At 41.9% G+C, this 115,343-nt stretch carries 108 protein-coding genes, 1 tRNA gene and 7 pseudogenes (1 of these 116 running past the window's edge); 62 read left to right on the top strand and 54 right to left on the bottom strand.

What is annotated here, in order from left to right:
* Both V7L29_RS01655 and V7L29_RS01650 read left to right on the top strand, forming a co-directional pair.
* Positions 1 to 1,378, top strand: the 3' portion of a protein-coding gene (locus tag V7L29_RS01655) for a serine/threonine-protein kinase (protein WP_334734330.1). The gene continues 512 nt to the left of window position 1, outside the view; the window shows 1,378 of its 1,890 coding nt (coding positions 513-1,890); the start codon falls outside the window, past its left edge; the stop codon is at positions 1,376 to 1,378.
* A 156-nt stretch (positions 1,379 to 1,534) separates the two neighbouring features.
* Positions 1,535 to 2,428, top strand: a complete 894-nt coding sequence (locus V7L29_RS01650; RefSeq protein ID WP_334734476.1) for an SDH family Clp fold serine proteinase — start codon at positions 1,535 to 1,537, stop codon at positions 2,426 to 2,428.
* Between the two features lie 31 nt (positions 2,429 to 2,459).
* Here V7L29_RS01650 and V7L29_RS01645 read toward each other — a convergent pair whose 3' ends face one another.
* On the bottom strand, positions 2,460 to 3,185 hold the full coding sequence (locus V7L29_RS01645; RefSeq protein WP_334734329.1) for a peptidoglycan-binding domain-containing protein: 726 nt from the start codon (positions 3,183 to 3,185) through the stop codon (positions 2,460 to 2,462).
* Between the two features lie 596 nt (positions 3,186 to 3,781).
* Between V7L29_RS01645 and V7L29_RS01640 the strand changes: the two genes are divergently transcribed.
* From V7L29_RS01640 to V7L29_RS01610, 7 genes are all read left to right on the top strand, one after another.
* Entirely contained in the window at positions 3,782 to 5,245 is a 1,464-nt protein-coding gene (locus V7L29_RS01640) for a hypothetical protein (protein WP_334734328.1), read from the top strand.
* 266 nt (positions 5,246 to 5,511) lie between these two features.
* Positions 5,512 to 5,973, top strand: a complete 462-nt coding sequence (rimP, locus tag V7L29_RS01635; RefSeq protein WP_334693480.1) for a ribosome maturation factor RimP — start codon at positions 5,512 to 5,514, stop codon at positions 5,971 to 5,973.
* Positions 5,974 to 6,163: 190 nt separating this feature from the next.
* Complete coding sequence (gene nusA, locus V7L29_RS01630) at positions 6,164 to 7,444, top strand: transcription termination factor NusA (protein WP_334693464.1); 1,281 nt, start codon at positions 6,164 to 6,166, stop codon at positions 7,442 to 7,444.
* A 148-nt stretch (positions 7,445 to 7,592) separates the two neighbouring features.
* Positions 7,593 to 7,862, top strand: a complete 270-nt coding sequence (locus tag V7L29_RS01625; RefSeq protein WP_334693463.1) for a YlxR family protein — start codon at positions 7,593 to 7,595, stop codon at positions 7,860 to 7,862.
* Positions 7,863 to 8,348: 486 nt separating this feature from the next.
* Positions 8,349 to 11,498 (top strand): translation initiation factor IF-2, encoded by a 3,150-nt coding sequence (gene infB / locus V7L29_RS01620; protein WP_334734327.1) that lies wholly within the window; start codon positions 8,349 to 8,351, stop codon positions 11,496 to 11,498.
* A 103-nt stretch (positions 11,499 to 11,601) separates the two neighbouring features.
* Entirely contained in the window at positions 11,602 to 12,222 is a 621-nt protein-coding gene (locus tag V7L29_RS01615; RefSeq protein ID WP_334734326.1) for a low-complexity tail membrane protein, read from the top strand.
* A gap of 409 nt (positions 12,223 to 12,631) precedes the next feature.
* Entirely contained in the window at positions 12,632 to 12,829 is a 198-nt protein-coding gene (locus tag V7L29_RS01610) for a hypothetical protein (RefSeq protein ID WP_334693460.1), read from the top strand.
* Here the strand turns inward: V7L29_RS01610 and V7L29_RS01605 are convergent.
* The gene (locus V7L29_RS01605) at positions 12,826 to 13,083 is read right to left on the bottom strand and encodes an alpha/beta hydrolase (RefSeq protein ID WP_334693459.1); all 258 of its coding nucleotides are present in this window, start codon (positions 13,081 to 13,083) and stop codon (positions 12,826 to 12,828) included. The genes V7L29_RS01610 and V7L29_RS01605 overlap by 4 nt on opposite strands.
* Positions 13,084 to 13,256: 173 nt before the next feature.
* The gene (locus tag V7L29_RS01600; RefSeq protein ID WP_334734325.1) at positions 13,257 to 13,457 is read right to left on the bottom strand and encodes an alpha/beta hydrolase; all 201 of its coding nucleotides are present in this window, start codon (positions 13,455 to 13,457) and stop codon (positions 13,257 to 13,259) included.
* Between the two features lie 409 nt (positions 13,458 to 13,866).
* On the opposite strand from V7L29_RS01600, the gene V7L29_RS01595 reads away from it, so the two are divergent.
* Positions 13,867 to 15,561, top strand: coding sequence for a DUF1565 domain-containing protein (locus tag V7L29_RS01595; RefSeq protein ID WP_334734324.1), 1,695 nt, complete (start codon positions 13,867 to 13,869; stop codon positions 15,559 to 15,561).
* 350 nt (positions 15,562 to 15,911) lie between these two features.
* Here V7L29_RS01595 and V7L29_RS01590 read toward each other — a convergent pair whose 3' ends face one another.
* Entirely contained in the window at positions 15,912 to 16,205 is a 294-nt protein-coding gene (locus V7L29_RS01590) for a DUF3493 domain-containing protein (RefSeq protein WP_334693457.1), read from the bottom strand.
* A gap of 33 nt (positions 16,206 to 16,238) precedes the next feature.
* Between V7L29_RS01590 and V7L29_RS01585 the strand changes: the two genes are divergently transcribed.
* The 6 genes from V7L29_RS01585 (at position 16,239) to V7L29_RS01560 (ending at position 18,960) form a co-directional block, all read left to right on the top strand.
* Positions 16,239 to 16,310 (top strand) — tRNA-Thr (locus tag V7L29_RS01585).
* A gap of 494 nt (positions 16,311 to 16,804) precedes the next feature.
* Positions 16,805 to 17,065, top strand: a complete 261-nt coding sequence (locus tag V7L29_RS01580; protein WP_334734323.1) for a hypothetical protein — start codon at positions 16,805 to 16,807, stop codon at positions 17,063 to 17,065.
* Positions 17,066 to 17,206: 141 nt separating this feature from the next.
* Complete coding sequence (locus V7L29_RS01575; RefSeq protein ID WP_334734322.1) at positions 17,207 to 17,611, top strand: hypothetical protein; 405 nt, start codon at positions 17,207 to 17,209, stop codon at positions 17,609 to 17,611.
* 620 nt (positions 17,612 to 18,231) lie between these two features.
* Positions 18,232 to 18,480: a hypothetical protein gene (locus V7L29_RS01570; protein ID WP_334734321.1), complete on the top strand. Its 249-nt coding sequence runs from the start codon at positions 18,232 to 18,234 to the stop codon at positions 18,478 to 18,480.
* A gap of 94 nt (positions 18,481 to 18,574) precedes the next feature.
* Positions 18,575 to 18,772: a hypothetical protein gene (locus V7L29_RS01565; protein ID WP_334693450.1), complete on the top strand. Its 198-nt coding sequence runs from the start codon at positions 18,575 to 18,577 to the stop codon at positions 18,770 to 18,772.
* Positions 18,772 to 18,960, top strand: a complete 189-nt coding sequence (locus tag V7L29_RS01560; RefSeq protein WP_334693449.1) for a hypothetical protein — start codon at positions 18,772 to 18,774, stop codon at positions 18,958 to 18,960. The genes V7L29_RS01565 and V7L29_RS01560 overlap by 1 nt, the downstream gene beginning before the upstream one ends.
* A gap of 324 nt (positions 18,961 to 19,284) precedes the next feature.
* Here V7L29_RS01560 and V7L29_RS01555 read toward each other — a convergent pair whose 3' ends face one another.
* The 5 genes and pseudogenes from V7L29_RS01555 to V7L29_RS01535 form a co-directional block, all read right to left on the bottom strand.
* A complete protein-coding gene (locus V7L29_RS01555) occupies positions 19,285 to 20,328 on the bottom strand; it encodes a M42 family metallopeptidase (RefSeq protein WP_334734475.1) in 1,044 nt (347 codons plus the stop codon).
* Positions 20,329 to 20,666: 338 nt separating this feature from the next.
* Positions 20,667 to 21,461, bottom strand: a pseudogene (locus V7L29_RS01550) (SGNH/GDSL hydrolase family protein); the annotation flags it as partial.
* Positions 21,462 to 21,476: 15 nt separating this feature from the next.
* Positions 21,477 to 21,677: a hypothetical protein gene (locus V7L29_RS01545; protein ID WP_334734320.1), complete on the bottom strand. Its 201-nt coding sequence runs from the start codon at positions 21,675 to 21,677 to the stop codon at positions 21,477 to 21,479.
* Positions 21,678 to 22,126: 449 nt separating this feature from the next.
* On the bottom strand, positions 22,127 to 23,521 hold the full coding sequence (locus V7L29_RS01540; RefSeq protein ID WP_334734319.1) for an S-layer homology domain-containing protein: 1,395 nt from the start codon (positions 23,519 to 23,521) through the stop codon (positions 22,127 to 22,129).
* An 861-nt stretch (positions 23,522 to 24,382) separates the two neighbouring features.
* Positions 24,383 to 24,577 (bottom strand): hypothetical protein, encoded by a 195-nt coding sequence (locus V7L29_RS01535; RefSeq protein WP_334734318.1) that lies wholly within the window; start codon positions 24,575 to 24,577, stop codon positions 24,383 to 24,385.
* A gap of 586 nt (positions 24,578 to 25,163) precedes the next feature.
* Between V7L29_RS01535 and V7L29_RS01530 the strand changes: the two genes are divergently transcribed.
* Complete coding sequence (locus tag V7L29_RS01530) at positions 25,164 to 26,369, top strand: histidine kinase (protein ID WP_334734317.1); 1,206 nt, start codon at positions 25,164 to 25,166, stop codon at positions 26,367 to 26,369.
* 66 nt (positions 26,370 to 26,435) lie between these two features.
* On the opposite strand, the gene V7L29_RS01525 is transcribed toward V7L29_RS01530, so the two are convergent.
* Complete coding sequence (locus tag V7L29_RS01525; RefSeq protein WP_334734316.1) at positions 26,436 to 27,464, bottom strand: GGDEF domain-containing response regulator; 1,029 nt, start codon at positions 27,462 to 27,464, stop codon at positions 26,436 to 26,438.
* Positions 27,452 to 27,652, bottom strand: coding sequence for a hypothetical protein (locus V7L29_RS01520; protein ID WP_334693443.1), 201 nt, complete (start codon positions 27,650 to 27,652; stop codon positions 27,452 to 27,454). Before V7L29_RS01520 ends, V7L29_RS01525 begins: the two co-directional genes overlap by 13 nt.
* Positions 27,653 to 28,265: 613 nt before the next feature.
* On the opposite strand from V7L29_RS01520, the gene V7L29_RS01515 reads away from it, so the two are divergent.
* Positions 28,266 to 28,526 carry a chlororespiratory reduction protein 7 gene (locus V7L29_RS01515; protein WP_334734315.1) on the top strand — a complete coding sequence of 87 codons (261 nt, stop codon included), beginning with the start codon at positions 28,266 to 28,268 and terminating at the stop codon, positions 28,524 to 28,526.
* Between the two features lie 1,008 nt (positions 28,527 to 29,534).
* On the opposite strand, the gene V7L29_RS01510 is transcribed toward V7L29_RS01515, so the two are convergent.
* Positions 29,535 to 30,104: a DUF2854 domain-containing protein gene (locus tag V7L29_RS01510; RefSeq protein ID WP_334734314.1), complete on the bottom strand. Its 570-nt coding sequence runs from the start codon at positions 30,102 to 30,104 to the stop codon at positions 29,535 to 29,537.
* A gap of 350 nt (positions 30,105 to 30,454) precedes the next feature.
* Between V7L29_RS01510 and V7L29_RS01505 the strand changes: the two genes are divergently transcribed.
* Positions 30,455 to 30,628: a hypothetical protein gene (locus V7L29_RS01505; RefSeq protein WP_179066585.1), complete on the top strand. Its 174-nt coding sequence runs from the start codon at positions 30,455 to 30,457 to the stop codon at positions 30,626 to 30,628.
* A 130-nt stretch (positions 30,629 to 30,758) separates the two neighbouring features.
* Here the strand turns inward: V7L29_RS01505 and V7L29_RS01500 are convergent, their stop codons facing one another.
* Entirely contained in the window at positions 30,759 to 31,175 is a 417-nt protein-coding gene (locus V7L29_RS01500; protein WP_334734313.1) for a response regulator, read from the bottom strand.
* A 357-nt stretch (positions 31,176 to 31,532) separates the two neighbouring features.
* On the bottom strand, positions 31,533 to 33,713 hold the full coding sequence (ppk1, locus tag V7L29_RS01495; protein WP_334734312.1) for a polyphosphate kinase 1: 2,181 nt from the start codon (positions 33,711 to 33,713) through the stop codon (positions 31,533 to 31,535).
* 184 nt (positions 33,714 to 33,897) lie between these two features.
* Here ppk1 and V7L29_RS01490 point away from each other — a divergent pair, with 184 nt between their 5' ends.
* Both V7L29_RS01490 and V7L29_RS01485 read left to right on the top strand, forming a co-directional pair.
* Positions 33,898 to 35,394 (top strand): sensor histidine kinase, encoded by a 1,497-nt coding sequence (locus V7L29_RS01490; protein ID WP_334734311.1) that lies wholly within the window; start codon positions 33,898 to 33,900, stop codon positions 35,392 to 35,394.
* Positions 35,395 to 35,761: 367 nt separating this feature from the next.
* Positions 35,762 to 36,481, top strand: coding sequence for a hypothetical protein (locus V7L29_RS01485; protein ID WP_334693437.1), 720 nt, complete (start codon positions 35,762 to 35,764; stop codon positions 36,479 to 36,481).
* A gap of 425 nt (positions 36,482 to 36,906) precedes the next feature.
* On the opposite strand, the pseudogene V7L29_RS01480 reads toward V7L29_RS01485, so the two are convergent.
* A pseudogene (locus V7L29_RS01480) lies at positions 36,907 to 37,209 on the bottom strand (tetratricopeptide repeat protein); the annotation flags it as partial.
* Positions 37,210 to 37,397: 188 nt separating this feature from the next.
* Complete coding sequence (locus V7L29_RS01475; RefSeq protein ID WP_334693436.1) at positions 37,398 to 38,027, bottom strand: sigma-70 family RNA polymerase sigma factor; 630 nt, start codon at positions 38,025 to 38,027, stop codon at positions 37,398 to 37,400.
* A 196-nt stretch (positions 38,028 to 38,223) separates the two neighbouring features.
* Here V7L29_RS01475 and V7L29_RS01470 point away from each other — a divergent pair, with 196 nt between their 5' ends.
* Together V7L29_RS01470 and V7L29_RS01465 are read left to right on the top strand one after the other, a co-directional pair.
* Positions 38,224 to 38,820: a glyoxalase-like domain protein gene (locus V7L29_RS01470; protein ID WP_334734310.1), complete on the top strand. Its 597-nt coding sequence runs from the start codon at positions 38,224 to 38,226 to the stop codon at positions 38,818 to 38,820.
* Between the two features lie 184 nt (positions 38,821 to 39,004).
* Positions 39,005 to 39,199: pseudogene (locus tag V7L29_RS01465) on the top strand (DUF29 domain-containing protein); the annotation flags it as partial.
* Here the strand turns inward: V7L29_RS01465 and V7L29_RS01460 are convergent.
* From V7L29_RS01460 to V7L29_RS01450, 3 genes and pseudogenes are all read right to left on the bottom strand, one after another.
* Entirely contained in the window at positions 39,176 to 39,376 is a 201-nt protein-coding gene (locus tag V7L29_RS01460) for a hypothetical protein (protein WP_334734309.1), read from the bottom strand. The pseudogene V7L29_RS01465 and the gene V7L29_RS01460 sit on opposite strands and share 24 nt — an antisense overlap.
* 87 nt (positions 39,377 to 39,463) lie before the next feature.
* Positions 39,464 to 39,658 (bottom strand): hypothetical protein, encoded by a 195-nt coding sequence (locus tag V7L29_RS01455; protein WP_334734308.1) that lies wholly within the window; start codon positions 39,656 to 39,658, stop codon positions 39,464 to 39,466.
* A 64-nt stretch (positions 39,659 to 39,722) separates the two neighbouring features.
* Positions 39,723 to 40,154 (bottom strand): annotated as a pseudogene (locus tag V7L29_RS01450) (hypothetical protein); the annotation flags it as partial.
* Positions 40,155 to 40,186: 32 nt separating this feature from the next.
* Between V7L29_RS01450 and V7L29_RS01445 the strand changes: the two are divergent.
* Entirely contained in the window at positions 40,187 to 40,456 is a 270-nt protein-coding gene (locus V7L29_RS01445) for a hypothetical protein (RefSeq protein WP_334734307.1), read from the top strand.
* Between the two features lie 331 nt (positions 40,457 to 40,787).
* Here the strand turns inward: V7L29_RS01445 and lysS are convergent, their stop codons facing one another.
* Positions 40,788 to 42,473, bottom strand: a complete 1,686-nt coding sequence (lysS, locus tag V7L29_RS01440) for a lysine--tRNA ligase (RefSeq protein WP_334734306.1) — start codon at positions 42,471 to 42,473, stop codon at positions 40,788 to 40,790.
* Between the two features lie 56 nt (positions 42,474 to 42,529).
* Positions 42,530 to 42,730, bottom strand: a complete 201-nt coding sequence (locus tag V7L29_RS01435; RefSeq protein WP_334734305.1) for a hypothetical protein — start codon at positions 42,728 to 42,730, stop codon at positions 42,530 to 42,532.
* Between the two features lie 218 nt (positions 42,731 to 42,948).
* Here V7L29_RS01435 and V7L29_RS01430 point away from each other — a divergent pair, with 218 nt between their 5' ends.
* The gene (locus V7L29_RS01430) at positions 42,949 to 43,152 is read left to right on the top strand and encodes a hypothetical protein (protein WP_334734304.1); all 204 of its coding nucleotides are present in this window, start codon (positions 42,949 to 42,951) and stop codon (positions 43,150 to 43,152) included.
* Positions 43,153 to 43,476: 324 nt separating this feature from the next.
* Positions 43,477 to 44,241, top strand: coding sequence for a PEP-CTERM sorting domain-containing protein (locus V7L29_RS01425; protein ID WP_334734303.1), 765 nt, complete (start codon positions 43,477 to 43,479; stop codon positions 44,239 to 44,241).
* A gap of 74 nt (positions 44,242 to 44,315) precedes the next feature.
* Here V7L29_RS01425 and V7L29_RS01420 read toward each other — a convergent pair whose 3' ends face one another.
* The gene (locus tag V7L29_RS01420) at positions 44,316 to 45,278 is read right to left on the bottom strand and encodes a M48 family metallopeptidase (protein ID WP_334734302.1); all 963 of its coding nucleotides are present in this window, start codon (positions 45,276 to 45,278) and stop codon (positions 44,316 to 44,318) included.
* Positions 45,279 to 45,481: 203 nt separating this feature from the next.
* Between V7L29_RS01420 and V7L29_RS01415 the strand changes: the two genes are divergently transcribed.
* From V7L29_RS01415 to V7L29_RS01405, 3 genes are all read left to right on the top strand, one after another.
* Entirely contained in the window at positions 45,482 to 47,032 is a 1,551-nt protein-coding gene (locus V7L29_RS01415) for an ATP-dependent DNA helicase (RefSeq protein ID WP_334734301.1), read from the top strand.
* A gap of 20 nt (positions 47,033 to 47,052) precedes the next feature.
* Positions 47,053 to 47,226, top strand: coding sequence for a hypothetical protein (locus V7L29_RS01410; RefSeq protein ID WP_334734300.1), 174 nt, complete (start codon positions 47,053 to 47,055; stop codon positions 47,224 to 47,226).
* A gap of 340 nt (positions 47,227 to 47,566) precedes the next feature.
* A complete protein-coding gene (locus tag V7L29_RS01405; RefSeq protein ID WP_334691033.1) occupies positions 47,567 to 47,782 on the top strand; it encodes a DUF2839 domain-containing protein in 216 nt (71 codons plus the stop codon).
* A gap of 269 nt (positions 47,783 to 48,051) precedes the next feature.
* On the opposite strand, the gene V7L29_RS01400 is transcribed toward V7L29_RS01405, so the two are convergent.
* Complete coding sequence (locus V7L29_RS01400) at positions 48,052 to 48,240, bottom strand: hypothetical protein (RefSeq protein WP_334734299.1); 189 nt, start codon at positions 48,238 to 48,240, stop codon at positions 48,052 to 48,054.
* A 236-nt stretch (positions 48,241 to 48,476) separates the two neighbouring features.
* Here V7L29_RS01400 and V7L29_RS01395 point away from each other — a divergent pair, with 236 nt between their 5' ends.
* The 3 genes from V7L29_RS01395 to V7L29_RS01385 all read left to right on the top strand — a co-directional run bounded on the left by V7L29_RS01395 (position 48,477) and on the right by V7L29_RS01385 (position 51,173).
* Positions 48,477 to 50,570 (top strand): prolyl oligopeptidase family serine peptidase, encoded by a 2,094-nt coding sequence (locus tag V7L29_RS01395; RefSeq protein ID WP_334734298.1) that lies wholly within the window; start codon positions 48,477 to 48,479, stop codon positions 50,568 to 50,570.
* Positions 50,571 to 50,696: 126 nt separating this feature from the next.
* Entirely contained in the window at positions 50,697 to 50,921 is a 225-nt protein-coding gene (locus tag V7L29_RS01390; RefSeq protein WP_334734297.1) for a hypothetical protein, read from the top strand.
* 93 nt (positions 50,922 to 51,014) lie between these two features.
* Entirely contained in the window at positions 51,015 to 51,173 is a 159-nt protein-coding gene (locus V7L29_RS01385; protein ID WP_334734296.1) for a hypothetical protein, read from the top strand.
* A gap of 248 nt (positions 51,174 to 51,421) precedes the next feature.
* Here the strand turns inward: V7L29_RS01385 and V7L29_RS01380 are convergent, their stop codons facing one another.
* The gene (locus tag V7L29_RS01380; RefSeq protein ID WP_334691030.1) at positions 51,422 to 51,907 is read right to left on the bottom strand and encodes a hypothetical protein; all 486 of its coding nucleotides are present in this window, start codon (positions 51,905 to 51,907) and stop codon (positions 51,422 to 51,424) included.
* Positions 51,908 to 52,318: 411 nt separating this feature from the next.
* On the opposite strand from V7L29_RS01380, the gene V7L29_RS01375 reads away from it, so the two are divergent.
* The 3 genes from V7L29_RS01375 to V7L29_RS01365 all read left to right on the top strand — a co-directional run bounded on the left by V7L29_RS01375 (position 52,319) and on the right by V7L29_RS01365 (position 56,441).
* Positions 52,319 to 55,138, top strand: coding sequence for a M16 family metallopeptidase (locus V7L29_RS01375; RefSeq protein ID WP_334734295.1), 2,820 nt, complete (start codon positions 52,319 to 52,321; stop codon positions 55,136 to 55,138).
* Positions 55,139 to 55,506: 368 nt separating this feature from the next.
* Positions 55,507 to 55,986: a hypothetical protein gene (locus V7L29_RS01370; RefSeq protein ID WP_334691028.1), complete on the top strand. Its 480-nt coding sequence runs from the start codon at positions 55,507 to 55,509 to the stop codon at positions 55,984 to 55,986.
* A 29-nt stretch (positions 55,987 to 56,015) separates the two neighbouring features.
* The gene (locus V7L29_RS01365; protein ID WP_334734294.1) at positions 56,016 to 56,441 is read left to right on the top strand and encodes a hypothetical protein; all 426 of its coding nucleotides are present in this window, start codon (positions 56,016 to 56,018) and stop codon (positions 56,439 to 56,441) included.
* Positions 56,442 to 56,581: 140 nt separating this feature from the next.
* Here the strand turns inward: V7L29_RS01365 and V7L29_RS01360 are convergent.
* The 3 genes and pseudogenes from V7L29_RS01360 to V7L29_RS01350 form a co-directional block, all read right to left on the bottom strand.
* Positions 56,582 to 56,848 (bottom strand): annotated as a pseudogene (locus V7L29_RS01360) (hypothetical protein); the annotation flags it as partial.
* Positions 56,849 to 57,233: 385 nt separating this feature from the next.
* The gene (locus V7L29_RS01355) at positions 57,234 to 57,554 is read right to left on the bottom strand and encodes a hypothetical protein (protein WP_334734293.1); all 321 of its coding nucleotides are present in this window, start codon (positions 57,552 to 57,554) and stop codon (positions 57,234 to 57,236) included.
* Between the two features lie 115 nt (positions 57,555 to 57,669).
* Complete coding sequence (locus V7L29_RS01350) at positions 57,670 to 57,876, bottom strand: hypothetical protein (protein WP_334734292.1); 207 nt, start codon at positions 57,874 to 57,876, stop codon at positions 57,670 to 57,672.
* A gap of 455 nt (positions 57,877 to 58,331) precedes the next feature.
* Here V7L29_RS01350 and glyA point away from each other — a divergent pair, with 455 nt between their 5' ends.
* The 6 genes from glyA to V7L29_RS01320 all read left to right on the top strand — a co-directional run bounded on the left by glyA (position 58,332) and on the right by V7L29_RS01320 (position 62,629).
* Positions 58,332 to 59,615 (top strand): serine hydroxymethyltransferase, encoded by a 1,284-nt coding sequence (gene glyA, locus V7L29_RS01345; protein WP_334734291.1) that lies wholly within the window; start codon positions 58,332 to 58,334, stop codon positions 59,613 to 59,615.
* Between the two features lie 271 nt (positions 59,616 to 59,886).
* Positions 59,887 to 61,137, top strand: coding sequence for a competence/damage-inducible protein A (locus V7L29_RS01340; protein ID WP_334691023.1), 1,251 nt, complete (start codon positions 59,887 to 59,889; stop codon positions 61,135 to 61,137).
* 45 nt (positions 61,138 to 61,182) lie between these two features.
* A complete protein-coding gene (locus V7L29_RS01335; RefSeq protein ID WP_334734290.1) occupies positions 61,183 to 61,443 on the top strand; it encodes a CopG family transcriptional regulator in 261 nt (86 codons plus the stop codon).
* Positions 61,430 to 61,852, top strand: a complete 423-nt coding sequence (locus V7L29_RS01330; protein ID WP_334734289.1) for a type II toxin-antitoxin system VapC family toxin — start codon at positions 61,430 to 61,432, stop codon at positions 61,850 to 61,852. The genes V7L29_RS01335 and V7L29_RS01330 overlap by 14 nt, the downstream gene beginning before the upstream one ends.
* A 10-nt stretch (positions 61,853 to 61,862) precedes the next feature.
* Positions 61,863 to 62,474, top strand: coding sequence for a hypothetical protein (locus V7L29_RS01325; RefSeq protein WP_334734288.1), 612 nt, complete (start codon positions 61,863 to 61,865; stop codon positions 62,472 to 62,474).
* A 2-nt stretch (positions 62,475 to 62,476) separates the two neighbouring features.
* Positions 62,477 to 62,629, top strand: coding sequence for a type II toxin-antitoxin system HicB family antitoxin (locus tag V7L29_RS01320; RefSeq protein ID WP_334734287.1), 153 nt, complete (start codon positions 62,477 to 62,479; stop codon positions 62,627 to 62,629).
* A 133-nt stretch (positions 62,630 to 62,762) separates the two neighbouring features.
* Here V7L29_RS01320 and V7L29_RS01315 read toward each other — a convergent pair whose 3' ends face one another.
* Complete coding sequence (locus V7L29_RS01315) at positions 62,763 to 65,312, bottom strand: DUF262 and DUF1524 domain-containing protein (RefSeq protein WP_334734286.1); 2,550 nt, start codon at positions 65,310 to 65,312, stop codon at positions 62,763 to 62,765.
* A 365-nt stretch (positions 65,313 to 65,677) separates the two neighbouring features.
* Between V7L29_RS01315 and V7L29_RS01310 the strand changes: the two genes are divergently transcribed.
* Positions 65,678 to 66,472 carry an LmeA family phospholipid-binding protein gene (locus V7L29_RS01310; RefSeq protein ID WP_334691018.1) on the top strand — a complete coding sequence of 265 codons (795 nt, stop codon included), beginning with the start codon at positions 65,678 to 65,680 and terminating at the stop codon, positions 66,470 to 66,472.
* 338 nt (positions 66,473 to 66,810) lie between these two features.
* On the opposite strand, the gene V7L29_RS01305 is transcribed toward V7L29_RS01310, so the two are convergent.
* The 9 genes from V7L29_RS01305 to V7L29_RS01265 form a co-directional block, all read right to left on the bottom strand.
* Positions 66,811 to 68,202, bottom strand: a complete 1,392-nt coding sequence (locus V7L29_RS01305) for a UDP-glucose dehydrogenase family protein (protein WP_334691017.1) — start codon at positions 68,200 to 68,202, stop codon at positions 66,811 to 66,813.
* Between the two features lie 148 nt (positions 68,203 to 68,350).
* Entirely contained in the window at positions 68,351 to 69,301 is a 951-nt protein-coding gene (locus tag V7L29_RS01300) for a UDP-glucuronic acid decarboxylase family protein (RefSeq protein WP_334691016.1), read from the bottom strand.
* 653 nt (positions 69,302 to 69,954) lie between these two features.
* Entirely contained in the window at positions 69,955 to 72,093 is a 2,139-nt protein-coding gene (locus V7L29_RS01295; protein ID WP_334691015.1) for a cation:proton antiporter domain-containing protein, read from the bottom strand.
* Between the two features lie 145 nt (positions 72,094 to 72,238).
* Positions 72,239 to 72,895, bottom strand: a complete 657-nt coding sequence (locus V7L29_RS01290) for an HAS-barrel domain-containing protein (RefSeq protein ID WP_334734285.1) — start codon at positions 72,893 to 72,895, stop codon at positions 72,239 to 72,241.
* A 13-nt stretch (positions 72,896 to 72,908) separates the two neighbouring features.
* On the bottom strand, positions 72,909 to 73,034 hold the full coding sequence (locus tag V7L29_RS01285; protein ID WP_334734284.1) for a hypothetical protein: 126 nt from the start codon (positions 73,032 to 73,034) through the stop codon (positions 72,909 to 72,911).
* A 44-nt stretch (positions 73,035 to 73,078) separates the two neighbouring features.
* Complete coding sequence (locus V7L29_RS01280) at positions 73,079 to 73,276, bottom strand: NAD(P)H dehydrogenase subunit NdhS (RefSeq protein ID WP_094351697.1); 198 nt, start codon at positions 73,274 to 73,276, stop codon at positions 73,079 to 73,081.
* Between the two features lie 593 nt (positions 73,277 to 73,869).
* Positions 73,870 to 75,183, bottom strand: coding sequence for a rod shape-determining protein RodA (gene rodA, locus V7L29_RS01275; protein ID WP_334691013.1), 1,314 nt, complete (start codon positions 75,181 to 75,183; stop codon positions 73,870 to 73,872).
* Positions 75,184 to 75,389: 206 nt separating this feature from the next.
* Complete coding sequence (locus tag V7L29_RS01270) at positions 75,390 to 76,481, bottom strand: Mrp/NBP35 family ATP-binding protein (protein WP_334734283.1); 1,092 nt, start codon at positions 76,479 to 76,481, stop codon at positions 75,390 to 75,392.
* 396 nt (positions 76,482 to 76,877) lie between these two features.
* Positions 76,878 to 77,402 (bottom strand): SRPBCC family protein, encoded by a 525-nt coding sequence (locus V7L29_RS01265; protein WP_334734282.1) that lies wholly within the window; start codon positions 77,400 to 77,402, stop codon positions 76,878 to 76,880.
* Positions 77,403 to 77,850: 448 nt separating this feature from the next.
* Here V7L29_RS01265 and hemF point away from each other — a divergent pair, with 448 nt between their 5' ends.
* Positions 77,851 to 78,888 carry an oxygen-dependent coproporphyrinogen oxidase gene (gene hemF / locus V7L29_RS01260; RefSeq protein ID WP_334691010.1) on the top strand — a complete coding sequence of 346 codons (1,038 nt, stop codon included), beginning with the start codon at positions 77,851 to 77,853 and terminating at the stop codon, positions 78,886 to 78,888.
* Positions 78,889 to 79,167: 279 nt separating this feature from the next.
* Positions 79,168 to 79,536 carry an STAS domain-containing protein gene (locus tag V7L29_RS01255; RefSeq protein ID WP_334691009.1) on the top strand — a complete coding sequence of 123 codons (369 nt, stop codon included), beginning with the start codon at positions 79,168 to 79,170 and terminating at the stop codon, positions 79,534 to 79,536.
* 94 nt (positions 79,537 to 79,630) lie between these two features.
* Here the strand turns inward: V7L29_RS01255 and V7L29_RS01250 are convergent, their stop codons facing one another.
* On the bottom strand, positions 79,631 to 80,236 hold the full coding sequence (locus V7L29_RS01250) for a chromophore lyase CpcT/CpeT (RefSeq protein WP_334734281.1): 606 nt from the start codon (positions 80,234 to 80,236) through the stop codon (positions 79,631 to 79,633).
* A gap of 209 nt (positions 80,237 to 80,445) precedes the next feature.
* Here V7L29_RS01250 and psb29 point away from each other — a divergent pair, with 209 nt between their 5' ends.
* Complete coding sequence (psb29, locus tag V7L29_RS01245; RefSeq protein WP_334734280.1) at positions 80,446 to 81,153, top strand: photosystem II biogenesis protein Psp29; 708 nt, start codon at positions 80,446 to 80,448, stop codon at positions 81,151 to 81,153.
* A gap of 107 nt (positions 81,154 to 81,260) precedes the next feature.
* Here psb29 and V7L29_RS01240 read toward each other — a convergent pair whose 3' ends face one another.
* From V7L29_RS01240 to V7L29_RS01230, 3 genes are all read right to left on the bottom strand, one after another.
* Entirely contained in the window at positions 81,261 to 81,623 is a 363-nt protein-coding gene (locus V7L29_RS01240) for a phage holin family protein (protein WP_334734279.1), read from the bottom strand.
* A 233-nt stretch (positions 81,624 to 81,856) separates the two neighbouring features.
* On the bottom strand, positions 81,857 to 82,558 hold the full coding sequence (locus V7L29_RS01235; protein WP_334734278.1) for an ExbD/TolR family protein: 702 nt from the start codon (positions 82,556 to 82,558) through the stop codon (positions 81,857 to 81,859).
* 43 nt (positions 82,559 to 82,601) lie between these two features.
* Entirely contained in the window at positions 82,602 to 83,330 is a 729-nt protein-coding gene (locus V7L29_RS01230; RefSeq protein ID WP_334691004.1) for a MotA/TolQ/ExbB proton channel family protein, read from the bottom strand.
* Between the two features lie 266 nt (positions 83,331 to 83,596).
* On the opposite strand from V7L29_RS01230, the gene V7L29_RS01225 reads away from it, so the two are divergent.
* Both V7L29_RS01225 and V7L29_RS01220 read left to right on the top strand, forming a co-directional pair.
* Positions 83,597 to 83,782 (top strand): hypothetical protein, encoded by a 186-nt coding sequence (locus tag V7L29_RS01225; RefSeq protein WP_334691003.1) that lies wholly within the window; start codon positions 83,597 to 83,599, stop codon positions 83,780 to 83,782.
* Positions 83,783 to 84,066: 284 nt separating this feature from the next.
* Complete coding sequence (locus V7L29_RS01220) at positions 84,067 to 84,381, top strand: YkvA family protein (protein ID WP_334691002.1); 315 nt, start codon at positions 84,067 to 84,069, stop codon at positions 84,379 to 84,381.
* A gap of 53 nt (positions 84,382 to 84,434) precedes the next feature.
* On the opposite strand, the gene V7L29_RS01215 is transcribed toward V7L29_RS01220, so the two are convergent.
* From V7L29_RS01215 to V7L29_RS01205, 3 genes are all read right to left on the bottom strand, one after another.
* Positions 84,435 to 87,641 (bottom strand): glycoside hydrolase family 15 protein, encoded by a 3,207-nt coding sequence (locus V7L29_RS01215; RefSeq protein ID WP_334734277.1) that lies wholly within the window; start codon positions 87,639 to 87,641, stop codon positions 84,435 to 84,437.
* Positions 87,642 to 88,025: 384 nt separating this feature from the next.
* On the bottom strand, positions 88,026 to 89,783 hold the full coding sequence (locus tag V7L29_RS01210; RefSeq protein WP_334734276.1) for a hypothetical protein: 1,758 nt from the start codon (positions 89,781 to 89,783) through the stop codon (positions 88,026 to 88,028).
* A complete protein-coding gene (locus V7L29_RS01205; RefSeq protein ID WP_334734275.1) occupies positions 89,728 to 90,342 on the bottom strand; it encodes a caspase family protein in 615 nt (204 codons plus the stop codon). Before V7L29_RS01205 ends, V7L29_RS01210 begins: the two co-directional genes overlap by 56 nt.
* 328 nt (positions 90,343 to 90,670) lie before the next feature.
* Between V7L29_RS01205 and V7L29_RS01200 the strand changes: the two genes are divergently transcribed.
* The 7 genes and pseudogenes from V7L29_RS01200 to V7L29_RS01170 all read left to right on the top strand — a co-directional run bounded on the left by V7L29_RS01200 (position 90,671) and on the right by V7L29_RS01170 (position 96,437).
* Positions 90,671 to 91,177 carry a hypothetical protein gene (locus V7L29_RS01200; protein ID WP_334734274.1) on the top strand — a complete coding sequence of 169 codons (507 nt, stop codon included), beginning with the start codon at positions 90,671 to 90,673 and terminating at the stop codon, positions 91,175 to 91,177.
* Positions 91,178 to 91,555: 378 nt separating this feature from the next.
* Entirely contained in the window at positions 91,556 to 92,908 is a 1,353-nt protein-coding gene (mgtE, locus tag V7L29_RS01195) for a magnesium transporter (RefSeq protein ID WP_334690993.1), read from the top strand.
* Positions 92,909 to 92,915: 7 nt separating this feature from the next.
* Positions 92,916 to 93,500: an O-methyltransferase gene (locus V7L29_RS01190; RefSeq protein WP_334690992.1), complete on the top strand. Its 585-nt coding sequence runs from the start codon at positions 92,916 to 92,918 to the stop codon at positions 93,498 to 93,500.
* Positions 93,501 to 93,727: 227 nt separating this feature from the next.
* Entirely contained in the window at positions 93,728 to 94,783 is a 1,056-nt protein-coding gene (locus V7L29_RS01185; protein WP_334734273.1) for an aspartate carbamoyltransferase catalytic subunit, read from the top strand.
* Between the two features lie 119 nt (positions 94,784 to 94,902).
* A pseudogene (locus V7L29_RS01180) lies at positions 94,903 to 95,148 on the top strand (ArsR/SmtB family transcription factor); the annotation flags it as partial.
* 141 nt (positions 95,149 to 95,289) lie between these two features.
* Positions 95,290 to 95,754 (top strand): annotated as a pseudogene (locus tag V7L29_RS01175) (Clp protease N-terminal domain-containing protein); the annotation flags it as partial.
* A gap of 242 nt (positions 95,755 to 95,996) precedes the next feature.
* Positions 95,997 to 96,437 carry a pentapeptide repeat-containing protein gene (locus V7L29_RS01170; protein WP_334734272.1) on the top strand — a complete coding sequence of 147 codons (441 nt, stop codon included), beginning with the start codon at positions 95,997 to 95,999 and terminating at the stop codon, positions 96,435 to 96,437.
* 71 nt (positions 96,438 to 96,508) lie between these two features.
* Here the strand turns inward: V7L29_RS01170 and V7L29_RS01165 are convergent, their stop codons facing one another.
* The 8 genes from V7L29_RS01165 to V7L29_RS01130 all read right to left on the bottom strand — a co-directional run bounded on the left by V7L29_RS01165 (position 96,509) and on the right by V7L29_RS01130 (position 105,398).
* Entirely contained in the window at positions 96,509 to 97,849 is a 1,341-nt protein-coding gene (locus tag V7L29_RS01165; RefSeq protein ID WP_334734271.1) for a TldD/PmbA family protein, read from the bottom strand.
* Between the two features lie 143 nt (positions 97,850 to 97,992).
* A complete protein-coding gene (locus V7L29_RS01160; protein ID WP_334734270.1) occupies positions 97,993 to 99,465 on the bottom strand; it encodes a TldD/PmbA family protein in 1,473 nt (490 codons plus the stop codon).
* Between the two features lie 441 nt (positions 99,466 to 99,906).
* The gene (locus V7L29_RS01155; protein WP_334734269.1) at positions 99,907 to 100,731 is read right to left on the bottom strand and encodes a glycosyltransferase family 2 protein; all 825 of its coding nucleotides are present in this window, start codon (positions 100,729 to 100,731) and stop codon (positions 99,907 to 99,909) included.
* A 45-nt stretch (positions 100,732 to 100,776) separates the two neighbouring features.
* The gene (locus tag V7L29_RS01150) at positions 100,777 to 102,081 is read right to left on the bottom strand and encodes an NAD(P)/FAD-dependent oxidoreductase (protein ID WP_334734268.1); all 1,305 of its coding nucleotides are present in this window, start codon (positions 102,079 to 102,081) and stop codon (positions 100,777 to 100,779) included.
* Between the two features lie 97 nt (positions 102,082 to 102,178).
* On the bottom strand, positions 102,179 to 102,535 hold the full coding sequence (locus V7L29_RS01145; RefSeq protein ID WP_334690985.1) for an EamA family transporter: 357 nt from the start codon (positions 102,533 to 102,535) through the stop codon (positions 102,179 to 102,181).
* Between the two features lie 32 nt (positions 102,536 to 102,567).
* On the bottom strand, positions 102,568 to 102,951 hold the full coding sequence (locus V7L29_RS01140) for an EamA family transporter (RefSeq protein ID WP_334690984.1): 384 nt from the start codon (positions 102,949 to 102,951) through the stop codon (positions 102,568 to 102,570).
* 510 nt (positions 102,952 to 103,461) lie between these two features.
* The gene (locus V7L29_RS01135) at positions 103,462 to 103,602 is read right to left on the bottom strand and encodes a hypothetical protein (protein ID WP_334690983.1); all 141 of its coding nucleotides are present in this window, start codon (positions 103,600 to 103,602) and stop codon (positions 103,462 to 103,464) included.
* A 1,541-nt stretch (positions 103,603 to 105,143) separates the two neighbouring features.
* Complete coding sequence (locus V7L29_RS01130; protein WP_334734267.1) at positions 105,144 to 105,398, bottom strand: hypothetical protein; 255 nt, start codon at positions 105,396 to 105,398, stop codon at positions 105,144 to 105,146.
* Between the two features lie 859 nt (positions 105,399 to 106,257).
* Here V7L29_RS01130 and V7L29_RS01125 point away from each other — a divergent pair.
* The 4 genes from V7L29_RS01125 to V7L29_RS01110 all read left to right on the top strand — a co-directional run bounded on the left by V7L29_RS01125 (position 106,258) and on the right by V7L29_RS01110 (position 109,800).
* On the top strand, positions 106,258 to 108,417 hold the full coding sequence (locus tag V7L29_RS01125) for a Tex family protein (RefSeq protein ID WP_334734266.1): 2,160 nt from the start codon (positions 106,258 to 106,260) through the stop codon (positions 108,415 to 108,417).
* 13 nt (positions 108,418 to 108,430) lie between these two features.
* Positions 108,431 to 108,772, top strand: a complete 342-nt coding sequence (locus tag V7L29_RS01120; protein ID WP_334690980.1) for a 2Fe-2S iron-sulfur cluster-binding protein — start codon at positions 108,431 to 108,433, stop codon at positions 108,770 to 108,772.
* Between the two features lie 311 nt (positions 108,773 to 109,083).
* Entirely contained in the window at positions 109,084 to 109,482 is a 399-nt protein-coding gene (locus V7L29_RS01115; protein ID WP_334734265.1) for a phage holin family protein, read from the top strand.
* A gap of 126 nt (positions 109,483 to 109,608) precedes the next feature.
* Positions 109,609 to 109,800: a YqaE/Pmp3 family membrane protein gene (locus V7L29_RS01110; RefSeq protein WP_334734264.1), complete on the top strand. Its 192-nt coding sequence runs from the start codon at positions 109,609 to 109,611 to the stop codon at positions 109,798 to 109,800.
* A 339-nt stretch (positions 109,801 to 110,139) separates the two neighbouring features.
* Here V7L29_RS01110 and V7L29_RS01105 read toward each other — a convergent pair whose 3' ends face one another.
* Complete coding sequence (locus V7L29_RS01105; protein ID WP_334690977.1) at positions 110,140 to 110,940, bottom strand: histidine kinase; 801 nt, start codon at positions 110,938 to 110,940, stop codon at positions 110,140 to 110,142.
* A gap of 191 nt (positions 110,941 to 111,131) precedes the next feature.
* Here V7L29_RS01105 and V7L29_RS01100 point away from each other — a divergent pair, with 191 nt between their 5' ends.
* From V7L29_RS01100 to V7L29_RS01085, 4 genes are all read left to right on the top strand, one after another.
* Positions 111,132 to 111,356 carry a hypothetical protein gene (locus V7L29_RS01100; protein ID WP_334734263.1) on the top strand — a complete coding sequence of 75 codons (225 nt, stop codon included), beginning with the start codon at positions 111,132 to 111,134 and terminating at the stop codon, positions 111,354 to 111,356.
* Positions 111,357 to 111,411: 55 nt separating this feature from the next.
* A complete protein-coding gene (gene petJ, locus V7L29_RS01095) occupies positions 111,412 to 111,747 on the top strand; it encodes a cytochrome c6 PetJ (protein WP_334690975.1) in 336 nt (111 codons plus the stop codon).
* Between the two features lie 240 nt (positions 111,748 to 111,987).
* Positions 111,988 to 113,007, top strand: coding sequence for an aldo/keto reductase (locus tag V7L29_RS01090; protein WP_334690974.1), 1,020 nt, complete (start codon positions 111,988 to 111,990; stop codon positions 113,005 to 113,007).
* A 58-nt stretch (positions 113,008 to 113,065) separates the two neighbouring features.
* Positions 113,066 to 114,355, top strand: coding sequence for a CHAT domain-containing protein (locus V7L29_RS01085; RefSeq protein ID WP_334734262.1), 1,290 nt, complete (start codon positions 113,066 to 113,068; stop codon positions 114,353 to 114,355).
* A gap of 11 nt (positions 114,356 to 114,366) precedes the next feature.
* On the opposite strand, the gene V7L29_RS01080 is transcribed toward V7L29_RS01085, so the two are convergent.
* On the bottom strand, positions 114,367 to 115,017 hold the full coding sequence (locus V7L29_RS01080; protein WP_334734474.1) for a group II intron maturase-specific domain-containing protein: 651 nt from the start codon (positions 115,015 to 115,017) through the stop codon (positions 114,367 to 114,369).
* Between the last annotated feature and the right edge of the window lie 326 nt (positions 115,018 to 115,343).

Genomic DNA, 115,343 nt, shown 5'->3' with positions numbered 1-115,343 from the left:
CAATATGATCCAAAGGCATACAGTATATCGCACTCCTGGTTTTGCCCCACCTGAGCAGTATGAATCAGAAGCGCCACGAGGAGAATACATTGATATCTACGCCTTAGCTGCTACCTTGTATAATTTGCTTACTGCCGTTATCCCGACGAGTGCAGATGATAGGCGTCACAATATTAATTTAGAACCACCACAATATTTTAATCCCAACATTAGCAATAAAGTAAATCAAGCTATTATGTGCGGCATGGATCTGGAGTCAACGTATCGTCCCCAGTCTGTGCAAGAATGGTTAGATTTATTGAGTGCTGATACTAAGAAAAATGTAACAACAATATCATCTACCTTAGTGATAACGCCTAGACTTAAACCCCCTCAACTTGTTGTATTAGATCAACAGAACTGGCAATGTGTACAGACCCTCAAAGGTCATTCTAGTATGGTTCATGCGATCGCCATTAGCTCAGACGGGCAATTTATTGCTAGTGGCAGTAATGACATGACTATCAAACTTTGGCAATTGGGTACTGGCAAGCTAGTGCGTCAATTGGGTCGTTGGTCTTCTGGTCATTCCAGTATGGTTCATTCTGTCGCCTTTAGCCCAATCTCCTCAAAGCATTATTATCAAGGGGAATCAGGCAAATCTGCGGGAATCGCAGACCAGAACTGGGGGATTTTGGCTAGCGGTAGTTGGGATAACACAATCAAATTGTGGGATGTAAATACAGGTAAAGAAATTCGTACTCTCATTGGTCATGCTAATTGGGTGAATTCCGTAGCCTTTAGTCCAGATGGCAAGTTTCTGGCTAGTGGCAGTGCTGACTGCACAATTAAACTGTGGCAGGTACACACAGGCATAGAAATCCAAACTTTCAGAGGTCATTCTGACTCAGTTTCGTCAGTCGCCTACTCTCCGAAAACGCCTGCAACAAATAGCAAGGATAGGCAGCTTCTGGCTAGTGGCAGTAATGATTACACCATCAAACTATGGCAAGTATATACAGGCAGAAACATCTACACACTTACAGGTCATTCCTTCTTCATCAACTGTATCGCCTTCAGCCAGGATGGGGAAATTATCGCCAGTGGCAGTGGTGACAACACGATTAAGCTGTGGCATGTAAATACAGGCAGAGAAATTCGTACTCTCATTGGTCATTATGATTCAGTTTGGTCGATCGCCTTTAGCCAGGATGGGCAACTTCTCGCTAGTGGCAGTTGGGACAAGACTATCAAACTGTGGCACGTACACAGTGGCAGAGAAATCAGCACACTTACAGGGCATTCCAACTATGTTAGATGCGTTGCCTTCAGTCCTAATGGCCAAACCCTAGTTAGCGGTGGTGATGACGATACTATCAAGATTTGGCGACGAGGATAATAAATAATTCATAATTTATAATTCATAATTCATAATTCATAATATTTTTGCTTAGTGTGGTTCGATACTTTTAAATCTACAGATAGAACTGCGATCGCCCAAAAATTGTGACAATAATGACGACAACCGTTATTTTTGAACAAAGAATTAATATTTATGGGCTTTGGTATCGGTGATTTATTCTGGATTTTCCTCCTTTTAACTTCTTTGCAACCCCTTTGGCAAAAACGTCAAATAGAATATAACCGCTTGCGTGCTTTACGAGAATTCCAGCAGGAACGCAAAAGTCGGGTGATTTTGCTGATTCACCGCCAAGAGTCTATTAGCTTCCTGGGAATTCCCTTATCTCGCTACATTACTATCGAAGATTCAGAACAGATACTGCGAGCAATTCGCCTCACACCCTCAGATGTGCCGATTGACTTAATTTTGCACACTCCTGGTGGTTTGGTTTTGGCTACCGAACAAATCGCCAGAGCATTAATTCGCCACCAGGCAAAAGTTACAGTCTTTGTACCTCACTATGCTATGAGTGGTGGTACAATGCTTGCCCTCGCCTCTGATGAAATTATTATGGATGCTAACGCTGTCTTGGGGCCAGTTGATCCCCAATTAGGTAATTACCCCGCAGCGAGTATCCTGAAAGTAGTTGAAGATAAACCCATCGGTGAGATTGATGACCAAACTCTAATTATGGCCGATCTCTCACGTAAAGCAATTGGGCAGGTACAGCGGTTTGTGCGAACTCTGCTAAAAGACAGTATACCAAAACAAAAAGTTCTGCCAGAAAATATTGAATCGATTATCGAAGCCCTGACAACCGGGCGCGTCACCCACGACTATCCTATCACTATAGAGGAAGCAACAGAAATGGGGCTGCCCGTAACTGTCGGACTGCCCCATTCTATTTATGATCTTATGGATTTGTACCCACAGCCACAAGGAGGGCGACCCACTGTCCAGTATATTCCTATGCCTTACAATGACCGCCGTCCAATTTTACCTACCCCCAAGGGCAGACCCTTAGAAGAACCAAATCAAATGACTTGAAAGGTTTTGGGGTAGGAGTTTTTTATGGCGACTAGGGTGTAGATGTTGGTGTAGCTGTTGGCGTCGCTGTCGGTGTAGCTGTTGGCGTCGCTGTCGGTGTAGCTGTTGGCGTCGCTGTCGGTATAGTTGGTGGCGTCGTTGTTGGCGTCGTTGTTGGCGTCGTTGTTGGCGTCGTTGTTGGCGTCGCTGTTGGCGTCGCTGTTGGCGTAGTTCTCGGTCTACCTGTTGGTCTAGTTCTCGGTCTACCTGTTGGTGTAGGAGTTGGTGTAGCTGTTGGCTGACTAAAAACTGTCTTTGCTTCTTCATTCAGCTTTTGGCGGAGTGCTAAATTAGCAATTCCAGTTTCTTGCAACTGATATTTCTTTTGATACTCCTTCACCACTGCTTCCGTGCGGGAACTATAAAAATGATCGCGCGGAAGAGGAGGATTTGGCTTTAGCACTGCATTTAAATTTGTTTGCAGAATTTGAACTATGTTACCAGCAAAATCTTGGGTTTTTGGCCCTGCTATCCCATCAACTGGTTTTAGCTTATAACCCGTCTGAAATTCACGAATTGCCTTTTTAGTTTCCTCATCCCTCAAAGTACTATTTGTTACCTTGACGTTGTAGCCTAACCCTCGCAACACAGTACGGAATTGCTGAGGCGTATAGCTACGTCGAGGAGCTGCAAAACCTGTGTCTGCAATTACCAAGCTAGCACTTATCAGGCAAGTAACAGCAAAGGTCGCGCTTGATTTTCCAAACCCACACCACATACTTAAAACTCCTTTGGATTAAATCAGCAGGATTATAAACATTAACAGCTGCATTTTAAGTTTGTTTAATAACTTTTTTCGCAATTATTTAATAAATTTTGAATAATTCGTGATTTATTTTTGTCATATTTAACATAATTTACAAAAACTAATTTGTGTCATCCATCAAAAGAAGTATCTTGTATTAACAGAGATACAGCGGTTATCATTTGAATCGAATACACCCCTTGAAGACTAAATTACAGTAGAGGCGCACAGATGTCATAGGTGTTTACTTAAGGCAAAAGCCTGTCTAGAACAAGCTTTTAGAGATTGTCTCTTTTGTCTGGTCAAGAGTCTCTGACTCTTAATGCATAATCGGAAGCTCCGCCTTCCTTACTTGCGGCAGAGCTGCAATGAACAAGTATTTCGAGTTAGAGGCTGGAAACAAGATTTTAAAAGGGTTTGCGCTGAAGTTGACACAAATGCACAGATGTGAATCCATACTGCGGTCTACTCAACTGCAAATTGCTGTAGTTAATTGGAAAAAGCCGAAAATTAATAAATCAAAGAGCTTATATTCCAAAGTTACATTAATGTATAATATATGACAATGTATGAAAAATATAAAATCTTCTAAGCAGCAGAATCTTTGGTTTGAAAGATTTATGGCAATTACTGCTACCGTAAATTTAGGATTATTTTTGTTTGATTTAAGTTACGTACCTTGGCGGGATTTCTATTTGCGAAAAGTTCCCCAAATTATTCAGATTTATGACCCAATAAAAGGTATTGAACCCCATCGAGACACAAAAAATTATCTAGAAACAGTAACGGCATTAGAAGAAGAAGTCAGTCAAACAGGGTTACAGTCGCCTCAGGTAAATAGCAGGCTAGAGGAAATAAGGCGTCTGAGCAACGAGATGATTGACACTAACCCGTTTGCGGGAGTGAATAAGAGTGGTACTCTGGAAAAAATCAAAAATCGGATGCGCGATCGCATCGATAAAGAATCTGCAAAACAGTCCTTTGCCACTTTTTGGAGTCAACCTTACTTATCACAAAAAGGCTGGTTTCAAGAAATTAATTTTTTCAACCAGCGAATCCGCCCTTTGATTGCCTCTAACTACTACCGTCAAATTGGGGAAAGTGGCGAATTTGTTGATGATTTCTGGATTATTGACTTACCCTTTGTGATTTTATTTGGCATAGAATTGCTGGGGCGCACCTTCTTGATCAGACGCCAACATCCTGGTTTTAGCTGGTTGGAAGCAGTATTGTGGCGTTGGTACGATTTATTTTTACTACTGCCCTTTTGGCGGGGGTTGCGAATCATACCTGTATTAATTCGCCTTGATCAAGCGCGGTTATTGGAGTTGCATCCAGTGCGGCGGCAAATTAATCAAGGGATTGTCGCTAATTTTGCTGAAGAACTGACAGAAATTGTGGTAGTGAGGGTAATTAAGCAGGTTCAGGGTTCAATTGAGCGGGGTGAGTTAACGCGCTGGCTCTCACAACAGGAAAATTTACATCCCTACATAGATATTAATAATGTGAATGAAGTGGAAGCGATCGCAGGTCTTTTGGTAAAAACAATCGTCTACCAAGTGCTACCCGATATCCAACCTGCGATCGTTGCCATTTTGCGCCACAATATCGAAACCGTCTTCCATCAAGTCCCCGTCTACCGTAACCTTCAGAAACTCCCTGGCGTGGGACAGGCTCAAACCCAGTTAAGTGAACAATTGGCGACCCAAATCACAACTAATCTTTACAAAACTCTAGTTAGCGCTGTTGAAGACCCTGTTGGCGCAAAACTTACCAGTCAACTGGTACAAAGCTTCAGCGACGCCTTGGGAGCGGAAATAAAGGAAAAACATGTACTCTCAGAAATTCAGAGTTTACTTTTTGATTTCTTAGAGGAAATCAAACTCAACTACGTCCAGCGTTTGTCTCAAGAAGATATAGATCAAATTATCGAGCAAACTAGGCAGCTACGAACACAAGTATCAGTTCCAGCAGTAGTGGATAAAAGCACTACTCTCCTAGAGAGGGCAGAGGGACACAAGAGGAATAATTAATGCCCCATGACGCCACTTGCTTCTCCCTACAGCCCTTTGGGCATCCTACGGCAGGCGCTAGCCTAGAGACGAATGTGAGAAGGGGAGACGCGCAAGGGACAAGCCGCCAAACCCGTTCAACGCAGTGGCTCCCCCATGCGCGACTATCCAAGAAATGCGCTAAACTCGAATTAGGGCGAACCATCACTGGTTCGTCACAAGACTTCTTGAAGATATCCCTATCGCAGGAAGTGGGTCGATGCCCACTTTTTTTATTGAATTCTCTCATGGCTCATCCTTTAGTTCCACAAATTATTGATTTGGCGACACCAGTAGCAGATGAACTGGGATTGGAAGTGGTTGGTGTAGTTTTTCACACTAACCAAAGTCCCCCAGTGTTGCGGGTAGACATTCGCAATCCTCAGCAAGACACTGGGTTGAATGATTGTGAGAGGATGAGCCATGCTTTAGAAGCTTCCTTAGATGCTGCCCAAATCGTTCCAGATGCCTATGTTTTGGAAGTGTCTAGTCCTGGTATTTCGCGGCAACTGGTCACTGACAGGGAGTTTATTTCCTTTAAAGGATTTCCTGTTATTATCTCCACTTCGCCACCCTACGACGGACAACAAGAGTGGACTGGTCAGTTGATTCGCCGGGATGAGACAGCACTTTACTTAAACCAAAAAGGTCGTGTAGTCGAAATTCCCCGCTCCCTAATTACTAAGGTGCAGCTAGACGAGCGCCGATAAACAAGGGGCTAGGGATTAAGAGTTAAAGACTAGAGCAGCTTGACTCAAGGCTAGAGGTTAGAGACTAGTGTAAAGCTATTCTCTAATCCCTGGCTCTAATGCGTAGTTTTCAGTTTTTACTCCCCATTACCCCTTATCCCCAGAGGGGACTTTGAGTTCCCCACTCCCTGATTTTTAAAGGAGATTGCTTATGTCAATGGTTACTTTATCTGGATTAAAAGAATTAATTGAAAGTATAAGTCGCGAACGGAATTTACCCCGTCTTGCAGTTCAATCAGCTATTAGAGAAGCACTACTTAAAGGCTACGAACGTTATCGTCGCGCCCAAAATTTAGAGCGCAAACAGTTTGACGAAGATTATTTTGAAAATTTTGAAGTAGAACTCGATATTGAGGAAGAAGGATTTCGCGTTCTTTCCACCAAAACCATTGTCGAAGAAGTTAATAACACAGACCACCAGATTTCCCTAGATGAAGTTCAACAAGTAGCTCCTGAAGCGCAGTTAGGAGACTCTGTAGTGCTGGATGTAACCCCCGATCAAGGTGAATTTGGTCGGATGGCGGCGATGCAAACCAAACAGGTACTTGCACAAAAATTACGGGATCAACAGCGCCAGATGGTGCAAGAAGAGTTCCAAGATTTAGAAGGAACTGTCCTGCAAGCAAGAGTTCTGCGGTTTGAGCGGCAATCGGTGGTTCTGGCAGTTAGCAGTGGCTTTAGTCAGCCAGAAGTAGAAGCCGAATTACCGAAGCGGGAACAGCTGCCCAACGATAATTATCGGGCAAATGCCACCTTCAAGGTATATCTCAAAAAAGTCTCCCAAGGTCAGCAACGAGGGCCACAGTTGCTAGTATCTAGAGCAGATGCTGGTTTGGTGGTTTATCTGTTTGCCAACGAAGTCCCAGAAATCGAAGATGAAGTGGTACGGATTGTTGCCGTAGCTAGGGAGGCAAACCCCCCTTCCCGTTATGTAGGACCCCGAACTAAAATAGCAGTAGATACCCTTGATCGCGATGTAGACCCAGTAGGCGCTTGTATCGGAGCCAGGGGATCGCGAATTCAAGTGGTAGTCAATGAATTACGCGGTGAAAAAATAGATGTAATTCGCTGGTCACCAGACCCAGCAACATACATCGCTAATGCCTTAAGTCCAGCACGGGTAGATGAAGTACGCCTAATGGACCCAGAAACCCGGCAAACTCACGTACTTGTGGCTGAAGATCAACTGAGTTTGGCTATAGGGAAAGAAGGACAAAACGTCCGTTTGGCAGCCCGCCTGACTGGTTGGAAAATTGACATCAAAGATAAAGCTAAGTATGACTATGCAGGAGAGGATGCCAAATTTACAGCAGCAAGAACAAAATATCAACCAGAGGAAGATGATCTTGACTTTGAGGAAGAATTAGGGGATGAAAATCTGGACGATTTAGAATTAGAGGAGGATAGTTTTGACAATAACGAGGACGAGTAATTTATTAATTTTGTAAAGTTTTGATACTGTTGATTGTAGTCTCAGTCTCAAAGATTATTTTCTCAAAGGCAACTTGGTATAAGTAAAAAATAGTAATAATAAACTTCTTTTTACATCCAAAATCCTGGACTGAGATCACAAAGAACCGATGAAACCAAATTATCGGCGCTGTATTAGTTGCCGCAAAGTAGGCTCAAAAGATGAGTTTTGGCGGATTGTCCGCGTCTTTCCATCGGGAAAGGTACAATTAGATCAGGGCATGGGGCGTTCTGCCTATATTTGTCCTGAAACGAGTTGCTTACAAGCGGCTCAAAAAAAAAATCGACTAGGGCGATCGCTACATGCATCAGTGCCAGAAACACTGTACCAAAGCTTGTTGCAACGTCTAGCCTGCAGTAATACCCAAAACCAAATTTAGTTGGAATAACTTAAGTGGCGTAATCACCAGAGGAATTATGTCGAAAGCCGAACTAGTCGTGCTTTTATCACATCCTCTCTTGATCGTTAAGGTTAGTGCCAAAATAGTAAATGGGTGTAGAAAGCATTCGGCTCTCCAATAAAAAGAGGAGCGAGGCAACATACCCAGAACAAGATGTAATCGATTGTGTTGTGGAAGACTCAGAATCAACAAAACAAGAAACTACAAAATGGCAACCTGGTAGCGCTCAGGCGCAGTTCGGCGTCAAGGGTTCCCATAAAAATCTTTTATTTAAGAAATTTTTATGGGTGCCCCTTAACCATCATTCCTGGTGGGGATGCCATTGTTAAACCGAAACATCTCTCTTTCCTGATTGGAGGCACCGGCAAAAACTGAACGGCAACCTAAAAACAGTAATCCAAGGATGGAGATGTCGCACTCCCAGGCAACCATCCGCTAAAACTGTAAATTAAAGGGGAAGAGTGGATGAACAACGGCAAAGTTAGAATCTATGAATTATCAAAGGAATTGAATTTGGATAACAAAGAGCTATTAGCAATTTGCGACCAGCTCAACATTGCAGTCAAAAGCCATAGCAGCACGATTTCAGAATCTGAGGCAGAAAACATCCGTACAGCAGCAGAAAAACTGGCAGCTACGAATGTGTCGGCCAAAAAGGAACTAGGTACAACCAGCCATAAATCAAATTCACCACCAAACGGCGGACCTGCGCGACCTGCTGCACCCCACAAACAGCAAATTTTGGAAATACGCAAACCCAAAATATTGAGAAATACTACATCCAACGCCCCAGAGGCGTCAGTTGCTACCAATACCCAAGCTGCCTTGTCTGAAGCTAATCCTCCCTCTCCTCCACGACCCTTCGCTACACCAGTCTCACCCATGAAGCCGACGGCACCAACTCGACCTGTACCCCGGAATCAATCTGAGACCCAAGAGCAACCTACTGTCACAAACTTGGAACAAACGCCAAATCCAAATCAGGCGTCGGAAAAAATAGCATCCCAAAAACCGGAAAAAATAGTTCCACCCAGACCAAAAACGGAAAAACCTCAAAAACCGCAACTAGTTGCCCCTCCAGCAAGACCTGCGGCAGAAGTTGCCCAGGTGGCAGATGAGCAAGTATCTCAGGCAGACAAACCGATCCTCAAACGCGACCAACGGCTACGGCCCGTCGAAGGCGATCGCGATCAAATTAAGCCAAAAGTCGCTAAACTACCAACTGAGCAGTCTCCACAATCTGCACCACAAAGACAGGCTCGTCCCACCCCTTCGCCCTCCAGACCAGAGCAGAGGGGCAATAGGCCATCTGCACCATCACAACTACCAGAGGGGCAACGACCCAGACCAGGACGTCCTGGTGAAGCTGTAGCAGCCGCAATGCCGATCGCTACTCCACCCAGACAGATGTCAGGAATAGCGGGCAAATCTGAAGGATTAGGTGATGATCCAGTTGCACCTGATCTGCTTGATTTAAAACGCCCAAGTCCGCCTCGCCCGACCAAAGGTGGCAAAAAGTGGGTAGAAGAGGAAATCATTGACGAAGTTAAAGAGAAGGCTAAAGCTGGCGTCAAAGGCAAGCGAATCAAGCCGATACTTGATGATGAGTTTGAAGAGGATTTACTGGATGATGATGATATCGACTCACCAGCCACCGTCCAAGTCAGCCTTTCCATCGCCCGTCCTCCCAAACCCAAAGCGACTCGACCTGTACAGATGCCAGGCGCAACCCTTACTAGTGCCCCAACTGCAAGAGCTAGAAAGTCTGGTTCCAAGTCTGGTTCCAGCCGTGACCATCACCAGAACCGTCGCCAAGAAGCTGAGACAAAGCGTGACCGTCCGGAAAAAGTGATGGTAACAGGGCCGTTGACTGTCCAAGAACTGGCTGACGTATTAGCTGTTGCCGATACAGAGATTGTAAAAATCCTGTTCCTTAAAGGCATGGCGGTGAGTATCACCCAAAATCTGGATATTCCCACAATTACTCTGGTAGGAAAAGAACTAGAAATAGAAGTCGAAACCGCCGAGCCAGAAGCAGAAGCTCGGAAAATTACGGAAATGGTCGGCGTCGAAGACCTAGAACATCTCCACCGCCGTCCGCCAGTCGTGACAATTATGGGTCACGTAGACCACGGTAAAACAACCCTACTCGACTCAATCCGCAAAACAAAAGTAGCTGCTGGCGAAGCTGGTGGTATTACTCAACACATTGGTGCATACCATGTAGATGTAGAACATGAAGGCAAACCGCAGCAGATAGTCTTCTTGGATACCCCCGGTCACGAAGCCTTTACAGCGATGCGGGCACGAGGAGCACGGGTAACAGACATTGCCGTGTTGGTAGTGGCTGCTGATGACGGCGTCCGTCCCCAAACCATTGAAGCCATTAGCCACGCCCAAGCAGCGGGAGTGCCAATTGTTGTAGCAATTAACAAAATTGACAAAGAAGGGGCACAACCAGAGCGGGTGAAACAAGAACTCACCCAGTATGGTCTGACCGCAGAAGACTGGGGCGGGGAGACAATCATGGTTCCTGTGAGCGCTATCAGGGGTGAAAACCTAGATACGCTTTTAGAGATGATTCTGCTGGTAGCAGAGGTTGGAGAACTATCTGCTAACCCAGATCGTTTTGCCAAAGGAACTGTGATTGAGGCACATTTGGATAAAGCCAAGGGAGCAGTTGCTACCCTGCTAATTCAGAATGGCACCCTGCATGTGGGAGATATCTTGGTAGCTGGCTCGGCTTTTGGTAAAGTCCGGGCGATGGTGGATGACAGAGGCAAGAGAGTAGACATTGCTTCTCCTTCCTTTGCTGTCGAGGTGTTGGGTTTAAGTGATGTACCAGCAGCAGGCGACGAGTTCGAGGTCTTCCAGAACGAGAAAGAAGCCAGAGCACTCGCTAGCGATCGCGCAGATAGACAACGCCTATCCCGACTGTTGCAGGGTCGTGTTACCCTCACAACCCTATCGGCTCAAGCACAAGAAGGCGAGTTGAAAGAACTCAACTTGATCTTGAAAGGAGATGTACAAGGTTCGGTGGAAGCCATTGTGGGAGCGCTCAAGCAAATCCCCCAAAACGAAGTCCAAATCCGGATGCTCTTGGCTACTGCTGGGGAAATCACCGAGACAGATATCGACTTAGCAGCTGCCAGTAATGCTGTGATTATTGGCTTCAACACCACCTTCGCCAGTGGGGCTAGACAAGCCGCCGATGAAGCGGGTGTAGATGTTCGTGAATACAACGTGATCTACAAACTCCTGGAAGATATCCAAGATGCTTTGGAAGGTCTTTTGGAACCAGAGTTGGTGGAAGAACCCTTGGGTCAAACCGAAGTACGTGCCGTCTTCACAGTCGGCCGTGGTGCTGTTGCCGGTTGCTATGTTCAATCTGGCAAATTAGTTCGCAACTGCAAAGTCAGGGTGCGACGCGGTGGTAAGGTGATCTATGAAGGCGTCCTTGACTCCCTAAAACGGATGAAAGAAGATACTCGTGAGGTCAACGCCGGTTATGAATGCGGTGTCGGCATCGATAAATTCAATGATTGGGTTGAAGGTGACATCATCGAAGCCTATCAGATGGTTACCAAGCGCCGCACTCTCACCTTAACGAGATAGTGTTAAGGGTAAAATGTTTAGAAGTTAGGAGTGATAAATTAGGAGTTAGGAGTTAAAGGCTGCTAATTCCTAGCTCCTAACTCTTAACTCATAACTTTTTATTATGCATTCATTTCGCTCTGAACCTATTTTGTGGATTCACGTCGCTGGATTGGCGACTTTGCCTATTTTTTTAGTACTCTGCTTATTGTTTCTGTCTGTAGGTGAGCCATTTTTGCCCGTTTGGATGGAGCTATTCTTAGTTGCCGCCATTGGTGTTCTTCCCCTCCTATGGATGCAGTTGCGCCGCCCTTTTTACATATTTGCTCTTTTAGGAATAGCCCTAAAGCCAGAAAATCTCACTGAACGGCAGCGAAAAATTCTCTGTTTAATTAATACAAAATCAAATCGGATGCTGGCATTAGTGGCAGCAGGATTGTCGGTTTGGATGCTATGGTTTCTTTACCAAATTGCCCCATTACTAGCAAATTCAGCTAAATTTCTGCCGCAATGGCGCAGCCTGGGACTATTGCTTGCGGGGTTAGCCTTTTTGGGCAGCAATCTATTTTTACAAATACCTGTGAGTCTAATGCGAGTTTTGGTGACTAATGACACAGAATTCGCTGACATACAGCCATTATCTTTAGAAAAGATTAAGCAGGATTTCACAATTTTAGGGGTGCGGGTTAATCAAATCGTGCCCCGGTTGTTGGAATCCCTGTTTAGGATTAATACAGATTCCTAGTAGCCCTTAAAGTAATATTATTTCACTTTAAAGGGTTACAAATAAGCAGTAGAGGAGCAGTTCTTCAGCAGGGGAAGAATAACTAAGGAACTTCCAAATAAAAAAATATCCCAAAACTGAGGTAAAAACCCTCTCTATTTCTGCTCTGTGTGTTCTCTGTGTCTCTGTCTCTAACGCTCTTTAATCACTTTCACTAGAGAATAAAACCAAACTTCTAACGACGCAAGACTTTTGACCAAAAAATCATGATTAATATCATTGTGTTAGAAAATAAAGGCTTTAACCCTCTGACTATATGAGGTTTAAAAGTTAGCTTCGATTTTTCGTTAGTGAGAGTGATGCAAGAGCGCTAATGTCCAATGCCCAATGCTCAGTTACCGTTGAAGTTAAAACAAAGGAATGAGAAACTATGGCTCAAATTCCAGCCTCTAGCGATCGCCAATTTTCTGCTGATACTAAAATTTGGTATAGCCTCAAATGTGCGATCTCCACTAGTTCCGGTTTTCAACGCTGGCAACTAGAACGCGATGCTCAATTACAGGGAATTCGCCTGGAACAGCAGGTACAACGGTATTTAAGGGAAACTTTAGAGACCTTAGCTTACTAAACACCAAATAAATCTTGTAGGCTTGTTTGCAAGCGACGGAGTTGACGGTATGCACTTTGCAAGCGATCGCCATCAACTTCTACTTCATTAGTAGGATAATTCTTAATAATTTCGATTAGCGATACCTGCCCGTCTTGACTCGCAGAAAGTACCAACGCGGCTCGCCAAGCCTGCCTACCTGCTCTCCGAGACGGTGTAGAAATAACTTGACTAATTTGATCCAAAATAATATTACTAATCTGGCTATTTAGCACTCTTAGGACTTACGCAACGCCGATATTGTCATTGCGACCGAAACGGAGTGTAGGGAAGCAATCCCAACGTCAGGGGGGATTACTTCGCTATGGCTCGTAATGACGAAATTACGTTATTTTTGCGTAAGTCCTGACTCTATCTAAAAATACAGGGTTTACCTTCACTGGTTCCGTTAAATACTGGCAAATGACTTTGGGGTCTTGTCGCGCCAAAGCAAATTAACTCGTAGTGAACGTGAAAGTTCACCTGTTTGGGCAAAGGTGGATAGCTCCTCCACTGAAAGTGATTCACGGAAGATACCATATTTTAGCACCACTAGTTCCGCAGCAAAGGCAGGAGTGGACAAAAGTAGAAGACAAATACTAGCAGACAATTAGATTAGCCCTTTTTTGTCACTCTCGGAAAACAATAATCGAAACCAGATTCTGAGACTTCGATTTAATCAAGCTTTGAGCCAATATTATCCAACAGTCACTAAAATTTATAGCTTCTAAGTGGAAAGCAAAGCTCCGAAACGCTTTCAGCGATTGAGTTTACCCAGAGTGACAAAAGAGGGTTAAGCCCTTGTTAAAGGTAGGCAAACTGACGCTACAGTATACTAGTAGAATTTTCTGAATGACATAATATAACTAATGTATAAGTTCTGTGATCTATCTAAGGAATTTAGCTGAATCAGCGCTAATCATCCAGTATAGTTTTGCATGGGTTTTACAGCAGCTATAAGGCTGTTAGCTTCAACCTTGTTCGACATACCGTAATTCAGCACATCACAGACGGAAAAAATGAAATATCGGGGTTTTCACATTTCTCTAGCGAAAAATTTTCGCCTTCTTTCCAGCAGTCATCTCAGATATACTTTACGCGTGGGAGCCGGACTAACGGCTTTGCTAGTTGTTTCTAGTGGGTCAATACTACTACCAGGTGAGGTTAATGCTGGTGCTACTCACCCAGAAGATATCGCCGCAACTCTGACAGCGCAAGCTCCCGTAGCTGCCGCAGTGATTTACGTTAATCCAACAACTGGTACAAATACTGCTGGTGCTGGTACAACGTCAGCTACACCTTACAAAAACATCAGTTTCGCTCTCAGTCAAGCCCAACCAGGTGCAGTTATTCAATTAGCACCTGGGAACTATAATCTGGAAAGTGGTGAAACCTTCCCACTCTCGCTTAAACCAGGGGTGACACTGCGGGGTGATGAAGCTACTAAAGGTCAGGCGATATTGATTACAGGTGGAGGTTTGTATACGAGTCGTACCTTTGCCAGACAGGACATTACCATCCTTGCTGATCAAGATACCACGATCACTGGTGTCACCGTCACCAATCCAAATAGCCGGGGTACGGCTGTGTGGGTGGAGTCAACTAATCCCACTATCAAAAACAGTACTTTTACTAACAGTGTCAGAGAGGGTGTTTTTGTCACGGGTACAGGCAATCCTAAAATTGAAGGTAACGTCTTTGTGCAAAACAAAGGCAACGGGATTTCAATTGCTAAAGCTGCCCAAGGAGAAATCCGGAATAACTTATTTCAGGATACTGGTTTTGGTCTAGCGATCGGTGGCACTTCCACACCCCAAATTGTGGAAAACCAAATTGTCCAAAACCAAGACGGTCTATTTATCTCAGAGACTGCGAAGCCCGTATTGCGTAAGAATGTCATTCAAAACAATAAACGGGATGGAGTAGTAGCGACTGTTAACGCTTTACCCGACCTTGGCACCAACGAAAATCCTGGTGGCAATCTTATTCGCAATAACACTCGTTATGATGTGAACAACGCCACTAAAACTGGTCAAATTGTCGCTATTGGCAACGATATCGATCAAAAAAAGATTTTCGGCTCAGTAGATTTTGTTGCCGCAAGTGTTAACATACCCCCTGGAGGGCCTGTTGCTTTTAAAGATGTGCCAGCAAATTACTGGGCAAAAACCTACATCGAAGCTTTAGCTTCCCAAAATATTATTGCTGGCTTCCCTGATGGCAGCTTTAAACCCGATGATCGTGTAACCCGCGCTCAATTCGCCACTATTGTCACTAAAGCCTTAACACCACCAGCCAAACGCGCAGGCACTCAGTTTAAGGATGTAGCAAGCAGTTTCTGGGCTTATGCTGCAATTCAATCTGCTTACCAGAGTCAATTCGTTTCTGGTTATCCTGATGGAACTTTTAAGCCACAGCAGCAAATTCAAAGAGTGCAGGCGTTAGTAGCTTTAGCTAATGGTTTGGGCTTAACTGCGAATAATCAGAATGTCATTTCTTTTTATACCGATGCTGCTCAGATTCCTAATTATGCGATCGCTCCTGTTGCTGCTGCAACTGCACGGCAATTAGTAATCAACTATCCCACAGCGAAGCAACTCAATCCTAATCGTGAAGCAACTAGAGCCGAAGTTGCTGCTTTTGTTTATCAGGCACTCGTCAATGCTGGACGTGCTCAACCAATTCCTTCATCGTATTTGGTAACAATTCAGTAAATGCCTAGTTAGCAAATTGGAAGCGCCAGACTAACAAATTATCAGTCTGGCGCTTCAATATTATGAGTTTTATTAATTTTAGGAGTTTTTAAACATAAAATTTGGGGTCTTTAAATATAGCTGACCCCATTTAAATGTGATTGGGTTTATGGTCAGGATCTTTATATTGGCTGACCCCGTTTCAACGATTTCTATTTTCTCAGAAATTTTTGCTTTTTGTGATTTCCTAATAATTTTTTTATTTTTTCTTTATTGATATTTTCAGCTTCATAAAAGCATCAATAAATTTGAAGAATATAAAGATATTCCAAAAGAAAGCAAGAAAAAATCAACAGTTAAAATTTATTTCTTTAGGAATTAGGATTTTTACCTGATTGGGGGCGTTGTTGCCGAAGCTGTTCCCAGCGCCAGAGAAAGACCATTAAGGCCACTATTCCTAATTGGAGAGCTAAACTAGGCAAAGCACTCTCAACATTGCGTCCAGCAAGCACTTGGAAGAAAAAGACAAATGCACCAAGGGAGCCAGAAGCACCGAAAGCGATGTAGATAAATTGTCGTAAGCCGCGATAAGGAGCAGCTATTTCTGCTTTGAGGCTGGCATATTGTTCAGAGTTAAGGCGATTTTTGGGATTTTTATCTACCATGATGAAATCATGTTATAATATTAGATTGTGTACGCCGATGTGGCTCAGTGGTAGAGCAGCTGATTCGTAATCAGCAGGCCGTGGGTTCAAATCCCATCATCGGCTTTGGTAAAAGCATTGCTCAATAGTCAAGTTTGACATAAATCAATGTACAGTGACTAATTATCTGTCGTCGGTTACACATTGATGTCATTGTGACAAATTCTTGCCAGATTTATAAGTTTGTGCGATCGCTGCTCCTGGAGTTGGTGCTACCTGATTTGGTTGAGCAATGTTAGCGACAAAAAGATCCCCGACTTTTTAAAAGTCAGGGATCTGATTTATTGTTTAATTAGGTGTGGATTATTGCAGCAAAGGAGTTGTACCATTACCGTTAGTTGAGGCATTGGCAATTGCAGCTTGAGTAAGTTGAGTCTTCTGTCATCCCCAAGGACAACAACCAGAACGCGAACCAATCCTGTGAAATTCCTGCTCGATACGAACACCTGCATTATCTATATGCGTGGTAAAAATTCTACTTTAAAACAGAAACTGGAATCTACTGCTACTAAAGATATTGCCGTTTGCTCAATGTCAAATCTGAACTATTTTATGGTGCAATGAAAAATGCTAATCCACAACGGAATCTTACTTTACAACAACAATTTTTAGCCCAATTTACATCACTACCCTTTGACGATTTACCCGCAACGATATTTGGAACAATTCGCTCTCAACTAGAAGTATTAGGTACTGCCATTGGCGCGTATGACTTACAAATTGCCACTATCACACTGACAAATAACTTAATTCTCATCACCCATAACACTAGAGAATTCCAACGCATTAAGAACTTGTTGATTGAGGATTGGGAGATATAGTGATCGCCTAAATAATATAGCGGTTTCTGCTTGAGTGCGGTACAGACCTAACCCCCAACCCCTTCCCTACTAGCGTTGAGAAGTAAGATTCAAAGCCTCTCTCCTAAAAAGAGAGAGGTCAAAAATGTGCTGAAATAGCAAATGCGTTGGCGTAAAGCTATCAGCATCCATGCGCCCCATGCCTACGCTATCTGCTTAGGCATTAAGGAAGCCGAATACCGATCACAACCGACAAATCGTAGAGGATGGGTGCTAATACACGCTTCTCAGTCAAAACAAAGTGATGATTATTTTGTTGATTATGGCATCGACCCGACAACAGTCAAGCGCGGAGCGATAATTGGGGCGGTAAAAATCACCAGTTGTGTTGGTTCTCCAGAAAATTACGTTTACCGTCTGGCTAATCCCATAAAGTTTAGCCGTCCCATAGAAGGGGTGAAAGGAAAGCAAGCAATATTCTGGGGAGCCAAAACAGATACAGAAAAAACAGCTTTTACTTTGGCATCTGAACAAATACGAGGGTATTTGCTTAATGACCAGGATTAAGGCACTTCACCGCATATACGGAAACTTTACCCAATCTTAACTCAGTAGTAAATATTTAAGAAAGGTAGTTATTTAGACCTGGAAGGTGTGAACAATCAGCTAGCTCACAAATTTCGTTTTGTTTATGTTAAAAACTATTGCCGTTGCATTGGCCTTATTAATTTCTCTGACTTTTCACGGTAAATCCTCAAACCACGAAACAGCGTGGCTTTTTCCACAGCCTAATTCTCAATAGTTATAAGTTAATGAAAATAGCTAATGTAAAAATTAGGGCTTGAGAAACCTTCAAAATGACCTTTTCCACATGCCGTGAAAAGTCAGATTAATTTCTGTACCTGCATTAGCTGCCGAGCCTAACCTCATAGAACCCAATACAGTTCAGTTAAGGCTAAAACTCTTTGCCAAAGTCAATTTTTTTAACGAACCGCCTTCTCTATGAGAGGCTTCCGCCAACGCGCAGCGTCTCGTAGAGAAGGACGCAAAGGACGCAAAGAGAAGAAAGAAATGCTTAACCCGAGCGTATTGTCATAGAACCGACTGAAAGTCAATACATACAGTATGAAATCGAGCTAAAGCAGTTTTACCAGCTTCCAGCATTTGCTAGAGATATAGGAAAGTATTTGAGAACTAGTGATGCCGAACGTAGGATAGATGGTCAAGTTTCTTGCAGCATTCTAAACGAATATTCATTAGAACAATTCTTAAAAGTTCGATTAGCTTCACGTCGTGCGCTGTACAGCAATAACCCTCAAAAACAAGATGACGAAAGTGCTTACATTATTGGGGTTACAACAGCTGCAATAGACACGATGTGTACGGAACACAGAGCGGAATTAATAGACTTTTTTGAAAGTCTCAAATCAAAATAAACCCATCACCATCAGGACAAGTAGCCGGAATCGCAAACGCTAGAGAGAGCCTTAGAAGGATGCACAGCCAAGAGGTAGGATTAGAAAAATAAATATGAATCCAACCACGCTTACAGCATTAAGGATTGCACATAGACAGATGCAAGCCCTGATTGAAGAGTTGTACACGTCCGCTCAAACTGCATTGGACAACGATGACTTGCCAGATGCTAGCTTACTTCAAAGCATAGCCGATAAACTTTATGTAGAAGCGGAAAACCTGGATATTCTGATTTCTGAGTTGGAGGGTTAATGAAGACAAACGTTGAGTTAAAAGCTCGAATTAAAGAGCTTGGGAAGCAAGCAGCAGACTACAGCCGCCAAGCCGTTCAAGTCTTTGACACAGACCGAGAACAAAACAGAACCTTGATGCGACAAGCTTACGAGTCCAGCAAGCGCTGCCAAGTTTTGATTGCTGAGTTACTAAGGCGGCAAAGTTAAAGTTAAGAACAACCTTTCTTTACGTTTTCAAAAGCGTTGTGTTTGCAGCACAACGCTTTTATTTTGCCACAAAAAGTTGATTCACTACCCAAAGTAAGTAATCAATATCATTTCATTTCACTGCACTCTACAAAAATACCATGAACACAATTAACCTACCAGCCGGATCGATACCACCCAAATATCATCTTGGCCAACGAGTAAAACAAGGTGATTAAAAAGTTAGAGCGACTTGAGGAGCCAGACCTTCAGACTTTGCAAAACCTTTTTCTGGCTATTTTGGGTTGATATGCGATCGCTCCTTCAAGTCAAAGCCTGGAATTATCACTCAAACTCAGTTTCGCAGAAAGCTTTTAACAAATCAATACAATTAGCGATCGCTCCTAAATGAGCAATCTCATAGCCATGTGTATTTTGTGTGGGAAACGCCAAACAAGCAGCACGCCCAACATGGCCAAATTTCATGGCAATCGAAGCATCACTACCAAATCTGCTCAGAGTTGTTAACTGCACTGGTATATCAAGTTGCTTGGCACTATGGCGCAGTTGGCTATTTAGCCCCTCATCATATATTCCATAGGCATCTTGAGATAAAAGTGCAGGACTTTCTCCATCTTTAACAGGATATTCCTCAGATAATGGACAAATTTCTAAAGCAATCAAAGCATCCAAACGCTGGTTTTGGGTGAAAAATAGCGCTCCAATTGCCCCCACTTCTTCTTTTGCTGACGCCACCAGATAAACATCAACAGCTGGCTGTTTCAGGTTTTCAGCCAAAGCTAGCAAAATGGCAACAGAGGCTTTGTTATCTAAGGTGTAACCAGCAATATGATCCTTTAACCTAATTGGATGCTTGCGATGCTTGCCGATCACCATTTTAGTTCCAGGTCGAATGCCAGCTGCTTCTAATTCAAGTGCAGTTCGTTTCGTTTCAATCCAGGCATTTTCCCACTTCAGAGCAGTATCTTCCTGCTGGACTTGTTGAGGAGATTCATGGGAAACATGACGGGAACCAAAGCTGAGAATACCGCTAATGGTTTCGTTATCTCCGATTAAATCTACAACTCCTTCGCCGTAAACCCACGGGAAAGAGCCGCCGAGTTTGCGGACTTCGATACGACCTTCATCACCGAGACTCTTGACAATTGCGCCAATTTCGTCTTTGTGTCCCGTGATGGCGACCGCTCGGTCTGGACTTTTCCCTGGAATCTTGGCAATAATATTATCGGCGCGATCGCACCAGACTTCCACACCCAGCGCCGCAAATCGTTGCATCAACAACTGGTTAATCTCAGCTTCTGCACCACTAGGAGAATGGTGCATGACTAATTCTTCAATAATTTTAAATAAGCGATCGTAATCCCACATCAATACAGTTAGTTTAGTTTTCAACTATTGTATGGGACAATTGTGCATCAACAACCCGACCTGCTGATACAAGTGCTGACCTTTTTTGTTGACCAGAAAGAAAAAGGTACAAGCCCCTCTCTTACAAAGTGACGCTCCTGCGTCGCTAACGCTGCGCTAACTGATGCCTACGGCGGGCTACGCCAACGGATAGCGCAGCGTAAAGCCTTCTCTACGAGAGGCTGCGCCAACGGCATAGCTTCTCTTCGAGAGGCTGCGCCAACGCTTAGAGCGAGTCCGCGAGCGTCGGAAACCTCCGCTCAGACTTTGCGCTAAATTTATTTTAATGGTTCTTAATCTTAATTTTGACTTTTGACTTTTGACTTTTGACTTCCTAGAAGGGGCTGACGCTTCAGCACTCCTACTGCACCAAAAGCACCAAGGGCTAAAATCCCCAAGTTTATTGAGGGTTCAGGAACAGACTTAGCCTCAATCGCCGCCAGTGCAGCATCTGCTATCACCTTATGAGCCGCAGTCGTTGGGTGGAAACCGTCCCAGATGAGAAACTTATTGTTACCTGGGTTACATATATCTAGCCTAGATAGACAAGACTCGGTTACATTCGTAAAACCCAATGCACTTGCCTGATTAAATAAAGAATAAGTATCAACCGAGATGATGTTGAGATTTGGGTTTTGATTCAAAGCGCTCACAGTTTTTGCTAAACCCAAGTTAAACTCACTAGTCGATTTGCTAAGGGTTGTAGGGTTGCGATTATCAATTTTAGCTGCTGGTAGCTGTCCCAAATCGCCCAAGTTAAACACCAAAATATTTTTCGCGCCAACTCCTACCAGAGTGTTCAACGCCAAGGATATATTATTGATTGGCGTGGTTGAGTCTTCGGGGTTAAGAAAAAAGAAATCATTCGCACCTCCCCACAATGTATAAAGTGCATTTGGATCAGCAGTTTGATTATTTGCTTGCAGAGTTCCAGCAAAACCAAGGACTTGTTTGAGTACTCCCGGTAATCCGACATTGGGAAGGACAGCGTTATCTAAACCAGAACTAGCACCACCGAAAGCGAAGTTTATCCCTTGGGTAAGAGGTGTGGAAGGAATAGTAGTCAATAAAGTGGGCTTTAAGCCTAGCTGATCTCCAAGATAATCTACCTAGAGCGGCCCATCAGAAAAACGTCCTTCAAAGTAAGGTGGGCTTTGAGGGTATGTTTTTCCGGTAGCATTATATATATTGCCTGTATCGGACAGACTATCGCCAAATACATAAAGCTGATCAAAACTCGCAGCCGAGGCTTTGGTCGGCAACATGAAAGAAAATAGAACAAATCCTGCTGCGACAGCTTGTTTTTTCATATTTGTTTTACGTATGGTATTTTTTAGTTCTGTTTAAAAGTAATCAAGGGGCGATATGACAACTTGTCTTTTCTTCAGTTACTTCAAAACCAGATAAGTAGGTAGGCACGATAAAACCGACATATGTTTAGTTTTATAAAAACGGTAAAATAACGTATTTGTCAGGTATCTACTGAATTTATATTTCGTTACATATTTGGAAATTTTCCCGCCCACTTACTTATGTTTAATGAATTAATCTACGTTATTATACTTAACTATGCCTTAAAAATTCATCAAACACAGGTAAAAACTCTGTAAATACTTAGATTTACATTTTCTTAATCAAAAATAGGTACATTACAAAGAAATAGCAAAGTTTCTATACTAGAAATGGAGTTGCCCACTTTTATGCTGGCTGGCTATGAACTAACCGCAACAGAATGGCATAATCCTTCATAGACATCGGTTTAACTTCGCTTTAATTTCAAAGCCTCAGCAGCTGATACACCCTCACTCTGAGTGCCGAAATACCACAAAGCTGTAGCAGCCTCAGCACGAGTTACTGGTTTTTTAGGTTGAAACAGAGTCGTATAACCAAACACCCGCCGAATATTCGATTGTTCGCCATTCTGGTAATCAGCCAACACTGCTCTTAAAGCCTTGGGGTCAATTCGTGCTGCGTCTTGGAAACCCCAGGTTTGTTTGACCGCATCTAAGTTAGCAGAGGGTAAAGCTTGGCGAGTATCTAGAGGTAATTTCCACAACAGCAACGCCTCCCGCGTTAGGGGTGCATCAGGACGAAACAAAACTACTGTAGAATCTCCAGACAAAGGACTGGGAATTAACCCAGCTTCGGCTAATCCCTGAATTGCGGGAAAATCAGGGTCTTTTGCGGACACATCACTAAAAATTGGTTGAGTGCTTTCTGATGCCAAGCGAATTTGTTTAGCTGGATTGCTGGCATACAAAGCATTGTTAGCAGCAATTAGCCAACGAGCATATTCCCGATGTGTAACGATTTTACCTGGTTCAAACTGGTTAGTTGTGGTAGTAGAGTTGCTCTTAGTTGCCTTTGGTTCTAGAGACAAAATACCCAATGCAGCTAAGTCTTGGATATGTTGCCGCCATTCTTGCGATACTTTATTTAGATCGTTAAATTCTTGAGATTCGGTTTTGGCTGTAGGAGTTGTTTGGTTATTAGCGGTGCTTGGTGGTTGTGATGCCAAGTTTGCAGGTGGTATCGGGCCAATGAACTGTGGATTGCCTGATTGAGGAACGTCGTTAGTAGTTTCGTTAGGACTTATAGTTGGGGTAGGTTGTGCCGTTGCAGTACTATTCGGTACGTACTCAATCAGTAATTCAGTAGCTGTTTGAGGTTGATTAGGTGTGGCGTTAGTAACTGATTTAGGCTGAATGGAAACCTTTAATAGCAAATCGTTACGACGTGCTTCAAAAGCACCTCCCGCATCATCTGTTGGCTGTTGCAAAATCTGCCAGTTATTTGTTTGAAACTGGCTGCTATAAAAGCTAGCAATAAAGTTGCTAGGGTCAGAACTCAACCAACGAGTTGAGACTCTGTTTTCTGAGCCGCTAGCAGGTGTAACTTCCTGTAGTTTGGCATTGGAATATAGTGGGATATCTTTGGGAAAATCAGCTGGTAACTGAACTGTTGATTCCTTTTGCTGTGCTTGCGGTTGGTTCCCCTGAGATTCTCCAAAGACAACTGGATTGCTTTGCAGTTTCGGATCTGCCGCCAAAGATTGCTCAAGGTTTTTGGCGACTGGACTGTTAGCACAGGCTGTTAACGAAGTGAGTAGAACAGCCCAAATTAGAAATACAGCTCGACGTTTACAGGGAAGCACAGGAAATCACAAATTGAGTTTCAATTCCTACCCTAGCGCAGACTGTTCATTAAATGGGATTGGGGATTAGGATTAGGAAACAAAAAGCAGCAAACCAGGGGAGAATCGAATGTCACCTCTGTTCCTCTGCCTCTTCTATCACTAAAAGACACTACCGACTCACGGCCTCTTCTTCGTAAATGTCTCTGTTGGTGAAGATGATATCTCAAAAAATTAGTAAACGGTAGCAAAAGCTACCGTGTTGTCTTTGTTTTACAGCCATTAGGTTTTATTCCCATGCTTATTTATAGAGTTCCCTAAAATTTTGGTAAACTAACATTTTTGAAAAAAAACACAAATAAATCTGGAATACTTGCTAAATAAGAGTTTTCTAATTTTGGTTGCTCTAAGCTAGTACTCCACCACAGGGATTATGACTAGTTAAGGGAGTTCGTAGTAAGCACTTTAGTGCTTAGATTAGGGTTAGAGCCACCCACTACGAACTGATCAACATTTCTGTGACAGACTCTAAATTGTGAATAAATTTTTCAGATAGTTCTGGAAATATTCAATTGGTAGAGCGAATAAGTAATTGAGAACTCGCCAAAGAACAACATAGCTAGCAAAAGCTTTAATCTCCTTCCAGATACACTAGTAGTAATGCGATGCCTACGGCGGGCAAAGCCTACGCCAAGCAACTGAAGTGATAGACTAGGACTAAAGCCCCCCTTAGCCTCACCCAAGGAGGGGAATGGATAAAGTTCGCTAACGCTGGCTTACAATCGATTCTGGAAATTATTCATCCTCAGATGGTAAGCTGAGTAAGGCAATAGCTGGGAAAATGCCAGTGTTAAGCAATTCCAGGAACTTGGCGTAAGTTCGTTATTCTTGGCGACTGGGGTCATAGGCAAAGCAATTAAGTATCGCAGCAGTTTCCCTAGTATCTCTAAATTGATTTTCTGGGGAAAGTGTTAGTTTTGCTGTAGTCAAGAGTTTCTTGGCAGCCTCGAAAGTAGTGAGTGCTTCCTCAAAAAGTGCGTAGTTTACCGCCGTAGGCATCGCCTCTATGTTATCCAAAGCTTTCCCTCAGGCAACCCATCCCCTGTTATTCTGGGATAGGATTCTTTTAGGAAAGCTGGGCACAGAGTGCGGTTGGCAAGTAATAGAGGCAGTATATAGTTAGCTATGGTTGTTTTCTCAATTCTACAAATGATTGGGTAAGGGCAAAAAAGCCACATTATCAAATACACTGGCGGTTGAGAAAACCCTCTACAAACTTGGTCTGAATAGTTAACAGCTTCCTGATAAATTAGATACAATTAGCATCTGCGGTTGCTTGGGCGATCGCTTGTTCAAAGCGAGTACTCGAATTGACATAGTGCTGCACTAGGCGATTTGACATAGTATTAAAGCGTATCCCCCCTGCTGGCTCTGGCGAAAATTTTTGATTCAGGGCAAATTAAGACTTATATTCAAGGGCAAGGGTGTTTCTTAGAGATGAAGTTAGCCAAAAAGGGGCAAAAGGCTGAAAAATATCTGTCTGATGTCAAAAACGCAGTTCTGATAGGAGTATGAAAATCTAAAATAGATATTAAATTGAAGAAAAACAACGACAACCGTCAGTCCATTTTACTTTCTGTAAAGCATCACCGGGTTGTTACCAGTGCTGAAACACGATTACATGCAAGTTTCCCAGGATCAGCCTATTTATTCTGAGGCTCCACTCCAGCTGTTACTGTTTGTCGATGGACGCCCGAAGTCCCGCCAACAGGTGCAGCGAATACGTGCTTACTTAAAAGAATTGCAGGCTGAGTACAGTTTTGAACTTCAAACTATCGATGTTGGACAACAACCTTACTTAGCAGAACACTTTAAATTAATCGCAACGCCAGCTTTAATCAAAATCCATCCCGAACCACGACAGGTTTTGGCTGGGAGTAATATCATAGCGCAATTGAAAAACTGGTGGTCTCGTTGGCAAGCTGCTGTAGATGCCTACTTAAAATTACAGGAAGACTTGCAAGAACGTATAGACGACAATGCTAGGGTGACATCACCCAAATCTACTATCCGTTCAGTTGCTGTTTCTGCGGAACTAATCCGACTCTCAGACGAAATTTTTAACTTGAAACAGGAAAAAGATAACCTCCAAGAGCAGCTACAGTTTAAAGATCGGGTGATTGCTATGCTGGCGCACGATCTCCGCAATCCCCTAACTGCTGCCGCGATCGCCATAGAAACTCTCCAATCTAACTACAATTTAGAAACAGGCCAATTTCAGCGCCTCAAACCATCAATGACGGCGCATCTATTAAAACAAGCCCGCAATCAAACTAAGATTATTGATCGGATGATTGCCGACCTTTTGCAGGTAGGTCGTGGCCAAGATACAGAATTTCCAATTCTACCACAAAAAGTCCAGCTAGGTAAACTGTGCTTAGATGTACTGGAAGAATTGTGCGATCGCTACACCGCCAAATCCCAAGAGGTAGAAACGGATATTCCCAATGACTTACCATATGTATATGCTGACCCAGAACGCATCCGCCAAGTGCTAGTGAATTTGTTGGATAATGCTATCAAATACACCCCAGAAGGTGGCAAGATTAGCGTTGCCGGATTGCACCGCACTACCCAAAAAGTTCAGTTTAGTATTGGCGATACTGGTCCTGGTATTCCTGTAGAGAATCGCGATCGCATCTTTGAAAACCACTTCCGTCTGCAACGAGATGAAGGTACAGAAGGTTACGGCATTGGTCTTTGTTTATGCCAACGCATCATCCTGGCACATTATGGCCAAATTTGGGTGGACTCTGCCCCCAATAACGGAGCATGGTTCCACTTCACACTGCCAGTTTATCCTTTTTAGGCAATGGGCATTGGGCATGGAGCATTAGGAATTGGTCATTCACAAATGACTAATGATTAATCACAATTAAAAACTTGAGACAAAGCGATCGCGCCCCCCCGCCTTTGCTTGGTAGAGTGCCTTATCTGCCAGCACAATCAAATCTGAAGGTGAGGATTCCCAAGTGGGGACAACAGTAGCCACGCCCATACTTAGGGTGACATATCGACTCACCGCAGACGCGTCGTGAACAATTTGCAAATCTTTAATTCCTGCTTGTATTACTTCGGCAACGTGAACTGCGCCAGATGCAGGGGTGTCTGGCATAATTACAGCAAATTCTTCGCCACCATAACGCGCTACTAAATCCTCATGCTTTTGTGCCTTAAGGCTTAAGACAGCACCCACCTTTTGTAAACAGATATCCCCAGCAGGATGGCCATATCTATCGTTATAAAATTTAAAAAAGTCGATATCACACAAAATCATTGACAAGGGAGATTCCTTTTGTACGAGATTAATCCACTGATTATTGAGATAATCGTCAAAGCGGCGACGATTAGCCAACTGAGTTAAGCCATCTATATTGGCTAGGTGCTGCAAAGCTTGGTTTGCTGCCTCTAATTGTTTATAAACGTGCGCTTGCTTTAGCAGTCCGCGCAACCGTTGGCGCAATACAGGCCAGTGAATTGGTTTAGTGACGTAATCAGTCGCCTCTACCTCAAAAGCACGGTTTACGGATTCCTCATCGTCCAAGCATGTGATCATCAATATAGGAGTGCTGGGTTCCCATATCTTGGAGATGACAGTATTGTTAAGGGTCGAGTCAGTATCAAAGGTTTCAACGGCTGATTTTAAATTATTTTTGGCAATCTGGCGCAAGTGCTTACAGCAGGTAAAGCCATCCATCACAGGCATTAGAGCATCTAGCAAAACTATATCCGGTTTGATAGTCTGGTAAGCATCTAAACATTGCTTACCATCATTGACCTCTATGACTCGATAACGTTCTTTTTCCATAACTTTACGCAAGAATACTCGGATGTCCTTGTCATCATCAGCCACTAGAATCAGTGGCCGTTGATCAGAACCAGAAGATGGGCTTATGCCTGACATGAGTTGCCTTCCACTTGCGGAACTATCCTGAAAAAGGCTGTGCAACTCAATCGCATGGGGGCGATCGCTCTTTTCATCAATGCCAGGATTTGCGGCAAAGGTGTGTCTGGCTTCACAATCAACTGTTTTTTGACAATAGACTGCTCAATGTTAGTGAGCCAAGCAAGCGGTAAATAACTAAGTTGCATAGACAATCTATAATTGGAACACGAAGGCAATTGTTACCTTTTTGTTCGGCTATGGTTATAAGAGGAGATGTTACTTTTATATTTCCCCATTTTTAAAGTCAAATTGCAATTTTCAAAAAAATTGCAAATGCACACCTTAATTATTTAGTTCTTTAGTGAGTTTACAAACCTGGTGGGACAAGGCAAAATAGTTGCCAAAGTGCATTCAAAAGATAACTAATACTAAATTCTAATATCACTGAAATTAAATTTATTTAGTCTATTCGGCAAGGTTAACTGAGGTTTAGTATAATTACATAAGATTAAATTCAACTTCAGGCAAAGCTTTATTTTCAAGTGACTTTGGGTTAGAAATTAAGTAAAGTTTTTTATTTAATTTTATTTAGTATCTTTAGTGTAATTAAAGAATAGGTGATTTTCTCAGAATGACAGCATTTAGTAGCTAGGGTTAGATGAATATAGATATACTAAATTAAAATTAATATTTGGAAAAACTAAGTTTTATAATTGCTTCACAGATAGGACGTAAAACCCGCTAGATTTTTGACTATACAAGCAATTAAAAATTATTGCCAAAAAAATCAACTTTATTTGCATTCACTAAATCTTTAAAATGCCAGACCCATTAATGTATCAGCAAGATCACTTTGTAGTTCTAGAAACAAATCAACTAGAACAATTTCTGACACTATCAGAGTTATTAGAAAAGCTCAAAACAACTCTCCAACAATTTATAATTACAGATTTGCCGCCTGACTTACAAAACTTTGATACAGTGGAAGCTCAAGCACAATATTTACTCGACACCAGTTGCAAATTAGATATTGCTCCTGGGCAATATTTGCAGTGGTATGCAGTTCGTTTAGAAAAGTAACTTTTTGGTCACTAGTACCGCAAGGCGGAAGTCAAAAGTCAAAAGTTACTCATTCAAAAGTATTATGGAATAAGCTCTTTAGGGCTTTTCAATGGTCTGCTTATTTACGTACGCGCCCGCTGTACTAGTTATACCAATTCTGTATGAAGATGCGCCAAACTATATAATAAACGAACCGCAAAGGGCGCATACTCCTATGGAGAACCAAGCTACGCGTAGCGTCTCGTAGAAAAGGACACAAAGAAAGAAAGAAAATTTGACGCAGCCTCACAAAGAAATGGTATTAAGAGGAAAAGGAGTTAACGAAGAAGCAAACAGAAGTGTGAGTGGAGGCTTCCTTTGATTTGAACTTTGTAAAAGAGGCTTCCGACGCTCAATAGCGTCCCTTGGGCGTCTCCAAGAGTTGCGTTAGCGACTGTGCATAGCGTTTGACTCGTTGGCGAAGCCCAAGGTAGAAAAGAGGCTGCGCTATCGGTTGGCGTAGCCCGTCGTAGGCATCAGTTAGCGCAGCGTAAAGCCTACGGCATAGCAACTCTTAGAGACGCTAACGCGTAGCTTGCTTAAGAGCAGGGGTACGCTTAGAGCGACGCAGGAGCGTCACTTTGTAAGAGAGGAGCGTCACTTTTCAAGACAGGCATCAGAACTTCTCCTGTCGGAGACGTTGCGCGAATGGAGGGAGCAGGAGGAAAACCCCATACTTAAAAACCTTGTCATTACTAACAGCTTTTAAATTTTCCGCTTCGTTGTTATCCTGCTTTGGAATAAATTTCAAGGCTAATAGCTAAAGTCCTCTCAAGAGGACAAAATACAAGATTTTAAGCAATGTATATTGCTACCATCAATGAAAGTGAAAATTGCAGTCCACTTGAGTGGACACAGAGCTTTTTAATCCAGAACTTAAGTTCTGGAGAGATGTCGGTTAGCGCGACACTTTGAGTGTTACAAAAATGTAGGTAACGACAAGCCATAAAAGAATGGAGTTTAGCTTACAATAATTTTTGTTCTTCACTATTGACTACTGACTAATGACTCTTTCTGAGTATTAATCAGCGCTAGCTCAATTGTATTTTCAGATGGCTGCGTTATTTGAATCTCCAATCCAGGGCCAAAATAGTTGGTCATTTTCTCCTGCTTTTTTTGCCACACATCAATTGGTATTAGCGGTGAATCAAATTCTAAGATTAGGGCATAGCTCCCATTAACTTCTGTTTCTCGCAACCCTGTGACTGTTGGCCGTTCCTGGTCTGTAGGACTCAAACCCAGAAAAGAAAGTGTTGTATCTAGATGAGCATCTTGACCGTAGCAATATCGGGTGATGTCTTTGCGAATTTTATTTTGAGTATTAGTTGCTTGCTGCTGGCGCAGTATCAATGCTGACGGTGACGTAGTTTGGCTAAATGGTACTGGCTTAAGTTCATTAGCTTTCAGCGCCAGCCCTCCCAACAATAGAGGAATACCGTAAAAAAATCCGACAAGATTGAGTGTGGCATTATTAGCAGCATAAGCGACGAAGCCAATGGTGGTTAATATGCTGCCGATAGTTAAACCGAGTGTTCCCAAAGAGATTTGGCGTAGCATGAGCTTAAATTAGTATAAAGTCTGAATACCTCAGTTTTATTATCATCGGCTATGAGTAACAAATTAGGGAAGAACATCGTCAACTAGACGGTAGTATTAAACCAACTCAAAATTGCCAGATTAACACTGACACAAAGAGAAGTCAGGAGCTTCTGGCTTCCTTAGTTCAGAACTTCTCCTATCAGAGACACTGCGCGTAAACTTGCTTCAAGAGTAGGGGTATGAGAGACAGGGAGAGTTTCTAAAGTAGGAAAGTTAGTGTAGTGCACTACTAAAGACGTATAGTGCCCCAGAATATTGGATTTTGAGTTAACTTTAAATTTAAAGGTAGTTAAAGATAGGAAAAAATAATGGATTTACAGACTATAAAAGAACGAATTGTCGCAGTTCAAAGTAAACGCGAGTACCTGTTAAGCCTACTGGAGCAACCAAACCTGGGAACTTTGAGAGTTGACGTAAATCAGGCTTTGGAAGAACTAGATGAGTTAATTGATGAATTTAGACGAACCATTCCGGTAGAGTAGAAATTATCTAAAACTGCGTCGGTCTAACCGTCAAGTTTAGGCTATACCGACGCTCCTTAGTAATATCATCTCCTCAAATCCCCAGATATTGAACTAAGCCGAAGTTTGCGAAGCAACATAGCTGTATTATTTATCCTGCAACTAAACCATCTGCTGCACGCTGACCTAACTGCCTAACTAAGGCAATAAGTTCGCTTGTCGGTACATCTTTCTTGCAAACCTCATCAAAGCTAGACATTGCCTTTGTCCCTGGAAAATTTACGTCTTCCACTGAGGAGTAAGCAAGGATCTGGGTGTTGGGAGATATAGTTTTAATCTGACTAGACGCACTCCAGCCATCCATGACTGGCATCTGTAAATCTAGAACAATCACGTCAGGATGGCAACGTTTAACCATTTCTATAGCTTCTTCACCATTACTGGCTAAACCTACTACTTGAATATTTTCCTGGCAAGAAAAAACTAATTGTAAGGTTAAACGAGTCAGTTCGTGGTCATCAACTACTAGAACACGCAAGGTAGAAAGCTCACACGATAACATTAACATTGAGGAAAAAGATATGTTTATTCAGAATAATCTCTCCAGTTTATGGGAACAAGTGCCAGCACTGACTCTATCCTATGGTTGAATAACTTATGTGAACCCATGACAAACAATTTAGATAACTTATCAAAAACAGGACTTACGCAAAATTATGAAAAAACGAACCGCAAAGAATGCATAGACACGTTTGCGGAGTGTCTCGTAGAGAAATGGCTTCCCGTTCGCTAGCGTCTTTGAAGGAGAAGTGTAGGACACAAAAGAATAAAACTTTCAGAGGGTTATTGCGTAAGTCTTAAAAAACTTCAAGTTTTATAAAAAAACTAAGTTGAGCTAGTTGTCAAGGTAGAAGTAACTTATTTTTTAATTAATCAGGTTTGAGGCTACACCAGTTGAGCGTAGTGCCATATTCATGAGAATTTTTTGTGAATTAGCTTCTGGAGAATCATCATAGGGACGCCGTTGAATGTAAGTGCCATCGGCTTGTAATTCCCAAGCTTGGCGATTATCTGCGAGCATAATTCCCATGATTTCTTGCAAATCTTTGGCAATATCAGGGTCTTTCACTGGGGTAATTACTTCCACTCGGCGATCTAAGTTGCGGCGCATCCAGTCGGCACTGCCGATATAGATTTCCTCTTGTGTATTGTTATGAAAATAATAAATCCGAGAATGTTCCAAAAAGCGACCGACAATACTGATTATGCGAATGTTTTCACTAATGTCTTTGAGTCCTGGGCGCAAACAACAAACGCCCCTGATAATTAAGTCAATTTGCACTCCGGCGCGGGAAGCTTCATATAAAGTGGCGATAATTTCTGGATCGACTAGGGCATTCATTTTGGCAACAATGCGTCCAGAAAATCCATTTTGAACATTTTCGATTTCGCGGTGAATTAGTGTCAAAAAGCGATCGCGCATATTCACAGGTGCAACTAGCAACTCTCGATAAGACTTTTGCAGGGAGTATCCTGTCAAGAAATTAAATAAATCTGTGATGTCAGCAGCTAATTCTTCACGGCAACTAAACAATCCCAAATCTGTATACAGCCGTGCCGTTTTCTGGTTATAGTTACCCGTGCCAATATGCACGTAGCGACGTATCCGGTCTTTTTCCCGCCGTACCACCATCACGGTTTTACTGTGGGTTTTCAGTCCCACTAAACCATAGACAACATGAACTCCAACTCTTTCTAGTCGTTTTGCCCAATAAATATTATTCTCCTCATCAAATCGCGCCTTTAATTCCACCAGCACGGATACCTGTTTGCCATTTTCGGCAGCAGCAATTAAGGCGTTGACAATGGGCGAGTCGCCAGAAGTCCGGTAAAGAGTCATCTTGATGGCTAACACATTCGGATCGTAGGCAGCATGAGTAATAAAGCGCACTACTGTAGCCGAAAAGGATTGATAGGGATGGTGTACTAGCAAATCCTTTTCCTGAATCACAGCAAAAAAGTCTTTTCCTTCGTCCGTCTCCAATGAATCTGGGTTTAAACTCGGTTCCCTCAGCCTTTGCAGGCGTACTGGTACAACAGATTGGCGTGGTGGATCTTTGAGTTCCGGCAATGGCAAGGCCATAAAAGACATCAAATCCCGCAGGCCCAAAAGACCGTCTACTTCGTAAAGATCACTTTCTGTTAATTCCAAATCATGCAATAATCGCGATCGCACTATTTCAGGAGTCTGGGATTGAATTTCTAGCCGGACTGGACTACCACCCAGCCGCCGTTTTCGTAGTTCCTGTTCGATCGCTAACAATAAGTCATCTGCCTCATCTTCTTCTAAGACCAAATCGGCATCACGGGTAATGCGGAACGGATGATATTCTTGAATATTCATCCCTGGAAATAGAGATTCTAAATTATGAGCGATCGCTTGTTCTAAAGGTACTCCAGTCCAATGGGTAGGTTTATCGTTGTCCACAGTTCCCAACTCAGGCGGTATCGGTAAAAATCGTGGCAGAACACTGGGGACTTTAACTCTGGCAAAAAATTCTTCTTCGGTGTCTGGATTCTTGACTACAACAGCCAGATTCAGACTGAGATTGGAAATAAAAGGAAAGGGATGACTAGGATCAACAGCCAAGGGAGTCAAAACTGGAAAGACTTGTTCCTCAAAATAACTGTTGAGATGAGTCCGCTGTTTTTGATTCAAATCTATGTAATTCAGAATATGAATGCCATGATTTGCTAATAGGGGACGAAGTACTTGCTCAAAATGTTGATGCTGTTTCTTGACGTGGGGAGTGAGGGTAGACCTAATATCGTCTAGCTGTTGTTGTGGTGTTCGACCATCGGGAGTTAACAGGCTGACTTTCGCTTCTACTTGTTGCTTTAAACCAGCAACGCGCACCATGAAAAACTCATCCAAATTAGAACTGAAGATTCCTAAAAACTTCAGGCGTTCGAGAAGGGGTGTGCGATCGTCGCAGGCTTCATGTAACACCCTACCATTAAATTCTAGCCAGCTTAACTCTCGGTTAAGATAATATTGTGGATCGTTGAGATTGATGGGGGTAGCGCTTTTCTTAGATTTTGCCATAATGACCTAAGGGCAGGCAGATGTGGGCCATTTAACTGGGGGACAATAAACATAGTAAGTTAAATGGTGCTTGAAGATAACGCTAAGGCAACGAATAGCCATATGTACGTTTTACAGTCAATTTCAATTATCTTGAATACAGGTTTTCATAGGGGCGCACAGCAAAGATTTATAACTCATAACTATGTTTCAAGCTACTCGCCGCCGTCTTGCAATTTGGTACACTGCCGTTACTGCTGTATTACTACTACTGTTTGCTAGCGGCGTTTATTTATACGTTCGCAGTACACTGATTGAGCGGATTGATGATACCCTTAACCATGTAGTGGAAATAGTGGAACGTTGTCTGACAACAAGCCGCTGTGCATCTACGCTCATATTTGAGCCAATTAATACTGATGCAGATAAATTTCGCATTAATGTAGAAGCCAGTTTTCGTGACAATACCGACACCGTAGAAGATGACCACATCGACCTAGAATGGTTTAGTCCGACTGGTGAATTACTTTGGTCAACGCTATCCGAACCCCTAAATATTCCTATTCATGTCAACCGCACTGGTGAAACTGTGCGCGTAGTCAAGAGAGAGAGGGAAAATTCAAAATTCAAAATTCAAAATTCAAAATTTAAAATTCCTGATTCAGCACTTTTTACTCCTGACTCAGTACTGTTGTTGCGACAAGTCACACAACGGGTGCAAATGGGACGGCAAGTATTAGGATATTTGCGTGTAAGCCACCCCTGGTTTGAAGTCACTAAACCCAGTCGCCAGTTAATTTTTGATTTGGCGCTGGGTATTGGGTTAATGGTGCTTTCTGTAGGCGCAAGTGGCTGGTTTCTTTCGGGTAAAGCGATCGAACCTGTAAAAGAGTCTTACCAACGCCTTAAACAATTTACTGCTGATGCTTCCCATGAACTTAGAAGTCCAATTACTTTGATTCAAACCAATGTGCAAGTCGCCCTTGCTGACTTGGATTTAGCAGACGTAGAAACGACTACTTCTTTGCAGTATCGGCAACAGTTAAAAGTGGTGGAACGGTTAACGCAGCGTTTGGGTAAGTTAGTCAATGACTTACTGTTCCTCGCACGGCAGGATAGTGGTATTAGCAAAAATATCTTTTCACCTTGTCCACTGGACGCTTTGCTGATGGAGGTGGTTGAAGAACAACAATTGTTAATCCCTGAAAAAGAAATTACCCTTTCTCTAGATTTAGTTGATCCTCCCGCCTCGGAAACTAGCCCCGAATTACTGGAAAATTGGTTTACGCTTATGGGCAATTGGGATCAACTGGTGCGGCTGTTCACAAATCTAATTGCTAATGCCTTACATTACAGTTTTGCGGGTGAACGGGTGAAAGTGGAATTGGCGCGGATAGAGGGAATAAATCGCGTTTCTGGACTACGTTACACGAGTGCCCAGTTGCAAGTTAAAGTGAGTGATACCGGAGTTGGAATTCCAGCAGAAGCACTACCACGCTTGTTTGACCGCTTTTATCGGGTAGATCCGGCACGGACTCATACAACTGGAAATACAGCTACAGCTAGTGCTACTGGTTCAGGATTGGGATTAGCGATCGCTGCTGCTATTGTTGAATATCATCAGGGTCATATTCAAGTTGAAAGTATCCAAGGCATTGGCACGACGTTTACTGTCACTTTACCAATAACTCTTGAGTCTTAATCCGGCAATAAATATTTGTTTCCCGTGATAGATGTAAAATTTCAGCCGACTCAAGTGAGCTTTAACTATTGCCAGGAAATTTATTTTCTAGCGGGATGTTAAACAAAACAATTTGACTGTTACAAAAATGTGGTTAATCACAATGATTAAAATTTGTGGTCTTCTTTGACGATTGAAGTTTTCAGTCTTGAGAATGAAATATATTTAATTTTTTAGTTGATTTTCGTGTCCTTAGCTAGATACGAAAAATCGATTGGTTTGTTAAATATTAGAAATAAATCTACTCAACGACTGATAACCCCTAATTTAATTTACTGCTTGAGAAATCATTTAAGAAAGAAAAGTTGGAGTTTTCTAGGAGTCAATAATGAATATAAATTCTCAAAAGTTTCGCAAGTCTGCTGAGTTATTTGGCGCTATTTTGGGGGGATTAGTGATTAGTCTGCCAGCCATTTCTCAAGCAGTAGCACAGGAGTCTACTTCCAAGATTAACCCTTGTCCTAAGATTTTCTACGAAGAACCACATAATAGTCGGGTTGTAGTTCCGCAGGGATGTCCTCCTAATGCGCTAACAAAAAGACTAGCTGAACAAGGGCTTCTTCCTGCCCCTGCGACCCCATCACAAGAGCAAACAACATTGGGTGTCGGCGGTGAAGCTCCACAACCAAATGTCATACCACCACGCCCAGTTTCTAGTGATCAAGCCCAACAGCCCTCACCAGGGGCGGCCTCCACTGACCAACCCCCACTAGTAGAACCACGGCAAACCCCCAACGCTACGATCACACTGACTAATGGTAAGCTTAATATCAAGTTGGTAAATGAGACTGCGGCTAATATAACTTTCCAAGTGATTGGTGATACGGCACCACGATCGCTAGCAGGTAAGTCAGATGTAACACTGCAAGCTCTAAGCGCACCAATAACGGTGACATTTGAACGAGAAGATCACGGACAATTGATAGTGACTCCACAACCTTCTTCAGACGCAGGAAACTTGGAAGTTACATTTAAGGAAGCCACTGATGCAGCACAGGGTAGAAGTACTATGAGAATTGAACGAAACGGTTCAGTGTTCTTGAATTAATCAAAGGTTAAAAGTTAGGAGTGAGGAGTTAAACAACTCTTTAGTCCTAACTCTTCTACTCCCGTTCACACTAATTTTTAACGTGAGTTCGACAAAGCTCTCCCTGCCTTGAACTTTAGTTCAAGTCTCTCCCTCTTTGAGTCGTAGAGGGACAGTTTTGCGTAGTAAAACCTCTTAGAGGTATTTTGATTGGGCTAATTAGACGGACACTATATGAGCCATCAAATTTACGTTAATTTTTAGGTTATACAGGTGCGAAAAATGGTGAAAAAGAGCGTAACGCTGAGTGCGTTATTGGTATACTTTCGCAAAGGTACTCCTAACTCTTAACTCTGCCAATTTTAGATTTTGAATTTTGAATTTTGGATTGAAATAAAAATTTAAAATCTAAAATCTAAAATTCAATGACTCCAAACTCCAAACTCCTACTTTCGCTGAAGCATTTTAGTTAGCTGATCTAGCAATTGCACTTCTTGTTTGCTGTCTTCCAATGTCCGCGCCAGTATAATTGCCCTTTCGTAAAAATTGCGGGCAGTGAGGTAATTACCTTGCTGCTTGTATAATTGAGCATAAAACTCAAAAGATTTTAATTCTTCTCGCAAATTTTGCAATTCTTTAGCGAGTGTTAAACGTTGCTCTAGTAAATCAAAAGCCCGTTCGTAGCGTCCTACAGCACTATGAGCTGTAACTAAACCGTCAATCACTCGTAATTCATTAGTGCGATCGCGGGAATGAGAAATCGCACGCGAGTTGCTACAACTCTCTTGACCAGAGCAACGCACTGGCTTACCTACCCAAACTAAACCTACCTTTTGCCTGGGAAATAAAAGCCGTTGTTTCATAAAAATTACCCGTAAAGTTGCGGGTTTAAGTTTGTTAAATTAAAATACAATAATTATACGCGTTTATACTTGATTTAGGTTTGAGCAAAATCTTCCTCAAAGTATATGGCGCGGATATCTGTGGGTAATTTTTCCTCTAGCATACGATAGCCTTTCTGGAGAAAATTGGCTACTTCACTTGGAGCAATCGCTTCTCCTTCGGCTTGCAGATAAGCAGCGATTCTAGTTTCGCTCCAGTGGAAAGTTTGAGCCATTAACACAATTAATCGCAAAACTGCTGGTAGTTGGTCTAATGCCTGTTCTACATAGCACCATAGCGGTGGCGAAGTCGCTTGCAGAGAATAATGAATTGCTTCTGTAGGTGGTAACTTAATCTCATTAATACAGAAAGCTGTCATATTAATTAACCAATTTTGCATGGTTAAGGCTGACTCGTCTGATTCCGAGTCGGTTAAATTTAGTCCACCGAGTTCGTAGTAGATATGCCGCCAGGTGAGAGCAAACAGATAATCTGCCTGCACAGGCGATCGCGCCGAATGCCGAATTAAGGTATACACTATGGGACTATAGCGGCAAAAAATCACCGTAAAGTACTTTCCGGCATCTGGATAGCGTTGAAACAGAGTCAGTAGTTCATGGTCACTGTGATGAAACAGCGACTTCACCAGGGGGTGATTAGCTTCGGGAAAATGAGGAATTTGCACAAGCCTTTGAGTTGATAGTTGTTAAAATAGTTTTGGAAATTGCACTCTTGTAGTTAATCGCATAATATCTTGGTGTTGCTCAGTTTGTAGATGAGACTTAGACTACTTGAGTATTGATAAACTAGAAACAAAGACTTAATTTTAGTCTGAATTGACAATCATAAAATTGACTCCCTTATAGAATCCTTATTTGTTCATGGTTATAGCAGTTAGTGTGATATCGTTCCTGCTCAGTCCCCTTACTTTAGGCTCCTTTCTGCCTTCTCTGCCCTTAGATAGCCTATTCTCCACCCAAGGCATTATGGTGATGCTGCTAGCAGCTTATGCTGGTGCCATGTGGATGTTTCTCACCAGTGCCCCAAAAGTACACACTGTAATGGTGTCAGATTTGGAGATTGCCCGACAGTTGTATGAAGGGCTGCTAGATTTGCCAGCAGCTGAGGTGCCCTTGCACTACTACTACAACTACGAACAAACTATAGGTGCAACTGGCATTGATCCACTATATATGTCTACTGGGCCGAGCTTGTCTAGTAAAATGATGAATAATGCCAACGATGGGCTGTGGTATCAATTGAAGAAAAACACTCAGCTACACGTCATTACTGGCGCGAGTTTAGGTATCAAAAATCAGCAACGCCACGTTTGCTTTGACCACGACTGCTTAGAAATGATTTTAATGCGAGTCGAAATGCGCGGTTTGAAATTCAAGATTCGTAACCAGAAGCCGCTGAATTTTTTAGTCAAGGACTATGAAGGGCGGGTGATTGAGGTGGCTGAAGTAGCGAATTAGTGATTAGATTTTAGATTATTTTAGGTTGGGTGGTGCGTAGCTTGCCGCCGTAGGCATCGCACCACCCAATCTTTTTTTATATAGTAGGTGAGGCGTAGCTTGCCGCCGTAGGCATCGCTCTACCATTGATTATTTAAAGTCATTATCGGGTTTTACTAAATAAAAGCTTATGACTGTTGAAAAGATGTACACATCTCATCTGTATAAAACAGATTTCTATACTTGGACTCAAGAGCAGGTTAGCTTGCTCAAAACTCAACAGTGGGATCAGTTAGATACGGTTAACCTGATTGAAGAAATTGAAACTTTGGGTAGAAGAGAACGGCAAGAATTGAGAAATCGGTTGGGAGTTTTGCTAGGACACCTGCTGAAATGGCAGACTTTTTAAAAAATTACCTAACTTGTTCAGCAAACTCTCAGCTAAATCTAACAACTCAATTTCATCACTGGTTCCACAATTACTATCTTCAACTGCTACACTACCCGTTAATACATTTTTAACAGCAAAAATCCTGTCTTGTTGTTCAGATAAACTCAAACCTCTTTCCAACTTCACAGCAATTTCTTTTAGCGATTTATCTTTTAGTAGCTTTCTTACCCTCACAGCTACTAAGTCATCACTTTGCAGGAAATTAGTTACTAATTATACAAAAATTTGCTGCTCATCTTCGTCTTCACCCCATGTTTCTAGCCAATCTCCATCAACATCGTTACAATATAAATGGGCGGCTTCAAGCCCATACTTCATAATGTCATCCTGTAATTTTTGAGCAGTTTCTACAGCTTGTAAAAAGTTGTCTAATCTCTGTTGACGGTTAGATTGTTTTTCCTGAACCATAAGGACTCACTTTGTTAAGTAATAACGAGGCTATACAAATCCCGTAAATGGAAGTAACCGACAACTATAAATTAAATTTTAAATAACTACCTATACTAAGATTATCGCTGTTATATAATAATATGTTGACTATCTGATTTACAAAATCAGTTGCACGAGGATTGTAACTTAAAAATAATCCTCTATGTATTGCCCAAAAAATTAGGGTATTTTCCCAATCATCAAACTTTTCTTGAGAAAGTTCCTCTGAAACACTAGTACCATGCGGCGTAAATACGCCTACCATTTTCAAAGACTGCAAATGATGATTTTTTCAAGGTTCGTAATGGTGGGTTTATTTCCGCCAAGCTGTACTAGTGAGTTGAATACATAGTGGCCTCTCTTGCCTACTGCTAACAATTATATCAGTTGCCATAGACAGGTCTATAATATAGCGTTGTACAATTGTCCCGCCAGAATTTTTAATATTATTAGCAATAAAGTTAATTAATTTGGCATGATGGTCAACGCCTGATAGCACTAATTTTATTGATTGCTATTGCTTATACTTGTGCTATTTTAGCTGGTTGGAACTCCCGTCAAATGGGACTACAAAAATATGTTGGTCGTCTCAAGGAATTACAGCGATCGCAGCACAGACATAGTGTCTTTTGGGTCGGTTTGTATGGACAGTTATGGGTAAATGCAATGGAGTTTTGGACTGATTTAGCTCATGATTTGATGCGCTTAAAGCCCAATAAACTACCCTATTTTCAGAAGGGTCTACGTGCTATGACTCCTATCCAGTCTGCTTTATAGCTCCTTTGTCACCCCTTCAGTACTCTAACTTTTCTGCCAGAATCACCTCTGGTTCGTCGCTGACTTTCTGCTGCAACCAAGCTTGAAAATTAGGCTTTTTCATTACTTTTCCCTCTGCTGCAATTCATGCAATCTTACTTTTGCAGGTTCTTTGTCTCTATCTTTAATAGCGTCATCGTATTTTTTCATAAAGGCGTGCAGCATCACAAATCGCTGAGGAGTAGCAGCCGTTAAGATAAACCGTTAGATTACGGGAGTGCAACTTAGGCAATAAAAATGGTGCGTTATGGCTTTGCCTAACACACCCTACTATTGAATGGCAGTTACTATCTCAACTCAATTGTTCAAACTTAAATTTTCCTTTAATAAACTTGTTAAAATATTGACCTTTAGACGGTGCATTGTCTAAGTCTTCCTTAACACTAGGAGGTACTTTGAAATACTCGTAAACACTTCCACTATCAAATTCAATAGTTAGTGTTTGAGTTTTTGGCTCGTAGCTAAATTGCTTAATAACGCTGCCTTCGGGCTTGAGTAGAGGGAAGGCAATTACATCCCGAATACTGGCACTATCAGTTAATAACATTACCAACCGATCAATCCCAATCCCCAAACCACCCGTAGGCGGCATACCGTATTCTAAAGCTGTTAGAAAGTCTTCATCTACACCTTGGGCTTCTAAGTCGCCAGCAGCCTTTCTTTCAGCTTGGGCTTCTAGGCGTTCTCTTTGCTCGATGGGATCGGTAAGTTCTGAGAAGCTGTTGGCAGTTTCTCGCCCTACTATAAATAACTCAAATCTTTCCACCAAACCAGGTTGAGAACGGTGGGGTTTTGCTAAAGGCGAAATTTCTACAGGATAATCAATTACAAAGGTAGGTTGAATTAAATTAGCCTCTACTTTCTCTTCAAAAGCTAAATTCAGTAACTTACCAATTGATTGGGCTTCATCTACATCAGGAATAGCAGCATTTTTACTTGCTGTTTTTGCTTCTTCCAAAGTTTGGAACGAATTGAAATCCAAGCCTGTAACTTCTTTAACTAAATCGTGCATTGTCACCCGACGCCAAGGTAGTGTCAAATCTATAGATTCCCCTTGGTAGGTGATTTGCAATGTGCCGAGTACCTCTTGGGCAACAGTGGTAATAATCCCCTCTGTTAACGCCATCATATCGTTGTAATCGGCGTAAGCTTGGTAAACTTCAATCGTCGTAAATTCGGGATTGTGTCGAGTCGAAATTCCCTCATTGCGGAAAATCCGCCCCAATTCAAACACCTTTTCAAAACCACCCACAATCAACCGCTTGAGATGGAGTTCTGTGGCAATTCGCAGATACAATTCCATTTCTAAGGTGTTGTGGTAGGTGATAAATGGACGTGCATCTGCACCCCCAGCTTCACTTTGCAGAACTGGCGTTTCAATTTCCAGAAAATCCTGCTGTTCTAAATAGCGACGAATACCCGCAGTAATTTGGGCGCGACGGCGGAAAGTTTGCCGCACTTGGGGGTTAACAATCAAGTCAACGTACCGCTGACGGTAGCGCTTGGCAACATCCGTTAATCCATGCCACTTGTCGGGTAGAGGCAACAGGGATTTAGTCAGGATAGTATATTGTTTAACGTAGACAGATAACTCGCCCTTTTCAGTCCGTTTAATAGTACCTTTGGCTCCCAGGATGTCGCCTGCATCTGTAAGTTGTTTCAAGTGATTAAAGGCATCAGCATCAATATCTGCCATGCTTTCTTGGATGCGATTTTTATCCAGATAAAGCTGAATTGTGCCGGTTTCATCTTGCAAAGTGAAGAAAGCCAATTTACCGAAAACGCGACGCGCCATAATGCGTCCGGCTATAGCAACTTCTAAATCAACTTCTTCACCGTTGGGTAAATCGGCAAATTGTTCTTGCAATTGGGCTGCATGATGGGTGGATTCCCAACGATATGCATAGGGATTCGTGCCTAGCTGTTTGAGTTGTTCTACTTTCTCCAGCCTAGCGGCTCGGATATCTTCTTCCGACATGGTAACGAACTAAAGAGGGCAAGATTAATTATAGATGCTGCAATCAAGTGGGGCGATTATCTGCAATCTTTACAAACTTCAAATTTGGTATTGCCATCAAACACTACCAAAAATTTGCTATCGGGTATTAAGCGTTGAATAACCCGCAAATAACCATCAGCATCCGATTGTGTTCGGAAACGAGCCAGAACAACTCGTTGCATATTGGCAAGCAAACGCACAACTAACCACCTATCGAGATCGTCTCGATAAGGCATAATAGATAAGTCTCCATTGAGTTTGGAGCAACAGCCAGTGCTGAGCTTTCCACGGGACGCACTGGCTTTTTGCTTTAGTCAAATCTTATCAGGAAAAAGATAAAAATAGCAAATTTAGTAATTATATCAAACTTAGCTGAATTTAAAACAAATATGAAACAAAAATGTGCCAAAACTGTTTCTAAATTGCAAATAGGGCAAGATTAATTTATAAATAGATGCTGCAAAAGTTAGCAGTAAAAGATATTTGTATATTTGTGCTTGAAAATGCGATCGCCAAACCAAATACAATGACACAAACTAGAGTGCGCTTGTGGACTGTAAACGAATATCACCGGATGTTTGAAACGGGTATTATCACAGCCGAGGAACGGGTAGAGACTTGCTCTAATTCCCTCTTTTTTAAAGCTTGTTATTACTAACATCAAATAAATTTTTTGCTTCGTTACTAACCCGCCTGAGAATAAATTCCGAAGCTCACCCCAAGAGGATGGTAGTCCAGCTAGAAAATATTATCCGCTTTTAGGAAATCCAAAAAAAACTAGAGTGGCAAAGTTAACTGGATTAGCAGTACTTTCAGTTCATCCAAGTAAGCAGGAAGAATTTTACTTTTGCCAAAATCTAGACTCTAATCCCAGTTTGTACAAAATTATCGTTTGACTGCTCATTTACGTTAATCTGTCAATGCATAAGTCCTGATAAAATTTGGTTGCTGGAATTCCTAACAACCAAAAAGATATCAGAAAATGAAAAAAATAACTAAAATCCTAGTAACTACCTTGGCATTTTATCTATGCTTTGGTGGAGCGGCAGAGGCTCGTAGCATTACTAGCATAAATCCGCCTACGGGGCCAGGTCAGGGGGATATATTCTGTACACAAGTTCAAACTCCCGTTAATACGCCATTTCCTAATAATGACAACAGCACAGCTGCAAGCCAGAATCAGATTCTCAACTTCCCTGGCTTATCTTGTACACCCAAAACCTTTCAAGCTATAGCTCCGATTGATACTCAATTGTTCGTTGAACCTTCAGGAGGGACAACAGAGTATTTTTTTACTGAAACAGCCGTAAATAATACTAACTCTACTTGGAACGGGTTTAGTTTTAAGATTGGCCTTGGAGTTAACGATAATTTCGGGCCGCCTGAGTTAATTCTTGTCCCCACTGGTACTGTAATTCCAACTTTCGACTTCAACGGTTTAAGCTCTGACCCTCAGCCTACCTCGTCTAAATTCACGCAACTGCTCCAAGACGGCTCTTTCGGTTTTGAATGGACTGGAGGATCTGTCGCTCCTGGTGAATCCGTGGATTTCACTTTTTCTGTTGATGTTGGCGATAATTTAAACGCAAACAATTCTTCTGGTTCCTTCACAATTCGTGAACTTCCTAGTGCTAAACCTGTTCCTGAACCCACTAACATTAATGGCGTTCTAATTATACTAAGTATACTCAGTTCAAGGTTAGCTCTCAAACATAAAAGTAAAGTAGCAATCACCGAACAAAGGTAGTGTTACGGAGCCTATAACCTATTAGATAGGCTGGATCTGGTGCATTAGGCTTGTCTAACGCACCCTAAAACAATTTACTCAGACCTTTTGATTCTGTCGATTTCTCGCTGTAATTCTTCAATTTGACGGCGCAAAGTCTCTGTTTCATTTGCGGAAGATTCAGCTGCAACATTTACAGAGCCGGAAGCAGGCGATCGCTGATAATTTCCTCGGCGAATTTGCTGATATTCTTCAGATACTGCCCACGCCCGTAAGTAATGCAAGCGTTCAACTGGAAAAGGATGGCTCAACATCATACCCTGAGCGCCATTGTACATTAAGAATTTATACACTTGATTCAATCCATCTTCATCCAGTGCCTGATAATTTTCTGACTGCTTGATAAATTCTTGTAAACTACATTCATTGGCATATTTGTTACTACCGCCAGAGAGCTTCATCATCGTTGACATCACAGGATTCAAGTCATCCATCACTAGAAGTGCGGCGCGATCTGAGGATAACTCGGCTTTACGCCGCCACTCAAAAAAGGCGTAAATCAAGCCTTGTGTTATAAGATTACCGATGCCGAAGGTCAATTCTCCCAAGGCAGAAGCAGCATTCATCGCCCACATCGCCATTTGAATTAAAATAGTATGACCACATTTAATATGCCCCAGTTCATGGGCTAGCACCGCCCGAATCTCGGCTTCGTCTAGTAAGTCTAGTATCCCTGTATTTATGACTATGTAAGGATTCTCTTGCCCCAGTGCATAGCTATTTGCTTGGGGATTTTGCGAGACAAACAGTGTCGGTTCTGGGTAAATGTCCAAATCTCGGACGCATTCCCGAAACATCTGGTAAATAGTGGAATATTGACGCGACCCGACTTGGATGGTGTTACCCATTAGATAGACTAATTGAGGGCGTTCGTAGACAAATTCCACAAATTTACGAGCGATTAAATCAAATCCCGGTAAATTTCGTAAAGCTTGCTCGGCTTGGCGATCTAGTGGATGCCTGAAGGCTTCGCTGGAAATTCCTGTGTAAGTTGGCATAATTCAGGGTATTGGGTGATTGGTCATTAGTCATTGGTCAAAACACAAAGGACAAAGCGCAAAGTCTGAGCGGAGGTTTCCTCCGTTGGCGTAGCTCGCCAAGGGCGAACAGAACTTTGTAAGAGAGGACAAATAACAAAGGACAACATAATAGAAATGGGGCAATTGGAAGTAAAAATCACTTTGTATGGAATTAAAAGCGTGTGATTGAGGCAGAAGTTCATTTGTCACTACATAACTTTTTGCGATCGCAGGCGGGGTTCCCTTCCTGGCCCCATCATTTGACGATGGCACGGTTGGTAGCACGCGCCTTGCGCTTGGGACGTAGCGCCCTAATTCAAGTAGGGGCAGTTTGTGGCTATCAAGGGCGGTATCGTACTAGTTTCGTAGCATCAGCCCTGATGTGGCATGGCCCTGTGATTATTGTTGCTCAAGAAGCGGTGCAGCAACTTCTACTGCGGGTGGAAATTCCCCGCCTACAGCAGTGGCTACCAGCCAACAAATCGATTAGGACAGGCGACGCTTGGCCTGGTGCCCAGTTCCAAGGGCTACTGTTGACCTCCCCAGAAGCTTGGTTAAGAGGACAATTTGCTGGTAGCGATCGCTTTCCCCCAGGCATCCCCACAATTATTGATGGGGTAGATGATCTAGAAGATTGGGTGCGTCATCAACTTACCCAAGATATTCAACCCGATGATTGGGATCAACTCATGCTAGCTTGCCCAAACCAAGCTGAGGCAATTCGCGAAGCACGGATACAACTGACACACGAACTTTTTCAGCATCCTGCTAATCCCTATGAGTGCTATCTAATTTCCCAGCCAGAAATAGAAATTTTAAACCGTCTCTATTCTGCTTTAGAGTCAGTACAAGCACTGCCAGAACCTTGGAAACAATTCTGGCAACAATTTCAAACCCTCGACGAAAATCTTCCCCCCCCTGCTCTCTTCTGGGCGACTATTGCCCATCGACAAGGTTTATTTTCTTTGCACTACGCCCCAATGGAATTAGGGGAAATACTCTCGCCCATTTGGCAGCGACAACCAGTAGTTTTAATTGGCAGCGCTATAGAACCGGAAACTGAGGCTCCTCTTTTCCAACAGCGCCTGGGTTTGGACGATTTAACTTGTCTGAATTTCTCTTCTGAAAGTCAAGCGGAAGCAATTCAACTGTATGTACCCTATAAGTTGCCCCTACCTAACACGCCAGAATTTCAAACGGCATTTATTCACAAAGTCCGTACACTGGTTTGTCTAAGTGCTACAGCACCAGGATTAACGGTTGTCTTAGTGGGGGATGTACCACTCAAGTCTCAAGTTGCAACAATTTTAGCCTCAGAGTTTGGTTCGCGGGTGCAAGTAGAAAAAACTTGTTTGGATGAAAATGGGATTTTGATTAGCGGTTGGGAATTTTGGCGAGAACATCAACGAGTCTTGCCTGCACCTCATCTGTTAATTATTGCTACTTTGCCCCTACCATCTTTGGAAAATCCTCTGGTAGCTGGTAGGGTAGCTCGTTATAAGCGATCGCATCAAGATTGGTTTCGTTTATATTTGTTGCCAGCAGCTTTGAATGAATTACAACGGGCGATCGCTCCAGTAAGAGAAAGTCAAGGTATCGTGGCTTTGCTTGATAGTCGCGTGGTTAACCGTAGCTACGGCGCTCAAATTCTCGCTGCTTTAAGTCCTCTGGCACGCATTAATTATCTCGATCCCAGTCTGTTTTCTAATACTAGTGAAGAAAATTCTGCCTAAAGTTCAGTTATCAATGGCCAATGACGCCACTTGCTTTAAGTCGGCAGAGCCGGACGCCAGTCGCTCATGGGGGAAACCCCCTGTTCCCGCGCTGGCTCCCCAACGCAGTGGCTCCCCAATGCCCCATGACGCCAGTTGCTTCTCCTGTCAAAGACGCTGGGCGAATAACGGATAGCGCAATACGCTTGGGTTAAGAATTTCTTCCTTCTCTTTGCGTCCTTTGCGTCCTTGGCGGTTCGTTAAAAAAATTGATTTGAAGAAAGAGTTTTAGCCTTAACCCAAGCGTATTGACGAATAGCGCAGCGTTAGCGAGTCCTCTCCCAAGGGGAGACGCCAAGGGCGAACGAGCGTCGGCAACCTCCCCAACGCACTGGCTCCCCAATGCCCAATTTAAATTTTGTCAACCAAAGTGCGATCGTTTAAAAGCAAGCACTATTATCAGCTTATGAAGGTGATGTAATTCATCGCCTTTGGAGTAGCCATCATTCCTGGCAAGATAAATTTAAAACCTAAGTAAAATTTGAGTTGCTGATTATGGGTGAAGCAAAGCGTCGTAAAACCAGACTAGGGGAAACATACGGTCAAGAGACTCGGATCTTGCCTTGGCTTCCCATCACAAAAACTCAAGCCGAACTATTTGTCAGTTGGACTACTCGTGGTGCGTGGATAGGCATTGGCCTTATGGTTATAGGATGGGTAACTATTCGTTTTATCGGCCCCGCCTTCGGTTGGTGGCAAATAGTCTCATAAATCCTGCTGTTAGTCTTCTTACTCGGTGAGCTACTGCCCAAAGAGGGACTGGGGACTAGTACCGCAAGGCGGAAGTTAAAAGTCAAAAGTAAAAAGTCAAAAGAATTATATTCCGGGCTTTTGCGCCATTTTGAATGGTTGCTCGTCTTGTAAAGTGACGCTCCTCTGTTACAAAGTGACGCTCCTCTCTTACAAAGTTCTGATCCGAGGAAGCCTCGGCTCAGACTTTGCGCTGCGTCGCTCTAAGCGTACCCCTGCTCTTAAGCAAGCTACGCGTTAGCGTCTCTAAGAGTTGCTATGCCGTAGGCTTTACGCTGCGCTAACTGATGCCTACGGCGGGCTACGCCAACCGATAGCGCAGCCTCTTCTCTATGAGACGCTCCGCGAACGAGTCCGCGAGCGTCGGAAGCGTCTCGTAGAGAAGGCGGGCTACGCCAACGGCGAGAACCGCCGCTCAACGCCAGTTCCTTTAAGTGGGGGAACCCCACCAACGGACTGGCTCGACTTTGCGCTATTTACGTGCCCGCTGTACTAATATCTTGCCTCGTTCTCAATCTCCGACTGGAATGCTAATGGGAGGGTTTGCCTCTTGACTTGCGGCAGCAGTCCAATCAGGAGCATTAAGAGCCAACTGGAGCTCCACGTCTTGGGTCTATCTTTGTAGTATGTAAAGAAGCACTTTTGACCTGAGATTATGCCCTTTTCTGAAAAACCCCTCGCTTACCCATCCAGCCACAAGAGCAATCAAGTCGATAACTACCACGCTACTTTAGTCGCAGATCCATACCGTTGGTTAGAAGATGCTGACTCTGAAGAAACAAGGACTTGGATTGAGGCACAAAATCAAGTTACTTTTGGCTACTTGAGTGAAATTCCTAGCAGGGAAAAAATTAAACAGCGCCTCACCAAACTTTGGGATTATGAAAAATATGGTATCCCTTTTAAAGAAGGCAAATCTCTGCCAGACGGTTCCACCGAACGCTACTTTTATTTCAAAAATGACGGACTGCAAAACCAAAGTGTCCTCTACACCCTAAAAACCCTCGACGACCAACCCAAAGTTTTACTCGACCCCAATAAACTTTCAGAAGATGGCACTGTTGCTCTTTCAGGATTGTCTATTAGCGAAGATGCTAAACTTTTAGCATACGGTTTATCCGCCTCTGGTTCTGATTGGCAAGAGTGGAAAGTTCGCGATGTTGAGACTGGTGAAGACCTGCAAGACCACCTGAAGTGGATTAAATTTTCTGGTGCATCGTGGACACATGATAATCAAGGTTTCTTTTACAGTCGCTACGATCAGCCGAATGAAAAAACTCAATTAGAAGATGTTAACTATTATCAAAAGCTATATTATCATCAACTAAGTAAACCCCAATCAGAAGATGTACTAATTTATCATCGTCCTGACCAAAAGGAATGGGGTTTTAGTGGCGGTGTTACTGAAGATGGAACCTATCTAGTAATTTCAATTTGGCTGGGAACTGACTCCAAGAATTTATTTTTCTACAAAGATTTGACTAACCCTAATGCGGAAGTCGTAGAACTAATTAACCAGTTTGAGGCAGATTACAGCTTTATTGACAATGATGATAGCGTGTTTTATTTCCGCACGGATTTAAATGCACCACGCGGACGAGTTATTGCCATTGACACCAAAAACCCTACGTCAGAAAATTGGCGAGAAATCATTGCCCAATCAGCAGAAACGTTGGAAAGTGTCGGTATACTCAATAACCAATTTGTTGCTGATTACCTCAAAGATGCTCACAGCCAAATTAAAGTTTTTGACCTCAAAGGTACGTTTATTCGTGAAGTAGAACTACCTGGACTCGGTTCAGCCGGAGGCTTTGGAGGGAAGCGTAATGATACCGAAACTTTTTATAGTTACACCAGTTTTACCACACCAGGAACTATCTATCGCTACGATATGGTAACTGGTAAAAGTACCGTTTTCCGCCAGCCAGAGGTAGATTTTAATCCTGATGATTACGAGACAAAACAAGTCTTTTATCAGAGCAAAGATGGTACGAGAGTGCCAATGTTTATTACCCATAAAAAGGGCATTAAATTAGATGGAAATAACCCTACTTATCTTTATGCTTATGGCGGTTTTAATGCCTCAATGACACCTGGTTTTTCTGTAAGTCTTTTGGTATGGATGGAGATGGGTGGTGTCTATGCTATGCCCAATATCCGCGGCGGTGGAGAATACGGCGAAGAATGGCATCAAGCAGGAATGAAGGATAAAAAACAGAATGTCTTTGATGACTTTATTGGCGCAGCTGAGTGGTTGATTGCTAACAAATATACTAAGACTGATAAGCTGGCGATCGCAGGTGGTAGTAACGGCGGCTTATTGGTGGGTGCTTGCATGGCACAACGTCCCGATTTGTTTGGTGCAGCTTTGCCAGCAGTCGGCGTTATGGATATGTTGCGGTTCCACAAATTTACCATTGGTTGGGCTTGGACTTCCGAATATGGTTCAGCAGATAATTCAGAAGAGTTTCCAGCGCTGTATGCTTATTCGCCACTACACAACATCAAACCAGATACAGCTTACCCAGCAACCTTAATTACCACAGCTGATCATGACGATCGCGTTGTCCCTGCTCATAGTTTCAAATTTGCCGCAGCTTTACAAGAGGCTCACGCAGGTGATGCACCAACACTAATTAGAATTGAAACTAAAGCAGGACATGGTGCGGGTAAACCCACGGCTAAGATTATTGAGGAAGCCGCAGACAAATGGGCTTTTTTGGTGCGTACTCTGAATGTTGAAGTTTAGACTAATATGATTGTCTCACGCAAGTGTCCTTGCTTTTGCGTGAGATTTTGTCTGCAATCCGAGGGTGAGTCTCAATATTAATAGATGAGTTAAAATTAAATCAATAACTCTAAGCAAATATTAACTATGAGATGGGAAGAAGTTTGTGAACACAAACAATTACAAGATTTACCTTTCAAAATTGAATTAAATAAATGGGGTCAAATCGTAATGAGCCCAGTCAAAATTAAACATTCTTTTTATCAAGGAAGAATCCAACGTTTATTAGAATCTTTCTTGAATACAGGAGAAGTAATGCCAGAGTGTGCTATCAACACATCAGACGGTGTGAAAGTTGCTGATGTTGTCTAGTGTTCAGAAGAACGATTTTCTCAAATTGAAGATGAAGTATCAGCATTTATTGCACCAGAAATTTGTGTTGAAGTCAAATCCAGTGGTAACATTTTGGAAGAAATGGAATTTAAAAGAAATTTATATTTAGAAGCTCAAGCCGTTGAAGTATGGTTATGCAATGAACAAGGTCAAATGAAATTCTATAATGAGCAAGGTGAATTAGGGGAATCTTTGTTAGTTTCTAACTTTCCTAAGCACATTAAACGGTAATTGTAGAGAAAATGGGAGAGAGCGTAGTTTACCGCCGTAGGCATCGCCTAAATTACCTATTTTTAAAATACATCTTAAAACTATTCATCAACTCTACTTCGATGCTGAATCAAAATAATCGTTACTTGATTTAAGTCATCATTTATTTGAAGCAATAAGGCTGGAGAGAAACAATTATTTCCCTACACCCTTACGGCTTTCCTGCATTTTAGTAAAAAGAAAGTTTAATTTCTTTATCCCTCTTGTGCTTAAAACTGGACAAATTGGGCTGTCCCATTCAGATTGATTATTGTATAAAGTTGTTTCTGCTGTTGGTTTAATTTAGGAATCGTAGAAGAACGATTGAATGTTGTGATTCCGTTAGTTACAATTTTTACTTCGTTGCCCAATCCAATTTTTACACGGGGTATGAGCAAGCTAAATGTGGTGTACTCACCATTTACCGTTTGTTTAATAGTCACAGTCACTAGTGTACCAATTTCCGTTTCTACAGTACGGATCTCCTTTTCTCCTTGAAAGTTTAATGTCTGTTTTTGGTCTTTATATTGGAAAGAGGGCTTGCCAATAAAGCTTGTTGTTGAGTAATTAATACTGACTTTCTCACCTTTTAAATTATACCCTGTGAAACTATACAAGTCCGGTGTGTTTTCTTCTAAGGCATGAGATTGTAATACAGGTATTCCTGCTAAGGTTATACCTAATGTGAATGATGCAATTAAGTTTATTGTTTGCATATTTTCAAAAGTTATTGCTAGTTTGACGAAGATATCTACCCTGATGGGATGACAATAGTAATTAAACCTATTATAAAGGTAAATATTCCGAAAAACTTGTCAAATGGAACACATTGCAATCGTTGTTAATATACTTGTAACAATTTGTAACACGCCGTAAAATTACATCTGTATTGAAAATAGGGAATAAGTGGCAATAAAGAGAGAAAGGAATTTTTATACCCTTGATGTGGGCAATTGCTCGTAGGTGTCTTGCAAATAGGTAAACTTGAAAAACGACTATTACGGCATGGCAGAAATAAAGCTACCATTGAAAATGGTGAAAAAGCTGAAAATGTAAGTCTTTTGACTTTTTCAAACCGACACTAGAGTTTTGTTTTATAATTAGAGATTTTGAATTTTGCATTGCTTATGAAGTTACGCCTATATATGCTTATCGGGTTTTTACTTAGCCTTCTGCTAAGTATTGTGCCTTTTTCGGGCAATTTCACCAATGCTGCAACACCGACAGCAGTCGCACCTGTATCTGCTCTCTCATTCACCCAAGGGGTACAAAAAACGGTATTGGACAACGGCTTAACAGTGCTAACTAAGGAAGTCCATACCGCTCCAGTAGTGAGCGTACAAGTTTGGTATAAAGTTGGTTCACGTAACGAGGTTAAGGGAGAGAATGGCATTTCTCACCAGCTCGAACATTTGATGTTCAAGGGTACAACTGACCGTCCAGTGCAGTTTGGACGGTTGTTTAGTGCCTTGGGTAGCCAGTTCAATGCCTTTACCAGCTATGACGAAACAGCTTACTTTGGCACAGTGCAACGAGACAAACTCGAAGCATTGTTGACACTAGAAGCCGATCGCATGGAAAACTCCTTAGTTGGGCCTGAGCAACTGACAAGTGAAAAGCGGGTGGTAATCTCCGAGTTACAAGGGTACGAAAATTCACCAGGCTATCGTCTGAATCGGGCAGTGATGCGAGATGCTTTCCCTACCAGAGCCTATGGCTTACCTGTGGGAGGCACAAAAGCAGATGTAGAAAAATTCACGGTAGAGCAGGTGCGGAATTATTACCAAACCTACTACAGCCCAGAAAATGCCACGTTGGTGATTACAGGGGATTTTGCCACAGAACCTGTACTCAAAGTAGTAAAAGAAACTTTTGGTAAGTTATCGCAACGAGTAAAAGAGGACAAGGTACTTGATGATGCAAGGAAAGCACTTGATAATTTCTCTGCATCTTCTTCCCTCGCCGACGCTTCCCCAGCTACCCCTGTTGCGAAAAAAGCACCGATTGTGCTCAAGCAGCCTGGAAGTGCAGCATTGCTACAAGCTATCTATCCTTTACCAGACATTAAGCATCCCGATGTGCCAGCAATTGATGTGATGGATGCCATCCTCACAGGTGGACGCAGCTCTCGGCTTTACCAAGCGTTGGTGGAATCTGGACTTGCTAGTTCAGTGAGTGGGGGTGCTGCCGAACTCATCGAACCAGGTTGGTATGAAATTAATGCTACGGCGGCTCCAGGTCAAGAGTTAGGGAAAATTGCCCAGGTGCTCCAGGAATCTTTAGCAAAATTGCAACAGCAACCCGTCACTACAGAAGAGTTGAACCGAGCGAAGACGCAACTGCAAGCCTCCTTAGTCTTGGGTAACCAAGACATTACTAGTCAAGCTAGCCAATTAGGATATAACCAAACTGTCGCCGGCGATTATCGTTTTATTGAAAAGTATCTGGCGGCGATCGCTAAAGTCACCCCAGCCCAGGTGCAGCAAGCAGCAAAAACTTACCTCAATCCGGCTAAACAAACCATTGGCTTCTTTGAGCCAACTCAACCAGATGGTAAACCAGGAACTTCCAGCGCTGGTTCTGGTCGCACGGTGGAAAATTTCAGCCCCGGTAAGCCTGTAGATCCAGCAGAACTGGCAAAATATCTCCCACCAGCCACATCAGCTACGGATTCGGGTAAACAATCATTACCAGAAGAGTTTACTTTAAATAATGGTTTGCGGGTTCTGCTGTTAAGCGATCGCAACCTCCCCACAATTAACCTGAGTGGACAAATTGACGCCGGTACTGAATTTGACGGCAATCAAAAAGCTGGATTAGCGAATTTAACTGCGAACAACTTAATGAATGGAACGCAGACTAAAAATGCTCTTACCCTAGCAAAAACCTTAGAAGACCGAGGAGCCGATTTGAACTTCGGTGCCAGCCGCGAGGGAGCTAGTATTAGCGGTCAGGGACTTTCAGCAAATCTGCCGATATTGATTCAAACTCTAGCAGATGTGTTACAAAACGCCACTTTCCCAGCCGACCAGTTAGAACTGAGTCGCCAGCGGGCACTGACAAGTCTCAAAGTCCAGCTAGATGACCCCAGAGGACTGGGACGACAAGTATTTCAGCAAGCAATTTACCCAGAAAATCATCCATTCCACAGCTTTCCCACGGCCGAGAGCTTAAAGAGCGTTACTCGTGATGATTTGCTTGGCTTCTACCAGACACACTACCGACCAGATACCACAACGATCGCTTTAGTAGGAGACTTTGATCCAGTTAAGGTAAAAGCTTTGCTGAATCAGGCGTTTGGCAAATGGCAAGCCACAGGTAAGCTACCTGTTCTTAAAATAGCGTCCATATCATTACCGCAAACTTTAACACGTCTAAATAAACTAATTCCGGGTAAAACAGAAGCTGTTACTTACATTGGCTACAACGGCATCGCTCGGAAAGACCCACGTTATTATGCGGCACTGGTGCTAAATCAAATTTTGGGTGGTGATACCTTATCGAGCCGTTTGGGTACAGAAGTGCGCGATCGCCAAGGTCTGACCTACGGTATCTATAGTGGTTTTGCCGCCGGAATCAATCCTGGCCCGTTCTTGATTCAGATGCAGACTGCTCCTGGAGATACCCAAAAAGCGATCGCCAGTACTCTGGCTTTACTCAAACAGTTGCGCGAACAAGGTGTAACTGAGGCTGAATTCAACGCAGCAAAACGCTCAATTACCAATAGCTACCCCGTGGATTTAGCTAATCCCAGTGATGTATCAAGCATCATTTTGGATAACGCTGTCTTGGGACTTTCACGATCAGAAATCCGAGACTTCCCCCAGCAGATTCAAGCAGTCACTATGGCTCAAGTACAAAAGACAATTGAGGATTTTATTAAGCCAGAAAATCTGATAATTGTCACCGCCGGACCTGGAGATACTGTACCTAAGATTGGATCGTAATTTCATATAAAGGCGCAAAGATATGCTTTGCGCCTTTATATGTTGGCTGAGATTAGACCTTTTACTTTTATTCGGATTTTTCTCAGCAGTCTATTCAGCAATACCGTTTGCGGAAAGGCTTGACCTAAGTGTATTGCCATATATTACTAATTGCGATCGCCTAAAATTTATCAAAACTTTTTTTAGATTATACTCTAGGGAAAAATTAAAAATATATTAAGTAAATTAAGCTCTAAAATTAAGTAATTAAACCGGATATCAATTATTTATATTAAATTATAAATTGATAAACTTTCAGTGTAAATATCAAAGACGGAGCTATAAAATTACGTTATTTTTAGAATGTCCGCATACAGTCAACCACAATTGTGAAAAGTCGAGAACATATTGATCCTATTTTTGAACAACTTTTTTCTCAGATTAGTCCGGAAATAGCAGACTCTTTCACTGATGAGCAACTAAAAGCCATACAAAAAGGTTTCGGCTCTCAAGTTGGGGCTCGTCATTTTTTAGATATAAGATTTTCACTTCCTATTCCCGGGCTACGATTTTATCTAGTTTTATTAACAGGTTCGGAACGTCGTTCGCAACAGCGCTTGCGAAATGAAAAAGGCAGATATCCTCTTTTCAAGACAGGCAATATCATATTCTTAATAGGATTTTTAACTATTCTATTGAGTTCTAGCTTCACTATTTTCTCTTTTTTCTGGTCTTCACTTACTTCCATCTCCACTTCGCCTCACCCTACATCTATTCCTTGGATTTTTGATAAATCTGAATGCGAACACACTAACAGAACTTGGCGTGATCAAAAGTGTTGGGATGATGAACACAGTCCTATGTTTTAAAACCTATTCGCACCGACAATAAAAACAATATGCCTAGAAACCGTTTAACTAAATATTCGTCCAAAAATGACACTTTTCTACAACAGTTTTCCGTCCGCATTCCCCCTCAAGTAGTAGCTACCTTTACCGATGCCCAATTGACAGAATTACAAAAGGTATTTAGGGAACGGGTTAACAAGCGTCATGCTGTAGATATTAGGCTTTCTATCCCATTCATTAAAAAGCGCTTTTATCTAGTTTTTTTACTTGGCAAGGAAAAGAGATTAAAACAGAACAGAAAAGCTCCAATTTTCACACCTGTAAATAATATCTTCCTAATCGGATCTTGTCTGGTATTAATAACTTTTTTGCTTGGTGCGCTCTACATAATTGAAATGGTATTGGGAATTAATACCTTTCCCAAGAAAGAAATCCAAGAGTTTGTCAAGTATTTAATGGACAGTTTTTCGATTTAGTATCGGTGCATCTACCTTTTGATATAAATTTTTAAGATAAAATGTCTTTGCATATCGCCTAACTTTATACCTTAAAATAACTTGTTAAAATCTCCTTTTAAAAATTATTGATAACTATCTTTTATTGTTATTATTCACTCCTAATTAGAAAGCAAATCCTTAATTATTTTGCCTAAGTTTTCAATTCCATTATCTATGTCGATTAAGTCGATGTATTTTAATGTACCAGATTTAGCTAACTTTTTAGCTCGCTCATCGTCATCGGTAGCCTGTCCACATAAGGCATCTGTAAGTATATCTGCGGTTCTACCACTACCAGCAATCACAACAACTAACCTTCCAATATTAACGCTAGAAAATGCATCCTCAAAGGTAATCTCACCACCGTTCAAAAGTACAGTCAGCGAAGCTGCGTTATTGGTCGAATCTTCTGGGTGGAGCGGCGGTTCTCGCCGCTCTGTTAGCGCAGCCTCTTCTCTACGAGAGGCTACGCCAACGACGCAGCGAAAAGTCGAGCCAGCGCCTTGGGTGGGTTAAGAGACCTGTGGCGACTGGCGTTGGAGCGGCGGGAACCGCCGTTAGCGCCACGCAAAGCGAGTCCGCGTACTCGTGCAAAGAAGCAAGCTACGCGTAGCGTCTCGTAGAGAGCGTCTCTGAACTTTTCAAGACAGGAGCGTCACTTTTCAAGACAGGTATCAGAACTTCGGGAAGATGAGGAGGATTTTGCTCCCTGAACTCGCCCTACTATCCCTTATACCCTATCTCGCCTCAACAAATAACTTTCCTTAGCTGCTACACCGGCTTGAAATATATGGTTTTTAACATTGCTCGACCATCTGTCGTTATTTCTGCATTCTTACAGGTCGCCAGAAGGGTTGACGAGCCTGATTCTGGATTGGCTTTGTTGCTTTCAATCTCACTGATGAAGTATCCAGACTCCTTAAGACGATTTAGTAACTCAAGCAATTCTTCTCGATTAACCTGTTGACCCTCGAAGTCCTCAGCAAAAAAGCTAACATCTCGCTGCCCTTCCTCATCGTGTTTAATTTTATTGAGCAGGACGTAGACGATTTGATCCGGTAGGTTATCTGTTGGTGTCAGATCAAGTGACATAGAATACTCCTAAAAATCATAAACTAAATATTATTCTATAGCTATTAAGAATCTTTATCAACAAATAATTTATTATTAGCCGAGAATCTAAGAAGCATCTACCTCATAAACTAATTTATGATTGAGGAAACTTGTCAACAAACACTAAAACGTTGAGTTGAGCTTGCCAACGGGAAGCAGCCAACACCAACTTCCTCCCTTTGCAAGTAGGAATTGAGCGTAGGCGTAGCCCGCCGTAGGCATCGCTCCTCTGTTCAGAGTCATGGCTGAGATGATAAAAGCGATCGCTTAACAATGGCGCAAAAATTCTATGGGTTGGCACTTTGGATTTCAACTTTACCCACAAGACTTACCTGCTCTGCCTCCTGCTGTTTTTTAGTTAGTCGAACATCACGTGAAACTGACAATCCCACCGCCACTTGCCCACTTTTTACACCGTCCCCTGTCTTTGTATATTCCCAACTTCTGACTCAGAATTTCCTCCGCTGTTATACTGAAACGCTCAACTTTGTCTCACAGAGGAGTGATCGCAGAAAACTCAATTAACGCAGGTTCAAAAAGCAAGGTTATGATCATTAATGCATTAATCGAGCTTGGGTCTAATAATAAATAAGTTGGCACAAATAAACCTCCATACTGCAAAGACGATTAATTGCCTCTGTAAAACAGTCAAAAACCATTGAACTATAGACTTTAGGCATGGACACTTGACTGTTACTTGGGTGCTACATCCAACCCAAATCAGCCGTTGTACAAACTTCCATAAGGATAATTGAAGTGACTAAGACTAATTCAGACTTTCTTACCTCCAGTGATCCAGTGATCGCGGAGTTAATCAACGACGAACTACAGCGTCAGCGAGACCACTTGGAGTTGATTGCTAGCGAAAACTTTACCTCCGCCGCTGTACTGGCGGCTCAAGGTTCGGTACTGACAAATAAATATGCTGAGGGATTACCTGGTAAACGCTACTATGGCGGTTGTGAGTTTATCGACAAAATCGAGCAACTAGCGATCGACCGCGCTAAACAGATATTTGGTGCGGCTCATGCGAATGTGCAACCCCATTCTGGCGCACAAGCCAATTTTGCAGTCTTCCTATCGCTGCTGGAACCAGGGGACAAAATTATGGGGATGGATTTGTCTCATGGGGGACATCTCACCCACGGTTCACCTGTAAATGTTTCAGGTAAGTGGTTCCAAGTTAGCCACTACGGTGTCAGCCAACAAACAGAACAACTTGACTACGACCAAATTCGGGAGCTGGCGCTGAGGGAGCGTCCTAAGCTGCTGATTTGTGGTTATTCGGCTTATCCCCGGATAATTGATTTTGAAAAGTTCCGTAGCATTGCTGATGAAATCGGCGCTTACTTACTTGGCGATATTGCCCACATTGCTGGTTTAGTTGCTAGTGGTCTTCATCCTGATCCCATTCCTCATTGTCATGTAGTAACAACAACTACACATAAGACTCTACGCGGGCCTAGAGGTGGTTTAATTTTGACTGGTGACGCAGAACTAGGTAAAAAGCTAGATAAATCTGTTTTTCCTGGCAGCCAGGGCGGGCCATTAGAACATGTCATTGCCGGTAAGGCAGTGGCTTTTGGAGAAGCCCTGAAGCCTGAGTTTAAAACCTATTCTGCCCAAGTGATTAAAAATGCTCGTGCTCTGGCAGAACAATTGCAAAACCGGGGTTTAAAATTAGTGTCAAATGGCACTGATAATCATTTAATCCTCGTGGATTTACGTTCTATAAGTCTCACTGGTAAGCAAGCGGATCAGCTAGTCAGTACTGTGAATATTACTGCTAACAAAAACACTGTTCCCTTTGATCCGCAATCGCCATTTGTGACCAGTGGACTGAGGTTAGGTTCGCCGGCAATGACCACACGGGGCTTGGGAGTATCAGAATTTACCGAGATTGGAAATATTATTAGCGATCGCCTGCTTTCTCCAGATTCCGAGGTAGTTACCCAAGATTGTCAGCAACGGGTAGCAGCATTGTGCGATCGCTTCCCCTTATATCCTCACCTAGAAATTCCTGTGCCAGTCCTAGCCTGAGATGATAGTTAAGAGTTAAGAGTTAGGAGTAATGAGTTTTAAGTTTTAAACTCCTACCAGCCTTACCCTGAGATGAGAGTTAAGAATTAAGAGTTAGGAGTGATGAGTTTTAAGTTTTAAACTCCTAACTCCTACCATCCTTAGCCTGAGATGATAGTTAAGAGGAATGAATTTTAAGTTTTGAACTCTAACTCCTAACTCCTAACTTTTAACCGGAGGCGGAGCGTCTCCAACTCCGCTTCTAACTCCTAACTCCTAACTATTCCTTCCAATGAGTGCAGAAATTATTTGTGTTGGTACTGAACTGCTGTTGGGAGATATCCTCAACGGCAATGCTCAATTTTTGGCGCAACAATTAGCGCAGCTAGGTATCCCCCACTACTATCAAACAGTGGTTGGGGATAATCCAGAGCGGTTGAAGCAAGTTATAGAAATTGCTATTTCCAGAGCGCAAATTCTCATTTTCACTGGTGGACTCGGCCCGACACCAGATGACCTCACCTGCGAAACGATCGCCGATTTTTTTAAAGTCCCGTTGGTAGAACGCTCTGACATCATCGAAGACATAATCCAGAAATTCGGCCAACGTGGTCGGGTTATGTCACCAAGTAACCGCAAACAGGCTTTGATTCCCCAAGGTGCAGAAATTCTACCCAACCCCACTGGGACAGCACCCGGTATCATTTGGCAACCCCGTCCTGAAATCACGATTTTTACCTTTCCCGGTGTTCCCAGTGAAATGCATCCGATGTGGGAAGAAACAGCCGTCCCATTTCTCAAAAGTCAGGGTTGGGGTAAAGAAATTATTTATAGCCGGAGTTTAAAATTTTGGGGTATTGGTGAATCTGCTTTAGCGGAAAAGGTTGCTTCCTATTTGAAGTTGCCAAATCCCACAGTAGCCCCTTATGCAGGTAAGGGGGAAGTAAGATTGCGAGTTTCTGCTAAAGCAAATTCAGAAGCAGCAGCAGAAGCCTTAATTGCGCCCATTGAGAAACAAATTAAAGAAATCGCCGGACTAGATTTTTACGGCATCAATGATAATACCCTTGCTTCCGTGGTTGGTCAGTTGTTGCTTGCATCAAAAGAAACGCTTTCAGTGGCAGAATCTTGCACTGGTGGCGGACTGGGGCAAATGTTGACTGAGATTTCTGGGAGTTCTGATTACTTTTGGGGTGGAGTAATTTCTTATGACAATTCGGTGAAGGTTGGGCTGCTGGGGGTTAACCAGGAAGATTTAGATAAATTTGGGGCGGTAAGTGCTACCGTTGCAGAGCAAATGGCAATTGGAGTTAAAACCCGCCTTGCAACAACTTGGGGATTGAGTATCACTGGTATTGCTGGGCCAACTGGAGGGACAGATACTAAGCCGGTGGGTTTAGTTTATGTTGGTTTGGCTGGACCAAAGGATGAAGTGGCAAGTTTTGAGTATCAGTTTGGTACAGTGCGAGGTCGAGCTTTAATTCGTCATGTGAGTGCGAATGCAGCGTTGGATAATCTGCGCCGGAAGTTGTTGACGAGGTAGCAGATATGTTAATCTTGTCATACAAATGTATGACAAGACATAACGATGCGAATAAATGCCCGATTAGATGACGAGTCTGCTGACAAACTAGCCTATATTCAACAGCAGACTAATCAGGCAGTAACAGATGTGATTAAGTCTGCCCTTGAATTGTACTACCAACAACTTCAGCAGCAGCAAAAGAATCCTTTCTCAATGTTGACCCAAACAGGCTTTATTGGTTGCGGTGAGGCACATCCGGATCTGTCTGTAAATTACAAATCAATTTTGAGAGATGGCTTAAAAGCTAAGTATGGTTATCGTTGATACTGGCTTTTGGTTAGCATTGGCAAATCGCAATGACTCGTACCACACTCAAGCAGTAATGGTACTTGCCAATCTCAATGAACCTCTGATTACGACTTGGCCTGTTGTTACAGAAACTTGTTATTTACTCTTAACAACAATGGGCGATCGCGCCCAAGTAAGTTTCATTAATAACTTATTTTTAGGGGTCTTTACGGTTTTTGATTTGCAATCCCATCATGGTAAACGTATTTGTGAACTGATGGAAAAATATGCGAACTTACCAATGGATCTTGCCGATGCTTCGCTAGTGGTTTTAGCAGAACACTTGGGGCATGGAAGAATTTTGTCGATAGATTTTAGAGATTTTAATGCTTACCGATGGAAAAACCACCATCCGTTTGAAAATCTGATGCAGTTGGAGGTTTAATCATGTAGCTATGAGCAAAACTCCCATCCTTCAACCAAATCACTCATATACTTTCAGAAGCTATTTTGAGATGTCATTCGAGCCAGAAGACATACTGGCTGAATTTGGCTATTCTTTAAAACGTTCCTCTCTCAATCAACAAAAGTCCAGCATTGAATTAGACAGACTTGCAAATCTAAAATCTAGGATTGAGGAGAGTTTGCCATATATTAGTTTGACTAGTGAGGCAGCCCGCAGAGAGTTACTAATTGCCCCAATTTTATTGGATGTTGTTCATTACACCCGCGCCCAACTTAGAATCGAATATCCTTTAATTGTTACAGAACAGTTAAAAGGTTCCCTTGACTATTATCTCCATGCAGACCATAAACTCTTAGTTGTGGAAGCTAAAAATGCTGATTTGGCAAGAGGCTTTACCCAGCTTGCTGTAGAACTGATTGCGATCGATGCATGGACTGATTCTCAAGAGCCAAATTTACAGGGAGCTGTTTCTACAGGGGATATCTGGCAATTTGGTCTATTGAATCGAGAAAGTAAACAAATAACTCAAAACCTAAATTTATATCGTGTTCCTGCTGATATAGAAGATTTAGTTCGTATTTTGGTGGCGATACTGGGTTAAAGATGAAACACTATCACATTAATATTTTCTACAATGAAGAAGATAAGGGCTATATTGCTGATATTCCTGATCTGAAATACTGCTCAGCATTTGGTTCAACTAAAGAAGCGCTTCGTGAAGTCTTGCAAGTAAAAGCAGGGAAAACTAATTCCTGAAGCGAGATATCGTCCTACAATTTACCAGATAACTTCATGATTAGCAGAGAGGCGATCGCACTTTTGTATAGAGATTGCGATCGCCTAATTTTTACCTTAGCTTATTCTATTATTCAAATTAATCACTGTTTTATTAAAAGTAAGGTTCTGAATCATCATTATATTTGTTGAAAGCCTGATTAACTAAAAACATTACATCTTCCAGTTGATCTAATGATGAAAATCTTACTTCAATATTACCATTACCCCAACGTCCAACGTTTGTTACATCTTTGCACAATCCCTTATGGTCATTAATTTTCTTAAATTCTAAATTTAAATATAAACGAAGACTACTTTTTTGAGGTACAATATCGACAAAGTTTGTTGTAGATTTATAGGCTATGTAAAGTTTTTTAAACTCTTCTCTAACTGATGCATCAATATTTAAAATTCGTTTACGAATAGCGTCAAATAGTTTCAAAGTTTCTCCTTGAAGAGTATCAGCATGATGGCTACGAGGTGTCTCAGATATAAGTGCCTGTGCTAGCTCCGTTTGATGATAATTCATGTAGCTGCTTGAAGCCCAGCCTCTGAATACTTGATTGGCATAGCGAATAGCACTATGCCATGCTTCTAAAAATTCTTCTGGTAGGCTAGTTTCATAATCCCATTCTATCCAAACCAATTTAATATCTCTATCTCCAGCCCAACGGTTAGAAATAGTTTCTACCTTATAAATACCCATTAGTTCAATATTACTATATTGCTCAAAATCAATAGCGAATACAGCTTCTACTGCATTTGAATTGCGCTTCAAGCGTAATACCAGCCACTGACCTAAATTAACAGAAATAGCTTTTTCTTTTCGATAATTAATTGATAGAATTTTCCCTATCTTGTCGTATCCTACATTATCTACAACTTTTTGAATATATTCTTTTGCAGTAGTTAAAAGTTTAATATTTGGGAAAATATCTGAAATTACTTGATTGAAATCTAAGTTTTGATTGTCTAAATTAACTACTGAGAAAGCCCAAGCTTTAATAGCAATATCTGCTAATGATACTGCTCTGTTATTGATTTCTATTTCGTTCCAGTGTTCAAGATGCCGCAATCCTCGATTCATTCTTAAAGGGCTATCTGCAAAACCACCGTTTTGCATATCTCGTTTTTCAATAAATGGGTGATCGCTCAATTCTGAGTTATATCCAGTTAGAGTTATATTACCAATAGTGTGCAAATATTTTCCCTGAATTTCTTTCCATTGTTGTCCCAAATCTGCTTGCCATTCTAAAGAAAGATTAGAATTTTGTGGCATGATATGCTCAATAGTATAATTTTCGATACTGACCAACTCTTTTCGCTCATAATTTTCTAGTTTACGAAGCAGATAGTTACGACCACGAAAGTTATAAATATCCTTAACTATGAATTCTCTCCGAAATTCATCATCATCTGGGAATCTTTGATAATTACTTTTGCGGCTCAATGCAATCTGTAAACTTTCGAGGTAGTTTTCTGGATCAATTTCTCTAATTAAAGTGGCAAAAGTCTTATTCATAGAGTTAGTAGCAATACCACAAATACTCCGCCTAAAAACGTAGCTTTCTACAAGTTTTAGAATTTTGATGAATTCTTGCATATTTATTTTATTTTGAATGTAATCATCATAAACCTCTATTAAAAATGGATAAGCAACATCTACCTTAAGAGTGTTAATATCTGTAATTACTTGCCTAATTTCTTGGTCTGTTTCTTGAGCAAGGGCTAGCTTGACAAAATACTTAGAGTAACGGTAAACATCTGCTACTATATTCTTTATCAAAGTGTTTTTTTGACCCTGTACATACACTTTAAAGCTACTGTAAACATCTTTAATATTAGGAATAGTTCCTGACCTAGATTTTATTGTTAAGTAGTCCCTAATGAAACGATCAAAAATTTCAGAATTTCCCATATTGTCAAAATTTTGCTCCATTGGATGCCAGTAGTATTTGTAAATTTCTTCCTGCTCATCCGGCTGAAGTCCCATAAGTACATAGTTACGAATTTTGTCTGCTTCCGAAAGTTCAAGACCTGTAGAATTTAAACTTTCAAATATTAATTGTGGATCATCACGATCCCGTTCCAGAGAAACCTCAACAATCATTAATTTGCATATGCCACGATACAGGCTATTTAGGTCAATATCTAGCTTACGAATTTGACTATCAAAATGGCGATAGTTTTCAACAATTCGAGGAGAGCTATTATCAGGTATTTCTTTATCTTCTAGTAAGAATATTAGAGTTTCTCTATCCTTTTGATTTAGCAATAACTTATAACGTTCGTTTCCTTTTGCGTGCCTATTGAAAAGGTAAAAATCTTCTAATGCATCAGAAGTTATATCAAATTCTTCAGAAGTGGCTTTAATAGCTTTACTCAGAACAGAAAGTACTAATGTTAAAGTAGTTAAACGTTGCTGACCATCAATAACTAACAATTTAGGTATTGCCGCCGTTAAATAAATGCTGTCTGCCATGTGAACTAATGAACCAATAAAATGACCTGATATTCTATCGTCATTAGCAGCACGCAAGACATCATTCCATAATTGCTGACATTGTGTAATTGTCCAACTATAAGGACGTTGATAAATGGGAATAATTAACTGCTTGTTGCCGTCCAGAAATTTGAGAAAGTTAGTTTCAGTAGCCTTCATGGTTTTACCGTGTTATTGCAAAACTGAGGTTATCAAAACCTTTTGCACAAACTATATAAACTATGCTGATTAATAAGTTAGGCTTGATTTCACAGTCTCAGTGTTAGTAGTGCTGAAAAGTTTATAGATAACCTTATTTAAGTATTCCCTTTAGTAAACTACTGATAACACTTATTGCAAAAATTTTGGCAAGATATCTAAAGTGAAAATATATAAACTTATTTTAAGTAATATTTAATACAAGTAATTCTTTAACATCAGTCATTCTATGCCTACCCATCAGCACAATTAATCACGGGATCGCTTGCTGTATTCTTCACAGTTTGTTACAAAAGTACAAAGAACTTCTAGAGACTAAAAACCACATGTTCGGCGGACTTACTGGTTTACAAGATCCTAAAGGCACAGATTGGGGAGAGCGGATGCTTAACACAGTCGCCAGCCAAACGATTCGCCACCTGTTTAGTATGAGCGAGTCAGTAGAAGTCTTTGTGCGCTGCTATCCCTCCAGCAAACTGTTACAAGGCAGCATTGATAGCTTCAAAATGAGCGGTCGTGGCTTGGTGATTCGCAGAGATTTCGCGGTAGAGGAGATGTCTTTTGAAACCGATGCCGTTGCCATTGACTTCGGCTCGGTTTTAAAGGGCAAACTCAGTCTCAAGCAACCCACTCAAGCGATCGCTCAGGTAATTCTATCAGAAGCAGGCATCAACCAAGCCTTTAGTGCAGAACTGGTGAAAAAGCGCCTACTTAACCTCACCGTACCAGCCTTGACGGCATTATCTGGCGGTGAACCAGTCTCATTTACAGAAGTTCAGGTACAGCTATTACCTGAAAATCGCTTACAGCTTGTAGCAAAAGCAGATTTAAAAAATGGCGAACTTGTACCCCTGAGCATGATTCTAACTATAGGCATTGAAAGGCGGCGGCGAGTTTCTTTCAAAGATCCCAAAATCGAACTTGACCAAGTGCCAGAAGCCCAACGGGAAATCTCGCAAACCTTGAGCGTGGCGCTGGTAGAAATTTTGGATAATATGGTTGATTTGGATCGTTTTGACCTCGATGGAGTGAAAATGCGGCTCAACCGATTAGAAACTGAAGGTCAAAAACTTATTTTCAGTGGATATGCTGAAATTGAACGTATTCCAAGTAGCGCTTGAGATGATCATTTTGCACAAAAATACCAATTTTTTTTCAGATTTAGTCAGAAAAAATCTGTGAAATGTGGGCTAATTATTTACTCCGACTTACTTTATTGAAAACAGCTACAAATTTTAAATTCAGTCCAAAATTATCAAAACAGAATAAAAGCATCAGTCGTCAGAATTCATCCTGAATTCTGACGACTGATGGATAAATAAACGGCGTTTTTGCACCTTTACTAAATCAAAAATTTAGTGGTCTTCAAGATGCTCGTGGACTTAAAAAGGGGGGAACTCTAAAAGCCCCCTTTTTAAAGAGGGGTTAGGGGATGTTTTGTGAGTCAGTTCAAAACTCTCTACCTTCCCACCCCTACATATTGGAATCCAGCCCGTACCATTGCTTCCGGGTCGAGGAAGTTACGACCGTCGATGATAACGGGGTGGGCCATCAATTTTGCCATCTTCACATAGTCCAAAGTGCTGAACTGCTGCCATTCGGTGACGAGTACTAAGGCATCGCAGCCGTCAGCTAGTCTTTCAGCATCAGTTTCTACTAGTACACCAGAAAGTCCATGACGTAGACCTGTTTGAGAAACAATCGGGTCGTAGGCTTTGACTTTGGCTCCCAGTCGGTTTAGCTGCTCAATTAGGTTGAGTGCTGGGGCGTCGCGCAAGTCATCGGTATCTGGCTTAAAGGTCAGTCCGAGTAGTCCGACTGTTTTGCCTTTGAGAATTTTTAGAACTTGTTGGAGTTTTTCCAAAGCAATCAACCGCTGACGTTCGTTAACACTAACAGCGGATTTCAGTAGCTGGGCTTCATAACCATAGTCATCAGCAGTGTGAATCAGGGCGGAGACATCTTTGGGGAAGCAAGAACCACCCCAACCAATACCAGCTTGTAAAAACTTGTTACCAATGCGGGAGTCTAAACCGATACCTTTGGCTACTTGGGTGACATCAGCACCGACGCGATCGCAAATATTAGCAACTTCGTTAATAAAACTAATCTTAGTGGCTAAAAAGGCATTAGCGGCGTATTTGATCATCTCCGCCGAACTCAGGTCTGTTGCCAGAATTGGCACAGGGGGTAAAGATTGATCCTCAGCGTACTTGCGTTCCACAATTGGAGCATACAGTTGTTGCATTAAGGCTACTGCCCTTTGACTATTGCCTCCTAGTACAATGCGATCGGGGTTGAAGGTGTCGTGAACTGCTGAACCTTCGCGCAAAAACTCTGGATTACTGATCACATCAAACTGGGCTGCAACCTCAGGTAATTTCTCATCACTCGGCACTCCACCTGCGGGTATTAGTGTTTTCTGCCGTTCAGCGATACCATCTAGAACAAGCATCCGCACCCAGTCACCTGAGCCAATGGGTACTGTAGATTTATTCACTATGACTTTATAACCACCGTTGAGATTTTCCCCAATCCCACGGGCTACAGCTTCGACGTAACGAGTATCACTTTCACCAGTGGGTAAAGGTGGTGTTCCCACAGCAATAAACAAAATTTCTCCGTGGGCAACTCCAGCAGCAAGATCACTAGTAAAATGAATCTTCTCTGTTTGAATGGCAGACTGCATAATTTCTGAGAGTCCCGGCTCAAAAATCGGGGACTGCCCAGACTTCATTAACTTAACTTTTTCTTCGTTGTTGTCTACGCAAATTACATCATGTCCAATATGAGCCAAGCAAGCACCTGTAACTAAACCAACGTAACCAGTACCAATCACGCAAACACGCATTTTTTAACTCCTCGCTTTTTCAGGGTTAGTCTTCAAAAAGAAGTTCTCAATATAACAATTGCACACTGACAGTAAACTCAGTCACTAAGCATACTTGCTACCGATAGGGTGAGCCTGCATGAAAATTCAGAGCGACGCTAGGCGCCACTCAAGTTGTTGAATTATTGACATCGCTTTGAATGCGATCGCTAAAATCTTCTATTGTCAGTTTTAACCCTTCTTGCAGAGGAATGGTAGGTTCCCAATTTAACCAAGTTTTTGCCTTTGTGATATCAGGCTGGCGACGCCGGGGATCATCCGAAGGTAGTGGCTCGAATTTAATCTGCGCGTCTGGATTGATCATATTTTGCACAGTTTGTGCCAATTGTAAAATCGTGTATTCACCAGGATTGCCCAGGTTGACTGGACCAATGTAGTCGCTATTCATTAGGCGGATGAATCCTTCTACCAAATCGGAAACGTAGCAGAAACTACGAGTTTGCGAACCATCTCCGTACACGGTTAAAGGATTACCCCGCAAGGCTTGAACTATAAAGTTGCTCACCACCCGACCATCGTTTTCTAACATTCTCGGTCCGTAGGTGTTAAATATCCGAACAACTCGAATATCAACTTTATTTTGTCTGTAGTAATCAAATGCTAAAGTCTCAGCAATTCTTTTACCTTCGTCATAGCATGAACGTATTCCAATGGGATTGACGCTACCCCTATACTCTTCTGTTTGGGGATGAACTTCTGGATCTCCGTATACTTCACTAGTTGAAGCCAAGAAAAACCTCGCTTTCACACGTTTAGCTAGCCCCAACATATTCAGTGTTCCGATCACGTTAGTTTTAACGGTTTTAACTGGGTTGTACTGGTAATGTACTGGAGAAGCAGGACAAGCTAAATGATAAATTTGATCTACTTCTAAGCGAATTGGTTCGGTAATATCATGGCGGATCAGTTCAAAGTACGGATGACCTAACCATTTAAGGATGTTGCGTTTGTGACCAGTGTAGAAATTATCCAAGCATATTAATTCATGCCCAGCAGTCATTAGTCGGTCGATGAGATGGGAACCAATAAACCCAGCACCACCCGTCACTAAAATTCTCATAGGTTTCCCAATTACTTACAAATATTTTCAGTAGCTATTGCACTTATTTTTAGATTACCCAGCTTGGGGACAAAAATACAAAACGAAAAAAAGAACAAGGCTCAATCAAAAAGTATTATTGAACTAACTTATTTTTCTACGGTTGTAGGTTTATGGTATTTTTACTTACTTCCTTAATAATTTAACTAGCAAAATAACAAATATTGTTTGAAAATTGTCAGTCTTTTAGCTAAAGTTCATCAAATCTTCAATAATATAAAGTATTTTTACGGTTATTACTTACTGTTCTAATTGTTGAATACAAAGATGCAGGCAGTAAGTTGACACTCACGCAACTTTAAGACCTTACTATTAGCCAAATTTTTGTGATAGTCAAGTTGTGGCGTTTACCAACATCCACCCCGTACTTAAGTACAGAGGCTCATATCATTTCACGAAATTCCTCCTAGAAAACCTTGGTAGGGACGTAAAGTTGTACATCCTTACAGACGATTCATTTGTTGCAAAGATTTTTGTCAATGCGATGCCTCTGGTGGTCACTGAGCCCGCCGTACTCCTAGGTCGAAGCAAGCTAGCAAGAGCGTCTCGTAGAGAAGTGCGGGCTACGCCAACGCAGCCCAAGTCCACGTGAGTGGACTGAACTCTGCCTTATATCATACAGCAGATGTAATGCTGGTAAGCGTGTTAGACATCACTACATTTGTGGTTTGAGTGCGTTGCGGTTCTCCAAGCATGACAATGGAACAGGTAAGTTGTCTGGCTAACTGAGTTGTGACATCGCTAATAGCTAACCCTCCAGGACTAGTACGATTACGTATAAAAGGTAAAACGACTAAATCATATAATCGTGCTGCCTGCAAAATTGCTTGGGCAACATTTTCATGAGCGATAATTTGAATTTCTGGGGCATTGGCCAAAGCTAATTTAGATACCAACAGAGAGAGATGTGATCGCCTCCAAGCAATTTTATTGGAACTAGTGCGGCGATCACACACATTCAGCACAGTAATGTGGCTCTGATTTGCTTCTGCCAGCATCTGGGCAAATTGTACAGGCTGTAATGTAGGTGCTGTTAAATTTTCTATTGGTACTAAAATGCGCTGAATTTTTTTCGGTGATTCTACTAGACGTGTCACCGCTACTGGACAATGGGATGCCCAAAGCACACCATCAATCACATTCCCAAATAAACGCGCTCGTAACCCAGTCCGTTTACCCCAACCCATAACAATTAAATTAGCCTTTTGTTCGCGAGCAGCTCTGCTAATTCCTTGAGCAAAGGCATCATCAATTCGCAGCACTGGTTCTGCGGCCACGCCCAATACTCGACTTTGTGCCGTGGCTTTGGTCAATAACCGTTCACTCCGTTGTAGAGACGCTTCTAACTGCGGTGCATCCATGTGAGCAGCAGCAGTAGCAATAGCTAACGGCATAATTTTGCCCTGAGACTGACGCGCTAATAACGCCGCCATTTCAATCAAATACTGCTCGGTCTGAGGATTATACACAGGTACGACTATAGTAAAAGCACTGTCTGTTTCTGATGCCTTCTGGTCAGGTAGAGGTAGTGCTGAATCTTGGGCTGATGAGGAATTCAAACCAACAGCTATTCGACTGGTAATCAATGGTCCTAAGGTTGATGTGACAAGCATTAAGACAATGACGCTGTGTAATACTTCTAGTGGTAGCAACCCAGCTCGATATCCCACTAACGTTGCTGCTAACGTTGTACTAACCTGGGGAAGTGATAGCGACCACATGGTTAGCATTTCTTGCCAGTTATAGCGGTAAACCAGTTTTGTCAATAAAGCTGCAATCAATTTACTGACAATCAAACCGACTATGATCAACAGCGTTAACTTGAGCGTGTCCAGGTTGTTCACAAAGGCGGGTAAATTGATCAGTAAGCCAACGTCAACAAAGAAAATGGGAATGAACAGCACACTGCCAATAAATACCACCTTTTCTTTGACTGGGCCTTCACCCACAGTTTCATTCACCGCCAAACCTGCTAAAAAAGCACCAACAATTTTTTCTACCCCCATTAATTGAGCGCCCACAGCCGCGAGAAACACAGACAGTAACACAAACAAAAACTTGTTTCCTTCGTCGTCTCCAGACCGCTTGAAAAATTCTTTGCCTGCCCAATCAAAGCCTGCAACAACGGCAACAGAGTAAATAATTAACCAACCCGACAAGGTGAGTAGTTTAGCAAAGCTGAATGTTCCAGCATGAGCGACGGCTACACAAACGGCTAAGATCAGCACTGCACCAATATCTGTAAAAATCGTAGCTCCAATGGTGACAGTAACAGCTTCATTGTTTACCACTCCCAAACGACTGATTATCGGATATGCCAAAAGGGTATAGGAAGCAAATAAAGAGCCAATTAAGATTGAAGTATTCCAGCCATAGCCTAAAATCACCCCTACTAAGGTTCCCATCATCAGGGGTAGACTGAAAGTCAAGCGAGCAAATCCAAAAGCGCGACTTTTTTGTCGGCGAAACTGTTCTAGATCAACTTCTAGCCCGGCAACAAATAGCAAGTAAATTAACCCAATGTCTGATAGCAGGTTAATCATCGGCGAGTCAGACTGAAATAGATTCCAGCCTGAGGGCCCAAGTACTAGCCCTGAGAAAACCAAACCCACTAATCCTGGTAATCTTAGCCGCTCAAACATTATGGGTATAACTAAGATGACCACTAGCAGAATAGCAAAGGGAACAATTGGTTCCTTGCCAAGAACTTGGGAAGTTGGTTCCAGAACAGGAACTTGTGATATGAGTTCCATAGGTGGGAAATGAAGGGGCTATGGTAAAACTGCGATTACCTTGGGGGCGATCGCCTGATCGATATAAATAAATAGAGAAGCCACCTGACGAAAAATCAAAAATCTTAACTTACATTAACTAGCAGGTTGTCGGAGAACTAACTACCTACGGGTGGATTTGACTCAAAATGAATCGCAAGCGATCGTAGTCGTCTTTAAGTAGCACGCTCAAACTACGTCCAGCTTTAATTAGCCATTCTCGGTCAGCTTTGCGTAACTGGTATACATCTCGAATGGCAGCTGCGGTCAAAGACTCTATTGGCGCACCGTTAATACAAAGCAGTGTCCGCAAAAAATCTAGTTCTTCAGTAAATTTAATGATCGCTTCTGGTTCACACCGATAAACAGCTTGATGAATTTGCGGAGGACGGGGTGGTAGATACTGATATATTCTTTGGTTATAACCTCGATTCTGGGAAGACTGCTCAAATCCCACGATCGCAGCCCGGAATTCAGTTCTGAGCATGGCAAATATCTGGGGTTGTTCCTCCCGTAAGTTTTGCAATGACAACCCCAAAGCTCTAGCCCGGTGTACGGAATCTATGGGCATAGTTGTAGCATAATATACCACTGCATAAACTTGATTACCAGATTCTTCATCTACAGAACAGACCCAACTACCAAAAGGTGGCATGGAGGGAAAGCTCAAATCTTCTGGTTCCAAACACTGGGCCAAAAATTCGGTACTAGTAGTCTCAATCACCTCCGCAATGTGGTTGGGATGGCGATCGCCAGTAGCAAACTGTGGTAGGGGAAGGCGCATAGTAATTTAGTCATTAGTCATTGGTGAGCCAGTGTGGTCTTCTTCCAAAGGGAGAGGCTAGCGCCTGCCGTAGGATGCCCAAAGGGCTGTAGGGGTTTCCCCCATAAGCAACTGGCTCACCCGAAGGGTCATTAGTCATTAGTCTTTGCCAAATGACAAAGGACAAAGGACTAATGACTAATCTTATTTGGCTTTTTTACGTCCGGCTGTGGTCTCTACGAGTTCCAATTCGCTCAGGCGAAAGGTAACTAATTTATCCCAGTTACCACCTTCAAATAATACGGCTACTTTGCCATCACTCACCCGTTGCACGAGTCCTTCGTAGCGATAATAGGTATCTGCGGGATTCTTGACGCGAACAGTTGCTCCAGGCAGGATCATGTTTTTAGCCTCGCTTGTTTGCTTTTAATAGCTTAATACTTATTAATAGTCATTGATCATTGGTGAGCCAGTGCGGTCTTGGGGGTTTCCCCCATGAGCAACTGGCGAACCCGAAGGGTCATTGGTCATTTGCAAAGGACAAATGACGAATCAAACCGTAATGCGAGAGCATTCGTGAGAGGTTAAGGTCATATACCATTTGTCAATAAGCAATCGTACTTATAATATTGCCAAAATTGGGGTCGAAAACAGAATTTTTAGGCAGGCAATCGCATAATCTTGATCCGTATCATTCATTGTCGCGCTCCAAATTAAGTACAATAGTTAACTTAATACTTCCGTTTTTTCCAAATTTTCAGCATAATTTCTAATTGACAAAAGTAAGATTATCTTAAAATCTCACCGATGATGCAAGAGTCATTAGTCATTAGTTATTAGTAAGAAAGTCCTCGAAATACCACGCCCACTCTTTAACGTAGTTTGAATTAGTCTGATATAAGAAAGTTTTTTTCGCCCACCAGGAGTGAGGTATATACCAAAAACTCTTATATCTTTGACTAATGACTAATGACCAATGACTAATGACTACTTCATCAATAATACTTCTGTCTTTGTCGAAAATTTGCTACTGATTCTACTATTCCCAAGGAGATGAAGTTAGTCAGCATAGCAGAACGCCCATAACTCATCCAAGGTAGGGGAATTCCTGCCACAGGTGCTAAACCTACAGTCATGCCAACGTTTACAATCACCTGAAATATGATCATGGACAAAACGCCAATAGCCAACAAGGAACCAAAGTTATCTTTGGCGGTTTGAGCAACATGCAATAGACGGAAGCAAATTAAGCAGAAGACAAACAGGACTACCAAACAACCAACAAAACCGAATTCTTCCCCCACTGCGGAGAAAATAAAATCTGTATGCTGTTCAGGTACGAAATTCAGTTGCGTCATTGGGCCCTTGAACAGACCCCATCCCCAAATTTTACCAGCACCAATGGCAATGCGAGATTGGATTAAGTGATACCCAGCACCGAGTGGATAGTGATCGGGGTTTATGAATACAGTTAGCCGATCTCTTTGATACGGTTTCAAAATATGGTTCCAGGCGAAGACTCCTAATTCGCCACCCAGTATATTGAGACTGCACGCACTGATTGCACCGAAACCAAATCGACGCCACCGAAGAGTTTGCCAGCCCACAATAGCCATCGCAACTGACCAAATTAGCCCTAATGGCCCAAAAGATAGTTCTTTGAATAAAATTATCGGCTCTGATAAAGGCCAAGATATACTAAACAAAATGGCAGCAACCACAGGAGAAATCATTAGAATTAACCAGCCTGGGTTAGCATTTGCCCAGTAAAGCATTCCTAAGACGATCGCACCAAATACTATTGATGTTGCTAAATCTGGCTGTGAAAATACTAATCCCCAAGGTATGGCAGTGATTGCCAAAACGCAGAAAACACCTTCAAGGCTAGAAGCAGTGCGCCTGTGTAACAAAGCTGCTAAGGTGATGATTATGCCGACTTTAGCAAATTCTGAGGGTTGCACGTTAAAGCCGGCGATACTAATCCACCGCTCCGCCCCTTTGGCGCTAGTACCGGCAATCTTCACGGCGATTAAACTAAAGTTCGTCAGTGCGTATGTCACCCAGTGCCATTGCAACAAGATTTCGTAACGGGTGCGAGATAAAAACAGGGCTATAAGCACGCCGATAGCCGCTACCAACCAGTGCCACCACCAGTCAGTTACTGGCTGCTTCAGTTCCGTACTGAGGATCATGATGCCGCCAAAAATACTGACAGCAATCGGCAAACAAAAAAGTAGCCAATCTACATCCTGCCAGGGCTTAACCCAAGACTTCCAACGAATTTTGGGGAGCGATCGTTTTAACAACATTGTGCCAGTTTAGACTTTAACTTTTAGATTTTATTGTTGGGCATTGCCCAAACAGGGCATTGGGCATGGTGTATTAGTTCTTCTCCCCCTGCCTCCCCTGCCCTCCTGCTCCCCCTGCTCCTCATCCCCCTCATCCCCGATGCCCCATGTCCAATCCCTAGTATTCCCAAGCTATAGCCCAGGAACAAGATAGAAATTAAAATTAATTATGTCAAAGCAGCAACTGATACTTTACCAGCAATGGTAAGAGCGATCACTGTTAATGCTTTTGCCGAAGCAGAATCTGAATCACCAACAACTATCGGCACACCACTGTCACCACCAACTCGCGTGGAAATCTCTAGTGGTACGCACCCCAATAAAGGCACTCCCAATTCGGTGGCTGTTTTGGAGCCACCACCGGAACCAAAGATGTCATACTGCTTATCCGGTTGGTCGGGGGGAATAAAATAGCTCATATTTTCCACGATCCCCAATACCGGGACATTCATCTGCTGGAACATCCGCAATCCCTTGCGAGAATCTAACAAGGCTACAGTTTGCGGCGTGGTGACAATTACTGCCCCTGCCATCGGCACTGCTTGGGTTAAAGTTAACTGAGCATCTCCGGTTCCCGGTGGCATATCTACAATCAAATAGTCTAGTTCTCCCCATTGCACTTGATAGAGAAACTGGCGAATTACACCATTGAGCATAGGCCCCCGCCAAATTACTGGTTGATCTCGATCAATCAAAAAGCCCATTGAAACTAATTTGACGCCGTGATTAAAAGCAGGTTCTAGGATGTCACCTGTTTCGGTTGAACGGACAGTAATTTGGGCATCAGCCAGACCCAGCATGGTAGGGTCATTGGGACCGTAAATATCAGCATCTAGCAAGCCGACTTTCGCCCCAGTTTGAGCTAAAGCTACTGCTACATTCACCGCCACCGTACTTTTACCAACGCCACCTTTACCGCTGGAAACAGCAATGATATTTTTCACCCCAGAAATGCCAGTGCGTTGGTTTAGCCCGCCGGAGGCATCGGCCAAACTTTTTTGCTGGGGTGTTTCTGCCGTCACTTCTATGCTTACATCTGTAACGCCTGGGAGCTTTTTGACAGCTTTCTGACAGTCTTCGACAATAAATTCACGTAAAGGACAGGCAGGAGTGGTCAACACCAAAGTAAAACTAACCTTGCCATCATCAATTTTGACGTTGCGAATCATATTTAGTTCTACCAGACTTTTGCGGAGTTCTGGGTCTTCCACTGGTCGCAACACTTCTAAGACAGAGCTGGAGTCGAGGACATCGTACATAAAAAATTCAAAATGAAAAATTCAAAATGAAAAAATACACTCGTGGCGAACATCTTAGCTATTAACTGGCTGCTTTCTTAAGCAAGGTCAGCTTAGTGTTATCACTGTTACTCCCGTAATAAAACTTAGCAAATTGCATTATCACCTAATAGAATCTTAACTTTCTTTAGGGATTAGTTATTGGGCATTAGGGATTGGGCACTTGTACTGAGCTTGTCCTGAGCGTAGCCGTAAAGCCTGCGGCATAGCTACGCTTAAGGCGCAGCCCAAGGTAGAGAAGTATTGGGCATGGTAAGAAGCTCTTAAGCAGGGAGCAGGGTGCAGAGGTAAAAATTTTCTTCCCTGTTCCCTTTTGCCTGCCCCTTTGCCTCTTCCCCAGTCCCCAGTCCCCATCACCTAAAAATCAAAACAACTGTCATTAAGGGATTTTTTCTTACCAGATACTGTTGGCAATGCCGTCTTTTCTACTGCCTCGACTAAAGACCTTGCTACGCGGTCTGCATAAGGACGGGATAAAGACCAAATCAGGGGTGATAACCAACCCCGTAGCGTTACAGAATAAGACAGACAAGTACCACAAACCGTTGACTCTACTTGATAAGTCACCCGTTCCTCTATCCCAGGAATCGCCAGCACTCGGATACTCAGCATTTCTTTATGATTGACGCGCTCTACAAAAATCCGGATGGGAATCGGCGAAAAGCGTGTTACAGCATGAAAAATCAACCCTGGTTTGGGTACTAATCCGTAGGGGACGTTAGTACTCTTAAGTAGTGGATGCCAAGAAACATCTGTTAAGTCAGCGACTTTTTGCCACAGTTCATCTACAGAAGCAGAACTAATCTCTCGATACGTCCGCACCAGAGAAGCGCAAAACCGACGACGTTTGCGGTGGATGAATTTGGATAACCAACCTTGCATTTTCCTAATCCTCCTCCCTAGACACTTTCTGGTAACTCTGGTATAGTGGGCAACTACGCTCAGTTCTTAAATTAAAACTTTCTCAGAAATGCCCTAAACATAGCAAGCCTCGATGCGGCAAAGACGCTAACATCCAACATAAGAATATGGCAAAGAAGTTTTGAGCAGGCGAGTCAAACTCTTGATACTTCTAGGTTACGACTAAAGTCTAGTGTTTATACCAGAATATTCCAACTAAAAATTTCAAAAACAACTCAGTCAGTATACAAGCCTATACGCATTTGAGGGAAAATAACTCTAATGATGCCCATCAATCGTAATAAATGCTTGACCAGTAAGAAAAAGCGGGTTAGGCAAATAGAGCTTGATTGTTGGCGCGTGTTTCCCCCAAATTTTAAAATGAAAAATTTGTGGCTTTCTGAAAATTGTAATTTAGGTTCGGGAATCTATGTTGACCAACTCGCAAATACCGACTGTAGCAGCATCATCTAAGTCTTTGCCAGCAACTGACGCTCAAACTAGGGTCAGTCAGTTTATGAAACAACTGCAAGACGAAATTACGCAAGCGTTAACAAAACTAGATGGTGTGGGCAAGTTTCTCGAAGATAGTTGGGAACGTCCAGAAGGAGGTGGAGGGCGATCGCGTGTGCTGCGAGATGGTGCAATATTTGAACAAGCAGGTGTAAATTTTTCTGAAGTTCAGGGTTCCCATTTGCCAGCCTCAATTTTAACCCAACGCCCTGAAGCAGCAGGACATGGTTTTTATGCCACGGGCACTTCACTGGTATTACATCCTCGCAATCCTTACGTACCCACAGTTCATTTAAATTATCGCTACTTTGAAGCGGGGCCAGTATGGTGGTTTGGTGGTGGTATTGACTTGACACCTTATTACCCCTTTGCTGAAGATGCGGCACATTTACACAAAACATTAAAACAGGCTTGTGACCGAAACCACCCAGAATATTACCCGGTGTTTAAGCAGTGGTGTGATGAATATTTCTACTTAAAGCATCGTGATGAGACACGGGGCGTAGGTGGTCTGTTTTTTGATTACCAAGATGGTCAGGGTGCTTTATATCGTGGGCCAGATCCCAATGGGAAAGCGGCTAGTTATAGCAACCAGGTGGGAACACCAGCAACCCGCAGTTGGGAAGATTTGTTTGCCTTTGTACAAGACTGTGGTAAAGCATTTTTACCAGCTTACGTACCAATTGTAGAACGGCGACATGGGATAGAATATGGCGATCGCCAACGAAATTTTCAACTCTACCGCCGGGGACGGTATGTAGAATTTAACTTGGTTTATGACCGAGGCACTATTTTTGGTCTGCAAACCAACGGACGCACTGAATCAATTCTGATGTCCCTACCACCCTTAGTGCGCTGGGAATACGGCTATCAACCGGAACCCAATTCCCCTGAAGCCGAATTGTATGAAACCTTCCTTAAACCTCAAGATTGGATCAACTGGACACCCAGTTAATAGTGCTGTTAGCGGATAGCTATGGTTTAGCCTGTGCTGAGTGCTGAGTACTGAGTTAGGAGTTCGGAGTTCGGATAACTATCCTGATCTCCCTCGTCTCCCCCATCTCCCCCATTTCAACTTGGCACTCAGCACTATTTTGGTGAGTTAAACTACCAAAGGTAAGCACTTAGCAGAAAAAGGTGACAATTTTAGCTATAGCTTGTTAATCTCAAGTGGCAGCATTAAAAAATTCTGTAACTAGTTAATCTTAAGAGGAATGCCACGGGGAGGGCTTTAATGATTCATATAGACCAAAAAACTTATACAACCCAAGACGGAAACACTGTTATTGTCCTGACACCAGCAGGTCGCCTAGACATTACCACTGCTTGGCAATTTCGCCTGAAGTTACAGGAGTGTATTTCCAAACTCAGCCGCCATGTAGTTGTTAATCTGGCTCAGGTAAATTTTATTGATAGTTCCGGTCTCACGTCTTTGGTAGCTGGGATGCGTGATGCTGATAAAATCAAGGGCAGTTTCCGCATCTGCAATGTACATCCAGAAGCCAAACTCGTGTTTGAAGTTACGATGATGGATACTGTTTTTGAAATCTTTGAAACAGAAGAGGAAGCTTTAGAAGGTGTACCTCGTAGCATTGCCAGCTAAAAAAGAGTTAGGAGTTAGAAGTAGAGACGCGATTAATCACGTCTGTACAGGAGTTAATTCAAAATTCATAACTCATAACTCATAATTCATAAGTTTATCTTATTAAATACTGATTTCGCTTGGTATAGCGATAAGGCCCCATAATCGCTCCCCAAGTTGCTTTTCCAGTTGCTGGATCAATTCCTTTGTCGTAACTGTGAAATTCTGCGGCAGTGACTTCAAATCCCAATGAAACATCCACGCTATTGCCAAGATAAGTAAAGCTACAACGAGTCTGTGGTAGTGGGGTAGCGGTAAACTTATAGCGATCAGGGGCTAGTGTTTCCTGATTTACTGTTAGGATACAACCTGGTAGTAAATTTAATTGTTCGGGTGTCAGTGTGTTCAATAGAGCAGGGTTATGACCTGCGCCTCCTAATGCGCCTGGATCTTGAGGCATGTAGTATTGTACTTCCAGAGATGTATCAGAGTTGCTCCCCTGACGCAACCTGATAATTCGCTGGCGGTAAGGTTTATCTAGGTTAATAACGCTAGCTTGTTCTGCAAACAGGGTGATGCTATCTTCTGTGAAAAGATTAACTGGTCTTTGCCACAGGCAAAGGTGAACATACCAAACTGGTTCTGCTATGGCTTGTTCTCGATTATCAAATTCACCAGCTAGGTACTCACCTAAAGCAATTAACTGTGGCGAAAAGTTCATAAATGTGATAGACAAATCATTAACGATGATAATTTTTGGTTAGTTTTTTAGGGCAAAGGGTCTTACCCCCTGTAGCTACCAGCTGATAAAATACTTCTGATTTGTCTATATTGTAAATGAAACCGTCACCAGCTAAAAGCTCAACTTGGCAAAGTAGCCTTTAAGCGAGAAAATAAAGATACTTCGCCCTTAATATTTTCTTTTTCTTTGTGAATAACGCCCGTACTGTCTCTGATACAAAGCGAACTTTCTACAATCTTCACACCCGTCCGATCAACACTATTTATCGTCGGGTAGTGGAAGAATTGATGGTGGAAATGCATCTGCTGTCAGTAAATATCGATTTTAGCTACAATCCAATTTATGCCTTGGGCGTCGTCACTACTTTTGACCGCTTCATGCAAGGCTATCAACCAGAACGGGATCAAGAATCAATTTTTAACGCCTTATGTCAGGCTATAGAAGAAGATCCGCAACGCTACCGACAGGATGCCCAAAGATTGCAAACTGTAGCTAAAGGTTTGCCAGTTAAAGATTTAATTGCGTGGCTGGGTCAAACTAATTACTTAGATCGAGATGCTGACTTGCAAGTACAACTGCAAGCGATCGCCAACAATCCTAACTTTAAATACAACCGTTTGTTTGCAATTGGTGTATTTTCGTTATTAGAACAGTCAGATCCGGAATTGGTCAAAGATGAAAAGCAACTCACTGAGGCGCTGAAAGCGATCGCTGCTGGCTTGCACGTGTCCAATGACAAACTCAACAAGGATTTAGAGCTATACCGTTCTAACCTAGACAAGATGGCGCAAGCACTGGTGGTGATGGCAGATATGCTCTCAGCCGATCGCAAAAAACGCGAGCAACGTAAACAACAATCAACTGCCCCCGTTGCTCCCCCAAGTTCCAACGAATAATTAGAAGTTAGGAGTGAGGAGTTGTTAATAACTCTTAACTATTAACTCCTAACTCCTGTACAGACGCGATTAATCGCGTCTCTACTCCTAACTCTTAACTCTTAGCTTTAGACGCCCAATAATTTGTAGATTAAGCTGTTAATTAAAGTCAGCGCAAACGCCCCAATTACAGCACTCCAAATCCCGTAACGCAAGCGAAAGCCTTCTACTAGCCAAGCAGCCATACTAAAACAAACCACGGCAATCATAAATGTGAAAATGCTGGATAATAAGTCCAACGTGAGTAAATTTGGTACTGCAAAAATGAGGCTTAAAATCGGTCTGACTATTGCCGTGACGATACCAAGCACTGCGGCAGAAAGGAAGGCTTTACCAGGAGTGTCAATTTCAACTCCCAAAGGTAATTTACTAATTATCAACAGGCTGATAGCTGTTACTACCCAAACAATTAAAAGCGTTACGAGATTCATGCCACAACCCCTGAAACGTGAATGGCAATTGGTGATAAATTACTTTAGTTTATCGGTGGAAAAATCTTTAAAGCTCAACCAATTATCTATAAATTAGCAGGAAATTTTTCTCTAACCAAATTTTATTTTAGATATCTTTAGGTTTGGGAAAGAGCTTGAAGGGGAGTGGGGAGATGAAAAAGATGAGGGAGATCAGGAGATTCTAACTCTCCCTTGCTCTCCCTTGCCCTATCTCATCTTTTAAGAGGAGGTTGGGTTTGTTTGGGTGCTACAGGCGCTTGGGATGCTAGTGGGTTGGAAATACCAGGATTAATAGGACTGATGCCTTGCCCAGTTGGAGGTTGACCAGTTACTGTAGGCAAGGGTACGGAATTAGGTGCTAAGGGAAATTTCGGGCTAAGATTGCCTTTAGGATTGATACCTGGAAATGGTACGGTGGTGGGTACTGGTGCTGCACCAGGATTGATTGGAAAAGAGGGAACAGCAGGCTGGTCAAGTGAGTTTGTGGATGGTTGAGATGGGCCAGGAATAATTCCCAGAGAGACGCGATCGCCCCCTACTTGCCGCAGCAAATCTAATGTCTCAATCACATCATTGTAAGTTGCTGTCCGCGAAGCATTCAGCACGATAACAGCACTGGGGTTTGCTTGGAGATACTGTTTTAACCTCGCTCCCAAATCCTCCCGTTTTACAGCCTGTTTTTCTATGTAAGTAGTGCCAACGGCATCGATAGTTACAATCAGACTTCCACTCTGTGATGTTATTCCAGATACTGAACTGGGGCTGGCTTTGGGCAAATCAACATTTATTGCCTGTTGCCGTGTAAATTGTAAAGCCGCTAATAAAAAAAACGTCAGGATACAAAAAACAACATCAATTAAAGGGATGATTTGAATTTGGACTTCTTCAATTGGAGTATATAGATTAACTTTCATTGTCTCACTCTAAAGCCTGGTTTTGGGGTTGAATTCTTGACTATTAATTAGGTGCATTCGGGGGTTCAGGAGGTTCAGAAAACCTAGTCTTTCCTGGCTTGCGGGGTGGAGTGAAATTTTCCCGCGCAACTGTTGATGTACTATTAGTAAAATCAGGCGGGGATTGGCGGTAGAGCAATTCCATCTCATTCCCTGCCTTCCGAAAAACTTTGACTTGGTTGACTACAAAACTTTGAAATAGGCGGTAAAATACCAAACTAATGATGGCAACTATTAGCCCTGTTGCCGTAGCAATCAGGGATTCACCAATACCAGTAGTTACCCCCGCTGTAGATTCAGTTCCCAAATCGCCAATCCGAATTGCTCGCAAAGCGCGGATTAAACCCAAAACTGTGCCCAACAATCCCAGCAGTGGGGCTAGGGCAATTACGGCTTCTAAAAGTTTTTCGCCCCGCCGCATTCCAGCCAATTCATCTTCTGCTGTAGCCTCCAGTGCTAGTCGAAAGGTTTCTGCATCAGTTTTGGGAAAACGTAAGGGGGCGTAGAGAAAACGCCCGACAGGCTGATGGCTTGCTTGTCTTGCAATGTCCGCAGCTACTTGCCAATTATCTTGGGCAGCATCCAGAATGCGATCAACTATTTGCTTTTCCTGAGTCAAAATTCGCAACCAGAACCATAGACGTTCAAAAATCACACTCAAAGACAGAATCGAGAGAACTAGCAAAGGCCACATTGCTGGCCCGCCCTTATTAAACAAATCTAAAATATCCACTGTTTAAGTTTCCTCCCTCCATGACTAGAGTAAATATGCTAAGGCATTTTAATTCTAGAGATTAATGCAAAATGGGGGACTTCCAAAAAATAAATTTCTCGAAAACCTAAAAAGACAGTGCAAGCATAACGTATTTAACTTAGACTGCTGTACAAACTTGCTGCTAGGTAGGCAATTGAATGATCAACTCACTTCCTTCACCAAGAGTAGAAAAACATTCCAATTTGCCACTATTTTTTTCGGTGCTAATTTCGTAGCTGATTGCCATGCCCAAAACTGTTCCTTTACCTACAGGTTGGGTAGTGAAGAAAGGATTGAAGATGCGGTTTTTAACCTATTTTGGCATTCTCCCTGCATTATCAGCCATGCCTTCTCTACGAGACGCTACGTGTAGCAAGATTTCTGTAGGGGTACGCCAACGCAATTTCCACCGACTGCAAATTGCTCATTGAGGTGCAGATGCTGATCTGGCTAGGATTTGCTTCAATCTCCTGATGGGTGCGATTAGCGTTTACTTCGTCTAAGGCATGGATCGCATTCACCAGAATATGTTGTAGTTGTTTGAAGGAAGCAAAGTTTGAGCAATTACCCGAAACTCAATAGCACCAAAGCTCAATGCTTGCTTCAAAACGTATGTCATTACTAGTAGCGTCTTCCAGACTAACTAGGGCGGTTATTCCCACCAGGAATTTTTAGGATAATTTGTCAAAATTAAAGATAACTGGAGGTTCTAAATATGAAGTTTTCAATCCAATCACTTTATACCTGGTATCGCAATGTACTTCGTAACCCCAAGTACCGTTGGTGGGTAATTTTAGGAACATTGGTCTATTTGGTCAGCCCAATTGATATTCTCCCAGATTTTATACCCGTTGTCGGACAGATTGATGATGTTTTCCTTTTGACCCTACTAGTTGGTGAGGTATCCGGACTAGTAATTGAAGGCTGGAAAGCTCGTAAGGGTGAGGTAGGCACTGAAGCATCTAATACTAGTGAGGGTTCTACCTCGACTGCAAGCACCGTTGATGTTGATGCTGTTTCTGTTAAGTAGATTTAATAAAACCCCTGCTTTTAGAATCTGAAGTGGGGGATATTTTTTTAAACTTAAAAATCTTTCACAAATTCCGTCAAGAACCTGAATGCCTTCAAAATATAACTAGCGCAATCTCTAGGTGAGGTATTGTAAAACGATCGCCACGCACTAGCTTTATCCTCATCATAGTGATCGCTGCGATGAGTATGGTTTTCTAGCCATGCTAATCGCACTGCATGACCAATTAACACATCCAACACGATATATTCTTCGATTTGCAGGTTGGGATTATTGGCGGCGATCGCAGCTAATTCTACTAATGCTTCAATATTAACTTGGCGATATTCTGGAGCTTCGATTTTATTTAGCAAATGCTCAACTAATAGAGCAAAATTTCTTTCCCCTGCTGTCATTTCTGACAACATCACCTCACTATCTAAACGATTGCGGCGCTCTAGTTTATCGCCAATTACTAGACCTTTGCAATGTCGCATTAATAGCCAAACTTGTTTAAAAAATTCCTTGGGTACGCGCCCCGTCGCACCCTCGGCTTGGCGAAACCGCCGCCAACCACCTGGCGGAACTTCTATCCCTTCGGCGATTCCTGGTAAAACCACCCAAGCAATATCACTTTCTTTTTGCTTGACGTGCAGTGATTCTTGCTGGCGCAACAGGTTACTCATACCAGTATATCCAGTTAATACCTGACGCAAGCGCATTTTCACTTCAAAAGGTGAAAGTTGCATTAAGTAATCGTATGCTTCATCTTGAGTGACATGCAATTCTCGCGCTAGTTCGCTGGTTATCAACAGGATGAGATAGCCGACTCTCAGCGTCAGCAGTCCCTGAAATAGTTTGGATTCTGAGCGAATTAAGATGCCAAGATAGATTAGAATCTCTTGGGTTAGGACGCGATCGCGTATATCCTCACGACAAAAATGATTAATTTTATCAGCAATTTCATCGTGGGACATGGGTACAGTAATCAAGGACGCTTCACTGTAAGCTTTACCTACAGCAATTTGCTTACCCCGCACCAAAATACTCGTCACTGCATCTGATAGGCTAATATCAACCATTTGCCGTAACCCCGCAGCCCGGCGTACCACTGCCCAAATACTTAAATCTCCAGCTTTGGTGTAAACTTCATCTAGTAAATCGGCTACAGTGACAGGATATCCTGGGCCGCCATATCCCGTATCAAATTTCATTCCCTGTAAGCGAATTAAAGTTTGCAATAACTCAATTTGCTCGTAGATATTCTCTGATGAGCGCAAATAAGAAAGTAATAATCCCAAGTTAGTTTCATACTCCATTTGAAATTCTTGGGTATGTCCTAAGCGCCAGTTTTTATCAGGATGATAAGCTAAATAATAGCAACGTGGGCTAGCATTTTTGACTGGCGATCGCGAGAATTCTGCATTTGGAAGAAAATCAATTCTTTGAATTCCATCTGTCAGCATTAGCTGATTTAGACGCCCTAATTTCACCCGCACACCGTTACAAACACCATCTTTCAGTTCTTGCATCAGTTCTAGTAATGCTTCCGAACCGCTTTCTAACATAGTGTGCGTCAACATTAAAGTCAAAGTAGGACGCCCTAAATCGCTCCAATATTTTTGAATGTAAGCCAGTTCGCTTCTAATTTGATCCAGTAGAAAATGGTAATCGAGGGTTAAGTAAAACTGTTGGGAGTCTGAAAATGAAGGTAAAAATACAATTGTTTCACCGCGAATCCGAAAGATTCTAGATGTTGTTAAACTCCGCAGCCGCCGCACTGGACGCCCAGTTAAACCAAGTTTGTTGTTACGTCCAATTTGGGTATAAATAGCTGAAAATTCTTCAGCTTTTCTCACCTGAATCGGTTCTACTTGGGTGGGGGTTTGTGCTTCAATTCCGTGAACTTCTAGTTTTGTCTGTAAATCTTCATCTTCTGCTAGCAAGGCAATTTGTACCAATGCTTCGCGCTGTTTTCCCACACACAAATGTCTTCCCAAAGGGTCGATATCACCAACCGCCACTAACCCTTCACTTAACATTTGACTGAGAAGATATAAACTCTGTGCCCACACCAAGGGAATATTTTCATTGGGCAAACGTGGTTGCGTTTGGGGTGCTAACTTTTCTGCTTCTATGTTTTCTGCTGAGACATAATAAAGTTCTGGTAATAAACTCAAACCATCTTGTTCTATGAGTAACGATTCTAAAAGCTCTTGGTATTTTTTAACTTGTTCTGGCTCGCCGCGAAATAATCCATCTAGAACTAAATAAGTGAAAAATAACGGCCATTCGCATTCAATATGCTCAAATTGCTTGAGTTCCCACGGTTCGTAGTGCAAGCGATGATTATCTTCTAAAACGGTTTGGTGTCCATCACGCAAAAAGCGTTTGCAGCCGTATTTACCTGCGAGTTTATTGATAATATCGTTTAAAGTGCGATCGCGTAACTGCGAGTCTTCCACTGCAAAGGCAGGATAACTAATAATACTTAACAGCGCTGCATCAATTTCTTTGGAACCAGATTCCCTCGGTAATAAGGATTCTAAAGTAATTCGAGCGCGGGCGATTTCATCTGGTAGCACATGAATCACCGATGCTTGACTACCACGCACACCAAACAAATCCAATCCGTTAATCGCTTCTAAAGCAGCTTTTGCCATGCCTACGGAACTGGCGTTTAACTCAGCATTACCACGATTAATTTTATTACCACGTTCCCAAATGCCGTAATCTGGTGTGCGGTAAGCTCGTCCAATGTAGTAAACCAAATTTTGGACGAAATTCACTTCATCAATCGTATAAATTATTTGCAATCCCGCAGCGGTCATTTGTGCCAACATTAGTAAAAATATAGATGTGGCATCGAGTTGCAAATGTCCCCATTTGTCATCACCAACAACAATGTCGCCAGTCGCGGTATTATATTTGGCGTGCAGTCCATCCAGTAGTGACTGAGTATGTTTAAATGTCTCTACTTTATGAGCCTGTCGCATCATTGCAAAAAGCAACCCGCGCATCAGTTTGATCACACTGTGTTCTAGTTCATAGGTGCGTCCTTCATCGTCGTCAATCTTGCGGTATGCAAGTTCTAAACCCCAAACTGCCAAAATGCTGTAAACGTTGTCTCGTACCCACGCATCAGTATAATCACCGTGGGCTGTAATCGCTGTACTCGCAGGTAGTAAACCAGTAATCGGATTCTGCCGAGTCAGGATGATTGTTTTGATTTGCTGGTAGTAATACTCCAGGCGAGCTAGCAATTTGGTAGATGTTTTCATGATTTGGTTCAGAACTACTTGCAAAATTCGACCCTGTGACTGTGAAGTGAACTACCTAAACTAAGCCAGAACAAGTTCTGTAAAGGTTGATGAGACAACAGCTAAGGGTGTGTGAGTTTTTTATTATCTCCTGTTAATACGCTTCTGGGTACTAAATTTTAGCGATTCCAAACTAAAATACGATATTTGTTTATATCCTCATATTTACGCAAATTATTTTATACTTTCATTTATCTTTATTCATTCTAAAGAAGAATGGTTCTTCGGTTATTTTTTGTCATACGAAGCTGCACCTTATTGACACTCTAGTTTTGATGCCATTTTGGAATCTTCATGGCTTCTAAAATGTATTTTTTCCTATAGATATCTGATTTTATTGCTAATTTACTTTTTTATTTCAGTAATTTCCGATTGCTGATGCTCATTTACCCCCTTACTCTGCTTTTTCTGGCTCATTTCAGCGATTATTTCTATAACACCGCCAGTCAAGACACAAATGATTGCATAGCTAATTGGATAGCTAATTGTATCAGATGTGTTCCGGTCGAACCTAGCTTCAAACATTGGAAGAAAAATTTCCCGAACTGATGGTAATACAAACCAAGTTACAATAAAGGCTAGTGATGCTAAGAAATTTTTCTGTGATTTACGACTGATGTAATTACTACAGAATAGACGACAGTATAAACCAACAAAAATCGCGCAAATAAATTCTGCCCACTCAGCAGATACTGTATAGTCATGAATAATTGGATAGAAGATTGTGGGACTCATGAACATTATAGATAATCCGATAAAAGCACCGACGATAGAACCCTTTAAGGCTTGTTCAGACAACAATTTGAAAAATCTGATTATATAATTGTTCTGAGTCTGATATACATAGCGTCCAGCTTGACCAATTTGACCATTATTTTTAGTTTCGTGAGCTTCGAGGTTTTGAAAATTATTGTGTGGAGATTTATTATTCATACCCCAACTTAAAGCTGAACTTAAAACAGTTCCCAGTACCCATCGAAGCCAAAGCCTCCACTTTACCCCCTGGGAATGAAGCAAATCATACAACGCTTCCGGCAAACGAACTGCCAGCCGCTTCTGCTCGCTACCAGCCATAAAGTCCAGAAAAATGTAGTCGTACAGAAGACTATCCTCGGATGCTCTCTTAGCCAACAAACGCAGAAGCGGTAGGGCTAACTTTGAGAGGACGTTAGCGTTATTCCTGGCAATTTCCAATTGCATACCGCCAACATAACCTTGAACAGCAGTGATTAACAACGCTTCAATAGCTGAACGGATATTTTTTTCCTGTGGATGGGGAATCTCAGAAATCAGTCGTTTCCTTAGCCAGTCAGGTATATAACCTTGCCGAAACCACGGTAAGCGAGTCAGATCATTAAGATGACAAGCTTGGAGGAGGGTGCGGCCATCTTCGCTTTGGAGTGTATTGCCCAGGTATAATGTGAGATTCCAATGCAGTTCTGGAAATATAGCACAAGCACTCAGCCAGTCGTAACCAGCCTTGCCCAAATATCGGCGGAGTGATTTCAACACCTTATTGATCACTAATGACTCTGGTGGATCTCGTTGAATCCAACGGCGTGATCGCACTCTCAACTCTTCCGGAAAAGGTTCCCTAATCTTTTCTGAAGGTTCATAGGATGATTCTCCAGATTGAATGCTACGTATCAACTCCATCAAACCTTCAGGTGTGGCGGGTTGAATAATAAACTGCTGCGATAATTCCAGTTCCTGATATCCCCAGTGTTCCGAAGATTTTGGAGTCAATACAGCGCGCTCGCTCCAACTCAAAAACAAATTGCTCCAAGGTTCGAGTTCACCAGTGCGCGAACTAAATAATCCTTCAGCGACAGAGAAGATGATCAGTCGATACTCATTGTATTTTGCCGCAATTTCGTTGAGTGTGCAGGGTCTCCCTTTTCCTGTCATCGGAAAGCAGACGCGAGGATCGCCATCAAAGTAGTAGCCTGTGATGAAAACCTCATTTAGCTTCAGCCTGTTGATCATTTCCTCAACAATTCTGGCCTGGTGATCGCCGTAATTTATGCGATCAATTAGCACTAAGTATTCAGGGAAAACTTGACGATAACCATATACTGGCGTGAACAAACCCCCTAGCTGCATACTTTTTTTTAGCGTTAATACTGTATGGTTGTCCAGTCCAAGAAACTTCATCTTTGCGTGATGAAGCCAGTATAACTCGACCACTGCTGTTGCCCAATTGCGTGATCGCAGACGGTGGTAAAGGTGATTTGATTGCTCCCTTTGCTTCAGCTTGTCCACCAGCATGACAGCAATCAAGGATTACCAGTAATTTTTGTACTTGAATGGCTTGCAAATGTTGGGTGAATGTTGACCCAAGAATCGCTGTACCCTGCAAATTTCCTAGATTGTATCCGTAAGGCATTAAATAATAATCTGGTGTTTCCATTCCGTGACCGGAAAAGTAAACGATGACTGTATCATCTTTTCCAGTCACATCAGCCAACCAACTTAAAGCAGATAAGATATTTGTAGCATTTGCTTCTTCGGCAGTTAGCAAACGTACTTGCTCAGTAGGATAGGCACAACGAGATGAATTGCGTAGCAAATTAGCAACGGCAGTAGCATCATCAATTGTGACAGGCAAGTCAGCACCTACTCCGACAATAACAGCGTACCCTTGTTTAAAACTTTGGGTCATATTTATCCTTGCTCAGGCAAAATACGTTAGTATTTGAGCTATTGATACAGATTTAACATGCTATTTTCCAGAAAATTACAAAAAGTTTCGTTTATTAAGACTTGCTATCTCATCTATTAAAAATCTCAATCTAAAATAATAACGATATACGAGCACAGCTAGCAATTTAGTACAGCTTTGCATCAATTCTTAGCGAATTTCTCCATCATCTGTGCGACTGTATATGACCATCTGATGGGTTTGCCAGAATCGTTGTGACGATACCCGCTTTCCTGCACGCGCCAACCAATGGCCGTTTCTAGAAAAACCAAAAGAATTTAAAAAATTGATGGATTTGGCGAATCCCAATATTCTTAGTAGCATTGCCAGCAAGTGGATAAATCAGCCACATGAAAACGCCTGTGATACATCATGCAACTTATGTTTGCGAGATTACCAGAACCTTGCTTATCACGGGTTATTAGATTGGCGCCTGGCTTTAGATATGGCGCAATTAGTGTTATCAGCCTCATCTACAATTGATCTCAACTCTCCTTGGGGCAGTATTCAAAATCCTTGGAGTAAACTATATCAAGGTATAAATGCACCAATTTCCGCTACACTTCAACGCCTTGGTTACGGCTTACCCACTCAGTTCGGAACTCTCACTGGCTACGTACACCAAAATCAAAAGCGTCAGACAATCCTGATTTTACGCCATCCTCTGTGGCAAGATCACCATCCTGAGTGGATTGCATCGGAAGCAATCGCCAAAGCTCAAACAGATTACCGCGACTATGAAGTCAAACCTGCTAACCCATTTCTGATTCTTCGTCGTCCAGGTGACTATGCATGAAGTTGCTTGACACCAAAAACTACTTGTAATGTTGTAAATATTTTAACTCTATAAAGTTGGCGATTAAATTCGTTGATTGGGTTGACATAGCTTGTAGCAGTAGTAAAATCTACTTTAAGTTACACGGAAATTACCTGAAACTTAGGGCAATTAAGTTAGTCACTAGTGAGTAATATCACTAATACTGAATGCTAGTATTCAGTATCTACCGGAGAGCGCTATTCCGGGTTAGGATGATGACTAGCGATGCCTTGAATTAGATATCGATATTGAATTGTTGAAATTTTATGGACCATAGTCCACAAGATGGCAGTATCAACCTCCTCTGAGCTGGCGAGGAAGTCTCCCAGCACGGGGGAGACTTAGGAGATATATATCATGCTCACAGAAGATATTCGTGATTTGCTGACTGATACTACCGATTTAAACCAGTTGAAATGGGATTTAAATCGCTTACAACCTGTGGATGTGGGAGAATACATTACACAATTGCCTGAAAAACAACGGGCGATCGCCTTCCGTTTACTCAACAAAGCTCACGCAATTGATGTATTTGAATATCTGCCCACAGAGGTGCAGGAAGAACTAATTAATTCTCTGCATGATGTGCAGGTAGTACAACTTGTAGAAGAGATGAGTCCTGATGAACGCGCAGAATTGTTTGATGAACTACCCGCTGGGGTAATCAAACGGCTATTGCAGGAACTGAGTCCAGAACAAAGGCAAGCAACAGCAACGATTCTCGGCTATCCAGAAGGCACTGCTGGGCGGGTGATGACAACCGAATATGTTCGGTTGCGGCAAGGATTGACTGTAGGCGAAGCCTTGAGCAAAATCCGTCGTCAGGACGAAGACAAAGAGTCGATTTACTACGCCTACGTCACAGATGATAACCGAACACTGGTGAGAGTAGTTTCACTGCGCCAGTTGCTGTTTACCTTTCCTGATGTTTTCATCAAGGATATTTCTAGTGATCGCGTCATTAAGGTTAGAACTGAAACTCCTCAAGAAGAAGTGGCGCGAATCATGCAGCGCTACGACTTAATCGCTATCCCCGTAGTTGACCGAGAAGACCGATTGGTCGGCATTGTCACTATTGACGATGTGATGGATATTTTGGAAGAGGAAGCCACAGAAGATATCCAAAAACTGGCGGGTGTGGGTGGTGATGAAGCAGCTTTATCCTCTCCCCTACTCACCATCCGCAACCGCTTGCCTTGGCTGTTGGGCATCATGGCACTGTATATTGGTGCAGCTAGTGCGATCGCACCTTTTCAATCTGTAATTGCCGCAGTGCCAGTTCTAGCAGTAATCATGCCAATTTTTTCTAATACTGGTGGTACTGTTGGTATTCAATCATTAACGGTGACAATCCGCGGCTTGGGAGTAGGCGAGGTAACACCCAAAGATACTCTGAAAATTCTCCGCAAAGAACTTTTAGCTGGTTTAGCCACAGCCCTAGTTTTAGCCACGACAATGATCCTGCTTTCTTTAATTTGGGCGCGACCCCAAGAGCGATGGGTAGCTTTAATTGCCGGAATCGTAATGGCAACTAATACAATTGTGGCTGTTACACTCGGTACTTTACTACCAATGGCTTTGAAACGACTGAAGCTTGACCCGGCCCTAGTTAGCGGGCCGTTGGTGACTACAATGCTAGATACTATTGGGTTTTTAACGTTCCTTACCCTGATTTCCTTTGCTTTGCAGGTGTTACATTTACCAAGTTAATGGACGTATGAAAGACCAAGAAAATCTAAAGTATCCTAACGTTTTGAAGCACATTCAGGCAGAGTCTGAAGCCCTAAATTTTCGTATGGCTTCAGACTCACTAACAGGTTCTTTTCTAAGAACACTTGCTGCAAGCAAACCTGCTAGTATGTTTCTTGAATTGGGCACAGGAACTGGTATATCTGCTGCTTGGCTTTTGAACGGTATGGATCAGAAATCCAAGCTGATCTCAGTTGACCAAGATGACAAAGTAATAGCTGTTGCTAAAAAGTATTTAGGTCAGGATCGGAGAGTGGTTTTTCATACAGAGGACGCGACAATTTTTTTAGGTAAAATAGCTGCTCAAAGGTTTGATTTTATATTCGCTGATGCATGGGTAGGAAAATATAGCTGCCTTGAGGATACGCTCAATTTGCTTAAGTTGGGTGGTTTGTACGTTATTGATGATATGTTGCCTCAAGCCATATGGTCTGAGGATCAGGCTTCAAAAGCTAGCCAGCTCATTTCAAGCTTAGAATGCAGGAGCGATTTGACGCTTTCAAAAATTAACTGGTCTACAGGGTTAGTAATTGCAGCGAAAGTTAGAGGGTAGACAGCGGCAGGATTGCCAGGAGAGCGATTTTTTTCGGGGAGATAGATAACAATTAAGTGATTTATGTAATACCTTATCCAATTGACAAGCGCTATATAAATTCTTGATGCTAGAAACAACAAGTAGGTAATTTGATATAAGACAGGTGATATCATTTCCTCTGCATATGTAAATTAAAAAGCTGTAGAGACGCGATCGCTCTCTATGCAGGAAACTGATTGCTATTTATGCCTACTACCACCTGGAATCGTCATCACATTCTTTCTCTAGCTGACTTCACTACCACTGAATACGATACAGTTTTGCAAACTGCGGCCTCTTTTCAAGAGGTGCTATCACGGCGGACGAAGAAAGTGCCAACCTTGCAGGGACAAGTGGTGGCGAATTTATTTTTTGAACCCTCTACCCGGACTCGCAGCAGTTTTGAAATCGCTGCCAAACGTTTAAGTGCAGATACGCTGAACTTCGCCGCAGCCACTTCCTCTATGACTAAGGGAGAAACAATTCTCGACACGGCGAAGACCTATTTGGCTATGGGAACTGATATTATGGTAGTCCGCCATCGAGAGGCAGGAGTACCAAATGCGATCGCGGCTGAAATGGATCGTTTAGGTGTACGAGTTAGCGTCCTCAATGCTGGTGATGGTCAACATGAGCATCCTTCCCAAGCCCTGCTAGATTTATTTACCATTTGTACTTTAATTGACCCAGATCACCCCCGACTTAAACTTTTAAAGGGTAAAAAGATTGCTATTGTTGGGGATATTCTCCATTCTCGCGTGGCGCGATCAAATATCTGGAGTTTAATTGCCAGTGGTGCCGAAGTGCATCTGGCAGCACCACCCACCCTCTTACCCAAGTTATTTGCCGAGTTTATCTTGGAATCAGGAATCAGGAGTCAGGAGTTTATTATCTCTTCATCCCCCTTATCCCCCTCATTTTCCACTTCCCCAAATCAACAACTTTTTCTACATTGGCAGCTAGAACCAGCTTTGCAGAATGCCGATTTTGTCATGACTTTGCGCCTGCAAAAGGAACGCATGACGGCTCATTTGCTGCCAAGTTTGCGAGAATATCATCAGCTATTTGGCATTACACGCACAAAGCTGCAACTTTGTAAAGCTAACGTCAAAGTTTTGCATCCAGGCCCAGTCAACCGTGGTGTTGAAATTAGTTCTGAATTGATGGATGACCCAGAATTTAGTCTCATTCAATCGCAAGTTACCAGCGGTGTCGCCGTTCGCATGGCCTTGCTGTATTTGTTAGGTAGCGGCAAGGCTTAATTGGTATCCTTAGGTTGAGTACAAAAGTCAAAATGAAAAAAGAGCGCGATCAGGTAGAGCAAGTCTTTAACCTGTGATGCTGCTATTGACAAATTAGTTATTTCTATTATTCTAGAAATATGGATAATAAAGAAACGGCCCGGTATGCAGACATTTTTGCAGCATTAGGGTCGGAGCCTCGGCTGGAAATTATGCGACTGCTATTTGCGGCTTATCCAGACGGGATGACCGTAGGAGAAATTCAAGAAAAGCTAAAAATCCCGAACTCAACGCTATCACACCATTTGGAGAAGCTACGGATTGAAGAGTTAGTCAATAGCCGAAGAGAGAAGCAATTTCTGTGGTACTCAGCAAATGCTAAGACGATGGAGAATTTGCTGTCTTTTTTAACTACAGGGAAAAATAAATGCGATCGCATTATTGAGCCAGTCAACAATATATCAAAACAGGAAGGGTTTATGTTTGAAACATTTTTTGAGTCTATTTTTGACAAACTTTTTGGGTTTATGTCTACCAGATTTCACCTTAGAGGTTTTGAAAGATTTACTCAAACAGCTGTTACAGCCATCTCTATTGCTCAAGGTGAATCTCGCCGCTTGGGACATCAATATATTGGTACAGAACAGATTTTGCTGGGATTGCTTGGCGAAGGTAGCGGTTTGGGATCGCAGTTTCTCACCTCTGTAGGGGTAAATTTGGAAAATGCACAGATAGAGGTAGAAAAAATTATTGGCAAAGGTAAGGGTAATACACCTTTAGATATTCCTTTCACACCCAGAGCCAAGCAGGCATTAGAACTATCGGTAGAACAATCAGGGCAACTTGGTGTTAACTATGTTGGCACAGAGCATCTGCTGTTAGGTATTCTTTGCGAAGCTGCAATAGGTAGAGGACAGGGAGTAGCAATTAGGGTTCTGCAAAATCTTGGGGTAGACTTGGTTTCATTAGAACAACGACTGCGAAGACCTTTGACTTAAGATGATCAACCGTTTCTACATATATAGAGACGCGATATTTTACGTCTCTATATACGTAAAATTAATACTAATAATCTTTTAATTTTAGTCCGATCGGACTACCTTACAGAAAAATACCTAGTCTCATAGAAATTATGTATTCCTCCGATCGCATGAGGACAGAATCCTGTAATCTTGCCACACTGGTAGCGTAGAAGTTAAGAGTTTAAAGACTTCTAGAAGTGTCGGAGGTAAATATGAAACGAATTTTTTTGACGGCAGCAGCCATACTCAGCACGCTATCTTTAGCTGCTCCCATTCCCGTCAAAGCAGAAAACTCCGCCCCTGTCCGGCGTTTGCTGGAAACTAGAGCATGTTTGGGATGTAATTTAGCAGGTGCAAACCTCAAAGGCGCTCATCTGATAGGTGTTGACCTGAGAAATGCAAATTTAAAAGGAGCTAATCTCGAAGGTGCTAACTTAGAAGGTGCCGATTTAACTGGTGCTAATTTGAAGTCTGCTAATCTCAAAGAAGCATTCGTCAGCGATACTATCTTAAATAAAGCCAATCTCACCAACGTTAATTTGAGTAATTCCCGTTTATATAATACTGACGTAGATGGCGCTGTTTTAGCTAATATTGATTTAAGCGGTGCTAAAGTATTTAATACTGCCATTAGCGTCGGTGGTGAATACTAATGATGAGTTACGACTTTAAAGTGATGAGTTAAGAGTTACTATTTAACTCCTAACTCTGCACTTGGTAAGTTTTATTCACCGGTAATCGACAGTTCACTAACCCATATTTTCGGGCAAACTCCACCTGGCGTTAGCTTTGGCTCTTTTTCTACATAAATAATTGACTTTAAGAGTTCCAAGAAATCGCCAGCAACAGTTGCTGACTCAATACTTGTCTTGACACCCTTATTAACTAGCCAACCATCAAACGGCAAAGAAAAAGAACCTTGCAAGGATTTAACTCCTGCATGAAGAGCTTGTAAATCATCGATAAAAATCACATTTTCAGCCGTTTCTAAGCTCAACTCTTCTTCAGGAGTTGCTGTTGTAAAAACGTGATAAAAATTGGGACTAACGCTGACTTTTGCACCAATACTTGCATTACCTGTTGGCTGGGTATTTAACCTTTTAGCAGTGCCTGCACTGTGGAGAAAGCTTGTTAAAACACCATTTTCAATCAGCGAAATCTGACGAGTAGGAGTTCCTTCACCATCAAAACTCTCTGCACCAACGTTAGCTGAGTGAAGTGCATCATCAAAAACCGAAAGTAGAGGAGAAGCAATTTGCTTACCTAAATCATCAGGAGTAGATAGGCTTTGATTATCCAAAATACTTTGGGCATTAAACAAGTTAGAAAAAGCACCCAACAGACTTAAAAAAGCTTCCGGTGAAAAAACAACTTGATATTTACCAGTTTTTATTTTTTCATAGTTCAAGTGACTGATAGTTTTATCTGCGGTTTCTTTGATGCAACCATTGATGTCTAGATTATCTAAACTTTGGTTAATTCTAAAAGCACCTGCACTGCGAGGTTTTTTTCCATCTTCCTCAGTTTTGCTGTAAAGATAAACTGATGCTAACGAGTGAGATTCAGTTCTAACTGCACCGTCGCTATTTAGATAAAACCTGTCAATATCTCTTTGCGATAACCCATTATAAGGCACACCTTTAATTGCTGGATGGGCTGCTAGTAATTCTTTTTCAGCTACCAACAATCTTTCTATAAGTTCAGCAACAGGTGCTTGGGGTGTCTTATCGTGAGCTTTATCTGGAATAGGGACAGTAGCCTCTGGACTAAAATCAGGAACATTTTCTTTAACACCAAAGAAACTGGCTTCGTAGGCAGTTTTCAAAGCTAATTCTAATCCCTTGGGATCTACATCTGTAGTACTGGTGACACCCATTGTATTATCTTCATTCCAGACACGAACAGTAACACCAGAGCGATTTGAGGCTTTGACTTGTTTTGGCTCACCTTGGTCTACTTGCACACTAGTGTCATCTACTGTTGAGCCATAAATGTCGAATTTCTTAATGCCAAGCTTATTAGCATTGTCCTTAGCAAAATTTGCAATTTCATTGATATTGGGCATAGTCAATTTTTAATTTGAGATTTTCTCACTCCCTGCTTCAGTTTGGGAGTGTAATAGTAAAGAGCTTCTGCCTCCTAAATAAAATAGTGGCAGAGCCACAAAGAAGGCGTTTCCAGGTGTAATCTGGCAACGAGTTGACGAGGTTATCGTCCACCTACAGTAATAGAATCAACCTTGATGTGGGGTTGTCCTACTGTGGTGTAAATACTGCCGCTGACAGAACCACAAAAACCTGGTGCAATTTCCAAATCTTGAGAACACATGGAAATTTTATTCATAATTTCCTTGGCTTCACCGATAAGAATTGCTCCTTTTAACGGTTTGGTGATTTTGCCATTTTCAATCAAATAAGCTTCATCAACACCAAAGTTAAATTGACCTGTAGCACCAACGCTACCACCACCCATCTTTTTACAGTAAATACCTTTATCAACAGAGGCAAATAAATCATCACTGGTGTATTCGCCAGAATCAATATAAGTATTACGCATCCGGCTAGCAGCGGCAAAGGTATAATTTTGGCGGCGTCCACTTCCAGTTCTAGGGTGTCCGGTGCGTGCAGAACCTGTTCTATCTACTAAGAAGTTTTTGAGAACGCCTTTTTCAATTAATAGGGTTCTTTGAGCCGGCATACCTTCGTCATCCATGTCAATTGTCCCGAAGGCATTTTCAGAACGCCCTTCATCCCAAGCTGTTAAACTTTCGTGGGCAATTTTTTCGCCTTTTTTGTCAGCAAAGGGAGTGGTATTGCGTTCAATTTGAGTGGTTTCTAGCAGGTGTCCGCAAGCTTCGTGGAAGATTACGCCGCCAAAGTGATTGGCCATAATGATGGGGTAAGTGCCCGATTCCACGTAATCTGCGTAAAGCATTTTTCCAGCAGATTCTGCTATTTTCTCAGCAGCTTGTTGAGAATCCCAAGTTCTTAAGAAGTTGGCATCGCTAGTATTACCAGCGCGATCGCCAATTGAGGCGCGATTAGCACCATCAGCACATAAAAGGTTAAATCCTACTGACTGGGTGAGGCGGATGTCACGGGCAAAAGTACCATCACTGGCAGCGATTAAAACTTCTTGCCAATCCCGAAAATAGGTAGCACGACGCGATTGGACGTGGCTAGCTTTTTGCTTCAAGTGGGCAGTACCATCAAGCAGGACTTCTCCCATTTCTCGGATGGAGCTACACACTGGTAGCCAAGCATCTTTACCTCTTTTGGTGGCGTAATCTCTCAATAATTCCAGGTTGATTTCTGGGATGAAAGCTTTAGCAGTAGGTAATTGCAATCCCAGGATAGAAAGACCTTTTTCTAAAGCTGCTTTCAAACCGGAAAACGAAAGGTCATTGGTGCTGACATAACAGTCAGCTTTGCCGCGAAATACTCTAACTCCCGCGCCTGTAGACAGACTGGGTGAAATACTGGTGATGGCGTCATCTTCTGCAAGAGAACTAATATAGTTGCGACGCTCTAAAAATAACTCGATAAAGTCAGCACCAGCGGCGCGTCCTAGTCCCAGAAGGGTAGCCAGGGGGGCTTCCCAGGTTTCATCGAAACGCTCTGGTGTGGAGGAATATTGTAAGGTGGGAAGTTGATTCGAGAGAAGTAGCGTACTTGTAAGCATGGGTAGCCTCGTCTGCTGGCGTAATTCAGAGATTTGACTGAAAAATCCTGGTGTGTTCAGTCTAACAAATGAGTGAAAGCCACAGTCGGCAGAAAGGCAGTAGAGGTTTCCTCACCTTGGAAACGCGTTGCATAGTTGCACCCTGGTAATAAATGAAGAGAATGTTTAGAGAATCAGTTGCAATACTGGGTGTAATGTTTTAAACGCCAAGAATTAGCAAACCAGAAAGTTAAAACATTCATACATAATTGGAAGGTAGTCTTAGACTGTCTTCCAATTTATTAAAGTATAAAGAGCAAAATTCACATATATTGGTCAAAGCAGCAATTTCATCAAACTTATTTTTGATTTCTGCCTTGCTCATCCTTAGAATGACACCGTTGATAAGTTACCATTTTTTCATCAAGTTAATTTTTGGTGAAAGCCTATTCCTTCTCAGGTTTATTTACGATTTGCCATTTTAAGTGGAATTTTTGTTGTTTCTTGCTCCGTGAAAGTATCACCTAAATTGGAAGTTTGTCCTGTCGATGAAAAGTTCTTAAACAAGACGTTTAAAGTTCGAGTAATAGTTTTAATAATTTTCATCTTGCTAGCAGTCGGCTTTTGATCGTATCTCAAAACCATTGGAATTTCTACGATTTTTGGTTTGAGTACTTTGGCTTTCAATAGTAAATCTATCATGCAAGCAAATCCACTTTCAGTGAATAAACTCTCCCCATAATACAAATCCAGTTTACTAACTAAATTACGGTTATACAACCTGTAACCACAAGTGTAGTCTCTTACACCCGGTACACTGGCTGCAATTCTAAAAAGCCAGCTGGCTCCGTAACTCATCAGCTCTCTAAATTTTGATAAGCCTATGACTTTAGAGCCTTTTCGATATCTAGATGCGATCGCAATATCATAGCTACCAGCTATCATAGTGTCATACATCTTTATTAACAGTTCTGGTGGTTGAGTATTGTCGCAATCCATAGCAGCTAAAAAATCGCCTTCTTTAGAAATTTCTAAGAAAGTCATGAAACCTGTTTTGATTGCTTGACCTAAACCAGCATTTTTGGGATGTTGTACTAATTTCAGTAATATACCCAGTGATTGAGATTCATCTAAAGCAGTCTGAGCAGTTGTATCACTACTGCCATCATCAACAAGAATCAGTTGTATCTCCATATTAGAGATTTGCTGCAATATTTGAAACTTTTTGAACAAGGGGCGAATTGATTCTTGCTCGTTGTATGCAGGTAAAAGAACAAAAAGACTCATAAGGACCTCGTATTATTTTTAAAATAAAATACCATTACTCAAATTTCAAAAATTCAATAATGTTGATTTTTGGAGAAATTCATCGACGTGTCGGACAACTGCGTTGTTGTTGACGCTATCATTGACCAACTGTGAGGTATTAACGACGAAAAAATCATCGTTTTCAGTACTCACTTTTGGAACAAGACTTGAATAATCTAAAACTTGTAGTGGCTGTACTTTAATAGCTCGATTAATATGTGCTGCCACAATGTCATCTGCTTTGAGTTCTGGGAACATCAAACGTATACCCTGGAAAAATACTTGGCGCAATTCATCATCGGGCTGTTTTAACAGCGGGTCAGTGGAAAGTATATATTTTGGTAGGAATGTCATGTGATATCCTGCCGTTTCCTGTAAGGAAACTAAGTTACTCATACCGATGACTCCAGTAAAGGGAACATTTCTATCGGCAATATTTACTACGTAATAAGGAACTAGAGCCTTGCGAGTAATAAGTACCATGCAGATTACACCCAGGTATTCTACTGTTTCACCAGTGTCTGAAACTTTCACCAGTTCATTGGCAGCGACCTGTTGCAGAATATTAACTGGACCAGTAAAAATTACTTTATCAAAATGTTCCTTTTTACCCTGATATTCTACCCACATTCCACCCCCTGGATGAGGTGCAATATATTCCACTGCAACACCTGTGTGGACATGACCTCCAGCCGCGTAAATTAATTTTTCTATATGGTCAAAAACAGTTTTGTAACCACCTGAGACATAACCAAGTTGTTCTTTATTTAATGAAGAATCCCGCGCTGAAAATAGTCGTTTGATATAAGCCCAGATAAAAACTGCTGAGATTCGCTTATAGTTATCTCCTAATTTGGATAATAGTAAGGGTTTCCAGAGCTTTTCGTATGTGTTTTTTCCAGCGAGTTTCAATAGCCAATCTTCAACTAAAATCTTCTCTAAGCGCCGCCAGTTATTAAGGCGTGAACCATACAGGAGAGTAAAAGCTAATCTGATTTTACCTATAATTCCAAATAAAGGAAAGCGCAGAAATTCTATAGTGTTACTAATAGAATAAAATTTTTGATTGTCGTAGAAACCTGTTAAACTTCGATGCCAACGCAGTTTGTCTCCAAGACCAATATCTCTGAGAAAATTTATTAGGTGAGTATCAGAAGGTAGAATAACGTGATAAAAGCGATCCCAGGTAAATAACCCGTAATCATGATAGGTGGTAAGTCCACCAAGCTGCTTACTGCTATCGAAGACAGTGACTGTATGTCCTTGATGTGAAAGACGTTGAGCTAATACTAGCCCAGTTATACCTGCGCCAATGATACCTATATTCATAAATTTAGATTTTTGTACGGATGTCTTTGAGATGAGATTTATCTTCAGAGGCTTTTAATATTAATAACCTCAACCTCAATAATTGCCTTTTGAGCTATTAATGTACAACCATAACTACACCAGTTATGATAATGGAAATTCCTAACCACTGGCTAAATAGAACCTGCTCTTTTAGAAGATGGTGAGAAGCGATCGGTATAAGTGCATACATTAATCCTAGAACTGGAAATGCTTGACTCAGAGGAATTATCCGCAATACATAAAGCCACAATATAGTCATAAATATATAGCAGATAAACCAAATCAAAAAATAACGAGAGAATAACAGATTTCGGATAGATGCATTTACTCCCTTAGTAGGGCTAGAAATGTAAAGTCCATACTTTAGTGATAGGTTAGCTGCTGTTCCAAATAAAACTACAAGCATTAAAATTAGCCAAGTAATGATGTTCATTTCCAATGTTTTTTGTAAAATTTACTAGAGATTTATATAGATTTTTTAAGTGGAATAGCCACTAAAAGAACACCCAGAAAAATCGTGATTACTCCTGCTATTCGAGTTAGTGTAATCACTTCATTAAAAAAGTAGTATGAACCGAAAAGTATACCGACATAATTTAAACTAGTCAGGGGATAAGCAATACTCAATTTCACAGAGCGCAGAGCTAATATCCAATTTGCTATTCCCAAGCAATAAACACTAACAGCTAATACTAATTGTTCAATAAATACCCAAGTAAATAGTCCTTCATTTGTATTACTCATGGTATGCTTCATCAGCAATTGCCCAGAAATACTAAATAAAATACTGATAAATAAGATGATATAAGGAATTATTTGAAAGTTTGAAATTTGCGAGATAGATTTCATAGTACATTTGCCTCAATCGAGATAGGAGGTATGAAGCAGACAGTAAATAGCCTTTGTTTTAAACGTTTCAGATTTCGGTCACACCTTTTGTGCAATTCAACCTCCACTTCAGTAAATACACAACAAAATTAGGAAGGCTATGTTAAAGGGATTGATATCAAAATGACCGTTGAAGCTGATGTCCTAAAGCTAGCAACTAAATACTATGCAACTTGCAGGTTGGTTACTGGTTTATGGTAGCATCCTATACAATAGCAGTAGAGTACGCTAAATTGGTTTATCGGGTTAGAGACTGACAACAAATAAATTATCCAATCTTGTGGGGTAAACCGAAAAGTCCGGCCTTAGCTATGGGCGGTGAGACGCCCATTTCACAAGAAGTAATTGAGTATTTTTTTATTTGTCAGTCCCTTATACTCCCAGACAAAGTAGTTTTCTGGCTTGGCAATTGGCACAATCAATTTAGGCTTTGCACAACTGTGAATTGCAGAAATCTTCCGTATCAGCCAGTTATGCTTCAAGACTACTTTTAGGGCGGGGAGCAATATCTAGGTCATAGTGGATGCAGAGATAGGAAAGGTTGAGGGTTTTGCCACAAATTTGCTGTGGACAAAGTTTAGCAGTACGCGTAGGCGTAGTCGTCGTAGACATTGCTTCTGCTAAACTCGGATTCGACCCACATGTTCAACACATGGAGACTAAGAGAATAAAAATGGATTGACAAAATTTTTGATTAATCCATTGATTAACTTTCATGATTAACTTTCATCAGTTGTATCCTGTTGTAGAAATCTTGTTGAAGACACTACTCAACTTCTCAAGCCATTAACTTAACTGGATTGATAAATGTTCTTAAATTTTCTCCAGTAAAGTTTATTAATTTACTCATATACCATAGAATTTCTCCAGGCTCACAGACATATCTGTAACCTCGGCTGATAACTAAGCCGATTCATAAAAATTTGTACTCAAATTCAGTGTGTATACGTGCTTTTTTTGGAAATAGAATAGAAACACAATGAGTAACAGAGGTCTGCTTGGCTGCGGAAACCAGAGATGAATCAATCTACAGTAATGCGTTTTACAGGTTTCTGGGGAATTTTAATCACTGTCTAAATGAAGTTTTTGACGACACTAACGGCTAATGTAAACTAGCGTTGGCTGATCAACTCGGAGTTGATGTTGATTGCATCGAATTTGAAATGTTTTTACATTATTCAGTATGTATGTTTGCTTGATTGTTATTTATTACATGTAATTTCAACTAGAGTTTTCTCTTCAAATTTATTGTTACATGTAATCACTTACTAGAATACCACGATAAAAGCGTGTTGCAAATTTCTCGTCACACTTCATCAAAACTTCATTTCCCGAAAATATACTTCAGCAGAAACTTCATAAAATTGAAACTTTCTTCTAGATAAATCTTTATATTTAAGGATTTGTACATTCATAAAACACTTTCTAGTTAATCTGACTTTTCAAGGAAGCCCTCAAACCACGAGACAGTGTGGCTTTTTCCCCAGTTATATTGTCAATGTTGATAAGTTAATGATAATTAACAATGGAAAAATCAGGGTTTGGAAAATCCTTAAAATGACCTTTTCCACATGCCATGAAAAGTCAGTTTGGCTAATAAACTTGCAGAAGTAGCAATTTAATATCAGACTCTAGAAGTGCAAAGCTAAGAGTTTGAGAAAGCAGAATTAAAACTTTAACAACAGTGCAAACAATGGCACGCTGTAGCACAATAAGACATTAATTACAGCAGAAATTGTGATGGTAATCGAGAGTTTAAATCGTTTTTTATTTATCCACGAAAACCTTTAAATTCAAATATTTAAGACAAAACTTAGTTGAGAGTTAATTCCGACACTAAGTAAGTCAGAAGACCATATTTGTAAATTCTATCATCAAACTTTATTTAATATTACGGTCGCGTGACAGATGAAAAAGCTCAACAATACCTAACCTAAACATAACGTTCATGGGCTGAGGAAGAAGATCAAGCTTGCATGATTAGGAAATATTTTATTTAAAAAGTGAGTATAAAGTAGTCGAGACCATACTTAGAGGGAATAATTTCCCATAAAAAAACTACCAAGTTCCGTTTTAAAGACATTACTGGGTTAGCTGTCTGATAATTTTCAGCAGTTTAAAGTTGAGAAAAAATTAGTTTGTGGTAGTTGGTATTATTTAATTTCTCTAGGTTGTTTTCCTGCAACTTCAGTTTGTTTGGACTCATTTTCTTGTAAAAGTTTGTTGGTAATTATTAAGACAATGAGTAACAATCCAAACTGAATCTGCCAGGGTGCTAATACCAAACTGAAAACCAAACTAATAGCTGCAAATACACCTGCTAGATATGCAATTTCATCAGTACTCTTTTTGAAGAAGTAGCCAGTGGCTAAAGCCGTACACAGTGGTATCAAGAAAAACAAAGGCATTTTATTAACCTCTGAACTAAAAGCTGTTGTGCTTATTAAACAAATTGAAATTGTTTTTGGATTTTGGCTAATTTTACATCCAATAAGGTTTTAGCCACAACAGTCGATCGAAATAAATATTATAGAAAGTCAAGATTATGCAACGTCGTATCTTACACCAATTGGAATAATGATTGCGACAGATGAAGTGTCATTACCAACATTTTTATAACAGTCATATCGCGCTAACCGATATCCCGCCCAGAACTGAAGTTCATTGGCTTTTAGCTCAAGTCCACTCAAGTGACTGAAATGTTCGCTTTCACTGAAGACAGGTACCTAACATCACTTCAAATCTTGTATAGCGGTTCTCGTTTACGTGAGGTACACCTGTAGGGGCGGCAATGCCGTGCCTCTACACCTCGCGATATAATGTTGTACCGCATCTGAATGGGAACCGCTATATTTAGTCATCTTAAGAGGACTTAAGCTATTAGCCTCAGAATTGATTCCCAGGTGGGATAGCAACGAAGTGAGAGATTTAAAAGATGTTGGTAATGACAAGGCTTTAAGAGTAGAGGTACAAGAAGTTATGCGTAAGCCTGCTTTAAGTGTAGAAACACACAATCCTTTCGGGTAAGGCTCGTTCTGCCGTTCTCCTGACTCAGTATTGCTGCGTTATGCTATACAAACTCTCGTTTACCTACGCGGATTCAAAAAGTTTAAAACTTGCGTAGGTGGGTTTTATCTATTTCGCCAATTACACTCTTGTGAGCAATCATCTAGTAAATTAGCTTAAAACTTTAGCCTTGCGCCAGGATAAGGATCTAACATATTACCTTTATAAGTAGCATTTTCATTTTTTCATTTTAGACACCCAATGTTGAACATTCCTCAATTACTGGCAACTGAAATAAACCTCAAACCCCATCAGGTGCAAAACGCACTGGAACTTTTGGCGGAGGGTGCAACAATTCCCTTTATTGCACGTTACCGCAAAGAGCGCACCGATGAGATGAATGAAGTGCAACTACGTGAACTGGCTGATCGATATACTTATTTAACAGAACTGGAAGAACGAAAATCGGTAATTTTAAATGCGATCGCTGACCAAGGTAAACTTACAGATGAACTCAAAGCCAAAATCTCATCCTGCTTACAAAAAACTGAACTTGAAGATTTATACTTACCCTATCGACCAAAGCGACGCACCCGCGCTACCATTGCCAGAGAAAAAGGACTCGAACCACTGGCGGAATTTATCAAGTCGCTAAATGTAAAAAATGCTGCAACGGCTTCCCTGGAAGAAGAAGCGGCTGAGTATATTTCCCAAACCAAGGGAGTAAAAACAGCAGAAGAGGCGCTCAAAGGTGCTGCTGATATTTTAGCGGAAGAAGTAGCTGAAAAAGCTGAGTTACGCGCATATATCCGCGACTATCTCCTAGAAGAAGGAGTATTTGTCTCCCGCATCAAAGATGATTACCCGGAAGGTACAACCAAATTTGAGATGTACCGTAACTATCAAATTAGGGTAAAAAATATTGCACCCCACAATATGCTGGCGTTGTGTCGGGGTGAAACTGAGAAAGTATTAAGCTTTGAAATTGCTTTCGATGAGGATACAGTACTTTATTATCTTGAGTCGAAAGAAATTAAAACCAAAGTTCGGACAATTCGGGATTTTTATCAGTCAATGTTGAAAGATGCATTCAATCGTTTGATGAAAATCTCTCTAATGGGAGAGGTAATTTCTGAGAATAAAGTTTGTGCAGATATGGAATCAATCAAGACATTTGAAACTAATCTGCGAGAGTTGCTGCTGTCTGCACCAGCAGGAATGAAACCAACACTGGCGATAGACCCTGGATTTAGAACTGGGTGTAAGGTTGCAGTTCTTGACCAAACTGGAAAATTTTTGGAATACCAAGCCGTATTTCCCCACCAAGCGGCTGAACAACGACTCAAAGCCGCACAAACTGTCAAAAATCTAATTGAAAAGTACAAAATTGAGTTAATCGCCATCGGTAACGGTACAGCGTCCCGCGAAACAGAGGAATTTGTCACGCAAGTATTGCAAACAATAGAACGCAAACCAGTTAAGGTGATGGTGAATGAGTCTGGCGCATCTATATATTCTGCAAGTACTGTAGCGCTGGAAGAGTTTCCTGATTTAGATATTACCGTGCGCGGGGCCATTAGCATCGGTCGCCGTTTGCAAGACCCCTTAGCGGAACTTGTGAAAATCGATCCCAAATCCATTGGTGTGGGACAATATCAGCACGATGTCGATCAGAAGTTGTTGAAAAAGAAATTGGATGACACCGTAGAAAGCTGCGTTAACTACGTCGGCGTAGACTTGAACACCGCCTCCAAAGAACTTCTGACTTCCGTTTCTGGGATTACGGTAACAGTTGCTAATAATATTGTTGCCCATCGCAACCAGCATGGAGCCTTTAAAAATCGCCGACAACTCTTGAAAGTTCCGAAGCTGGGGCCAAAAGCTTTTGAACAAGCAGCAGGTTTTCTGCGGATTCGCGGCGGTAACAACCCATTAGATAATACAGCTGTGCATCCAGAGAGTTACTCTGTAGTAGAAGCGATCGCATCTGATCTAAATGTGCCATTAAATCAGGTGATACAAATTGCCGAAAAACTCAAAAAGACCAACCTGAAGAAATACGTTACCGATAGCGTTGGTGAACCGACACTACGCGACATTCTTAGCGAACTGGAAAAACCAGGTAGAGATCCCCGTGCAGAGTTTAAGTATGCCACCTTCAAAGAAGGAATTAAAGAAATTAATGACTTAAAGGTGGGAATGGAACTAGAGGGAATCATCACGAATGTCGCCAACTTCGGCGCGTTTGTTGATATCGGCGTACATCAGGATGGCTTGGTGCATGTATCCCAACTTGCTGATAAATTTGTAGACGATCCCAAAAAAGTTGTCAAAGTCGGACAAGTAGTCAAAGTGCAGGTGCTAGAAATCAACGAGAAACTCAAGCGGATTAGTTTGTCAATGAAAACAGTTAAACAATAATTAGAAACAGCAGATGGCAGTTTATCAAGTTCAATTCATCAATTCTACACTTGGATTGGATCGCACCATTCAAGTACCAGATGATCAATATGTTTTGGATATGGCGGAAGATGCTGGTATCCGCCTACCATCTGGGTGCAAACAAGGCGAATGTTCTGCTTGTATTGCCAAACTCATTAGCGGTGAAGTTGATCAAAGTGAGCAAAAATTTCTGCGCCCAAGTGAAATACAGGCTGGTTATGTTGTTACTTGTGTAACTTACCCTTTATCTGATTGCACTTTAGAAACCCATCAAGAACAAGTTTTATATAAATCAGCCCTTTACTATAAGCCTGAGTCTGAAAAATCTGAGTGATTGTTGGCTTGTTACATTAAATTAATCTTAAATTTGTCGGGTGCGTTAAACAAATTTAACGCACCCTTAAAAATATTGGCTCACGGTACTGATAAGTTTTGCTATTGGTAAAATAGCGTCGGGGCGTATAGCTAGCTGTGCGCCCCTAGAATGTATTGCATCCATATGATAACCGCTATAGTTTTCTCAATAGATTGACCTAATGGGGTAGAAGTAATTTCTATCTTGCAAGAGAGGTAAAACTCTAACACATAGTTAAAGATGAGATCAGAAGTTTCAAACCAAAAATCTCTAGTTATTAGGTAGAAACAATGTTAACACCATTTTTAACCGCGCTAGCTACAGCTTTGAGCCTATTGATTGTTGATTTAGTTGTTCCAGGCGTTAATATTGCTAATTTTCCCGCAGCTTTGATTGCCGCTTTTATAATTGGCCTGATTAACGGTTCGGTTAAGCCGATTCTTTCTACTCTTTCCCTACCACTTAACTTTCTATCATTTGGAGCATTTTCGCTGATCATTAACGGTTTGTGTTTCTGGTTAGCAGCAGTGCTAGTTCCTGGATTCGCAGTTCGCGGAATTATTGGTTTCCTTCTGGGCCCAGTCATTCTAACTTTTGCTAATACCTTCATTAATAACTATTTTGTTGAAAGGAACCTTTTAACCAGCAGTGGTGATGTAAAAAGCCAAGGTGAATTACCTTCTAGATAAGTATTATAAGGAGTAGAAATAGCAATTTAATCACGTCTCTACTCCAAAAAAATATCTAAAGGTGGATTTGCTAATTCGACATCTTCAAAATAATCTAATTAAACAAAATCACAAAGTTGTAACATCATGAAATTAATTCGTTTTCTTCTAGGTTTGTTAGTGCCTCCTTTAGGCGTTTTCCTGACAGTCGGAGTAGGGCCAACTTTGTTTATTAACATTTTGCTCACATTTCTAGGTTGGCTACCCGGTAGTATTCATGCAATTTGGGTGATTGCCAAGCATGAAGAACAACTTAATGGAGAGGGACGTATTTACTAATACGCAAGATTAATTTTAGGAAATCTTAAGTATGGTGCGTTATTGCTAAAGCTGTAACGCACCATTTCACTTTCTAACAAAACTAAAAGTTATAAGCTATTTCAAATTTAACTTGCATAATTAGGGTGGGCATGTTGCACACCTGATAAGAGTTTAATTTAATTCAAGCAATTTAGATATTTTTTAGCTTATCAAATGGTGCGTTATGCCAAAGGCTAACGCACCCTATGAAAACTGAGTCTTTAATAATTATACAAATACGTTGGTAGGGACATGGCAATGCCGTGCCCCTACGAAAAATCTATATGTATCAGGGTTTTTGTGAAAAAGCAGTCTAGTCTATTTATGAATAGTATCCCGTTCTTTGTCAGCAGGTTGCTTATCTTTGAACAACTCAGCCGCCGTTAAGAGTAACTGCCTCAACGTTTGTTTGATTTGGCGCTCTTTTTTCGCTATAGATGTACCAGCTTCACCTAGTTGAGCCTCTAGTTGCGATCGCTTTTGTTCTACCTGTACAGCCATAGATTCTGCTTGAGGACGAGCTTTATCATACCAGTGTTTAGCCTCGTCTAGATAATCTTGAACCTCCAGAGAACGTCCGCCATAGCGTGCAGCTAAGTTAGCTCGAACAATCGCTAGCTGCGCTTGCAGTTGCGCGTAACGCTTCTTTAACAATCCTACTTCTTCACTATCTTTAATAGCATTGACAGCAGAATCAATTGCAGTTTTGGTAGTAGCAGGTTCTTGTTTACCCGTATCTTCAATCTCTGCCAATATTACATCAATCTCTTGCTGTAGTTCTTCTTCTTCACCATCCAGTTGAGCCTGTAACCGCTTGATATCTGTCTGAGTTTGAGCAATGCTTTCGTGTCTTTTGCTATTAATCCCTTCTAGCGCTCCTTCAATGGAAGCTGTCACTTCATCTTTGAGTTCACTACCTTTTTCTTGGAAATTTTCAATGACAGCAGAAACAGCATCTCTAACAAGGCTACGAAGCTCACTAGAACCTTGTTTAAACTCAGAACCTACTTGAGAAACTGCGGATTTCACAATTTCTCGAATCCGCTCAGTTCTTAATTGTCCGGTTTCTTTAGCTTGTTGCAGGTCGGCTTGAATTTGTTGTTTGATATTGTTAGGCATTTTCAACTCTGGGGATTTAACTAATTTGGATAAAATTTTCTAGGCATGTTCTCATACCCACATTATGGCGTAGTCTAATAGTGCTAGGCACTTCCTTTAGATAGAAAATAACAGCCCTAATGAGGTGATGTATAATATCTTGCCGATTTGTGAGATGATTAATATTTGTTGGTAGTAATTGAGAGAAAAATATGTGGCAAGTAAATATTACTTGTTCGGGCGATGCCTGGAAGCTCTATGGTACTGAATTTAAAGCGATCGCCCAGAAATATCAAGGTGAATTAATTGGTTCCAAAAAAATGCCAGATGGTACGCGCATCATGTCCTATAAAATTGAAGATGTTAGTGATGCAGAAGCTTTTCAAGAAGATTGTGCAAATTTTGCTGGATTTACAACTGACTTTGAATCCCTATAATATTGGTTTTGATACTTATGCCTGCAACCAGTATGTCAAAATCAGGAGAAGTTAATTGAAGAAATTACTCACATTAGTATTAGTAACGTTTTTGTTATTAATCAGTACTTTTACTTTTCCTGCTAGTGCAGCAGACACAGTTAACGGTGAACAAATATTTAGTGTTCACTGTGCTGGTTGTCATATTAACGGCAGCAACATAATTAGGCGAGGTAAAAATCTTAAAAAGCAAGCCCTTAAAAAGTATGGCATGGATTCAATAGAGGCAGTTACATCTATAGTAACCAATGGGAAAAATAATATGTCAGCCTATAAAGAGCGTCTCACTGAACAGCAAATTCAAGACGTTGCTACTTACGTTCTCGAACAAGCTGAAAAAGGCTGGCGTTAGAAAGTTAGGAGTTAGGAGTACAGACGCAATTAATCGCGTCTGTACAGGAGCTAGGAGTTAAGACTTTAGCAGTTATTGACTCTAGCAGTCCGAAATCATTCATAATAAAGTAGAAAAGTTAAAAAGGCTGTAAAAACCCCCTTGTCAACTCACTAATTATTAACTCTTCTCACTCCTGACTCTTGTACAGACGCGATTAATCGCGTCTGTACTCCCACCTTCTCACTCCTAAACTTGAAAATGAACTTACCCACAGCTAGCCGTCTCCAATTCACTCCCGATTTAAACATCTGCCGCATATTAAATGGTATGTGGCAAGTCTCCGGCGCACATGGACGGATTAATCCCAATGCCGCCATTGAAACTATGTTCAAATATTTAGATGCAGGCTTTACCACTTGGGATTTAGCAGACCATTATGGCCCCGCAGAAGACTTTATTGGTGAGTTTCGCTGTGAACTAATTGATACTCGTGGGAAAGATGCTTTATCTCAGGTGCAAGCTTTTACAAAATGGGTGCCTCGTCCAGGTAAAATGACGAAAAAACTGGTTGAGGAAAATATTGATATTTCCCTGAGAAGGATGAATGTGGAATCGTTAGATTTGATGCAATTCCACTGGTGGGAATATCAGGATAAAAATTACTTGGATGCCCTCAAATATATGGCAGAACTTCAGACTGAGGGTAAAATTAAGCATCTAGGTTTAACTAATTTTGACACGGAAAACTTAAAGATTATTACCGAAGCAGGTATTAAAATCGTTTCTAACCAAGTGCAATTTTCCCTTGTTGACCGCCGTCCTGAAGTTAATATGGTGGAGTTTTGTCAACAGCATGACATAAAGCTTTTTACTTACGGTACACTGTGCGGCGGTTTGTTATCAGAAAATTATTTGGGTAAATCGGAACCGCGAGGATTTGATTTGTCTACTGCTAGTTTGAAAAAATATAAAAACATGATCGATGCTTGGGGTGGTTGGCAATTATTTCAAGAGTTGCTGGCTATCCTGAAGGAAATTGCTAATAAGCATGGGGTAAGTATCTCTAACGTGGCAGTGCGTTACATTTTAGATCAGCCAACTGTGGGCGGTGTGATAGTTGGTGCCAGACTTGGTGTATCTGAACATATAGAAGATAACGCCAAAGTATTTAGTTTTAGTTTAGATGTTGACGATCGCGATCGCATCAATGCAGTATCTCGCCAATCACGCGATTTGTACCAGCTAATCGGCGATTGTGGCGACGAATATCGGCGCTAATTTCGGGAAAAAGGTGATAATACGGTGAAGGTTACTGTGGAAATTACTGCTGTCAGCCATGCCCCTAAACTTCACCTTTGCTCTCAGTCAACAGCAAACTTTTGAACTGCGTTGTGATTATGGCTCACGTCGCCTGGATGAAACGGAGTTGGCAGCGCTGATTGATTTGTCTGAGCAAAATTATTATGCTCAACAAAAAGACAGCTTACCTTATCTCACCCAGTTGGGACGGCAACTTTATCAATGGCTGGATGGTAAAGAAGGATGGCTGAGAAGGGCGCTGGATGACGCGGATGAGCAAACGATTCTTCTAGATTTGATTCAAACCAGCGAAGCAAAGGGGTTGAACCCGGAAACAGAACGGGTAGCGTTGGGATTGGCACATCTACCTTGGGAATTGCTACATGATAGTGCAGGGTTTTTAATAGAACGCCGGGATATTTCCGTTTTACCAGTGCGTTGTGTGCAGCAGCGTCAAACCCAAATAATTGGTGTGCAAAATCGCCCCTTGCAGTTGCTGTTTATGGCTACTTCTCCTGAAGATCCCAGAGTTCCACCACTAGGGTTTGAGCAGGAAGAAGCGAATATTTTGCAAGCAACTAAAGAGCAGCCCTTGGCGTTGATTGTTGAGGAAAGTGGCTCGGTTGCAGAGTTAGCCAACTTGGTGAAATCCTACCCAGAAGACTATTTTGATGTCTTTCACCTCACAGGACACGGGATAATTTATACCCAAAAAGGCTACGGCTATTTACTGCCAAAAGGTGCAACGTTGGCAGATAATACCCCCTGCTTCATTACTGAAGATGAGGTGGGGAATTTGCAACTTACTACCGTCAATGATTTAGCTAAAGCCTTTCGCGGGCGCTGGCCGCGTGTAACTTTTCTCTCTGGTTGTCATACGGGACAGGTTTCTAACAAGGGGACAGTACCCTCGATGGCGCAGGCATTGGTGAAGGCGGGGGCAGGTATAGTTTTAGGCTGGGCGCGTCCGGTGTATGACGGCACGGGTATTGTAGCGGCACAGGCACTTTATCAAGCTTTGGCGACAGGGGCAACTGTTGAAGAAGCAGTTAAAGCGGCGCAGCAGGAGATGATTGACCGAGAATGTACCGACTGGCATCTGTTGCGGATGTATCGGGATACGCGCCCCATTAATCAACTGGTGACAGTGCTGAGAACAAGAAATCGATTAAAGTCAGTGAAGGAGTTGCCCCCTCCACTGCTCTCCAAAACGGAACGTGATAGTTTCCCATCATTCCGCTCCTCAGCAAAACGGCTGTTGTCATCAGTGCGTCGTTGCCAACATATCGTTTTCCCCGTTAGTTTACGAGTTCCACAGGTGGCTTAGGTTTAACACTATTAATGTGCTAATTTCTTACCAAGACTACCATCAAGGGCAGTCTTTTTATCATGGCAATGTCGATGGAGTAGTTGCCAATTATCGTATGAATTCCGTCCACCAATAGATGTAGGAACACGGTGGTCAACTTCAATCGAATCTCCATCTGTGAAGTAGTTATCGCAGTGAGCGCATATTCCTTTTTGCCTTTTGAGTAGTGTTGCTACTCTCGTAGACACTTCAGGATGTACACCCATTCTTGAACTCCAATAAATCCAGTCACCGTCATAAGGGGATGCTGTTCCTTTGACTTTTACATAGCGTTTTATTTCGGTGGAACTATGTTGTATAAGCATTAGAGGATTTTTGCCCTCCCTGGTTACGAAAGCCCAGTTATTGCCTTCTACGGTTTTGAAGTATTTAAGGCGTATCCACCCTCTACCCTTGTTTCGATGACGATGACGACCCCATTTAAGAAGCTTCCAGACAACTAAATGCCATAGCCTTTCAAATATTTTCTGGCTAACGACAGTAGAGAAGTAATTGCACCAACCCCGTATAATGGGATTGAGTTTCATAATCAAAGTCGCTTGGTCTAACCCACGCGAATTCTCTATTACTTCAGCCACTTTTCTATAGTGCCTTTTCTGGCTTTCTTTGCTGGGGGTGATAATAGTCTTAAATCCGAGGATTTTTCCTCTTACCCTTCCTGAATTGTATTTTCCGACTGGAAATTGTCTAACGTTAAATCCTAGAAAATTAAATCCAGGTTCTTCGTCTTCTAGTTTATTCAGGGTATGGGCAAGTCTTGTTTTGCTCGGTTTTAATTCTAACCCGATGTCACTTAACCACTTCTCTATCTCTGTTTTACACAGTTTTATGACTTCTAGGTTCTCATGAACTAGTCGGGTAAAGAGGCGATGTCACCATTGCCCCCTCCCCTCAAAACCGGACTTGTACCTTTCAGCACATCCGGCTTAAGCAAATTACTAGCTCC

This window comes from Nostoc sp., assembly GCF_036916575.1.
Lineage (GTDB): Bacteria > Cyanobacteriota > Cyanobacteriia > Cyanobacteriales > Nostocaceae > Nostoc.
The sequence above is the reverse complement of the archived record's forward strand: the minus strand, read 5'-3'. Positions and strand labels throughout refer to the sequence as shown.

What these genes read in the sequence shown, in the direction of transcription:
- V7L29_RS01650 (WP_334734476.1), top strand. Translation starts at nt 1,535, where the DNA reads ATGGGCTTTGGTATCGGTGATTTATTCTGGATTTTCCTCCTTTTAACT.
- V7L29_RS01645 (WP_334734329.1), bottom strand. Translation starts at nt 3,185, where the DNA reads ATGTGGTGTGGGTTTGGAAAATCAAGCGCGACCTTTGCTGTTACTTGC.
- V7L29_RS01640 (WP_334734328.1), top strand. Translation starts at nt 3,782, where the DNA reads ATGAAAAATATAAAATCTTCTAAGCAGCAGAATCTTTGGTTTGAAAGA.
- rimP (WP_334693480.1), top strand. Translation starts at nt 5,512, where the DNA reads ATGGCTCATCCTTTAGTTCCACAAATTATTGATTTGGCGACACCAGTA.
- nusA (WP_334693464.1), top strand. Translation starts at nt 6,164, where the DNA reads ATGTCAATGGTTACTTTATCTGGATTAAAAGAATTAATTGAAAGTATA.
- V7L29_RS01625 (WP_334693463.1), top strand. Translation starts at nt 7,593, where the DNA reads ATGAAACCAAATTATCGGCGCTGTATTAGTTGCCGCAAAGTAGGCTCA.
- infB (WP_334734327.1), top strand. Translation starts at nt 8,349, where the DNA reads ATGAACAACGGCAAAGTTAGAATCTATGAATTATCAAAGGAATTGAAT.
- V7L29_RS01615 (WP_334734326.1), top strand. Translation starts at nt 11,602, where the DNA reads ATGCATTCATTTCGCTCTGAACCTATTTTGTGGATTCACGTCGCTGGA.
- V7L29_RS01610 (WP_334693460.1), top strand. Translation starts at nt 12,632, where the DNA reads ATGGCTCAAATTCCAGCCTCTAGCGATCGCCAATTTTCTGCTGATACT.
- V7L29_RS01595 (WP_334734324.1), top strand. Translation starts at nt 13,867, where the DNA reads ATGAAATATCGGGGTTTTCACATTTCTCTAGCGAAAAATTTTCGCCTT.
- V7L29_RS01590 (WP_334693457.1), bottom strand. Translation starts at nt 16,205, where the DNA reads ATGGTAGATAAAAATCCCAAAAATCGCCTTAACTCTGAACAATATGCC.
- V7L29_RS01580 (WP_334734323.1), top strand. Translation starts at nt 16,805, where the DNA reads ATGAAAAATGCTAATCCACAACGGAATCTTACTTTACAACAACAATTT.
- V7L29_RS01575 (WP_334734322.1), top strand. Translation starts at nt 17,207, where the DNA reads ATGCGTTGGCGTAAAGCTATCAGCATCCATGCGCCCCATGCCTACGCT.
- V7L29_RS01565 (WP_334693450.1), top strand. Translation starts at nt 18,575, where the DNA reads ATGAATCCAACCACGCTTACAGCATTAAGGATTGCACATAGACAGATG.
- V7L29_RS01560 (WP_334693449.1), top strand. Translation starts at nt 18,772, where the DNA reads ATGAAGACAAACGTTGAGTTAAAAGCTCGAATTAAAGAGCTTGGGAAG.
- V7L29_RS01555 (WP_334734475.1), bottom strand. Translation starts at nt 20,328, where the DNA reads ATGTGGGATTACGATCGCTTATTTAAAATTATTGAAGAATTAGTCATG.
- V7L29_RS01545 (WP_334734320.1), bottom strand. Translation starts at nt 21,677, where the DNA reads ATGAAAAAACAAGCTGTCGCAGCAGGATTTGTTCTATTTTCTTTCATG.
- V7L29_RS01525 (WP_334734316.1), bottom strand. Translation starts at nt 27,464, where the DNA reads ATGTCAGGCATAAGCCCATCTTCTGGTTCTGATCAACGGCCACTGATT.
- V7L29_RS01520 (WP_334693443.1), bottom strand. Translation starts at nt 27,652, where the DNA reads ATGCAACTTAGTTATTTACCGCTTGCTTGGCTCACTAACATTGAGCAG.
- V7L29_RS01515 (WP_334734315.1), top strand. Translation starts at nt 28,266, where the DNA reads ATGCCAGACCCATTAATGTATCAGCAAGATCACTTTGTAGTTCTAGAA.
- V7L29_RS01510 (WP_334734314.1), bottom strand. Translation starts at nt 30,104, where the DNA reads ATGCTACGCCAAATCTCTTTGGGAACACTCGGTTTAACTATCGGCAGC.
- V7L29_RS01505 (WP_179066585.1), top strand. Translation starts at nt 30,455, where the DNA reads ATGGATTTACAGACTATAAAAGAACGAATTGTCGCAGTTCAAAGTAAA.
- V7L29_RS01500 (WP_334734313.1), bottom strand. Translation starts at nt 31,175, where the DNA reads ATGTTAATGTTATCGTGTGAGCTTTCTACCTTGCGTGTTCTAGTAGTT.
- ppk1 (WP_334734312.1), bottom strand. Translation starts at nt 33,713, where the DNA reads ATGGCAAAATCTAAGAAAAGCGCTACCCCCATCAATCTCAACGATCCA.
- V7L29_RS01490 (WP_334734311.1), top strand. Translation starts at nt 33,898, where the DNA reads ATGTTTCAAGCTACTCGCCGCCGTCTTGCAATTTGGTACACTGCCGTT.
- V7L29_RS01485 (WP_334693437.1), top strand. Translation starts at nt 35,762, where the DNA reads ATGAATATAAATTCTCAAAAGTTTCGCAAGTCTGCTGAGTTATTTGGC.
- V7L29_RS01470 (WP_334734310.1), top strand. Translation starts at nt 38,224, where the DNA reads ATGGTTATAGCAGTTAGTGTGATATCGTTCCTGCTCAGTCCCCTTACT.
- V7L29_RS01455 (WP_334734308.1), bottom strand. Translation starts at nt 39,658, where the DNA reads ATGGTTCAGGAAAAACAATCTAACCGTCAACAGAGATTAGACAACTTT.
- lysS (WP_334734306.1), bottom strand. Translation starts at nt 42,473, where the DNA reads ATGTCGGAAGAAGATATCCGAGCCGCTAGGCTGGAGAAAGTAGAACAA.
- V7L29_RS01435 (WP_334734305.1), bottom strand. Translation starts at nt 42,730, where the DNA reads ATGCCTTATCGAGACGATCTCGATAGGTGGTTAGTTGTGCGTTTGCTT.
- V7L29_RS01430 (WP_334734304.1), top strand. Translation starts at nt 42,949, where the DNA reads ATGCTGCAAAAGTTAGCAGTAAAAGATATTTGTATATTTGTGCTTGAA.
- V7L29_RS01425 (WP_334734303.1), top strand. Translation starts at nt 43,477, where the DNA reads ATGAAAAAAATAACTAAAATCCTAGTAACTACCTTGGCATTTTATCTA.
- V7L29_RS01420 (WP_334734302.1), bottom strand. Translation starts at nt 45,278, where the DNA reads ATGCCAACTTACACAGGAATTTCCAGCGAAGCCTTCAGGCATCCACTA.
- V7L29_RS01410 (WP_334734300.1), top strand. Translation starts at nt 47,053, where the DNA reads ATGACGCCACTTGCTTTAAGTCGGCAGAGCCGGACGCCAGTCGCTCAT.
- V7L29_RS01405 (WP_334691033.1), top strand. Translation starts at nt 47,567, where the DNA reads ATGGGTGAAGCAAAGCGTCGTAAAACCAGACTAGGGGAAACATACGGT.
- V7L29_RS01395 (WP_334734298.1), top strand. Translation starts at nt 48,477, where the DNA reads ATGCCCTTTTCTGAAAAACCCCTCGCTTACCCATCCAGCCACAAGAGC.
- V7L29_RS01390 (WP_334734297.1), top strand. Translation starts at nt 50,697, where the DNA reads ATGAGATGGGAAGAAGTTTGTGAACACAAACAATTACAAGATTTACCT.
- V7L29_RS01380 (WP_334691030.1), bottom strand. Translation starts at nt 51,907, where the DNA reads ATGCAAACAATAAACTTAATTGCATCATTCACATTAGGTATAACCTTA.
- V7L29_RS01375 (WP_334734295.1), top strand. Translation starts at nt 52,319, where the DNA reads ATGAAGTTACGCCTATATATGCTTATCGGGTTTTTACTTAGCCTTCTG.
- V7L29_RS01365 (WP_334734294.1), top strand. Translation starts at nt 56,016, where the DNA reads ATGCCTAGAAACCGTTTAACTAAATATTCGTCCAAAAATGACACTTTT.
- V7L29_RS01355 (WP_334734293.1), bottom strand. Translation starts at nt 57,554, where the DNA reads ATGTCACTTGATCTGACACCAACAGATAACCTACCGGATCAAATCGTC.
- V7L29_RS01340 (WP_334691023.1), top strand. Translation starts at nt 59,887, where the DNA reads ATGAGTGCAGAAATTATTTGTGTTGGTACTGAACTGCTGTTGGGAGAT.
- V7L29_RS01335 (WP_334734290.1), top strand. Translation starts at nt 61,183, where the DNA reads ATGCGAATAAATGCCCGATTAGATGACGAGTCTGCTGACAAACTAGCC.
- V7L29_RS01330 (WP_334734289.1), top strand. Translation starts at nt 61,430, where the DNA reads ATGGTTATCGTTGATACTGGCTTTTGGTTAGCATTGGCAAATCGCAAT.
- V7L29_RS01325 (WP_334734288.1), top strand. Translation starts at nt 61,863, where the DNA reads ATGAGCAAAACTCCCATCCTTCAACCAAATCACTCATATACTTTCAGA.
- V7L29_RS01320 (WP_334734287.1), top strand. Translation starts at nt 62,477, where the DNA reads ATGAAACACTATCACATTAATATTTTCTACAATGAAGAAGATAAGGGC.
- V7L29_RS01315 (WP_334734286.1), bottom strand. Translation starts at nt 65,312, where the DNA reads ATGAAGGCTACTGAAACTAACTTTCTCAAATTTCTGGACGGCAACAAG.
- V7L29_RS01310 (WP_334691018.1), top strand. Translation starts at nt 65,678, where the DNA reads ATGTTCGGCGGACTTACTGGTTTACAAGATCCTAAAGGCACAGATTGG.
- V7L29_RS01305 (WP_334691017.1), bottom strand. Translation starts at nt 68,202, where the DNA reads ATGCGTGTTTGCGTGATTGGTACTGGTTACGTTGGTTTAGTTACAGGT.
- V7L29_RS01300 (WP_334691016.1), bottom strand. Translation starts at nt 69,301, where the DNA reads ATGAGAATTTTAGTGACGGGTGGTGCTGGGTTTATTGGTTCCCATCTC.
- V7L29_RS01295 (WP_334691015.1), bottom strand. Translation starts at nt 72,093, where the DNA reads ATGGAACTCATATCACAAGTTCCTGTTCTGGAACCAACTTCCCAAGTT.
- V7L29_RS01290 (WP_334734285.1), bottom strand. Translation starts at nt 72,895, where the DNA reads ATGCGCCTTCCCCTACCACAGTTTGCTACTGGCGATCGCCATCCCAAC.
- V7L29_RS01285 (WP_334734284.1), bottom strand. Translation starts at nt 73,034, where the DNA reads ATGACTAATGACCCTTCGGGTGAGCCAGTTGCTTATGGGGGAAACCCC.
- V7L29_RS01280 (WP_094351697.1), bottom strand. Translation starts at nt 73,276, where the DNA reads ATGATCCTGCCTGGAGCAACTGTTCGCGTCAAGAATCCCGCAGATACC.
- rodA (WP_334691013.1), bottom strand. Translation starts at nt 75,183, where the DNA reads ATGTTGTTAAAACGATCGCTCCCCAAAATTCGTTGGAAGTCTTGGGTT.
- V7L29_RS01270 (WP_334734283.1), bottom strand. Translation starts at nt 76,481, where the DNA reads ATGTACGATGTCCTCGACTCCAGCTCTGTCTTAGAAGTGTTGCGACCA.
- V7L29_RS01265 (WP_334734282.1), bottom strand. Translation starts at nt 77,402, where the DNA reads ATGCAAGGTTGGTTATCCAAATTCATCCACCGCAAACGTCGTCGGTTT.
- hemF (WP_334691010.1), top strand. Translation starts at nt 77,851, where the DNA reads ATGTTGACCAACTCGCAAATACCGACTGTAGCAGCATCATCTAAGTCT.
- V7L29_RS01255 (WP_334691009.1), top strand. Translation starts at nt 79,168, where the DNA reads ATGATTCATATAGACCAAAAAACTTATACAACCCAAGACGGAAACACT.
- V7L29_RS01250 (WP_334734281.1), bottom strand. Translation starts at nt 80,236, where the DNA reads ATGAACTTTTCGCCACAGTTAATTGCTTTAGGTGAGTACCTAGCTGGT.
- V7L29_RS01240 (WP_334734279.1), bottom strand. Translation starts at nt 81,623, where the DNA reads ATGAATCTCGTAACGCTTTTAATTGTTTGGGTAGTAACAGCTATCAGC.
- V7L29_RS01235 (WP_334734278.1), bottom strand. Translation starts at nt 82,558, where the DNA reads ATGAAAGTTAATCTATATACTCCAATTGAAGAAGTCCAAATTCAAATC.
- V7L29_RS01225 (WP_334691003.1), top strand. Translation starts at nt 83,597, where the DNA reads ATGCCCAAAACTGTTCCTTTACCTACAGGTTGGGTAGTGAAGAAAGGA.
- V7L29_RS01220 (WP_334691002.1), top strand. Translation starts at nt 84,067, where the DNA reads ATGAAGTTTTCAATCCAATCACTTTATACCTGGTATCGCAATGTACTT.
- V7L29_RS01215 (WP_334734277.1), bottom strand. Translation starts at nt 87,641, where the DNA reads ATGAAAACATCTACCAAATTGCTAGCTCGCCTGGAGTATTACTACCAG.
- V7L29_RS01210 (WP_334734276.1), bottom strand. Translation starts at nt 89,783, where the DNA reads ATGCAGCTAGGGGGTTTGTTCACGCCAGTATATGGTTATCGTCAAGTT.
- V7L29_RS01205 (WP_334734275.1), bottom strand. Translation starts at nt 90,342, where the DNA reads ATGACCCAAAGTTTTAAACAAGGGTACGCTGTTATTGTCGGAGTAGGT.
- V7L29_RS01200 (WP_334734274.1), top strand. Translation starts at nt 90,671, where the DNA reads ATGGATTTGGCGAATCCCAATATTCTTAGTAGCATTGCCAGCAAGTGG.
- mgtE (WP_334690993.1), top strand. Translation starts at nt 91,556, where the DNA reads ATGCTCACAGAAGATATTCGTGATTTGCTGACTGATACTACCGATTTA.
- V7L29_RS01190 (WP_334690992.1), top strand. Translation starts at nt 92,916, where the DNA reads ATGAAAGACCAAGAAAATCTAAAGTATCCTAACGTTTTGAAGCACATT.
- V7L29_RS01185 (WP_334734273.1), top strand. Translation starts at nt 93,728, where the DNA reads ATGCCTACTACCACCTGGAATCGTCATCACATTCTTTCTCTAGCTGAC.
- V7L29_RS01170 (WP_334734272.1), top strand. Translation starts at nt 95,997, where the DNA reads ATGAAACGAATTTTTTTGACGGCAGCAGCCATACTCAGCACGCTATCT.
- V7L29_RS01165 (WP_334734271.1), bottom strand. Translation starts at nt 97,849, where the DNA reads ATGCCCAATATCAATGAAATTGCAAATTTTGCTAAGGACAATGCTAAT.
- V7L29_RS01160 (WP_334734270.1), bottom strand. Translation starts at nt 99,465, where the DNA reads ATGCTTACAAGTACGCTACTTCTCTCGAATCAACTTCCCACCTTACAA.
- V7L29_RS01155 (WP_334734269.1), bottom strand. Translation starts at nt 100,731, where the DNA reads ATGAGTCTTTTTGTTCTTTTACCTGCATACAACGAGCAAGAATCAATT.
- V7L29_RS01150 (WP_334734268.1), bottom strand. Translation starts at nt 102,081, where the DNA reads ATGAATATAGGTATCATTGGCGCAGGTATAACTGGGCTAGTATTAGCT.
- V7L29_RS01145 (WP_334690985.1), bottom strand. Translation starts at nt 102,535, where the DNA reads ATGAACATCATTACTTGGCTAATTTTAATGCTTGTAGTTTTATTTGGA.
- V7L29_RS01140 (WP_334690984.1), bottom strand. Translation starts at nt 102,951, where the DNA reads ATGAAATCTATCTCGCAAATTTCAAACTTTCAAATAATTCCTTATATC.
- V7L29_RS01135 (WP_334690983.1), bottom strand. Translation starts at nt 103,602, where the DNA reads ATGTCTACGACGACTACGCCTACGCGTACTGCTAAACTTTGTCCACAG.
- V7L29_RS01130 (WP_334734267.1), bottom strand. Translation starts at nt 105,398, where the DNA reads ATGCCTTTGTTTTTCTTGATACCACTGTGTACGGCTTTAGCCACTGGC.
- V7L29_RS01125 (WP_334734266.1), top strand. Translation starts at nt 106,258, where the DNA reads ATGTTGAACATTCCTCAATTACTGGCAACTGAAATAAACCTCAAACCC.
- V7L29_RS01120 (WP_334690980.1), top strand. Translation starts at nt 108,431, where the DNA reads ATGGCAGTTTATCAAGTTCAATTCATCAATTCTACACTTGGATTGGAT.
- V7L29_RS01115 (WP_334734265.1), top strand. Translation starts at nt 109,084, where the DNA reads ATGTTAACACCATTTTTAACCGCGCTAGCTACAGCTTTGAGCCTATTG.
- V7L29_RS01110 (WP_334734264.1), top strand. Translation starts at nt 109,609, where the DNA reads ATGAAATTAATTCGTTTTCTTCTAGGTTTGTTAGTGCCTCCTTTAGGC.
- V7L29_RS01105 (WP_334690977.1), bottom strand. Translation starts at nt 110,940, where the DNA reads ATGCCTAACAATATCAAACAACAAATTCAAGCCGACCTGCAACAAGCT.
- V7L29_RS01100 (WP_334734263.1), top strand. Translation starts at nt 111,132, where the DNA reads ATGTGGCAAGTAAATATTACTTGTTCGGGCGATGCCTGGAAGCTCTAT.
- V7L29_RS01090 (WP_334690974.1), top strand. Translation starts at nt 111,988, where the DNA reads ATGAACTTACCCACAGCTAGCCGTCTCCAATTCACTCCCGATTTAAAC.
- V7L29_RS01085 (WP_334734262.1), top strand. Translation starts at nt 113,066, where the DNA reads ATGCCCCTAAACTTCACCTTTGCTCTCAGTCAACAGCAAACTTTTGAA.